The following is a 115,343-nucleotide window of genomic DNA, read 5'->3' on the forward strand; positions in this document are numbered from 1 at the left end:
GATCATGATCTGCCGCACCGCTTCCCACAATTAGGAGACGCCGCCTAGCAGCCGATGCGCTCGGTGCCGAGCGCGATGTCGTCCAGCCAGATGTCGTAGCTGCCCTCGTTGGGCTGGTAGAGCTGCCAGCCCAGCTTGACCGTGTCGAATTTCGGGAACAGGAAGTCGACCTGGTTGCCGCCGTGCTCACGGGTCGAGACGGTCAGGTCCGGGTTGGGCACGCCGTCGAACCACAGCGTGATCCGGTTGTCCGAGGCGTCCATCCGCCACTCGACGCACTGCCACACACCGGCCTTCGACGGCGCCGACTCGCGCCAGTTCGTCCAGTCGCCGGTCGGGCCGCCGTCCGCGCCGACACCCCACAGCGCCTTGTCCAGCGTGGGCACGTACTGGCCGCCCAGCGGGCGCACGACCTCCGGACCGTCACCGGTGGCCTCGACCAACGTGTAGTGCGCCCAGTCCGGCGCGTCCGGGAAAGCCTCGACGCGCACCCGGACCCGGCCGTAGAAGCTGTTGCCCGGCGCGGCGAAGTCGTCCACCTTGAGGAACGCCCGGCCGTTGCCCTCGGCCCGCACGTGCAGCACCTTCTGGCCGCGCCGGTCGCGTTCGACCTCCAACGAGCCGTTGCGGGTGTCCACACCCCACTTCAGGCTGGTACCCGCGCCCGTGGGCACGTGCTGGAAGTCCTCGCAGAACAGCAGGCCGGCCCGCTCGCACGTCCTGAGCCGGTGATCATGGGTCGGACCGGCGGCGTCCGCGACCGGGAGGGCGACGACCGACAGCAGGGCGGCGAGGACCGCCGTGGACAACCGTTTCCGCACGGGTAGCTCCTTCTGCGCTGAGGGGGCAGCAGGAAGCTATCGGCTCTGGGAACGCTCCCATAGCCCTGGGTGGCCCAACGCCGCTGAGCCGTTCGCGGGCTCTGCGCGGCGTTCGCGGGCCCTACTCGAACCGGGACGGGTCGCCCGCGCCGTGCCGGAGGACCTCCGGCTCGCCCTGCGAGAAGTCGACCACGGTGGTCGGCACGGTCCCGCAGTCACCCGCGTCCAGCACCGCGTCCACCACGTGGTCCAGCCGTTCCTTGATGTCCCAGCCGTGGACCAGCGGTTCCTCCTGGTCGGGCAGCAGCAGCGTGCTGGACAGCAGCGGTTCGCCGAGCTGCGCCAGCAGCGCCTGCGCCACCGGGTGGTCCGGGATGCGCGCGCCCACGGTCTTCTTCTTCGCGTGCATCAACCGGCGCGGCACCTCGGTGGTCGCCGGGAGGATGAACGTGTAGCTGCCCGGCGTCGCCGCCTTGATCGCCCGGAACACCGCGTTGTCCACGTGCACGAACTGCCCGAGCTGGGCGAAGTCGCGGCACATGAGCGTGAAGTGGTGCCGGTCGTCCAGGTGCCGGATCTGCCGGATCCGGTCCAGGCCCGCCTTGTTGCCCAGCCGGCAGCCCAGCGCGTAGCAGGAGTCGGTCGGGTAGGCGATCAGGCCATCCGACTTGATCAGCTCCACCGCTTGGTCGATGGACCTGCGCTGCGGGTTCACCGGGTGCACGTCGAAGTACCTGGCCATGCGGGGAGCCTAGTGCCACGACCGGCAACCTTCACCGCGTCTTCCGGCGCTCGGCGGGGCGCCTCGCGGCACCGGCCCCACGCCCCCATTCGACCAGGATGAGGACGTGGGGCCGGCACCGCGATCCACCCGTCCGACCGGCGGAACACGGGGCGAACGCTGCCGGTCGCGGCACTGGTCGTCCGGTAGACGCGCTCGCCGGGTCAGGTGAGCGCGAGCATCGCGCCGAGGGCCACGAACGCGCCCGCGAAACCGCGCCGCAGCCACGTCTGGACGACGGGCCTCCCGACGATGTGGTCGCGGACGGCGGCGGCGAACCAGCCGTAGCCGACGAAGACGACGAACGTGAGCGCCATGAACACCGCGCTCAGCTCGACCATGCGCGCGACGGTGCCCGGTTCGCCCGGCCGGGCGAACTGCGGCAGGAACGCGAAGAAGAAGATCGTCAGCTTGGGGTTGAGCAGGTTCACCATGATCCCGGACGACACGACCCGCGTCACCGAGCGCTGTGGTGCGCCCTGGTCGACGGTGAGCGCGGACTTGTCGCGGATCGTGCTCCACGCCAGGTAGAACAGGTAGGCGACGCCGAGGTACTTGAGGGCCTGGAACGCGGGCGTGCTCGCGTTCAGCAGCGCGGCCAGCCCGGTCAGCGCGGCGAGCAGGTGCGGCACGATGCCCAGCGTGCAGCCGACGGCGGCGATCGCGGCGGCGCGCGAGCCACCGGCGAGACCGGCCGCGGTCGTGTAGAGCACGCCGGTGCCGGGCGTGGCGACGATGACGAGCGACGTGAGCAGGAATTCGACGGTCACCGGGTGCGTCCCGTGGTGGTGGCGCGGTTCATGCCGTCCACCCTGGTGACAGACTGGTCCGGTGAACAGGTCCAATCCGAGCCGGCCTGACAGGGCCATAACCGCGGGAGCGGACTTCCTCCAGCTCGACATCGGTGACGCACCGGCGGGCGGTCGGGCGGACTGGCTGACCGGGCGGCTGCGGGAGGCGATCACGGACGGCCGGCTGCCGGTCGGGAGCCGGTTGCCCGCGACCAGGGTCCTGGCGGCCGAACTGCGCGTGTCCCGCGGCGTGGTGACCGAGGCGTACCAACGGCTCGCGGAGGACGGTCACGTGAGCGGACGCGGCCGGGCGGGCACGGTGGTGGTGTCCGCACCACCACCGGGGCCGCGCCGGGCCGCGGTACCCGGGCGGACGCCGGCCCCCGGTGGGGTCTTCGCGCGGCCACCCGGTGCGGATGCCTTCGACGCCTTGCGCGCCGTGCCCGCGCGGATCGACCTGTCGCCCGGCGTGCCGGACCTGACCGCGTTCCCGCGCACCGCCTGGCTGCGTGCCGAACGCGCCGTCCTGCGCACCCTGTCGACGCCCGACTTCGGCTACGGCGACCCACGCGGCACGCCGGCGCTGCGGCACGCGGTCGCGCGGTGGCTGGCCCGCTACCGGGGTGTCCGCGTCGACCCCGACGAGGTCGTGGTCGTCGCCGGCGTCGCCCAAGCGCTCAGCCTGCTCGCCCAGGTGCTGCGCGCCGACGGACTCACCGAAGTCGCCGTGGAGGACCCGGGATCACTCGGCGCCCGCCAGCACTTGCGCAACTGGAACGTCGACACACCACCCGTCCCGGTGGACGGCGAGGGCATCCGGGTGGACGAGTTGCGCGCCGGGGGAGCGCCCGCCGTGCTGCTGACCCCGGCGCACCAGTTCCCGACCGGCGTGGTGCTCGGCGGTGCGCGGCGGCGAGAGCTGGTGCGGTGGGCCGACGAGGGTGGTCTCGTCATCGAGGACGACTACGACGCCGAGCACCGCTACGACAGGCCACCCGTGCCCGCACTGCGTTCCGTGCTGCCCGAACGCGTCGCGTACGCCGGAAGCGTGTCCAAAGTGCTCGCACCGGCGCTGCGGGTGGGGTGGCTGCTCGTGCCGGGCGCGTACCGGGACCGCGTGGTGGAGGCGAAGCGGTACGCCGACCTGGGCAACGCCGTGCTGCCGCAACTGGTCCTGGCCCAGCTGATGGACTCCGGCGAACTGGAGCGGCACCTGCGGTTCGCGCGCCGACGCCACCGCGGCAGGCGTGACGCCATGATCGCGGCGATCGGGCGGCACCTGCCCGGCGCGGTCGTGCACGGCGCCGCCGCCGGGCTGCACCTGCTGATCACCTTCGACGACGGCGTGTCCGACACCGACCTCGCCGCCGCGGCGCTCGCCCGCGGGGTGAAGGCGCAGCCGTTGTCGTGGCACCGGCAGCGGCCCGGCCGACCCGGGCTGGTCCTCGGCTACGGCGCGAGCGCGCCGACCGACATCGCCGACGGCATCGCCGCCATCGCGGACGCCCTCCGTTGAACGGTAACGGTGATTCCGATGAAACCTCAGGAATACCTTACCGTCAGCGGGAATCACACTATCGCGTGGATGATGTCCACGGTCGGCTTTTGTTGATCATCCTAAGTGGACGTAGTGGTGCGGTCGGGTCACGATGAGGTGGACGTCGGGAGGTCGGGCGCGGAGATCCTGCGGCACTCCCGGGCACTCCACGTTCTTTGTCGCGAAAGCAGAACACCACTCATGACAGCACAGGCACCCACGAAAACCTCGGATCGAGAGCAGGACCGCCGTCCGCTGCCCGTCCACCTCGTCGGCTCGCTGCCGCGCCCGCTGTGCGACGACCCCGCCACCGCCATGGACTGGTTCCTCCGGCACCGGGGCGACGCCGCGCTGACCGCGTTGCCGTCCGACCGCGACCCGCGGTGGATCATCGACTGGCTCACCCACCACATGTCCTCCGTGCCGTCGCTCGAACAGGTGCGCGGTGGCGCGAGCCGCGGCTACGACGACATGCCGTACTACCGAGTCCGGCCGGGTCAGCGGCTGTGCGCGGAGGAGGTCGGCCTGTCCCGCGTCGAGCAGGCCGAGGCGGCGTTCGCGGCGCTGGACCGCCTGTCCGACACACGAACCGGTGAACCGCTGCGCGTGCAGGTGGGCATCCCCAACGCGCTGGACCTCGCGGCATTCGCGTTCGGTTCGATCGACGCCGCCCGCGAGTGGCTGCCCACCATGCAGACCGCGGTGGTGCACGAGGTGACCGAGCTGGTCGCCCGGTGGGGTGACCGGCTGCAGCTGCAGCTGGAGACGCCCGCCGTGCTGGTGGCCTACCACCTCACCCCGCCGGAGGCGTGGCCGATGCTGACCGCCGACCTCTCCTGCCAGGTCGCCGAGGTGCTGGCCGCCGCGCCGCTCACCCGGTGGGTGCTGCACCTGTGCTACGGCGACCTGGAGCACGAGCCGGTGTTCGTCCCGGAGGACTTGACGGCGGCGGTGCGGTTCCTCAACGCGCTGGCCGAGGCGCTGGACGGGCGCGGGGCCCCGATGCCGACCGTGCACCTGCCGGTGACCAGCGGTGACAGCCCGCCGCCCACCGATCCCGCGTTCTACGACGAACTGCGGCGCCTGCGGCCCGGGGTGGACGTCATCGCGGGCGTGGTCGCCGAGGACCACCCCGAGCAGACGCGCGAGGCGCTGCGGCTCACCGAGGAGGCGCTGGGTGCGCCGGTGGTCGGCGTCGCCGCCGCGTGCGGGTACGGCCGGCGCAGCGAGGACGCCGCGGCGGCGAACCTCGGGCTGGCCGCCGAGCTGGCGCGGGAGTGGAGCCTGCGCTGACGGGTGGGGCGGGGACCGGACCGATGCCGGCCCCCGCCCGCCGACGGGCCGGCTGCGGGACAGGGGCTCCCCGCGCCCGCGCGGGCGCTCAGCCGAGAGCGTCGCGCAGGCCGAGGCGGACCGGCGGGGGTAGCGGGTCGCGCGCCTGGAACGCCTGCAGGAAGTAGGCGACCAGCCGTCGTGAGGCGGCAACCGAGGTTTCCACCGAGTCGGTGGCCAGGCCGTTGTTGGCCATCAGCACGAGCGTCAGGTCGTCGGTGGTGAAGTCGGGCCGCAGCCTGCCCGTCGCCTTGGCCCGCGCCACCACCCCGGCGAACGCCTCCTCGGCCACCGCGCGCAGCTCGTCCACCGGCACCGCTTCCGGGAACGCGGTCAGGAACGCCGCGCTGAACCCCCGGTCCCTGGCCTGCATCTCGCACAGCTTCTCCACCGCCCGGCAGAAGCCGCGCCACGGGTCGGGGTCCTCCGCGGCCCTGCGCACCTCGCCCGTGCAGGCTTCGAGCTGCTCCGCGAACACCTCCCGGACCAGCGCGTCCTTGGTGGGGAAGCGGCGGTAGAGGGTGGCCACGCCCACCCCGGCCCGGCGGGCGATCTCGGTCATCGACACGTCCAGCCCGTCGGCGGCGAACGTCTCCCGCGCCGAGGCCACGATGCGGTCGCGGTTCTGGCGTGCGTCCACGCGCAACTGAGTCGTCTCACCGGCCACGCCTCTCACTTTAGCCCAAGTGGAACGACCCTTCCGCTTCCCGTGTTAGCGTCGAAGTGGAAGGCAGCTTCCACTTGTGTGAGAGGTGAGGGATGCGCGCAGCGCTGTTCGACCGGTACGGGCCGCCGGAGGTCTTGTACGAGGGCACCGTGCCCGACCCGGAGGTCCGACCGGGGTACGTCCTGGTCCGCGTCCACGCGGCCAGCGTCAACGGCGGCGAGCTGATGGGCCGGTCGGGAGGGCTGAAGTTCCTGCTCGGCCGGAAGTTCCCCAAGCGGGTGGGCATCGACTTCGCGGGCGAGGTCGTGTCCGGCCCCGGTTTCGCACCGGGCACGCACGTGTGGGGCGGACTGCCGCGCGGCCGGTTCGGCAGCGCCGCCGAGTACGTCGTCGTGCACCCGCGCCAACTCGCGCCCAGTCCCGCCGGCCTCGACCTGGTCCAGGCCGCCGCACTGCCGGGCGTCGGCACCACCGCGATCACCGCCCTGCGCGACAAGGCACGGCTGCGCCGGGGTGAACGGCTGCTGGTGCGCGGCGCGAGCGGGGGAGTGGGCAGCGTCGCCGTGCAGCTGGGCAAGGCCTACGGCGCGCACGTCACCGCGTTGGCGGGCAAGGCGACGCTCGACTTCGTCCGCGAACTCGGCGCCGACGAGGCGATCGACTACCGCACCGACCCGGCCGACCTCGGCCGCTTCGACGTCGTCCTCGACGCCCGCGGCAGCACGCCCGCCGCGTACCGCCGTCTGCTCGGACCCGGCGGCCGCATGGTCGGCATCGCGTTCCGCTCCGCCGCCGACGTCGGCTACCTGCTCGGGTCCGCGGTGTTCGGCCCGCGCCGCGTCCGGTTCTTCAGCGGCAACCCGAAGACGGAGCTGTTCGCCGACCTCGCCGCGCTGGTCGAGAGCGGTGCGGTCCGGCCGGTGGTCGACGCCGTCCACCCGCTCGCCGACGTCGCCGCGGCACACCGCGCGCTGGAAGCCGGTGGGGTGCGCGGCAAGCACGTGCTCCGGATCGGGTGATCGGACCTACCCGTCCACTGTGGACTGCGTGCGGCTCGGGCTACCGGTGACCGGCGGCCCGCAGTCGACCGGTGTCCCGGCGGTCGATGCTGACCCGGACCGGTGATCCGGGCGGTGAGCCGCCGGCGGCCGCGCCGACGACGAACGTGCCGATCAGCAACGGCAGCAGGACGGTGCGGACCATCATCGCCCACGGCGCCTTCCACCCGACCCGGCCGCCGTTGGACAACCGCACCAGCTGGGTGCCGGTGAGCACCGCGCCGAGGGCACGGCCATTGCCGTAGCACAGGCCGTACAGCAGGGGCGCGGCCAGCGGTGTCACGAGGAAGAACACGACCAGCTGGTTGTCGTCGACGGCCCCCGAGCTGTAGGGCACGCTGACGATCACCAGGCCGAGGCCGACCACGAGCAGGAAGACCACGAAGTCGACCAGCCACGCGAACAGCTGGCGCAGCGCACCGGCCCGGATGTACAGGGTGCCGTCGCCGAACGGCTCGATGCGCGCGGCGGCCCGTGGCCCGAGGATCGGTGTCATCTCGGTGCGGACGAGCTCCAGCCTGGTCGGCGGCCGGTTGATGCCGGGAGCGGCCACGACGTCCTCCAGTCGGTTCGGGACCGGGCACATTCTGCACGACCTCGAATAGCGGCGGGCGGTGTACGCGGGATCTTGGGCGACCGGGCGTTCGGCGGGTGGGCGAGTCAGGACCGCGACGACCATCGCCGCGCGGAACCGTCGGCGTCGCCCGGTCGCATCTTCGTCCGAGGTATGCGAGCGGGATGGTTCCGGGCTACCCTGGGAGCGCTCCCAGGAGATCCCCGCCGTCGTGGACCCTTCGGAAGGAGTTCCATGCGAAGCACCGTCCGCGCCCTCGTGCTCGCCGGGCTGATGGCCGCCTCCGCGGTCGTCGCCGCAGCCGGGCCGGCCCAAGCCGACACCACGATCTGCCAGCAGTACGGATCGACCACCATCCAGGGCCGCTACGTGGTCCAGAACAACCGCTGGGGCACGTCGGCGACCCAGTGCATCAACGTCACCTCCACCGGTTTCCGCATCACCCAGCAGCAGGGCTCGGCACCGACCAACGGCGCACCGCTGTCGTACCCGTCGGTGTTCCTCGGCTGCCACTACACCAACTGCTCGCCGAGCACCAACCTGCCGATGCAGGTCAGCCGGATCCGCAGCGCGTGGTCCTCGATCAACTACAGCTATGCCGGCGGCACCTACAACGCCTCCTACGACATCTGGCTCGACCCCACGCCCAAGACCAACGGCGTCAACCAGATGGAGATCATGATCTGGTTCAACCGCCAGGGCCCGATCCAGCCGATCGGCAGCGCCGTGGGCAACACCACCATCGGCGGCCGCAGCTGGCAGGTCTGGCGCGGCAGCAACGGCGCCAACAACGTGATCTCCTACGTCGCGCCGTCGCCGATCACGTCGTGGTCGTTCAACGTGCTCGACTTCATCAACGACGTCCGCAACCGCGGCGCGATCACCTCGTCGTGGTACCTGACCAGCATCCAGGCCGGTTTCGAGCCGTGGAACGGCGGCGTCGGCCTGGCGGTCAACAACTTCTCCGCCTCGGTCAGCGGCTGACCGCACCGCCTCCGGGTCGGTCCGGGCCGCCACCCGGACCGACCCCCGGCCGCGCGAAGACGACGTCCGCCGCCGCGACCACGCGCACCGACCCGCCCGGGTGGACGGCCGTGCCGAGGATCCGGTTGTGGTGGGCGATGACCTGCTCGGCGGTCAAGCCCGCGTCGGGATCGCCGCCGGCGGCCGGTGCGTGGCCGTCGCCGACCAGCACGACGTCCAGCCCGCGGCTCACCGCCGACCGCGCGGTCGCGTCCACGCAGTAGTCGGTGGCCAGGCCGGTGAGCACGACGGTGTCGACGTCCCGTTCGGCGAGCACGGCCGCGAGATCGGTGCGGTAGAACGCGTCGGTGGCCGTCTTGTCCACCACGACGTCGGTCGGCCGCAGCCCCAACCGCGCACTGATCCGGGTGCCGGGAGCTTCGGGGTCGAACTCCGTGCCGCGGTCCCCGACCTGCCGCAACGCGACCACCGGCACGCCACCGCGCCGCGCCTCGCGTGCCAGCGCGGCGACGCGGTCGACCAACTCCTCGCCGCGCCAGACGAGCGGGACCAGCATCTCCTGCAAGTCCACGATCACCAGCGCCGGTCTCATGCCCGCACCACGGCGCTTTCCTCCCGATCGGACGACCTCTCCGGACGAGGCCGGGCCCCGGCCAGTGTGCCAGGGGCGACGGCGGCCGAGTCACCGTGGACGGGTGCCGCTCGCCGTGGACGCGGACGTTCTCCCTCAGGTTCTCCTCGAACAGCGCGACCGCCTCGTCCGTGCGGCCCATCGACCGGCAGGCGCTCGCCAGGTTGATGCGGGCCTTCAGCACGAGCTGGTCGTCCGGCCCGCACACCCGCGCCGCGTCGACCAGGTTCGCCCGGTGCAGCTCTTCGGCGCGCTCCAGCCTGCCGCCCACCTCGGACAGGTAGCCCAGCGTGTTCCTCGCCCGGAGGGTGAGCGGGTGGTCCCCGCCGTGGCGATCGGCGTGGTCGCGGTGCCGTTGCTCCGCCAGCCCGATCGCCTCGTCGTACCGCGACGCGGAGACGTAGGCGTGGCGCAGGAGACCGAGGCTCTTTCCGACGTCGGGGTGGTCGGGCGGCAGCGCCTCCCGGTGGTCCGCCGCGACCTCCTCGGCCAGCGCGACCGACCGCGCGTGGTCGCCGGAGTCCAGGACGCGGCTCACGCTCCACCGCCGGACCCGCAGGGCGTCCGACCGGTCGACCCGCGCGTCCCGGAGCACCGCCCACGCACCGGCGATGTGATCGACCAGGTCGAGGCCCGCGTCGTCCCGCCGGGTCGCCTCCAGCAGCACGGCGACCGCGTCGCGGGCGATCTCCACGAGCCTGCCGTCACGACGGGCGCGGTCGAGCACCACCCGGCGGTTGAGCCGGTGCATCGTGACGGTCTCACCGCTGACGTCGAAGCCGATGAGCGACGCCCAGGCCAACGTGCCCAGGGCGTCGTCGGCGTCGTCGGCGGACAGCGAGCGCAGCAGGTCCCGCCGGACGCCGGACGCGGCGGCGACGCACAGGAAGTCCAGCACCCGCTTCGCCGCGCCGGTGGGGTCCTCCACCTCGGCGATGGCCATGAGGACGGCTTCCTGCACGCTGAGCGGGTAGTCGTCCCCCGGCACCTGCGCGAGCACGGCGTCGAGCGACGACGCCCGGACCCGTGCCAGGTGGTCGGCGAAGGGCAGCTTGCGCCTGCGGATCACCCAGCCCGCCTGGGCGAGGGCCAGCGGGTGCCTGCCGAGTTCGGCGGCGAGCGCCTCGGCGTCCGGATCGGGTTCCCGGTCGGCTCGCGCGCACAGGAACGCCACCGCTTCGGCGGGCTCGAACACGTCCACCGGCACCGCACCGCCGAGAATGGTGAAGTCGTGGTTCGTCGTGGTGATCACGATCTGGGCGGGCCCGCGGCGCGGCAGCCACGGCGACAGGGCGTCGACGTCCACCGCGTTGTCCAGCACTAGCAGGACGTCGTCCCCCGTCCGCTCCAGCCACCGCAGTGCCTCCCTGGCCGTGGTGGCGGCGTCCACGACCTCGTCGGCGAGGCCCGATCCCGGGCGCGACGAACCGGCACCCGTCCGCCGAGCACCGCGCGCCCGTCCGGTTGCGCACCCGCCGTGTAACCGATATAACCGGTTACATGGCACTGAGCTGGAAGCTGGTCATCGACACGGAGAACGCGCCCGTCCTCGCGGACTTCTGGGCCGCGGCCCTGGAGTACGAGGTGGAGGACCCCAGCGCGCTCATCGGGCAACTGCTGGCCGCGGGGCACCTCGGGGAGGAAGCGGTCATCGAGCACAACGGCCGCAAGAACTTCCGCGGCTACGCCGCCATCCGCCACCCCGACGACCCGTTCGACCCGACCAGCGGTGTCGGCCGGGGCCGGCGGCTGCTGTTCCAGGACGTGCCGGAGGCCAAGACCGTCAAGAACCGGCTGCACATCGACATCCACAGCGAGCCCGGCGGGCTCGACGCGCTGGTGGCCCGGCTGGAAGGGCTCGGCGCGACCCGCGTCCGCGAGTACGACCAGGGGCCCGCCGGGCACTGGTGGGTCATGCGGGACCCCGAGGGCAACGAGTTCTGCGCGTCGTAGCGTCGTTACGGCACGGCACGGCACGGCACGGCACGGCACGGCAGCGGCGCGGGGCGGTCTCGGAGGAGTGAGTCGCGCGGTGATCGGGTACCTGAGGCTCACTTGACTCTAAGGAGTGAACGTGACCGTCTCCGGAATCATCAGCGCCCTCGTCGTGGGCCTGATCATCGGCGCTCTGGGTCGACTCGTGCTGCCCGGCAAGCAGAGCATCCCGATCTGGCTCACCATTCTGGTCGGCATCGTCGCCGCCGTCATCGGCACCTTCATCGCCAACGCGCTCGGTGTGGGCGACACCCGCGGCATCGACTGGATCGAGGTGATCATCCAGATCGCCCTCGCCGCGGGTGGCGTCAGCCTGGCGGCGGGCGTCTACACGCGCAAACGCGTCTCCTGACCCGGAGCCCGACCACGCCGACCTGACCTCCCGCTCACGGGCGGGAGGTTAGGCTTCGGCGCATGGCGGGACTGCGCGGCCGGACGGCGGACATCGCGTTGGCGCTCGCCGCCGGCCTGGTCGCGCTCCTGGGCCTGCTGGTGCAGGCAAGCGGTGTCGACACGCCCGCCGAGTGGGCCGCGCTGGCCGCCGTGCTGGTGTCGTCCGCAGCGCTGTACCTCCGGCGCCGCCACCCGGTCCCGGTGGGCGTCGTGGCGTTGGCCGCCGTCGGCGCGTACGGGGCGCTGCTGCAGCAACCCGGCCCGATCATGGTCGTGTTCGTCGTGGCGCTCTACACCGTGGTCGACGAAGGCCATCTCGCCGTCGCGATCGGCCTCGGTCTCGCCTCGGTGCTCGCCTTCGCCTTCGCCGACAGCTTCACCAAGGCCAACAACGGCGCGACGTTCCTGCACGCCGGTTGGCTCGTCGCGGTCATCGTCGGCGTGACGCGCAACCGCCGCGCCTACCTCGCCGAAGCGCGCGCCCGCGCCCTCGCCGCCGAGCAGCGGATGGAGGAAGAGGCACGCCGACGGGCCACCGAGGAACGCCTGCGCATCGCCCGGGAACTGCACGACGCGCTCGGCCACCACCTCTCGCTGATCAACGTGCAGGCGAGCGCCGCGCTGCACCGCCCCGACCCCGGCCGCGCCGAGCAGGCGCTCACCGCGATCGAGCAGACCAGCAAGGAAACCCTGCGCGAACTGCGCACCACGCTCAACGCGTTGCGCCGGGACGGCGACGTGCCGCCCGGCCTGAACCGGCTCGACGACCTGGTCACGACCGCGGGCCGGACCGGGCTGGAGATCCGCGTCGAACTCGCCGAGACCCGGCCGCTGCCGCCCGAGGTCGACCTGGCCGCGTTCCGGATCGTCCAGGAGGCGCTCACCAACGTGACGCGGCACGCCGACGCGACCGCCGCCGTGGTCCGCGTCCGACCGGACGACGACGCCGTGCTCGTGGAAGTCGAGGACGACGGCGACGGCGCACCGGGCGCGCCCGGCAACGGGATCCTCGGCATGCGCGAACGGGCACAGGCGCTGGGCGGCTCGCTGACCGCGGAACCGCGGCCGGACGGCGGCTTCCGGGTGCACGCCCGCCTGCCGCTGCGCGCGGATCGGGTGCCGGCGTGATCCGCCTGCTGCTGGCCGACGACCAGACCCTGGTGCGCGCCGGTTTCCGGTCCATCCTGGACGGTGAGGACGGCATCGAGGTGGTCGGCGAGGCAGCCGACGGCGCCGAGGCCGTGCAGCTGGCCCGGCAGGTGCGACCGGACGTGGTGCTGATGGACATCCGGATGCCCGGGCTGGACGGACTGGCCGCGACCCGCGAGATCACGTCCAGCTCGAACGTCCGGGTGATCATCCTGACCACGTTCGACCTGGACGACTACGTCTACGGCGCGCTGCGTGCCGGCGCGAGCGGCTTCCTGGTCAAGGACACCGAACCGGCCGAGCTGATCCACGGCGTGCGGGTGGTGGCGCGCGGCGACGCGCTCATCGCGCCGTCGATCACCCGCCGCCTCATCGCCGAGTTCGCCACCCGCGCCACGCACCCCGACCCCGAGCCGCGGCTGACCGCGCTCACCGATCGCGAGCGCGAGGTGATGGCACTGGTCGCCGCGGGGCTGTCCAACGACGAGATCGCGGCCCGGCTGGTGCTGAGCCCTGCCACCGCGAAGACCCACGTCAGCCGCATCATGACCAAGACGCAGGTCCGCGACCGGGCCCAGCTGGTGATCCTCGCCTACGAGTCGGGCCTGACCGTGCCGGGCTGGCTGGCCCGCCCCTGACCACACTGCCTGACCGCCGCTGCCTGACGGCGCTGGGGGACGGCGCTGGGGTGTGCGGTGCTGGGGTGCGGTGCGGGGCGGCGCTTGGGGGACGGTGCGGGGCGTTGGTGCGAGGCGGTGCTGCGGGGGCGGTGCGGGGTGGCGGTGTGGGGTGGTGCTGCGGGGGCGGTGCGGGGCAGCGGTGCGGGTGGTGCTGTGGGGACGGTGCGGGGCGGCGGTGCGAGGTGGCGCGGGGCGGCGGTGCGTGGCGGTGCGGGGCGGCGGTGCGGGGGCGGCGTTGGGGGCGGCGCTGCCTGACGGCGCGCTGCCTGACCGCGCTGCCCCGCCCGCTCCTGGCCGGCCTCAGGCGGTCACGCGGCGCGAGCGGCTCAGCGCCAGCCCGCCGAGCACCACGGCGACCAGCCCCACCACCAGGGCCAGGTAGGCGCCGCCACGCCCGTTGCCGGTCCCGATGCCGTCGTCGGACGTGGCCACGACCAGGGCGCCCAGAGACATCCCGACCACTCCAGCGGCCAGGGACAGGACGGCGCCGCGCCGCCCGGTGCCCACACCGAGGCGACTGCCGGGACGGGCCAGCGCCAGCGCGCCGACGACGATCCCGATCAACCCCAGCGCGGCACCCGCCGCGGCACCGATCCGTCCGGGACCGAAGCTGTAGACACTGGCGGCGGCAAGGACATCGGTGACGACCATCGGGGAATCCTTCGCTCGGACAACGGATACGAGCGAAGCCTAGGAACGGACGTGGTCGGTGTCGTCCGGCCGGAGTTGCCGATCGGCCTACCACCGGGGTTGTACGCCCACCGCCCGGACTACCACCGCGGTGGCGTCGAGCACGCGGGTGGTGACCCGCACCGAGACCGGGTTCACCTCCGGCGCCGGCACGAAAGCAGCCTCCGGCCGCGCTGGGGGAAAGCGCGACCGGAGGCTGGTTCGAGGGTCGGCGCGGCGGTCGCCTCTCGGCGAGTGGCACGACGCGGCTCCAGCCGAACGGTGTTCCGCGAAGGCGATATAGGTGAGGCCCGGGGGACACGGACCGCACCGACCAGTTCGTACAACGGCACGGCGTCGCCGACTGTTCCCGCCACCGCGTGTCCTCGATCTCACCCGATAGTGGTCACGGGCCGTCGGACGCCTGCACCTCGATGATGTTCCTGGTGTCCAACACGGACAACGTGCGGTCGGGCAGCAGCACCGGCACCCACGCGTGCGAGGTCTCCGGGTCCACCACGTAGGCCCCGATCACGACTCCGCGCAGGAACGCGGTCGGGTCGAGGGCGTCCGGGTTGAGGTAGGTGATGATCGCACCGCAATCGGGCCGAGGTGTGCTGTCCATGGCGAAGTCCAGTGGGTTCGAAACGCGCGTCGACCGGCGGTCGTCCGGAGCGACGCGGGTGCGTGTCGCCGACTGTTCGACGTACGGGTCGAGTACCCGCGCGTGGCCGCCGAAACCACGGCCGGACGGTCCACATCAGCTGATCGTGCGGCGTGGCGTGGTCGACCGGCGGGTAACCCGGGGCCATGACCGAATCCGAGCACGAACCCGACGAGCGGGGTCCCGCGCCACGGCGCCGGCCGAAGCCGGGAAAGTCCCCGGAGGTGCCTGCCGTGACCGATGACGCACCGACCGGTCAGGACGTCACCGAGGAGACCGGCGCGGCCGAACCACCGGACCGGACGCGCCGACGGGTGTGACGACGTCGCGAAATGGGCAAGAGAGACGACAGCGGCCGGACGGGAGGCCGTGAGCGGGCCGATTGCACCGAGGAGGAGGCGGGTCGGGATGGACGGCGGGCAGCGGGGAGTGGCGGAAGACCACGTCGCCGAACTGCTGATCCGGCGGCTGGACGACGTCACCGGGGCGTTGGGCGGGTTGTCGCAGGTCCTGGACCAGGAGGAGGACCTGGCGGTCATCCTCGACCGGATCTGCAAGCAGGTGGCGCAGGCCATCCCCGGCGCGGACATGGTCAGCGTCACGCTGCTGTGCGACGAGGGACCCGTGACGAGTGCGGCGACCCGGCAGGAGGCGCTGGACCTGGACCTGGCGCAGTACCGGGCCGACGAGGGGCCGTGCCTGCACGCCGCCCGCACCGGGCAGGTCGTGCACGCGATGGCGGTCGAGGTGCCGCGGCGGTGGCCGGGGTTCGGCGCGGAGGCGGCGAGGATCGGCGTCGCCGGTTTCTTGTCGGCGCCGTTGTGCGTGGACGAGGGCACCCCCGGCTCGCTCAACCTCTACAGCGAGCGGAAGGACGGCTTCCGGGCGCTCGACGCGGCCCTGCTGGAGCCTTACACCACGGCCGCGGAGGCGGCGCTGCGCCACGCCCGCCGCTACCTGCGCGCCCGCGGGCAGGCGGCCCAGCTGCGGCACGCGTTGACCTCGCGTGCCGTCATCGACCAGGCCAAGGGCATCGTCATGGCGGTGCACCGGGTGCCCGCGGACGAGGCGTTCGCGCTGCTGGTCGACCGGTCCCAGCGGGAGAACGTCAAGCTGCGCGAGTTCGCCGAGCGGTTCGTCGACGACATCCTCGACGGCGACGGCGACGGCGACGGCTGACGTGCCGGCGGCCCGCGTGGCCGCCGAAGTCGACACCGCGGCCGACCGGGCGGACCCGGACCGGGTACCCGGCGTCGCCGGGGCGGGTGACGCGGTGGCGTGAAGGGCTGAACTCCGCGGTGGACGGCGGGTGGCGGGGTGGGGCGGTGCGACGATCGGGAGGCGGCCCGACCCGGCCGACGCCGCCCGACGGCGCATCGCTCAAGGAGCGGACCATGACACACACCCCAACCCAGATCCCGGACTCCGTCGCACAGGTGATCGAACGGATGCGGGCCATCGACCGGCAGTTGGACCCCCGGGACGGCGTCGCCTGCTTCAACCGCATGTACCTGCGCGTCACCGAACTGGTCGGGCAGAACATCGTCGACGGCTTCTTCGAGGACGCGCCGTTCCTGGAACGGATGGACGTGGTGTTCGCCGACCTGTACTTCAAGGCGGTCGACGCCGCCCAGACCGGGGGCACCCCGCCGGTACCGTGGAAACCCCTGTTCGACGCACGGGACAACCGCACCGTCTGGCCGATCCAGTTCGCCCTGGCCGGCATGAACGCCCACATCAACCACGACCTCGCGCTGGCCGTCAACGCCACCTGCCAGGAACGGCACACCACGCCGCAGACCAAGCCGGTGCACGCCGACTACCTGCGCGTCAACGAACTGCTGGCCAAGGTGGAGGCCGAGGTCCGCGCCGAGTACGAGCCCGAGCTGCTGAAGCTGACCACCGCCCAGGCCGAACAGCTCAAGCACGTCCTGTCCGGCTTCAGCATCGCCCGCGGCCGGGACGTCTCCTGGGGCACCGCGCTGACCCTGTGGCAGCAGCGCAACCTCGCGCCGCTCTACAACGCCACGCTGGCCACCCTGGCCGCCGGCGTCGCCGTGACCGGCCAGGGCCTGCTCACGCCGGTCGTGCCGCCGCCCGCGTGAGCCGGGTGGTCAGCGGTCCAGCACGGCCCGCGCCAGGTCGTCGGCCACGGCGTGCCGGTACGGGTTGGTCGCGGGACCGGCGGCGGTCGGGTGTACGCGGTTGGTCAGCAGCAGCACGAACGACCGGGTGTCCGGCTCGATGACCAGCGACGTCCCGGTGTACCCGGTGTGACCGACGGTGTACGGCGTGGCGAGCAGGCCCATGAAGGCGGGCTTGTTCAGGTCGAGGCCGAGCCCGCGGTCGGCGCCGGGGATGGCCGCGTTCCAGTTCGCGGTCATCGCCCGGACGCTGTCGGTCCGCAGGACGCGCCGGTCGCCGTACCGCCCGCCGTTGAGCAGCATCTGGGCGAAGACGGCGAGGTCGCGCGCGGTGGAGAAGACACCGGCGTGACCGGCCGTGCCGCCGAGGTACCAGGACGTGGAGTCGTGCACCTGGCCCCAGATCAGCCCACGCGCGCCGTACTGGGTCGGCGCGATCCGCGGCCGCAGCTCCGCCGGCGGGTTGTACATGGTGTCGCGCAACCCGAGCGGCTCGGTGACCTCCGCGGCCACCAGGTCGGGCAGCGACCGGCCGGTGACCCGTTCCAGCACCTTGCCCAGCACGATCAGGCTCAGGTCGGAGTACACGTACCGGGTGCCCGGCGGCGACCGCAGCGCCACCGCGTAGACCGCGGCCAGCCGTTGCTCCACCGCCGGGTACGACCCGAGCGCCAGCCCGGCGGGCAGCCCGGAGGTGTGGGTCAGCAACTGGCGGAGGGTGACGTCCTGCTTGCCGTTGTGGCCGAACTCGGGCAGGTAGCGCGCGGCGGGGGCGTCGAGGTCGATCAGCTCGCGCTCCACCAGCCGCAGCGCGACCACGGTGGTGAAGAGCTTCGAGATCGACGCGACGTCGAAGATGGTGTCCTCGCGCATCGGGATCCGTTGATCCGGCGGCAGTTCGGCACCGTCGTGCCCGTAGCGCAACGCGTCGCCCACCGCCGCGTGCCGGACGATGACGCCGTTGCGCGCGGCCAGCACCACGCCGCCCGGGAACGCCTGCGGTGACGCCAGGACGCCCGCCTCGACGTCGGGCACCAGCCGGTCCACGTGCTCGGCCGCCAGCCCGGCCTGGTGCGCCGTGCCGTGGCGGAGGCGGTGGTCGGGGAGTGGTCCGTCCCAAGGGGAGCCGTGCCGTCGGGTGACGGTCAGCGCGGCCAGCACCGGCAGGTGGTCCGACGCGCCGGTCGTGATCACGCGGCTGTCCCGGACCCGGACCGGGTAGCCGGCGGCCACGTAGTCGATGCGCTTGGCGGGCGCCGTCGCCGGGTAGGTCGGGCCGGGCGACGACGGGTTCGCCAGCGACCACGCGTCGACCAGCTCCGTCCACAGTGGAGCGAGTTCCGGGGCGTCCGGTGCCGCGTTGAAGTCGCCGAGCAGCACCCGCGCCTCACCGCGGTCCTCGGCCAGCACGCGCAGCATGTCGGTGACCTGGGCGCGGCGCACCGCCGGGTCGGCGCGGTAGTCCAGGTGGGTGTTGTAGACGTGCACGCGTTCGCCGCGCACGTCCAGCACGACTTCGGGGAACCCCGGCGCCGGTTCGGGTGTCGGGTTCGGCACCTGCGTGGAGAGCCGGGTGATCCAGTGGTTCTCCGCCGCGACCACCGGGTGGCGGCTGAGCACCGCCAGGCCGTACTGCCGCCGCGGCTGGCCGGGCTCGGCCGGGTCCAGGTCGTAGATGGGCGCGAAGTAGACGGCCATGCCGACCGCCGCCGCCAGGTCCGCAGCCTGGTCACGCCACTCGCTGCGGGCCATCCAGTGGACGTCCACCTCCTGCAGCCCCACCACGTCGGCGCCGGACGCGGTGATGTCCGCGGCCACCCGCGCCAGGTCGAGCCTGCCGTCCACGCCGATGCCGGTGTGGATGTTGTAGGACATCACGGTCAACGGCACGCCCGCACGCGCGGCGGTCTCGGATCGCGCCGCCGCGGTCGGGCTCGCGACCAGCAGCACGCACAGGACGGCGATCAGCAGTCGGCGCATGGGGGTCAGCCCTCCCAGGTCAGGCCGTGGCCGAACGGGTGCAGCGCGGTCGAGGGGTCGCCGGCGACCGGGATCGTGACGGGCAGCTTCCCGACCGGGGCGTGCTCGCCGTACATGACCCGCACGGCCGACTCCACCGAGATGTCGGTGTAGGAGTAGGTGGCCAGGTAGGTCCGCGCGTCGGGGAAGTACGCGATGTCGTACGGGTCCCGGACCGCGATGACGACGACCGGCTTCCCGGTGGCCAGCAGCGCCTTCACCAGGTTCTGCTGCCCGACGTCGGTCCACGCCTTGTTGGTCGCCACGATCGTGAGGTCGGCACCGGCCGCACCGGCGACCGCCCGGTCGATCGTCGCCTGGTTCGGGTTCGCGCCGGTGACGAGCGCGTTGGTGGTCGCCGAACGCTTCGCGACCGCGGTGGCGAGCCGGTGCGGCACCGGGTCGGCGGTCGTGCCCCAGCCGGTGGTGAAGACGGAGGCCGGAGGCGTGCGCAGGGGCAGGTGCGCGTTGCGCACGAGCGTCGTCGTGCGGTCGGTGATCCGTTGCGCGGTCTGCCGGTTCTGCTCGGTCCCGACGACCCGCGGCAGCTGGGCCGGGTCGACGAACTGCCCGCCGAACAGGCCGCGCTTGGCCTTCATCCGCAGGATCCGGCGGACCGACTGGTCGATGCGGCGTTCGGTCAGCTCGCCGGTGCGCACCGCCGTCAGCACCGCGTTGAACGCCAGGTCGATGCTCGGTGGCATCAGCAGCTGGTCGACGCCCGCCTTCAGCGCCAGCACCGGTACGCGGTCGTCGCCGTACTTCTGCCGCACACCGGCCATGCCGAGCGAGTCGGTGATCACCACGCCGTCGTAGCCGAGCCGGTCGCGCAGGATGCCGGTGATGATCGGCCGGGACAGCGTGGCCGGGTCGCCGGACGGGTCGAGGGCGGGCACCACGATGTGCGCGGTCATGATCGAGTCGATGCCGGCCGCGATGGCCCGGCGGAACGGCGGCGCGTCCAGCCGTTCCCACTCCTCGACGCTGTGGCCGATCACCGGCAGGCCGGTGTGGCTGTCCACCGCGGTGTCGCCGTGGCCGGGGAAGTGCTTCGCGGTGGCCGACACCCCACCCCGCTCGTACCCGCGCACCTGCGCCTCGACCAGCTGCGCCGTGAGCTCCGGGTCCTCGGCGAACGAACGGACGCCGATCACCGGGTTGAGGGCGTTGACGTTGACGTCGGCGACCGGCGCGAAGTCCTGGTTGACGCCCATCGCGCGCAGCTCGCGCCCGGCGATCAGGGCCGCGGTGCCCGCCGACCCGGGGTCGCGGGCCGCGCCGAGCGCCATGTTCCCGGGGAACAGCGTGGCCGGCGCCCCGATCCGGGTCACCACGCCGTACTCCTGGTCGGTGCTCACCAGCGCGGGGACCGACGACACCCGCTGGATGCCGTTGGACAGCTCCGCCACCTGCCCCGGGTTCGCCGTGTTGCCCGACCACGCGAAGTAGATGATGCCGCCGAGGTGGTACTTCTCGATCAGCTGCCGCGCGTTGTCCACGCCGTGCTGCCGCCGGTTCGCGGCCACCGAGGCGGGATCGGACGCGTCGACCGCGGCACCGTAGGCGTAGGTGACGAACAGCTGGCCGACCTTCTCCTCCAGGCTCATCCGCCGCAAGGTGTCGGCCACCACGTCACCGTCGGTCGCCATCGCCGGTGCCGAGCCGACCAGCAGCGCGGACACCGCGACGAGCACCTGTCGCCTGTTGAAGATTTTCCTCATGGCAGCTCCTACAGTGAGGAAATCACCGTCCCTGGGAATCTACGCAGCGACGGCCGACCGCGACAGAGCCCGTTCGGGCGCATCACCGGACGGGGTGCGGCGCCGCGCGCCCGGCCTGCGGCGGGACGAGGTGGCCGCGCCGGCCCGTGCGTCCCGCGCGCGAGCCTCAGCCGGACGTGGTCGGCGCCGCCGTCTCCAGCAGTCGTCCGCCGTCGAGCCGGAGCCTGCGGTCGACGCCGATCTCGCTCAGGAACCGCTCGTCGTGGCTGACGACGACGAACGCGCCCTGGTAAGCGTTGAGCGCGCGTTCGAGCTGCCCGGTGCTGAGCAGGTCGAGGTTGTTCGTCGGCTCGTCGAGCAGCAGCAGTTGCGGTGCCGGTTCGGCGAACAGGACGCACGCCAGCGTGGCGCGCAGCCGTTCACCGCCGGACAGCACGCCCACCGGCAGGTGCGCCCGGGAACCCCGGAAGAGGAAGCGCGCGAGCAGGTTCATCCGCTGCGCCGGTGGCATCGCCGGTGCGGCCGCCGCGAGGTTCTCGGCGACCGTGCGGGTGCTGTCGAGCAGGTCCAGGCGCTGTGACAGGTAGGCGATCCGGCCGTCGGCCCGTTTGACGTCACCGCTGTCGGGTTCCAGGTCGCCGTGGACGATCCGCAGCAGGGTGGATTTGCCCGCGCCGTTCCCGCCGGTGAGGGCGATCCGCTCGGGGCCGCGGATCGCCAGGTCCACGCCCTCGCCCGCGAACAGCTCCCGCCCGCCGAAGGCCGCGCGCAGGCGTTCGCCGAGGAACAGCGTCCGCCCGGCCGGGACGGCGGTCTGCGGCAGCTCCAGGGTGATCTTCTGCTCGTCCCGCAGCGCCCGCTCCGCCTCGTCCAGCTTGGCCTTGGCCGCGCTGACCCGGGCCGCGTGCGTGCCGTTCGCCTTGCCCGCCGACTCCTGCGCGTTGCGCTTCATGGTCCCGGCGAAGATCCTGGGCAGCCCGGCGTTGCCGAGGTTGCGTGCGGCGGTGCTCGCCCGGCGCGCGGCCCGTTCGCGTGCCTGCTGCATCTCCCGCTTCTCCCGTTTGAGCTCCTGCTCGACGTTGCGGACGTTCTTCTCGGCGACTTCCCGTGCGGCCTCGACCGCCCGCTCGTACTCGGTGAAGTTCCCGCCGTAGTAGCGGACCTCGCCGCTCTCGATCTCGGCGACGCGGTCGACGCGGTCGAGCAGGGCGCGGTCGTGGCTGACCACGAGCAGGCAGCCGGACCAGTCGTCGAGCACCTCGTAGAGCTTGTGGCGCGCGGCGAGGTCCAGGTTGTTGGTCGGCTCGTCCAGCAGCAGCACGTCCGGCCGCTTGAGCAACTGGGCGGCCAGGCCGAGGGAGACGACCTGACCGCCGCTGAGCGTGGCCAGGGAACGGTCCAGGCCCAGCTCGCCCAGGCCGAGCCGGTCCAGTTGGGCGCGGGTGCGCTCCTCGACGTCCCAGTCGTTGCCGATGGTGGTGAAGTGCTTTTCGGCGACGTCGCCGGACTCGACGGCCGCCAGGGCGCGCAGGACCGGTGCGACGCCGAGGACCTCGGCGACGGTCGGTTCACCGGTCAGCGGCAGGTCCTGCGGGAGGTAGCCGAGCACGCCGTCGACCGTGACGCTGCCCGCGGACGGCCGCAGTTCGCCCGCGATCAGCTTGAGCAGGGTGGTCTTGCCGGCGCCGTTGGGCGCGACGAGCCCGGTGCGGCCGGTCGGGACGGTGCAGGACAGGTCGGCGAAGACGGGGGTGTCGTCGGGCCAGGAGAACGACATCCCGGACACGACGACGCAGGTTTCGGACATGGGTGGGAGACCTCGGGTGTGTGCTGCGGGCAGAAGGTGCCCAGCGGAGGAAGGGGACGACTTCGACGGCCGCGACGGCACTGCCGGCGGCCTGTCACATCCGGGACTCACCCGGAGATGTCGTCTTCGCCTATCACGTCGAATCTCCCTGCGAACGGCTCTCCGGCCCGACGATAGCAGTCGCTCCGGACCGTCGCCGAGCCGTTTTCGCCGGGCCCTACCGCGCCGCCGCGGACGGTTGGCGGGGGAAGGCGCGGCGGTAGTCGCTCGGTGAGACGCCGACCTGCTTGAGGAAGTGGTGGCGCAGGTTGTTCGCGGTACCGAGGCCGCTGAGCTCCGCCACCTTCTCCACCGAGAGGTCGGTCGACTCCAGCAGGGTCTGGGCCCGGCCGAGGCGCTGGTTGAGCAGCCACTGCAGCGGCGTGGTGCCGGTGGTCTCCTGCAGCCGCCGGTAGAACGTCCGAGGGCTCACGGCCGCACGCCGGGCGAGGTCCTCGATGGTCAACGGCCGGTCCAGGTTGGCGCGGACCCACTCCAGCACGGGTGCCAGCCCGCGTTCGTCGGTGGCGGGCACCGACAGGTCGATGAACTGCGCCTGGCCGCCGGGTCGGTGCGCCGGCACGACCATCCGGCGCGCCAGCTGGTTGGCCACGTGCGGACCGAGGTCGCGGCGGACCAGGTGCAGGCACAGGTCGAGGCCTGCGGTCATGCCGGCGCTGGTGAGCACGTCACCGTCGTCCACGTACAGCACGGAGTCGTCCACCTCCACCTTCGGGTAGCGCTCGGCCAACGCCGCCGTGTGCATCCAGTGCGCGGTCGCCCGGCGCCCGTCGAGCAGCCCCGCTTCGGCGAGGGCGAACGCGCCGCTGCACAGCGACACCATCCGCGCGCCGGCGGCGTGGGCCCGGCGCAGCGCGGTGACCAGCTCCCGCGGCACCGGGGCGGCGGCGTCGACGCAGATCTCGGGCACCGACGCCACGATGACCGTGTCCGCGCCGACGATGTCGTCCAGGCCGTACGGGGTGCGCAGCCCGAAGCCGGGCGCCGCGTCGCCGGAGCGCTGCCCGGTCGCGCACAGCCGCAGTTCGTACCAGGGGTCGGCCAGGTCGGGCTGGGGCTTGCCGAACACCGTGGCCGGGATGGTCAGCTCGTAGAGGTCCCAGGACACCAGGTCGATCTCGTCGGGCACGACCAGGGCGACGGTTCCCACGCTCATGCGGCCATCCTATGGCAGGAATTTGGTGACGGCCGTCATCAGTGCCACTGGTCGAGGCGGACGCGCGTTGCGAGGGTGGAGGCAGTCGATCACCACCCCCGCCCCGATGCGGGACTTCTCCAGGAGCGACAACATGACCACCCCTGTTCCCCAGCCCGTGACCGTTCTCGGTTTGGGGGTGATGGGCTCGGCGCTGGCGAGCGCCCTGCTCGACCGCGGCCACCGGACCGCGGTCTGGTACCCCGGTGACGACGCCACCATCGACGTGCCGATCGCCGCCATCGAGCACCTCCTGCACGCGGCGGCCGACCGCGGCCTGGACAACGCGCTGCCCGAACTGCTCAAGTCCACAATGGAACGCGCGAATGCCGCGGGGCACGGCTCCGACAGCTTCGCCGGTGTCGTCGAGGTCCTCCGGCGCGCGGAGGTGGCCGCGTGAACGCCCCGGTGAGCGTGATCGGGCTCGGCAACCTGGGCCGTGCGGTCGCGCGGGTCTTCCTGGCCAACGGCCACCCCACGACCGTGTGGAACCGGTCGGCGGGCAAGGCGGCGGAACTCGTCGCCGCCGGTGCGACCTCGGCACCCACGGCGGCCGACGCGGTCGCCGCCGGCCCGCTGGTGGTCGTCGCCGTGCTGGACCCCGCCGCGGCGCGGGACGTGCTGACCGGCGTGGGCGAGGCCGCACGGGGTCGCGCGGTGGTGAACCTGACCTCCGGCGGGCCGGACGACGCGCGGGCCCTGGCCGAACAGGTCGCCGGGCAAGGCGCCGACTACCTCCACGGAGCCGTCTACGCCGTGCCGCAGACGCTCGGCACGGACGACTCGACGGTGAACTACAGCGGTGCCGCGCACGTTCACGAGGAGTGGCGCGCCGTGCTGGACCTCCTGGGCAAAGGCACCTTCCTGGGCGCGGACGCGGGGCGGGCGTCGGCGTTCGACATGGCCATCCTCGCCGGGATGTACGGGATGCTGGGCGGGTTCCTGCACGCCGCGGCGATGGGTCGCGCCGGCGGGATCGACGCCGCCGAGCTGACCCCGCCGCTGGTCTCGTGGTTGACCGGCATCTTCCCGGTGCTGTCCATGTTCGCCGACGAGATCGACCGCGGCGACTACGCGACCGAGGAGTCCAGTTTGGACATGAACCGGTCGGGCCTGGCCACGATCCTGCGGGCCAGCGCGTCGCTCGGCGTCGCGGCGCCCACCCTCCAGCCGTTCAAGGACCTGGTCGACCGGCAGGTCGCCGAGGGCCACGGCGCCGCGAGCCTCGCCCGCGCCGTGGAGTCGTTCGGCGGTGGCGGGTGACCGAGGTCGTCGGGCGCTTCGCCGACCTGGAGGCGGCGTTCAACGCCTGGATCGGGGCGATCAACTACGCCGCCCGGCGCCGGCCACCACCTCGGCAGCTTCTGGACCGCTCCCTCGGACCCGCGCCTGCACGTGCTGCGGCATCGCGGTGACTGCCGTTGCCCCTCCACGCGGACACGGGTACAGGTGGTTGGCCCACTCGCGTAGGAGGAGCCGCCGCATGAACCCGGACTTGTTGCGCAACTACTTCGCCAAGCACCACGTCGAACGGCGGCAGGTGCTGCTGATGGCGGGCGCCGCCGGCGTCGGGGCCCTGGTCGGCTCGACGCCGGCGAGCGCCGCCGCACCCGGCGGCACCTCGCTCGACGACACCCTGTTCGACTACGCCGACCCGGCGAACCTGTCCGACTGGGCACCCAGCCGCTACGGGCCGGACGACCAGCGCGGCTCGTTCAACGAGGTGACCCCGGCCAAGACGGCGTCGGCGCTGGCGTTGCTGCGCCGCCACCGCGACGTGAAGACCTACAACCTGGGCGAGCTGATGTGGAACGGCTTCCCGGCCGTGAGGATGGAACCCCGGCGCACCTACCAGCAGCGGCTCACCGTCTGGGGCTACCGGCCACCGCCCGGTTTCCAGGCCGCGGGCGGCATCCTGATCGGCGCCGAGCCCTTGGGCGTCAACCGCGCCAGCGTGCACGAGGAGAGGTTCGAAGCGGAGCTGTCCCCGGCACACCCGAGACCGCTCGCGACGACGTACCAGATCGGCAGCCAGCTCGACAACCTCAACCACGTCGGCGCGGCCGAGTACTTCTACAACGGGTTCCGCGGACCCGACATCGCCCACGCCCACGGCACCACGAGGCTGGGCGGCGAGCACGTGGGGCCGATCGTCACGCGTGGCGTGCTGCTCGACGTCCTGGGCGTGAAGCTCGCCCGCGGCCGCACGGAGGACCTGGCCGAGCCCGCGGCCAACGGCAAGCCGCTGCTGCGCGAGGACTACCGCATCACGGTCGAGGACATCGAGGACGCCCTGGCGCTCGGCGGCGTCCGCGGCATCGAACCGGGCGACGTGGTGCTCTTCCACACCGGCTGGAACCAGCTGCTGGCCCGCCGCGACGCCGCCGACATCGCGCGGTGGGAGGGTGCGAAGGGGATGCCCGGGATCTACCTGCGCGAAGCACGGTGGCTCGCGCGGTTCCGACCGGCCGTCGTCGGAGGCGACACGTGGGCGCTGGAGGTGTTCGGCAACCCGGTCAACGACGACGGCGGGGTGACCCCGGTGCACCAGGAACTGCTGATGCGCCACGGCATCCGGATCGGCGAGTCCTACGTCGTCTCGGAACTGGCCGCCGACCGGGTGCACGAGTTCGTGTTCGTCGTGACGCCGCAGTACGCGGAGGGCGCGACGGCCGGGAACACCCCACCGGCCGCGCTGGGGCAGCCTCGCCGCCGGTGACCCGCGGGCCGTCACCGCGGGCCGCGCTGGGCGGGTTGACCGGCGTCGACCGCGCGGAGTCCGCCCTGGGCGCGTCACCCGCCGGTGACGCGCCCAGGCGCTCGGCTACTTCAACGTCACCGGCAGGGACTCGTGGCCGTTGGAGATGAACGACTGGCCGGGCTTCAGCTCGTCCGGCGCCACCGCCAGTCGCATCCGCGGGAACCGGGCGAACAGTGCGGGAAGGGCGATCTCCGCCTCCATCCTGGCCAACGGGGAACCCAGGCAGTAGTGCACGCCGTGGCCGAACGCCAGGTGGGACTTGTCGGCCCTGGTGATGTCGAGCCGGTCGGCTGTCTCGCCGTGCACGGCCTTGTCCCGGCCCGCCGCCGCGTAGGCCGCCAGGATCGCCTCGCCCTTGCCGATGACCACACCGCCACCGATCTCGATGTCCTCCACGGCGTAGCGCAGCGGCAGGTTCGCGATCGGGGCCTGCCAGCGCAGGGTCTCCTCGATCACGTCCGCCCACCCGCTCGTCCCCGCCCGGACCGCGGCCAGCTGCTCGGGGTGCGTCAGCAGCGCCGTGATCGCCTGGTCCAGCAGGTTCACCGTGGTCTCGTAGCCCGCGGAGATCACCAGGATCAGCGTGTCGACCAGCTCGGCTTCCTCGAGCTTCGAGCCGTCGTCCTCGCGCACCGCGATCAGACCGCTGGCCAGGTCGTCACCGGGGTTGCGCCGCTTCGCCGCGACCAGCTCGCGCATGATCCCGTACAGCCGCACGACGTTCGCCTGGGCCGCCTCGGCGGTGATCGTGGTGTCGAAGACGCCGTCGACCACCTTCCGCAGGTCCGACCGCGCCTCCGCGGACACGCCGAACAGCTGGCAGATGACCTCGATCGGGATCGGGTAGCAGAACCCCTCCCGCAGGTCCACCGGCCCCTCCGCCGCGTCGAGCCCGTCCAGCAGCCGTTCGGTGATCTGCTCGATCCACGGCCGCATCGCCGCCACGCGCCGCGCCGTGAACGCCTTGGACACCAGCGACCGCAGCCGCCGGTGGTCGCCGCCGTACGCGGTGAACATGTTCTGCACCGACACCCACAGGTGCAGCGGCCAGTCCTCGGAGATCGCGCCGCTGGTGTACGCGGGCCAGTGCTGCCGGGGGTCCTTGGAGACCCGAGGGTCGCCCAGCAGCTCGCGTAAGAGTTCCTGGCTGGTCACCGACCACGCAACAACCTGGCCAGGGAGCTCCACCAGGGTCGCCGGTCCACGGGCGGCGATGGCGGCGGACTCGGCGTGGAGGTCACGGCCGCCGGCGTCGAGGACGATGGGGTCGGCTGGGCGTTCCATCGGGTTTCTCCAGGTGACTCGTCGGACGGGACGGGCACGGCTACCGGGGTGAAACGCACGGGGAGCGCGGCGAGCGCGCGGTGGAACGGACCGGGCCGCCAGACCAGCTCGTCGACCCCGACCGCCAGCCGCATGTCGGGCAGGGCGTCGAGGATCTTCTCCATCGCCACCGACGCGATCAGCCGGGCGGGCTGCTGGGCCGGGCAGGCGTGCACGCCCGCGCTCCACGCGAGGTGGGCCCGGTTGCCCGAGCGCTGCTGGCCGGCCAGCGCGGGGTCGTTGTTGGCCGCCGCGAAGCTGATCACCACCGGTTCGGCGGCGGGCAGCCGGACACCGGCGAAATCGGTGTCCTCGACCGGGTAGCTCGCCGAGTAGTTCGCCATCGGCGGGTCGGTCCACAGCACCTCGTCCAGCGCCTCCTCGACCGGCAGGCTGCCGCCGGAGAGGTCGCCCGCGAACCGGTCGTCGGACAGCAGCAGCCGGATGCCGTTGGCGATCAGGTTCTGCTCGGGCTCGGTGCCCGCGCCCATGAGCACGATGAGCTGGTGGATCATCTCCTCGTCGGTCAACCGGGCCGGGTGGGCCATCATCCACGAGGGCATGTCCTGGTCGGGCCGCTGCCGCTTGAGCGCGATCAGCTCCAGCATGCACTGCGTCAGCTCGGCGTCGGCGCGCTCCGGCTCGACCATGTCGAAGATGGCGCGCATGGCGGCGACCAGCCGGTCGCCCAGCTCCGGCGGGCAGCCGTAGAGGTGGTTGAACATCATCAGCGGCAGCAGCTGCGCGTACTCGCCGAGCAGGTCGGCCTCGCCGTTGCCGGCGAACCGGGCGATCAGCCGGTCAGCGGTCCGCTCGACGTGGGCGCGCAACGCGTTCACGTCCACCCGGGCCAGGCTGTCGGTGACCACGGCGCGCAGCCGCGCGTGGTGGGCGCCGTCGGTGAACAGGCAGTTCGGGCGGTACATCATCATCGGCAGTACCGGGCTGTCCGGCGGCATCTTGGCCTGCCACCGCCGCGGGTCGCGCGGGAACGCGCTGGGGTTGCGCAGGACGTCCAGTGCGGCCGAGTAGCCCACCACGAGGCTGGCGGGCACACCGGGCGCCAGTTCGACCGGCGCGACCGGGCCGTGCTCGCGCAGGGCCTGGTACGTCGCGGCCGGGTCGGCGGCGAACTCGGGGCCGTACAAGGGCTTGCGGCCGTGGTGTGCGGGACATGCCTGCCCGGGGGCGGCTTGCGAGGTCACGCGTTCTCCTGGTTGCGGGTGAGCAGGTATTCGACAAGGGTGACGAGCGCCCGCGTGGACGAGGTCACGTCGCGGGCGTCGCACGACATCAGCGGTGTCCCGGGCGGCAGGTCCAGCGCGTCCCGCAGCTCGTCGCGGGGGAAGTCGGGCGCGCCGTCGAAGGTGTTGACCGCCACCGCGTACGGGATGCGCAGCTCTTCCAGCAGGTCCATGACCTCGAAGGACTGCTCCAGCCGGCGGGTGTCGACCAGCACCAGCGCGCCGAGCGCGCCGTAGGCGATGTCCTTCCAGATCTGGGTGAACCGCTGCTGGCCGGGCGCGCCGAACAGGTAGAGCACCAGCTCGTCGCTCAGCGTCAGCCTGCCGAAGTCCAGCGCCACCGTGGTGGTGTTCTTGCCGTCGACCCCGGCGAGGTCGTCGACGAGCGCGCCCGCCTGCGTCATCGTCTCCTCGGTGCGCAGCGGTCTGATTTCCGACAGGGTGCCGACGAAGGTGGTCTTGCCGACCGCGAACGGACCGACGACCAGCAGTTTCACCGCCGTCCGCACGGTGTCGCGCAGGTAGACGCCGTCAGCGGCGAGCCCGTCAGCGGCGAGCGCGTCAGAGGCGAGCACGGAGGCCATCGAGCACGTCCTTCAGCAGCTTCACGTCCGGTCGGGCGGCGTGCGAGACCGCGGCGTGGGTGGCGATGTGCCCGCTGTCGACCAGGTCGGACAGCAGCACCTTGGTCACGCTGATCGGCAGCGAGAGGTGCGCGGCGATCTCGGCCACCGACAGCGCGCCGCCGCGGCACAGCTCCATCAGCCGCTTCTTCTCCGGCGACAGCCCGGAGACCTGCTCGCGGGTGGCGATCACGACCGTGACGGCGTCGAAGGTGTTGCGGCTGGCGTGCGCCCGACCGCCGGTCACCACGTACGGCCGCACCAGCCCGCGCAGGCGCCGGTCGTCGCTCACGCCGGGCTGCCCGCACCCCGCGGCGGGCTCGGTTCGGCCTGCCGCGGCGGGCTGGTGAGTTCCTTGCCCAGCCGCTGGACGAGTTCGTGGATCCGGAAGGACACCGCTTCCATGTCCACCCGGTCGGTCGCCGACACGGCCAGGTACGCGCCCGGCCCGGCGGCGGCGAGGAAGACGTAGCCGCCGACGAACTCGCTGACCGTCTGCTGCCACTCCGCGCTGGTCTGACCGCAGAACTCGGCGGTGGCGCGGGCCAGCGACTGCAGCGCGGACATCGCGGCGGCGTGCCGTTCGGCGTCGTCGCGGCCGATGCCGGCGGAGTGCGCCATCAGCAACCCGTCGGCGGACAGCAGGACGGCGTGCCGCGTCTCCGGCATCTGCAGGGCGTCGTCGAGCATCCAACCCAACGTGTTCATTTCTGGGTGTTCCCTTCAGCGACAGGCGGCGGGGTGGTGGCCCGGCCCGACACGGTCCCGCGCTTCCAGGCGGCCAGCCCGGTCGCGATCCGCTGGTCGGCCGGTGCGGGGACGGCGGGGACCGACGGCGACGTGCCCTGGTCGGCGGCGGGCTGGGTCCGCCGTCGTCTGGGCAGGCCGCCGGGGGTGCGCCCCAGCACGGTGTCGTCCACGGCCGCGGTCGGCCGCGGCGCCCGCTGCTCGGGCGGCAGCGCGACGGCGTTGTCGGGCATGGTGGGCTTGCCGGCCCGCGTGAGCAGCTCGGTCGGCAAGAAGACCACCGCACGCACACCGCCGTACGGCGAGCGCGTGTCCACGGAGACGCGGAAGCCGTAACGCTGGGCCAGCACGCCGATGACCGCGAAACCGACCTGCGGCGGGTCGCCGAGGCGGTTGATGTCGTTGCCGCCGTCACCGGCGAGCAGCCGAGCCGCGCGGTGCAGCTCCTCGACGGTCATGCCGACACCGCCGTCGTCGATCATCACGACCATGCCGTTGTGCGCTTGCTGGAAGTTGACCTCGACGCTGGTGTTGGGCGGCGAGTGCCGGGCGGCGTTGTCGAGCAGTTCGGCGACGGCCAGCACGACCGGCTCGACCGCGCGGCTGACCACCGCGACGTCGGACTCGGCGGGGAGGTTGATCCGCAGGTAGTCCCGGATCCGGGAGGTGGCGCCGCGCACCACGTCGGTCAGCGGCGACGCCGAGCGCTGCTGCCCCGGCCACGAGCCGCAGAGCACCGCGGTGGCCTGGGCCCGCCGGTTGAGCTGGGAATTCATGTGGTCGATGCGCATCAGTCCGGCCAGCACGTCCGGGTCGTCGTGCCGCTCCTGCATGGCCGAGATGGCGACCTGCTGCTCGTTGGACAGGCTCTGCACCGCGCGCATCATCGACTTGAGCGTGGCGCGGGCCGACTGCTCGCCCCGCTCGGTCGCCTGCCGGACGGAGTCGGCGAACTGCGCGAGCACCCGTTCGTGGCTCTCGGGCGCCTCCGGGCTCTTCGGTCCGGGCACCTCGACGGGCCGGTGGGCCAGCGACTCGGCCAGAGCGGGCAGCCGGGCCTCGACCAGGTGTCGTTCTTCCTCGGCGCGGGCCCGCGCCGAGTTCTCGGCCCGTTCGGCCCGCACGCGTAACGCACGGGTGGTCCGGTGTTGGCGCACGAGCAGGAACACGGCGATCAGCACGACGGCGAGCAGGATCAAGCACGCCATCGCGAGTGTTTGTCGGTCCATCAATTCCTCTGCTGCGGGCGGAGCTGCCGGGTACCAGTTCGCCAGCAGGGTTCTGATCTATCACGGGACTTCATCGGACGCCAAGTGGTTGCCGCGCTCTCCCTCCAATGGAGCAACCACCGTGCGAAAACCAATACCATATGTCCATTGAGGACATTCCGCGCAGCCCCGGGACAGGCGTTTCCGCCGGCCGGGTTTCGCAGGTCAGGCCACATTCACGGCCTGGTGGTGGTGGCGTCGGGTGAATTCACGGATGATCAGGCCGCAGCGCGACGACGTCGTTCCCCCGGCTCGGATTGGACCGGGCGCCGACGACTGCGGCAAATGCCTTCGGTGTGCCCCCGACCTGGTCAGCCCGCGCGTCGGGTGACCGCGGCGCGGGTTTCGCGGCGCAGGCTCTGGATCACCGTCACCAGGCCGAGCGCCGGCAGGGCCAGGTGCACCAGGAGTCCACCGGAGTGGCGCAGGCCGAGCGCCGGCTCGGCCGGGAGCACGACGACCATCGGCACCAGCAGCACCGGGAGGGCCAGGGCGAGGGTGCCACCGAGGATGGTCAGCGTCCGGCCCGCGGGGTGCCGCAGCACCAGCGCCACCGCGCCGGCGAGGCAGCACCCGCCCGCGATGCCGATCAGGATCCTCAGCACGGTGCCGACGGTGTTGGCCCCGGCTCCGTTTGTCGTCGGCCCGGTCAGGACACCTTCCTCGACGCCACCTCCCACACCGCGTCGAGCGGCCCCGGCAGCCGCAGCTTCCAGCCGTGCGGTGCGGCCTGCCAGGTCGGTGCCGGCCGCACACCGGGCATCCGCTCCAACAGCACGTCCAGCGCGGTCCGCGCGGTGGCGGTGACCAGCGGGTGCGCCGGGCAGCCGTGCGGACCGACGCCGAACCCGAGGTGCGTGCGGACGTCGCGGTGCGGGTCGAACCGGTCGGGGTCGGTGAACTCCGCCTCGTCCCGGTTGGCCGAGGCGATGGCGGCCGCGATCACGCTGTCGGCCGGGATGTCCCGCCCGCCCAGCGTCACGGCCCGCGTCGTGCGCCTGCCGAGCACGCCGACCGGGCCGCTCCACCGCAGCGCCTCGTACACCGCCGCGCCGAGCAGCGCCCGGTCGTCGCGGACCGCGGCGAGCTGGTCCGGCGCGGACCACAGGGCCGCCAGCGTCCAGCCCGCCAACCAGCCGGGTTCGATCACGCTCAACCCGATGTGCTTGAGCACCGGCAGCACGTCCGCGTCCGGCCGGGCGCCGTCACCACGCCGGTTCGCGTGCAGCAGGTGGGAGATCACCGACCGGTCCGGGGCGTCCCGCAGCCGCCGGACGAGCGAGGTCACGGCCGCGTCGTCGGCCATCACCCCGGCCGCCTCGGCGTCCACGGCCGGGTCGCGCCCGAAGTTGTTCGCCACCCCGGTGAGCACCCGCCCCCAGCGCCGCATCGCGTCGGCGCCCTCGGGTCCGAGCCCGAGGTGGGTGGCCGTGGCGATCGCCGAGACCGGCTCGAAGTAGTCCGCGGCCAGGTCGGCGCCACCGGCCCCGAACACCTCGTCGGCGACGCGGTGCGCGACCGGCCGGGCGATGGTGTCCACGTAGTCCGTCACCCGGTGCGGGTCGTAGTCGTGCCGGAACGCCTCCCGCACGTCCCGGTGCGACGGCCCTTCCCGGAACAGCAGGGGCGCGCCGCCGCACAGCGCGTGCATCGACGACGCCGGTTGGTCCGTGGTGAACCGCTCGGTGTCGGTCAGCACGGTGCGGACGTCCGCCCAGCGGGTCACCAGCCACTGGCGGGCCTCCGGCACCCAGCTGACCGGCTCCTCCCGCCGCAACCGGGCGTAGGCCGGGTACGGGTCGGTCTCCAGTTCCGCGATCGTGACCACGGCGTCAGTCCGTGAACGTCAAGGCGGTCGGCCGGGGCAGCGGGAACGGGTGGCTGCCCAACCGTTCGGCGTGCTTGGCCAGGCTCTCCAGGAACTTCGCCGCGAGGTCGAGCGTGAAGCCCTGCCGGCACACGACGCGCAGCACGTCCACGTGCTCCAGGTTCGGCGGCAGGCTGTACGCGGGCACGTGCCAGCCGTCGCTCTTGAGCGCCTCCGACAGGTGGTACGCGGTGAAGCCCGCGGCCTCCGGGTCGCGCAGGCGGAACGCCACGACCGGCAGGTCCTCGCCGTCGCCGACGACCTCGAACGGCCCGACGGCCTCGACGCCCTTGGCGACCTGCCGCGCGACCTCCTGGCACCGCTGGGCGATCAGCTGGTAGCCCGCCATCCCGTTGCGCAGGAACTGGTAGTACTGCGCGATCACGCCGGACGCGGGCCGGGAGAAGTTGAGCGTGAACGTCGGGTGGTGCCCGCCGAGCACGTTGCAGTCGAAGACGAGCGACTCGGGCAGGTACTCGGGATCGCGCCACAGGCACCACCCCGACCCCGGGTAGACGAGGCCGAACTTGTGGCCGGAGGCGTTGATCGACACCACCCTGGGCAGCGCGAAGTCCCAGGCGAAGTCGACGTCGAGGAACGGCGCGACGAACCCACCGCTCGCCGCGTCCACGTGCAGCGGCACGTCGACACCCCGGTCTTCCGCCACGGCGTCGAGCGCGGCCGCGATGTCCGCGACCGGGTCGTAGCGCCCGTCCTGGGTGCTGCCGAGCACCGCGACGACACCGATCGTGTTCTCGTCCACCGCCTCGGCGGCGAGCGCCGGGTCGAGGGTCGTGCGGCCCTCTTCGAGCGGCACCGTGCGCGCTTCCACGTCCCAGAAGTTGCAGAACTTCGGCCAGCACACGTGGACGTGGCTGCCGAACACCATGTTGGGCGTGCCCGTGCCGCCCCGTTCCCGCCAGCGGCGCAGCATGGCCAGCCCGGCGAGCATGGCCGCTTCCGAGCTGCCGCTGGTGGAGCAGCCGATGAACCGGCCGTCGTCCTCGTGCCACAGGTCGGCCAGCGCGTTGATGCACTCCTGCTCGATGTCGGAGCTGGCCGGGTACTCCTCGCGGTTCATGAGGTTGATCGCGGCGGTGTCCGCGTAGATCCGCTCCAGCTCCGGTTCGGCGGACGTCGTGCAGAACGTGGCCAGGTTGAGGGCCGCCCGGCCGTCGAGCAGCAGCCGCGAGTGCACGATGCCCGCCGCGACGTCCGCGGGCAGCGGGTTCTCCGGCAGCCTGCCCTTCGGGAGGACGTCCTCGTCGATCCGCTGGGCGAAGACGGGCGCGACCTGCAGATCACGCTCGTCGGTGATCACGCGCTGCAAACTCATGTCGACCTCATTCTGCGAGACTCCGAGGAACCACATGAGGTTTATCGCGGTAGTCGCCACAACGGTTATTCCCTGTTCAGGTGGAGTGTGAATTCACCTGTTCGGGGCGACCGTGTTCTGTGCCCTCCGACAATGTGACACGGAAGAGTGAGAACGGTGAGGTGCGGTAGTGCGACGTGCGCTGGTCACGGCTTCCGCGCGGGCACCGGGGGCGGCAGGACGTCGACCGTTTCGCGCTCCAGGCTCTCGGGCAGCGACGCCCGGTAGATCGGCATCGCGGCGGCGGTCGTCACGATCGCGACCGCCACCAGGATCGCGAACAGCTCGGGGGTCACCAGGCCGTACGCGAGACCGATGTTGATGAAGATCAGGATCATCAGCCCGCGCGCGTTCATCAGCCCGCCGACCGCCGACGCGTACCGCCACGAGAAGCCCTGCGCCCGCACCACCGCCGCACAGCCGAGGTACTTGCCCGCGAAAGCGGCCAGCATGATCACCGCGAGCGGCCACCACAGGGCGCCGCCCGCGCCGAACCCGGACACCTCCGTGTTCAGCCCGCTGAACGCGAAGAACACCGGCAGCAGCAGGATCGAGTTCAGGTCGGTCAACCGGGTCTGCAGCTCCCGGCGCACGACCTGCGACTGCGGCATCGCCAGGCCCGTGATGAACCCGCCGAACACCGAGAACACACCGATGTAGTCGGTGAACCACCCGGCCAGCAGCACGACGAGCAGGAGGAGCGCCATCACGTCCCGGCTCAGCTTGCCCTCCCGCTCCACCCGCGCGCCCAGCTTGGCGAACAGCCCGCGCCCCACCGTGAGCATCAGCACCGCGAACACCGCCGCGCCCGCCACCGTGACCAGCGCGTCGAACGGGCTGCCCGCCGCCGCCACCGCGATGATCACCGCCAGGATCACCCACGCCGCCGCGTCGTCGATCGCCGCCGCGACCAGGGTCAGGCCGCCGATGGGCGTGTTCGCGATACCGCGCTCCTGCAGGATCCGCGCCAGCATGGGGAACGCGGTGATCGACAGCGCGCCGCCGACGAACAGCATGAACTCCCACCGGCTCGTGCCGTCCGGGCTGAGCGAGCCGAAGAACAGCGCCGCCGCGCCCGCGCCCAGCGCGAACGTCGGCACGATGCCCGACACCGCGAGCGCACCCGCGCGCCGCATCCGCTGCCCGCTGGCCAGGCTGTGGTCGAGCGACGACCCGACCAGGAACATGTAGAACGTCAACCCGATCGTGCTCAGCACGTACAGGGTGTCCTTGACGTCGGCCGGGAAGATCTGCGCCTGCACACCGGGCGCCACCGCGCCGAGCAGGGCCGGCCCGAGCAGCACGCCGGCGACCATCTCGCCGACGACCCTGGGCTGCCTGACCAGCATGGCGAGGCGCCCGCACAACGTCGTCGCCGCGAGCACGACCGCCAGCGCGGCGAACACCCGCAACGCGAACTGGATCTGGTTCACTCCGTCATCTCCTGAGGGGAAGGCAGCTGGTGCCGCACCGGACGACCCTGGGTGTCGTGCGTGTCGAAGTACCGCCCGGCCAGGCGCAGGCGGTGGGCGTGCAGGACCATGACCGTGCCGAGCACGAGCTGGACCACGCTGCGCCACACGTCCTCCCACCGGTCCCGCACCCGCAGGAACGCGCCGAGCACGGCCAGGCGGCCCGGCGGCGGCGGCCGGTCCACCCGGACGAGCAGGCACGGTCCCCGGCTCGGCAACGACCGGGTGTGCGTGACCGTGGAGTGCAGGGTGACGCGGCGCAGCACCTCGCGCGTCGCCGCGCGCAGCGCCAGCGGCGACAGCCGCCACGCCGGGCACGGCCGGTTGGCCGCCACGCCGAACGGGATGTGGTGCGCCTCGCGAACCGGGACGTGGTCCCAGCGGTCCGGGTCGAACACCTCCGGCCGCGCGTAGCCGGTGGCGTGGTAGTCGGGGTAGCTGAAGCACAGCACCGACCCGGCGGGCAGCGTGGTCCGCTCGTCCAGCGCGATGTCGGCGGTGGTGATGCGGTGCGCGATGCCGAACAGCGGGTACAGCCGCATGGTCTCGTCCAGCACGTGGCCGAAGTAGCGGTCGTCGCGCGCCAGCCGCGCCGCCACCTCCGGGTGCTGGGCCAGCGCGAGCAGCACGTGCGCCATCGCCTCGGACATCTGCACCACGGCGGTGTTGAAGAACGTGCCCTGCAGGTAGTGCACCTGCTCGGTCGGTGACAGGCTCGCGGGCAACGGCCGCCGCACGTCGCCCGCCGCGACCCGACGGGCCAGGTACCGGGTCAGCCGGGCGCGGCGGGCCGGGTGGCGCAGGCCGGTGCACTTCAACGCCGTCACCACGTCGTCGGCGTGTCCCACGATCAGGTCACGCGCCTCGCGGGGGCACGGCTCGCCGAAGACGAGCTCGTGGAAGTACTCCGCCCACACCGGCATCATCAGGTCCCGCAGCCGCACCAGCGTGACCCGACCGGTGACCCGCTCGTCGAGCACCCGCCCGGCGCAGCGCGCCGCCAACGCCGACAGCTCGTCACCCGGGCCGGCGAGCAGCGCGCGCGTCGTGCGCGCGACGTCGTCGTAACGCGGGCCGGCCTCCAGGTGCTCCTGGTGCACCTCCGGGCCGGGGGAGAGCCAGTACCAGAACAGGTCGGACAGCCCGGCGCCCCGGCTGCGGCCGTTCGCCGCGGGGTGGCCGTAGACCTCCTGGAACCGGTCCGGGCCGACGACGGCGTTCGGGAACGTGATCGCGTGGTCCCCGTTGACCTTCTCGAACACCTTGGCGCGCAGGGCGACCACCCGCGCCGGCAGCCAGCGCGGCGCGGTCAGCACCACCGCGGCGGCGAGCAACCCGGTCAACCACACCGCGCGCACACCCCCGTCCCGCGGGTGACGACCAGGTCCGCGGTGAGGTCGGCGAGGTCACGTCCGCCGCACAGCGCGAGGACGTGGTCGACCTCGTCGCGCAGCACGGCGAGCACCCGGGACACCCCGGCCTCGCCGTCCGCCGCCAAGCCCCACAGCACCGGCCTGCCGACACCGACCGCCGCCGCGCCCAGCGCGAGCGCCACGGCGACGTCACCACCGCCGCGCACACCGCCGTCCAGCAGCACCGGCACCCGTCCGGCGACCGCGTCCACCACCGCGGGCAACGCCTCGACCGCCGCCGGCACGAGGTCGAGCTGGCGGCCACCGTGGTTGGACACCACGACCCCGGCCACCCCGTGCTCCACCGCCAGCACCGCGTCACGCGGGTGGAGCACCCCCTTGAGCCACAACGGCAACGACGTCAGCTCGCGCAGCCGGTCCAAGTCCCGCCACGACACCGACGGCGACATCCCGATGTCCCGGACACCTCCCGGCGGCCCACCCGGCAGATCCCGCATGTTCTCCGCCGCGAGCCCGGCGGGCAGGTCGTGGAAACCGTGCTCGGCGTCGCGGCGGTGGCGGCCGAAGACCGGCGAGTCGGCGGTCACCACCAGCGCCGTGCAGCCCGCCCGTTCCGCCCGCTCCACCAGGCACGCCGTCACGTCCTCGTCGGGTTGCGGGTAGAGCTGGAACCACACCGGCGCCTCGGCGCGCACGGCCCGTGCCGCCGCCACCACGTCGCCGATCGCCACCGTCGAGGCCACGCCGGACACCAGCACCGTGCCCGCCGCCGCCGCGGCCCGTGCCGTTGCCAACTCGCCCTCGGGGTGGGCGAGCCGGTGGAACGCGGTCGGCGCGATCAGCACCGGCAGGTCGAGGTGCCCACCCGGCAGGTCGACCCCGAGGTCGCGGGTCGGGGCACCGCGCAACACCCTCGGACGCAGGGCCAGCCGCCGGAACGCCGCCTCGTTCTCCCCGAGCACGACCTCGTCACCGACACCGCCCGCGTAGTAGTCGTAGTGCACGGGGTCGAGCACCGCGCGGGCCTTCTCGTGCAGCTCGGCAAGGGGCCCGGCGCTCACGGCGACCCCACCGCGGCCGGGTCCAGCCGGGCGCGCAGGAACGCCCGCAGCGGCGCCCGGTGCACGTCCTCGCTGTCCCACTCGTTCTCCAGGTTCTCGGTCAGGTGGTGCTCGCCGAGCAGCACCCCGGCGCGGAAGTGCCGCACCACCGGGTGCAGGTAGCGGCCGTCCAGCCCGCTGGTGTCCTCTTGGGACGTCCGGCCCGCGGTGACGTCGAACGGGTTGACCCGGTCGTGGTCCGCGCCGTACTCCAGCGTCACCGCCAGGTAGGACTCGACGTCGCCGAAGTCGCCCCGGCCGACCGCCTCGTGCAGGTGCGCCAACGGCACCTCCTCGGCGTAGCGGAGGGTGCCGTCCGACCCGACCAGCACCGCGTCCGCCAGGAACGCGAACAGCTGCCACAGCGCGGAGGTGCGGTTCACCCGTTCGACAACCGCGTCGGTCACCGCGTCCCGGGCGACGTCCCGGGTCGGCCACGGCACGCCGTGGTAGCGGTGTTCGAGGATGTGGTGCAGGGCGCGGACGCCGTAGCGGAAACCGTGGATGAACCCGCTCGTCGACTTCTTGAAGTCCCTGGCCTGCGTGATGGTGCCCGCGAAGAACAGGTCGGGCACGTTCACCGACTCCCAGGCGGCGGTCTGGTCCGGGAACCGGTCGTTGATCGTCAACCGGGGACGGCAGGCGGCCGCGAAGATCGACGCGTCGAACCGGAACCCGGTCGCCAGGATCACCCGGTCGTAGCGGATCTCCTTCACCCGTTCCTGCACGCGTTGGAAGCTGACCCGCACCAGGTACGAGTCACCGCCGCGGCGGATGTCGAGCACCCGCCCGTCCAACAGCGCGTTCTGCGACTTGAGCTGGTAGGTGTCGAGGAAGTTGTTGTTCACCGCGCGCAGGTGGCCGACGAAGTGGGTCTGCCACGCCAGCTTCAGCGAGCCGGGCCCGGCGACGTGGATGACCGACGCGGTCTCGACCAGGTTGTCCGCGGTCTCGAACGCCGAGTTGCCGCGCCCGATGATCAGCACCTTCTGCCCGGTGAAGTCGGCCGGGTCCACCGACACGTCGTCGTACCGCTCGGCGTGCTCCACGCCGTCGATCGGCGGCACGTACGGCCGGGACACCCCGGTGGCGACGATGAGCCGCCGTGCCCGGTAGGTGCGGCCGTGCTGGTCGTGCACGACGAAGTGCTCGTCCGGGCGGTCGATCGACACCACCGACGTGCCGTAGCGGATCGGCAGGTCGTGCTTCGCGGCGAAGTCGGCCAGGTAGCGGACCAGGTCGTCGGCGTGCGGGAAGTAGCGCGGCGTGTAGCCGGTGAACAGCAGCGACGGGTCGTCGGACAGCAGCGAGTTCCAGTCGGTGCGCAGGTTCAGCTCGGGGTCGTCCCACCCCGTGTTCGGCTTGTTGATGGAGATCATGGTGCGGTGCCGGGGGAACCGGGTGAAGAACGTGCCGGGCGCGTCACCGGCCTCCAGCACCAGGTGGTCCCGCCCGGCGCGGGTGAGCAGGTAGGACGCCTGGAGCCCCGCCGGGCCGGCGCCGATCACGAGACAGTCCGTCGAAACCTCGGTGGACACGACTTTCTCCTCACGTCTGGGTGGGGGACAGCAGGCGCTTGTCCGGTTTGCCGCTGGGTGCGAGCGGCGGTTCGGCGATCGCGGTCACCCGCACCGGCGCGCACGCGGCACCCAGCCGGGCGGTCACCAGCGCGCGCAGCGCGTCGAGGGCGGGCGCCCGGTCACCGGTGGGCACCACGAACGCGTGCACCGCCTCGCCGGTGTCCTCGTCCGGCACGGCGACCACGTACGCCTCGGCGACGTCCGGGTGCTCGGCGATGACCCGCTCGATGGGGCCCGCGTAGTGCAGGTTCGCGTTGACGATCACGACGTCCCTGACCCGGCCGGTCAGGCGCAGGAGACCGTCGGGGTCGACGTGGCCCAGGTCGCGGGTGCGCACCCAGCCGCCCGCGAACACCTCGGCCGACCGCACCGCGTCGCTCCAGTACGCGTCGGCCTGGGCCGGGGTGCGGACGAACAGCTCGCCGTCGACACCCGGCGGCACCGGCGTGCCGTCCGCGGCACGGATCTCGACCCGCACCGCCGCCGGTGGTCGGCCCACCGTGCCGGGCGGGTCGGCCGGGGTCGCCATCGCGATCATGCCCGTCTCGGTCTGGCCGTAGCCGTGGAACAGGACCGGTCCGAGCACGTCCAGCGCCTCGCGGTGCCGGGCGGCGGTCAGCGGTGACCCGGACACCATCAGGGCGCGCAACGTCGACAGGTCGGCCGGGGCGCGGCGCTGGGTGGCGACGAGCTGCACCAGCCGGGGCACGGTGATCACGCTCGCCGAGGCGCGGTGGCGGGTGATCGCGTCGGGGAACCCGGGCCGGTCGGCGACGACCGCGGTGCCACCGGCGGTGATCGCCACCACCGCGTACTCGGACATCACCTGGCTCGACAGCGACCCGAACACCAGGAAGCGGTCCAGCCGGGAGGCCAGGTCGCGGATCGCGGGCGGCCAGGCGTCCGGTCGCGCGGCCCAATCGTCCGTCATCGCGGCGTAGGTCTGGGCGCATGCCTTGGGCACGCCCGTGCTGCCGCTGGTGTGGATGAGCCGGGCGACGTCACCGAGCCTGCCGTCGCACCGGGGCGGGCCGTCGGCCCGGGTCTTGCGCAACTCGTCGACGGTGAGCGTGCGCGGGGTGGAATCGGTCCGGGGCACGGCGGAGTCGCTGACGACCGCGGCGACGTCCAGGCTCAGGAGGTGGCGCACCTGCTCGTCGGGCAGCCCCGGCCGCACGCCCAGCACCCGCGCACCCACCGTGTGCGCGGCCAGGATCGTGGCGAACGCCTCGGGGTTCACGCCGAGCAGGAGCGCGACACCGTCGCCCGGACCCAGTCCTTCCCGGCGCAGGCCGGTCGAGATCCGGGCGACCAGGTCGAGCAGTTCCGCGCCGGTCACCACGCGCGTGCCGTGTTCGAACACCGGCCGGTCCGCGGCGGCGTCGAGCACGTCGAGCACCGCGCGCGGGAACGGCTCGGCGTCACGCGCCGGCAAGGCATTCCTTCACGAACACGGCCAGCGGCTGCTGGTGCACCGCGGGCAGGTCCCAGTGGTTCTCCAGGTTCTCCGCCAGGTGGTGGGTCGCGGCGAGCGCGCCGTCGCGGTAGTAGCGCACCACCGGGTGCAGGTAGCTCGCGTCGTGCGCGTTGGCCGCGTCGTTCTCCGCCACGCGCGGGACCGAGATGTCGAACGGGTCCGCGGCGTCGTGGTCAGGCCCGTACTCCAGGGTCGCGACGAACCGGTGCTCGGCCGGGCCGAGGCCGCCGTCGGCGACGTACGCCACCGGCACTTCCTCCTCGTAGCGGGCGGTGCCGCCGGACACCGTCACCACGTCGCCCATCACCGCGAACTGCTGCCACAGCGCGGACGACCGGTTCACCCTGGCCACCAGCGCGTCACCGATCGCCTCCGGTGACGCGGCCAGTTCGGTCGAGGGCCACGGCGTGCCGTGGTGGCGTGCGGCGAGGATGCGGTGCAGGGCCCGGACGCCGTAGCGGAACCCGTGGATGAACCCGCTGGTGGACTTCTTGAAGTCGCGCTGCTGGGTGAGCGTGCCCGCGAAGTACAGGCCGGGCACGGTGGTCGACTCGTAGGCGGACGTCTGCTCGGGGAACCGGTCGTCGATCACCAGCGCCGGACGGCACGTGTCGTCGAAGACCGAGGCGTCGAACCGGAACCCCGTGCACGCGACGATCCGGTCGTACTCCAGTTCCCGCAACGACTCCGCCGTGCGCGCGTACCGGAACAGGACGCGGAACCCGCCGCCGGGCCGCGGCTCGATCAGCTCCACCGTGCCGTCGAGGACCGCGTTCTCGGACTTGAGCTGGTAGGTGTCGAGGAAGTTGTTGTTCACCGCGCGCAGGTGGCCGACGTAGTGCGTCCGCCACGCCAGCCGCACCGGGTGCGGCCCGGCCACGTGGATGACCGCCGCGTGCTCCACCAGCGAGTCCGCGGTCTCGAAGCCGGAGTTGCCCTTGCCGATCACCAGCACCCGCCGGCCGGTGAACGACTCGGGGTCGGTGTCGAACGCGTCGTACCGCTCGGCGTGCTCGATGCCCGGGATCGGCGGCACGTGGAGTCGCGAAACCCCTGTCGCGACGACGACCCGTGCGGCCCGCCACGTCCGTCCACCGCCGTCGAGCACGGTGAAACCGCCGTCGTCGCGGGAGATCCGGGTGACCTCGGTGTCGTAGTGGACCCGGGCGCCGGTGGCCGCGGCGAAGTCGGCCAGGTAGCGGACCAGGTCGCCCGCGGCCGGGAAGTACCGGCCGCTGTAGCGGGTGAACAGCAGCTTCGGATCGTCGGACAGCAACGAGTTCCAGTCCATCCGCAGCCGCTGCTCCGGGTCGGCGTACCCGGAGTAAACCTTGTTGATCGAGATGAGCGTCCGGTGCCGCGGGTAGCGGGTGAAGAAGGTACCCGGGCCGGAGCCGCGTTCCAGGACGGCGTAATCGCGACCGTCACGTTCCAGCAGGGCGGCGAGCTGCAGCCCGGCCGGTCCCGCACCGATGATCAGGTAGTCGTGCGCCATGAGCCAGGAAGCTACGCAGCCGATCTCAGAACTCTCTGAGATCGGCTGCCTACCGTCGGTGCGGTGACCACCACCGTGACCGACGCCCCCGTGGACCTCGGTGCACCGCTGACCGGCTACCACCTCATCCGTGCGGCGGCACCGCTGTCGGTGCTCGTCAACCCTCTGGTGCGGGACCGGGTCGAGCGGGGGCGCGAGTACCTGCGCACCGTGCTCGCCGACGACGAGCGCCCCGTCTACGGGGCCAAGACCGGGTTCGGCGCCCTCATCGGCTTCGCGGGCCGCGAGGACGAGGCGGACCAGTGCGACAACACCCTCGCACACCTCGGCGCCGGGCAAGGGCCCGACCTGCCCGCCGACATCGCCCGCGCCGCGCTGCTCGTGCGCGCGTGGTCGTTGGCCCAAGGGGTGTCGGGGGTGTCCGCGCACGTCGTGGACGGGCTCGCGGCGATGTTCGCGACCACGTTCGTGCCGGCGATCCCGCGCTACGGCTCGGTCGGCGCGAGCGGCGACCTCATCCCGCTCGCCTACGCGACCCAGGCGCTGCGCGGCCGCGGCCACGCCTACGTGGACGGGGAGCGGATGCCCGCCGACGAGGCCCTGCGCCAGGCCGGGCTGACCCCGCTCACCCTCGACGGCCGGGACGCGCTGGCACTCGTCAACGGCACGTCCGTGACGACGGCCGCCACCGCGTTGGCGTTGGACAGCGTGCGTGCTTCGCACCGCGCCGTGCAGGACCTCACGTGCCTGCTCGTGGACGTGCTGGGCGCCGACCCGGCGTTCCTCGACCCGCGCCTGGTCTCCGCGTACGGCCACCCCGGCGCGATCACCGTCGCCGACCGGATGCGGGCCGCGCTCGTCGGCACGGTCCCGAGCGGCGGGCGTGCCCTCCAGGAGCCCTACAGCCTCCGGTGCTCGCCGCAGCTGCTCGGTGCGGCGGAGGACGCGTTGCGTTATGTCGAGGGTGTGGTCGCGGCCGATCTGGGCGGTGTCAGCGACAACCCGCTGTTCTTCCCGGAAGACGACCTCGTCGCGCACGGCGGCAACTTCTTCGGCCAACCGGCCGCGTTCGCCGCCGACGTGCTGGCCATGGTCACCGCGTCGCTGGGCAACCTCGCCGAACGGCAGCTCGACCTGCTGGTGGACCCGGCCCGCAACACCGGCCTGCCGCCGATGCTGGCCGCCGGCCCCGGGCGGCAGCACGGGCTGCAGGGCGTGCAGCTGGCCACGACCGCGTTCGTCGCCGAGATCCGCCGTGCCGCCGTACCCGCCAGTACCCAGAGCCTGCCGACCAACCTGCACAACCAGGACGTCGTGCCGTTCGGCACCCAGGCGGCGCTGCGCTCCTACGACCTCGCCGAACTGCTCCGGCTGCTGTGCGGCTCGCTGGCACTGGGCCTGCGGCAGGCCGTCCACGTCGGTGGCCGGCGGCCGACCGCGCCCCGGTGCGCCGCGCTGCTGGACGTGCTGGCCGACGCGATCGCACCGGTCGACCCCGACCGCCCGCTCGACGCCGACGTCCGCCTGGCCGCGGACCTGGTCACCGCGGCCCGGTACTGATCTCCCGGACTTCGGCGGCGGTGGTGGTGGCGGCGGGCGGTAGGCGCAGGGTGAACCGGGCGCCCTGGCCGGGGTGGCCGACCGCCTCCACCGTGCCGCCGTGGCTCGTCACGATCTCCCGCAACAGGGCCAGGCCGAGGCCGAACCGCCGCTCCGGCCCGCCCGGTCCGCGGTGGAACCGGTCGAACAGCCGGTCCGCCTCCACCGGGTCGAAACCCTCGCCGGTGTCCGCGACGGTGAGCTCGACCCGCCCGTCGCGCACCCCGAGCAGCACGTCGATCCGGCCGCCCTCCGGGGTGTGGCGCACCGCGTTGGCCAGCAACTCGTCCACCGCGCGCCGCAACGCGGTCTCGACGCCGTGCACGACCACCGGACCGTCCGGGCGGGACACGGTCAGCGTGATGAGCCGTTCGGTCGCCCGGTCCTGTTCCGTCGCCACCGCGGCCTCCGCCACCGCGGCCAGGTCCACCGGCCGCCCGGTCAGGCCCTCGGGCTGCCGGCTCAGCCGTGCCGACAGCAACAGGTCGTCCACCACGTCCCCGAGACCGCGGATCGTGGTGGCGAGCTTGTCCAGGCCGTCGCGGTGGTCGTCGGGCAGGTCCGCGGTCTTGGCCCGGCGGGCGAGCAGCTGCGCCCGCGTGTACGCCCGCGCGATCGGCGTCCGCAGCTCGTGGCTCGCGTCGGTGACGAACCGGCGCTGCCTGGCCAGCGCCTCCGCCAGCGGCGCGACCGTGCCGCGACCCACGCACAGGCCCAGCAGCGCCGCCGCGAGCAGGCCGCCGACCTCCGCGATCCCCAACGCCAGCAACAGGTGCCGCCGGTCGGCGAGCTGGTAGCGGGTGTCGAACACCGCCTGCACCGTGCGGTCGCCCGGTCCGCGCCGGGTCAGCACCAGGTACTCGGTGCCGTTGCGTTCGAGGGCGCGCTCGAGGGTCTCGCCGGACGCGTCCACCGCGTCCAGGTCCTCGAACAACGGGAACCCGGGAGGCACCTTCAGCACGCCGTCGTCCAGCACACCGTTCTCCAGGATGAACAGCCACGTGCAGCCCGGCGGGGTCGACGGCGCGCCGAACCGGGCGTTGTACCGCAGCTCGCGCGTCACCTGCTCATCCTGGGCGTGCACCATCACGGCGTAGGCGATACCGCCGACGAACGCGACCAGGACCGTGATTCCCAGCGCGACCAGCACGCTGATCCGCAGGCGCGCCCGTCGGATGACCGCACGTTCCGCCTCGACCCACGAACGACTCACAACGCCCCCAGACTCACAACGCCCCCAACCGGTAACCGAGCCCTTGCACGGTGTGCACCACCGAACGGTCGATCTTGGTGCGCAGGTAGTACACGTAAGTGTCCACAATGGAGGTTGCCGAGGCGTCCGGGAACACCACCCGCCGCAACGACGCGCGCGTGTGCACGGTCTCCGGGTAGGTGGCGAGCACGCGCAGCAGCGTGAACTCCCGGGTGGTGAGCGGCACCCGTCCACCGTCGGGCAGCACCACCTCCCGCTGTCCGACGTCGAGGTGCCCGGCGCCGATCCGCAGCACGTCGGCCAGTTCCAGCGCACGACGGCACAACGCCCGCAGCCGCGCGCTCAGTTCGTCCAGGTCGAACGGCTTCACCAGGTAGTCGTCCGCGCCCGCGTCGAGGCCGTCGATCCGGTCGTGCACCGTGCCCTGCGCGGTGAGGATCAACGCCCGTGCCCGCACCGCCTTGGCCCGCAGCCGCACCAGCAGGTCCAGCCCGTCGAGCACGGGCAGGCCGCGGTCGATGACCACGACGTCGTACGGGCGGGTGAGGCCGAGGTGCAGCCCGCGTTGGCCGTCCAGCGCGACGTCCACGGTGTACCCCTCGTCGCGCAGCGCGGCACCGAGCAACTCCACGAGCTCGCGGTCGTCCTCCACCAGCAGCAGCCGGAAGCAGTTGGCCGGCCAGGATCTGGAGTTGCCCTGCACGCCACCAGAATCCCACTTCGGGGTGTTCGGTCAACGTGATGAAAGGGCAGACCATCGGAGTTCCGCCACCCGCGTCCCAGATGGTGCGTTCCGCGTCATTTGCTACGACTCGATACCTAGAAGTACTATGCCTTGCACATCTAGGGTAGGCGCGTGGGGGAGGTCTCGTTGAAGGTCACCAAGGACCTCGTGGCCGCTTCGGCGACCCCGATGGTGCTGGGCATCCTGGCCGAGGAGGACAGCTACGGCTACGCCATCCTCCGGCGGATCAACGAGCTGTCCGGCGGCGAGCTGGACTGGACCGAAGGGCTGCTCTACCCGTTGCTGCACCGGCTGGAGCGCCTCGGGCACGTGGAGTCCAGCTGGCAGTCGGTCGCGGGGGAGCGGCGGCGCAAGTACTACCGGATCACCCGTGGCGGGCTGGCCGAGCTGGCCGAGCAGCGCCGCCAGTGGGCCACGGTGGTCGACGCGCTCAAGGAGATCTGGCCGCGCACCGACTTCACCACGTTCCCGCGGGGAGGCTTCGCATGACCGACGACCGGGGCGAGCTGGAGGCGCAGTTCGCCCAGTGGCGCCACTACGTGCGGCGCCGCCGGGAGCTGCGGCAGACCGACGTGGACGAGCTGGAGGACCACCTGCGCGGTTCGGTCGACGACCTCGTCGCCGCCGGCCTGCACGCCGACGAGGCGTTCCTGGTCGCCGTCAAGCGCATGGGCAGCCTGGACGAGCTGTCCCGCGAGTTCGCCCGGGAGCACTCGGAACGGCTGTGGAAGCAGCTGGTGCTGACCGGTGGGTCCGACGGGCAGGCGCCGGGTGGTCGGTCGCGGCGCGACCTGCTCGTCATGGTGGGCTGCGCGGTCGGTGCGGCGGCCTCGGTCAAGGCGCCGGAGCTGTTCGGCCTGACCCTGGAGGACGACGCCGCGTTCTACGGGCCCAACGTCGGCCTGTTCGCGTTGCCGTGGCTGGCCGCTTTCCTGGCCTGGCGGCGCCGTGCCGCGCCGGTGGTGGTGGGTGTGCTGGTGGCGTTGTTCGCGCTCGGCGCCGTGGCGGCGAATGCATACCCGCTCGCGGAGGACTCGCAGTCGGTGGTGCTGACGAGCATCCACCTGCCGATCGCGCTGTGGTTCGTGGTCGGCCTGGCCTACGTTTCGGACGACCTGCGCTCGTCGCGGCGGCGGATGGACTTCGTCCGGTTCACCGGCGAGTGGTTCATCTACTACGTGCTCATCGCGCTCGGCGGTGGGGTGCTGATCGCGTTCGTGTTCGGCACGTTCGAGGCCATCGGGATCTCTCCGGAGACCGTGATCGCGCAGTGGGTGATGCCGTGCGGCGCGGCGGCGGCCGTGGTGGTGGCGGGGTGGTTGGTCGAGGCCAAGCAGAGCGTGGTGGAGAACATCGCGCCGGTGTTGACGCGGCTGTTCACGCCGCTGTTCACCGCGGTGCTGCTGGCGTTCCTGGTCACCCTGGGGGTCACGAGTTCGGGGATCGACGTGGAGCGGGAAGCGCTGATCCTGTTCGACCTGCTGCTCGTGGTGGTGCTGGCCTTGTTGCTCTACTCGGCTTCGGCGCGTGACCCGCTCGCGCCGGCCGGGGTGTTCGACAAGTTGCAACTCGCGCTCGTGGTCAGCGCGCTGCTGATCGACGTGCTGGTGCTGCTGGAGATCACCGGCCGGATCACGGAGTACGGGACGACGCCGAACAAGGCGGCGGCGCTGGGCGAGAACGTGATCCTGCTGGCGAACCTGGCGTGGTCGGCGTGGCTGATGACCGGCCTGATCCGGCGCCGGGTGCCGTTCGCGGGGTTGGAACGCTGGCAGACCGCGTACCTGCCGGTGTACGCGGTGTGGGCTTGGGTCGTGGTCCTGGTGTTCCCGCCGCTGTTCGGCTACCTGTGACCGGACCGGTTCGGACTGGTTCGTGGGTGAGGGCTTGAAAGACAAAGATCAAAAGCGTCCTCGCCGGACGGGCAGATCAGCAGGATGACATCCCCCGGTTCCGGCTTCCTCTTGTTCCGTCGGGAACTGCTGTTGGGTTGGTGGTCCCGGGGTACGTGTCATCCCACCGACCTCCCTCCGGGCTACCACACGCGTCAAGAGGGCCCCGAAGTCGGAGTGTCAGGCAGCGCTTGCACGAGGCCCTCTTGACCCGTGCGGTAGGGCTACGCCAGGTCGGCGGGATGACACGAACCCCTCCCAATGAAAAGCGAGAGCATCCCGGCCGCACCCGCCCCGGGCCCGTTCGTCCCCGCGCTCGTCGGCGCCGCTCGGCTCGTGCCACTGGCGGCGCTCTTCTCCCTACAACAGGTAGGGCTTCGTGTCATCCCGCCGACCTGGCTTTGCCCTACCGCACGTGTCAAGGGCGGCGCGTCCAACTTCGACTGTCACTTCACTGGGACCGCGCGCCGCCCTTGACACGTGTGGTAGCCCGGAGGGAGGTCGGTGGGATGACACGGAGTCCGGGACCACGACCCAACAGGGGGTTCCCGACGCAACCAGACGGAGACGGAACCGGGGGATGTCATCCTGCTGATCTGCCCGTCCGGCGAGGACAGCTTTTGATCTTTACCTCCGCCGCTCACCTCTGTACCTACTAGTATGTACACTAGTAGGCGTGAGCTCTGCCGAACGCCTCATCGAGAGCGCCAGGGAACTGCTGTGGGAGCGCGGCTACACCGGCACCAGCCCGAAGGAGATCCAGCGTCGGGCCGGAGCCGGGCAGGGCAGCATGTACCACCACTTCACCGGCAAGCCGGCCCTCGCGCTCGCCGCGATCAACCGCACCGCCGACGAAATGCGCGTCAAAGCCGAAAACCACTTCACCGCCTCCGGCACCGCCGTGGAACGGATCACCGCCTACCTACTGCGGGAACGGGACGTCGTCAAGGGATGCCCGATCGGGCGCCTCACCCAGGACCCGGAGGTCATGGCCGACCCGGGCCTCCGCGCGCCGGTGGAACAGACCCTGTCGTGGCTGCGCGACCGCATCGCCGAGGTCCTGACCGAAGGCCGTGAACGCGGCGAACTGGCCCCGGCCCTGGACCCGCGCACCACCGCCGCCACCGTGGTCGCTGTCCTGCAGGGCGGTTACGTGCTGGCCCGCGCCGCCGAGTCCACCGCGCCGTTCGAGCAGGCGATCACCGGCGTGCTGGACCTGCTCGCCGCCCACACCTCCCAGCCGGCGTCCGGCCGACCACCGAGCCCGAGCAGGAAAGGCGACGACCTTCCGTGTACGCCAAGCAGTACGAGATCACCCTGCCCGCCGACTACGACATGACGACGATCCGCGAACGGGTGGCGGCCGGCGGCCACGCCCTCGACGACCGCGCCGGGCTGGGCTTGAAGGCCTACGTCATCCGCGAACGCGGTATCGGCGGCTCGCCGGTCAACCAGTACGCGCCCTTCTACCTGTGGCACGACACCGGCGCGATGGCCCACTTCCTGGTCGGTGGCGGCGGGTTCCAGAACATCATCCGCGACTTCGGGCGTCCGACCGCTCGCCACTGGACCGGTATCGCCTGCCATGCCGGTCCCGCACGAGCGACGACTCCCAAGGCGGCCTCCCGTCTCCTGACCCCCATCCCCGCCGACACGGCCGACGGTTCCGGTCTGGCCGAGTGGATCGGACGGGAAGCCGGAACAGCTCGCGCGCTCGCCGACCGCGACGACGTCCACACCGTCGCCCTCGCCTTCGACCCCCACCACTGGCAGCTGATGAGGTTCGTCCTGTGGCACAACGCCGTCGCACCGGGCGAGCCGGCCACGGAACGCTACGAGGTGCTCCACCTGTCCGCCCCGGGACTGGCCGCCCTGCCCGCAGGCCGGGCCTGGTAAGGGGGTCGTGACGAGGTCCGGCCACCGTGCGCCAGGTCCGGGCGGGTGAACCGCCCCACCACCCGGGAACCGGTGGCAAGGTGGCCTGGTGGCTGTCGCAGGAGGGACCGAGCCGCCCGCAGTGGCGCACAACGAGCTGACGGCCGTCGTGGGCGGCGCGGTCGTGCAGGCCGGGGTCGTGCACGGCGGGGTGCACGTGCACGGGGCACCGCCCGCCGGTCCGCCCCGGCAGTTGCCCGCGAAGCCGGCGGCGTTCGTCGGTCGCGAGAGCGCGCTCGCCGCTCTCGATGAGACACTGGACGACGGAGCGCACCGGTCCTCGGCGATCTCGCTCATCGGCGGCGCGGGCGGGATCGGGAAGACGTGGTTGGCGTTGCGGTGGGCGCATCGCCGGCTGGAGCGGTTCCCGGACGGGCAGTTGTTCGTGGACCTGCGCGGGTTCAGCCCGAAGGGCGGGCCGGTGGCGCCGGAGACCGCGGTACAAGGCTTCCTGGCCGCGCTGGGCGTGGAACCCGGCCGCGTCCCGCCGGACCTCGACGGGCGGGCCGCGTTGTTCCGCAGCGTCACGGCGGACCGGCGCCTGCTGGTCGTGCTGGACAACGCCGTGTCCGCCGAGCAGGTGGAACCCCTGTTGCCCGGTGGCCCGTCGTGCGCGGTGGTGGTCACCAGCCGCCGGATCCTCAGCGGGCTGGTCGCCCGGCACGGCGCCCGGCACCTGCCGCTGGACGTGCTCGCCGACGACGAGGCCCGCGCCGCGCTGGAGTCGCGCCTGGGCGGGCCGCGCCTGACCGCCGAACCCGCCGCCGTCACGCGGTTGCTCGCACTGTGCCGCGGGCTTCCGCTGGCGCTGGCGATCGCGGCCGGGCGTGCCCACACGAACCCGGACCTGCCGGTGGCGCACCTCGTCGCCGACATCGACCAGTCCGGCACGGCCGCCCTGGACGACGACGACCCCACCGCCAGCCTGCCCGCCGTGCTCGCCACGTCGTTCCGCGCCCTCACCGCCGAGCACCGGCACGCGGTGCGCCTGCTGGCCCTCGCGCCCGGCCCGGACATCGGCCTCACCGCCGCCGCATCCCTCCTCGGCCTGCCGCCCGACCGGACCGCACGGGTCCTGCGCGCCCTGCACGAGGCATCGCTGCTCGACCAAGGCGTCCACGGGCGCTACCGCATGCACGACCTCATCCGCCGCTACACCGACGACTCCGCCCACGACCTGCCGGCACCGGAGCGGGAGCGGGCCTTGCGGCGCGTGGTCGACCACTACCTGCACACCGCCCACCACGCCGACCGGCTGCTGTACCCGCACCGCGAACCCGTGCGGCCGGCACCGCCGACACCGGGCACCCTCGTGCCCCGATTACCGGGCGAGGACGAGGCCATGGCCTGGTTCGACACCGAGCACCCCAACCTGCTCGCCGCGACGCACACCGCCGCCGCCGGTGGACGGCACCACGCCGTGTGGCACCTCGCGCGGGCGCTGGACACGTTCCACTTCCGGCGCGGCCACCGCGACGACCGCGTGGCCGTCTGGCGGGCCGCCCTCGACGCCGCCGAGCACCTGCCCGATCCCGCGGCCCGCGTCAGCGCCCACCGCAACCTCGGCATCGCCTACGCCGTCCTCGAACAGCCGACCCGGGCGATCACGCACCTCGACCGGTCCCTCGCCCTGGCCGAACAGCACGACGACCCCGTCCAGCAGGCCCGCACCCACCAGATGCTCGGCTGGACGTGGCACCGGCGCGGCGACTTCCGCCGGGCCCTGGACCACGCCGAACGAGCCTTGGCCCTGCACGACCGGCTCGACCGACCCGTCCTCCGGGCCGACACCCTCAACCAGCTCGGCTGGTACGCCGCCCACCTCGGCGACCACGACCGCGCGCACGACCACCTCCGGGCGGCACTGCCCCTGCACCGGCGGCACCGCAACCCCGACGGCGAAGCCACCGCCCTGGACGGCCTCGGCTACGTCGACCACGTCCGCGGCCGCCACCGCGACGCCGTCCGGCACTACGAGCGGGCCTTGGCCCTGCGCCGCCGACTCGGCCACACCTACGGGGAAGCCGAGATCCTCGAGCGCCTCGGTCACGCGCACGCCGCCCTCGGCGACCGCGACCGGGCCGACCGCTCCTGGCGGGACGCGCTCGACCGGTACCGGCAGCAGCAGCGCGACCACGACGCCGAGCGGATCCGGCGGTCGCTCACCACGACGGGGCACGCGGCCGACGCCTACCGCCTGGCACCGCCGCGGTGACGCGATCCGGCCGCCGCGTATCAATTGGGCGTGGCCGGGTGATCCGGTTGGTCCGCCGCGGGCTATTGACGAATACCACGCCGACCGAGAGTGGTCCGCTGTGGCTATGTTGGGTAGGTGAGTTCGTGTCGGTCCGGCGAGTCGACCGATCGTCGCAGGTCAGGAGGGACGAGGGGGTTGGTGGTCCGATGTCGGCGGCCGAAGGTGCGGCGGACGCCATTCCCCATCCGGTGGAATGGGTCCCGCGGTGTGGACTTATTCCCGGCTCGAATCCGCATTCACCCTCGAATTCCGGCGGCGATGGGCGGCAACGGTGACGGGTGTGCCCGTCCCCATCAGGGTGGAACTGCTGGGCACGGTCAGGGCGTGGCGCAACGGGGTCGAGATCGACCTCGGGACCGCCCGGAGGCGAGCGGTGTTCGCCTTGCTCGCCCTGCGGGCCGGGCAGGCGGTGTCCAAGGACGAGCTGATCGACGGTGTCTGGGGTGATTCGCCGCCCGCGACGGCGGCCGCCGGCCTGCACACCTACGTCTCCGGGCTGCGCCAGGCGTTGGAACCCGACCGGCCGAAGCGGTCGACCGGCGTGGTGCTGACCTCGGCCGGGTCCGGGTACTGCCTGCGCGTGCCCGTGGACGGCGTCGACGTGCACCGGTTCGAACGCCACCGGGAACGGGCCAGGGAGCTGGCCGACCGCGACCCCGGGCTGGCGTTGGCCGAACTGGACCAGGCGCACGCGTTGTGGCGCGGTGAAGCGCTGTCCGGGGTGTCGGGGCCGTTCGCCGAGTCGCAGCGCACCCGGCTGCACGAGCTGCGGCTGGCCACCGCGGAACGACGTGCCGAGCTGGCCCTGGTCGTCGGGCGGCACGAGGACATGATCGCCGACCTCGCGGCGCTGACCCGGGAGCACCCGGTGCGGGAAGGGCTGCGCGCCCTGCTGATGACCGCGCTGCACCGCGCCGGCCGGCAGGCGGAGGCGTTGGAGGTCTACCACGACGCACGGCGGGTGCTCGTGGAGGAGCTGGGCATGGAACCCGGCGCCGCCCTGCGGCAGGCGCACCGGATGGTGTTGGAGGACAAGGCCGACGACGTGCCGGCGCCCCGGGTCGGCGCCTCGCCGATGATCCGACCGGCCGTGTTCGTCGGCCGGGACGAGGAGTCGGACCTGCTGCGGGCGGCCGTGGACGACCTCGCGGCCGGGTTCGGCGGCGCGGTGTGGGTCGGCGGCGAGCCGGGCGTCGGCAAGTCCGCCCTGCTGGCCACCGGCCTGTCCGGCGCGGTCGAGGCCGGGTGCCGGGTGGCGTGGGCCGCGGGCGACGAGTTCGGGCCGCGCACACCGCTGCGGGTGCTGCTGGACTGCCTCGACGTCACCGAGTCCTCTCCCGACCCGCGCCGGGCCGCGCTGGCACAGGCGTTGCGCGCACCGGCCGACGCCTCCGACGACCCGGTGCCGCTGGTGGTCGAACGGGTCCTCGGCCTGATCGACGAGCTGTGCGCGGAGGCGCCGCTGGTGATCGTGGTGGACGACCTGCACTGGGTCGACGAGGCCAGTGTCCTGCTGTGGCACCGTCTTTTGCGCGTGGTGCACCGCTCGCCGCTGCTGCTGGTCGCCGCCGCCCGACCGGTGCCCCGCCGCGCCGACGTGGAGCAGGTGCGCCGCACGGTCGCCGCCTCCGGTGGCCGGGTGGTCGAGCCGGGGCCGTTGTCGGACGAGTCGATCACCGCGATGCTGACCGGGCTGCTGGGCTCGCCGCCCGGCCGGAACCTGCGCGCGCTGGTCGGCCTGGCCGCCGGGAACCCCCTCTACACCAAGGACGTGGTCGACGCGGTGATGCGCGAGGACGCGGTCCGGGTGGTCGACGGCGTGGCCGACGTGGTGCCGCGACCCGACCGCGAGATCCCCCGCTCGCTGGTGTCGGTGATGACGCGCCGGCTGGGTTTCCTGTCCGCGCCGACCACGGACGTGCTGCGCTCGGTGGCGTTGCTGGGCGACGAGTTCGCACTCGGTGACGCCGCGACGGCGCTGGGCCGCACGGTGTCCGACCTCGTCGCCGCCGTGGAGGAGGCCACCGCCGCCGGTGTGCTGGACGACGGCGGGCCGAAGGTGGCGTTCCGGCACCCGCTGGTGCGGCAGGCGCTGCACCTGTCCGTGCCCGCCGGTGTCCGGGCCGCGCTGCACCGCCAGGCCGCCGGAGCCCTCGCCGCCGCCGGTGCCCCGGTGGAACTCGTCGTGGGCCAGCTCGCCGCCGCACCGGGCATGGTGGACGAGTGGGCCGCCGGCTGGCTCGTCGCGCACGCGGCGGCGCTCGTGGACCGCGCCCCGGAACGGGTGGTCGGCCTGCTCCGCGCCGTGGTCGCCGAGTCCGCTGTGGACGCCGAACACCGGGAGCGGCTGGCCGCCCTGCTGGCGCGCGTGCTGTTCTGGCTCGGCAAACCGCCCCAGGCGGCGGCGCGGTACGTGCTGGCCCGCACCAGGGACGCCCACCGGGCCGCCGGGATGCGCTGGATCCTGGCCCACGCCGCCTACCGCGACGGCCAGGTCACGGCGGCCGTGGACGCGTTGCGCGCGGCGGTGGACGACGAAGCCGTGCCGCCGGCGTGGCGGGCGCGCCTGGAATCGCTGCTGGCCGTGGTGCAGCGGGACGGCCTCAACGACGTGGACGCCGCCGAGGAGACCGCGCGCCGCGCGTTGCGGCGCGGCGAGGAAGCGCACGACGACTTCGCCGTCGCCCACGCGCGGCAAGGGCTGTGGCAGGTCAGCACCGTCCGCCGGGACCACGTGCGGGCGCTGGAGCACGTCGACCGGGCGTTGGACCTGATCGCGCCGCACCCCGGCTTCGGCATGCTGCGGCTGGGGCTGCTGGACAACAAGGCGTTCACGCTGCAGAACCTGGACCGGCTGGACGAGACCGACGACGTGCTGCGCGCGGCCCGTGACCTGGCCGGGTCCGGCGGCGCCGGACCGCACGTCACGACCGCCGTGCCGGACTACTGGCGCGGCCGCTGGGACCGGGCACTGGCGGAGGCCGACGTGGTGCGCGACGACCCCGGCCGCATGGTCTACGGGCTGCGCGAACGCGGACCGGTGCTGCTCGTGCTCGGCGTGGCCGCGCTGATCGCGGCCCGACGCGGCCTGACCGGGCTCGCCGAGGACTGCCTCCGGGCCGCCGCCGGACAGCCGTTCGTCATCCTGGCCGACCGGGAGCACGGCGACTTCCTGCTGGCCGCACGGGCGGTGCTGGCCGAGGGCGCCGGACGGCCCGAGGAAGCGTTCGCCGTCCTCGCACCACTGCTGACCTCGACACCGGGGCACATGGTGCTGCGGCACCAGTGGCTGCCCGACCTGGCGCGACTGGCCGTGCGCACCGGGCGGACCGACGTGGCTGAGCGCGCGCTGGCCGGGTGCGTCGAGGAAGCGGACAGGGAACGGGTGCCCGGCCGGGCGTTCGCCGCCGAGGCCCGGTGCCGCGGACTGGTGCACGGCGACCCGGGCCCGGTGCTCGACGCGGTGGCCCGGTACCGGGCGGTGGGCAGGCCGGTGGAGTTGGCGGGGGCGTTGGAGGACGCGGCGGTGTTGTTGGCGGCACAGGGGGACCGGGCGGCGGGCGACGCGGCGTTCCGCGAGGCGTTGACCGGTTACGAGAGCCTGGGCGCGGTGCACGACGTGCGCCGGGCGCGGGCGCGGATGCGTGACGCGGGACGGGGGATCGGGTGGGCGGGCTGAGTGACGGCGGGCGGTAGTGGTCGAGGTGGTGCGGTGCTCGGGCAGGGTGGTGGACGAGAGGTGGATCGCGGGATGACGGGCGCGTTGCGGGTCGAGCTGCTGGGCACGGTGCGCGCCTGGTCCGGTGAGCGGGAGGTGGAACTGGGCTCGTCGCGCCCACGTGCGCTGTTCGCGATGCTGGCGCTGCGCTCCGGTGGCGTGGGGCGTGACGAACTGGTGGCGGGCGTGTGGGGCGCCGACGCGCCGCCCACGGCGGAGGGCAGCGTCCACACCTACGTCTCGACGCTGCGCAAGGCACTGGAACCGGACCGGCCCCGGGGAGCCGCCGCACGGCTGCTGGTGTCGGTCGGCTCCGGCTACCGGCTGCTGGTGGACGGCGGGCTGGACGTGGCGGCGTTCGAGTCGTTGCGCGACCGGGCCAGGCGCCGGCTCACCGACGGCGACCCGGTGGCCGCCCGGCAGGCGCTGGACGAGGCGCTGGCGCTGTGGCGCGGTGAGGCGCTCGCGGGGCTGACCGGCCCGTTCGCCGAAGCGCAGCGGCGCAGGCTCGGCGAGGCACGGACCACCGCGCGGGAACTGAGCGCCGAAGCCGCGCTCGCGTCCGGCGCGCACGCCGAGGTCGTCGCCGAGCTGACCGCGCTGGTGGCCGAGGAACCGCTGCGGGAACGGGCACGCGAGCTGCTGATGCTGGCCCTGCACCGGTCCGGGCGCAGCGCGGAGGCACTGGAGGTGTTCCGCGACGCGCGCCGCGTGCTCGTGGCGGAACTGGAAGTCGAACCGGGACGGCGGCTGCGCGCCGCGCACGAGCACATCCTCGGCGGCACGGACCCGGAATCGGTGACGCCCGCGCGCCGACCGGTCGCCGTGACGCGGACCGCGCGCGAGCCGGTCGACCCGACGCCGCGTGACGCCGAACTGGTCGGGCGGGACGTGGAGCTCGCGGCCGTGCGGCGCGCGGTCGACGACGTCACCACCGGCACGGGCCGGTTGCTGTGGATCGAGGGCGAGATGGGCATCGGCAAGTCGGCGCTGCTGGCCGCGCTGCTGGCCCAAGCCGACCTGGCCGGGCACCAGATCGCCCACGCCGTGGCCGACGAACTCGGCAGCCGGTTCCCGCTGCGGCTCGTGCTCGACTGCCTCGGCGTCGAACCGCGCTCGCCCGATCCGAGGCGGGCGGCGACCGCGCGGGCGCTGCGCCAGGAACGGCCCGCCGGGTCGATCTTCGCCGACTCCGACCCGGTGTTCGGCGCCGTCGACCGCCTGGTCGCCCTGGTGGAACAGCTGTGCGCGGACGGGCCGCTGGTGTTCGCGCTGGACGACCTGCAGTGGTCCGACGAGACCAGCACTCAGGTGTGGCACCGGCTGTCCACGGTGGCACGACGGCTGCCGCTGCTGCTGGTCGGCGCGGCCCGACCGGTGCCCTACCGGGCCGAGGTCGCGCGGCTGCGCAGGGACGTCGAGTCCGGCGGCGGCGCGGTGCTCGACCTCGCCCCGTTGGGTGATACCGAGGTCGCGGGCCTGGTCGGGCGTCTCGTCGGCGCGTCGCCAGGACCGGGGTTGCGCCGCATCGCCGCCCGAGCCGGCGGCAACCCGCTGTACGTGCGCGAGGTCGCCGACGCGCTCGTCCGCGAACGCGTCGTCGAGGTCGACACGGGCGTGGCGGACGTCGCCGTGCACGCCCTGGACCGAGTGCCGCTGTCCCTGGTGTCCGCGGTGACCGGCCGACTGGACTTCCTGTCCGACCCGACCCGCGAAGTGCTGCGGTGGTCGGCCCTGCTCGGCGGCGAGTTCGCGGTGAGCGACCTGTCGGTGGTGCTCGGCACGCCGGTGTTCGACCTCGCGGCACGGCTGGAGGAGGCCATCGCGGCGGGCGTGCTGCGCGACGCCGGTCCCCGGATGGCGTTCCGGCACCCGCTCATCCGGCAGGCCCTGTACGAGGGGACGCCCGCCGCGCTGCGCACGGCCCTGCACCAGCAGGCCGCGCAAGCGCTCGCGGCGTCCGGCGCGCCCGTGGACCACGTGGCCGAACAGCTGCTGGCCGCGTCCGACCAGGTCGGCTCGTGGGTGGTGGACTGGCTGGTCGCGCAAGGTCCGGCGCTGGTCTACCGGGCGCCGCTGGTGGCGGTCGAGCTGTTGCAGCGGTGCCTGCGGTCGTCGGTGGCGCGGGACGAGCGTGACGCGACGTTGATGGCGCACCTGAGCAGCGCGCTGTTCCGGATCGGGCGGGACGCGGAGGCCGAGGAGCACGCGCGCCGGGCGTTGCCTCGACTGCGGTCGCCGGACCTGATCGCGGAGGTGCGCTGGACGTTGGCGTACATGCCGTACCGGGGTGCGCGGGCGGAGGAGGCGGTGGCGGCGTCGCGGGAGGCGTTGGCCGATCCGGTGCTGTCGGACATGTGGCGGGCCCGGCTGCTGTCGTTGCTGGCGTTGGTGCAGCGGGCGGGCGTCGGTGAGCTGGACGGTGCCGAGGCCAGCGCGCGGGCCGCGATCGAGGCGGGGGAGCGGGCCGCCGACCCGTTCGCCATCGGCCAGGCGCTGGAGGTGCTGTGGCAGGTGGAGGCGGTGCGCCGCGACTACCCGCGTGCCGTCGCGTACCTCGACCAGGCGCTCGACGTGGTGGGGACCGATGTGGCGTTGACCGACCTGCGGTTGTTGTTGCTGGACAACCGCATCTTCACGCTCCAGTGCCTCGACCGGCTGGAGGAGGCCACGTCGGCGTTGCGGACGGCGTTCGACCTGGCCGGGCGGGGGACACCGGTGGCGGGCCTGCACCTGGCCGCCGCCGTGCACCAGTTCTGGCTCGGCGGGTGGGACGAGGCGGTGGCGCGGCTGGAGGCGGTCATCGGTGATCCGGAGTTCACCGGGTTCGGGCTGCGCGAAGGCGGGCCCGTGCTGCTGCACGGCGTGGTCGCGCTGATCGCCGCCCACCGGGACGACGGCGCGCGACTCGACACCCACCTGACCACCGGCCTGACGCTGCCGCTGGTGACCGAGGCGTACCGGGAGAACTGCGACTTCCTGGTGGCGGCGCAGGCGATGGCGGCGGCGCGCGAGGGTGACCACGCCGGTGCCGTCGAGGTGCTCGGCACGATCCTCGACACGCGTTACGCGGACATGATGCTGCGCCACCAGTGGCTGCCCGAACTGGTGCGGCAGGCGTTGGCGTGCGGCGACCTGGCCACGGCCCGCGCCGCCGTCGAAGCCTGCGAAGCCGAAGCCGCCCGCGAGACCAAGGCCGCCCGCGCCGCCGCGGCGGCCCGACGGTGCCGGAGCGTGCTGGCCTCCGACCCGGAAGGCCTCGTGCCGGTGATCAGCCACTACCGGTCGGTCGGCAGGACCTTCGAACTGGCGCAAACCCTGGAAGACCAAGCCGTCCTCCTCACCCACCGAGGACAGACCGTGGAAGCCAAGGGCATCGCCGCCGAAGCCACCGATCTCTACCGAACCTTCGGCGCCCACTGGGACATCCGCCGCACCACCACCCGCATCTCGGAAGCCCACTGACCACCCCCACCTCCATCTCATGCCCCCACCCGCGTCATCCCCCGTGCCGCGACCGGTCGCCGCAGCCCGGCCGGAGTCGCTTGGGAGACCGTCGCATGCCACACCGACCGGACCCACCGCACCCCGTGCCTCGCACTTCGGCCCGGTCGCTGGGGCCGGCGGGCGCCTGGACCGAGGGCCGACGCCTGGACCGAGGATCGACGCCTGGACCTCGCGGACCGCTGGGCTGGTTTCCCATGCCGGGCGGGACGCAGAGGGACCCCGAGCTGGGCGGAGATTGGGCGTTGGATCCCGCAGGTGGCTGGGTCGTTCCCCGTGCTGGGCTGGCAGTGGCGGGCGCCGGGCTGGGCGGATGCCGGGTGCTGGATCGCGCAGAGGGCTGCGCTGCGGCCGGATGCCGGACCCGCGAGTGGGTTGGGCCGCCGAACAGGGCTGTGTTTTCGTCGCCGGTCCGGACCAAAGCTGGGCCGCAAACGAGCTGGGGCCTGCCCGCCGGTGTCCGTGGCCGAGGCAGGGCGCGAGCTCGGCGAGGCGCTTGGCCTTCGGCCAGGGCTGCGCCCCGCCGGCGCCTGAGTCGCAGCGAGGGCCGGGGCCGTGGCGGCCGGGCGCGGCCAGGCCGGGGGTGCCGCCTCGTGGGCGCGGTCGGAACTGGGTTCCGTGAGCGGCTGCGTTCCGCTGCGTCCGGGCCGAGGCCGGGTCCCGCGAGCGGGCTGGGGCGCGTCCGGGGCTGGGTTCCCATGCCGCGCTGGGCGCTGGGCTGATGGGCGCCGGGCGCGGTGGTGCGCTGAAGCGCTGGGCACCCGCCGGCCCGTGCTGCGACAGTTGGCCGGTCGCGGCTCGGCGCCGTGCCGCGTCGCAGTCCGCCGGCGAGCGTCCGTCGCGGAGCGGGCGAGTCCGGCATGGGCTCTGGCCCTGGCCGCGGCTGGGCGCCGCGTCGTGGGCGTGGTCCGAGGGCTGCGTCCTGCGTCGCTGTCGCGGGGCGCGGCCTGAGGTGAGGCAGCGGCCTGGCAGCGGCTTCGGCTCGGTGGTGGCTTGGGCGCGGCTGAGGCGTCGCTGTGGTAGCGGCGGTGGCTCGGCAGTGGCCTGGGCTCGTCGGCGGCGTCGGGTGTCGGTCGGCGTCGGGTCTCGGGCTGGCGCCGAGGGATCCTTTTTCCGGGCCGTGGCGCCACACCTTCTTTTCCCGGCAACAATTCTGGCACTTCCATTCATCCCCGAAGCCTGTGCCACTTTTGGGTGATCTCGGCGTGTGGGGTTTGGTCATGCCTCGGAGGGGTGGTGGTCGGTCGGGGTGGGGGCGTCGATCACGCCGTCAGAGGACATCACCCATCGCGCCTCGCCTTGCGTGCGGACCGGGTGGGGCATCCTGGCCTTGGCGCGGATGCCCCGCAGCGCCTGATCGACCACTCGGCGCAGTGCGGCACGGTCCTGCCTGGTCGGGGTTTCGGGGTCGGCCATGTCAGATCATCCCCTTCCTGAGGGCGTAGGCGACCGCGTGCGGTCGGTTGCGCAGGTTGAGCCGGGCGGTGATCCCGTAGAACACGTTCTTGATGGTCCGCTCCGAGTACGACAGCCGACCGGCGATCTCGGCCGTGTCCAACCCGTCGGCCATCAGCCGCAGCACGTCGGCCTCGCGGGCGGACAGCCGGTCGCGCCCGCCCTCCGGGTCCAGCACTTGCTGCTGCAGCCGCTGCACGTGCCGCAGCAGCTCGGCCACCATGTTCGGCGGCATCACGCCACCACCCGACGCCGCCGACAACACGCTGCGCAGCACCAGCTGGTCGCTCACCGTGGCCCGCGGCAGGATCGCCACGATCCGGCACTCCACCGCCGTGAGCACCTCGGACTCGCCGACCTCGTCCACGATCAGCACCACCGGCGCCCCGACGTGCGCGGCGGCCCGGCGCAGCCTCGACACCACCTCGGTGCTCAGCCGGTTGACCGCCATGACGACGACGTCGGGCTTCGCGTGGACGGTGCCCTCCAGCAGTTCCACATCGGGCCTCGAACCGAGATAGGTGATCAGACCCGTCATGCTCAGGTGATCCGCCGCCTGGACGACGACCCGGACTCGCTCCACCGCTGCCTCCCGCTGTCTCGGATTGCACCACCGAGTCTGCGAGCCGCGGCTTCACACGCTCTGAAACGCGTCTACAAAGATTCTTCACGCCCGCTGGACGCTCTGAAGAACGCCGGGGTCGTCTCGAACTCAACACGGGCACCGACCGGTGGTCAAGAGCCCACGGGGAAGCCGTTGAGCCCGACCGCCACCCAGTGCTCGTGCACCGAGCGCAGGATGTCGACCAGCCCGTGGACCGGCCGCCAGCCCGGGTAGTCGCGGCGGAACTTGCGGGTGTCGGTGATCCAGCACCGCACGTCCGCGAACCGCCGCTCGGGCACGTACTCGAACGGCACCTCCCGGCCGGTCAGGTACTCGTACTGGGCGATCAGCTCCAGCACCGACGCGCTGCGCTCCCGCCCACCGCCCGCGAGGTAGACCTCACCGGGTTTCGGGTCGCGGTAGAAGTACCAGAACATCTCCACCAGGTCCCGCGCGTCCAGCACGTCGCGCACCTGCTTGCCGCCGTGCCCGATCACCGGGAACGTCGCACCGCGCACGGCGCTGCGCACCAGGTGCGACAGGAAGCCGTCCTGCTCGACGCCCGCGTGCCGCGCACCGGTGACGCTCGCGCACCGGAACACCCCGATCCGCAGCCCCAACAGCCCCGCGTACGACTGCGCGGCGTGGTCGGCGGCCAGCTTCGACACCCCGAAGAACGTCCGCCTGCCGCCCTCCGTGCGCAGGGACTCGTCGATGCCGTGCTCGTGGTACGGGTGCGCGGGATCGATCTCCCACCGGGTGTCGGTCTCCACCAACGGCAGCGAATCCGGCGCGTCGCCGTACACCTTCGTGGTGGAGGTCAGCACGACCACCGCCTCGGGGCACACCCGCCGGACCGCTTCCAGCAGGTTCATCGTGCCGACCGCGTTGACCCCCAGGTCCACCAGGGGCTGCCCGGTCGCCCACTCGTCGCTCGGCTGCCCGGCCGTGTGCACGACCAGCCGCACGTCCGTGCCGTACTCGCCGAGCACGGCCGCGAGCGCGGCGTGGTCGCGCACGTCCACCAGGTGGTGCCGGTAGTTGGGGATGCGCTCGACCTGCGCCAGGTTGGCCGCGACGGACCCGGCGGGGCCGAAGAAGTCCCGCCGCATCCCGTTGTCGATGCCGACGACCAGGTCGAACCTCGCCGCGAGCGCCCGCACGGCCTCACCTCCGACCAGGCCCGCCGAGCCGGTGACCACTACGACGTCCATGTGCCGCTCCCGTCCTTCGCTGATGGATGCCCAGGGGATGGATGCCAGGAATGGGTGCTCAGGGCCGGCGGAAGAACTCCACCTCGCCCAACGCGATGTGCCGTCCCGGCGCCTGCCCGGCGACCGCCCGCACGACCAGCCGGACCCGCACGACGTCGCTCACCGCCGTGTCGACGCGCTGCGGCCCCACCCGGTCGGCCAGGGGCAGCGGCACGGTGCGGCTGCCGCCGTCGGCCGTGGTCACGACCATGTCCAGTGCCGCGACCCGCGCCTGCCCGGTGAACGCCCGCTCCTCCACGCCCGCGCCGGTGTGCACCACCACCGACAGCAGCCGGAACGGCGCGGCGAAGCCGAACTCCACCGAGTCGCCCACGGCGGTCGCGCCCCAGTACCGGTTGGACAGGCCGTCCACGGCCGCCGCCGCCGGGTGGCCGGGCACCTCCGCGGTGGCGGTGCTGCTGCTCGGCCCGACCGCGACCGGGGTGGCCGTCTTGTCGCGCACGTCCTCGACCAGCGCCAACGCCGCCGGGTAGAACAGGATCGCGGCCACCAGCAGCACCATGCCCGCCACCAGCACGACCAGTCGGCGCAGCCACCGCGACGTGTCACCCCGCCACCGCCACCGCCGATCTCGCGCCTGGCCGCGTTCCTCACGCGCACCCGGCACCAACGGCGTGGCGCAGCGGCGGCAGAACCGGCGTCCCGGCGGGTTCGCGATCCCGCACGCCGGGCACGGCGGCCCGACCACGACCTCTTCTTCCACGGCGCTGGGCAGCGGCCGGCGCGCCTGCGGCCGACCGGGCGGCACCGGACCGGGCCGCTCCCCGTCGGCGGGCTCGTCCGGCGGCGGCTGCGGCGCGCTCGCCCAGCCCAGGTAGGTGCCGCAGTTGCCGCAGAAGTCGTCGGCGTCACGCGTGGGCGCGCCGCACTGCGTGCACAGGCGCATGTCAGTCCCCGTTCCCCGAGAGCACCTCGACGGTGCAGGTGACGTGCAGCGGGCACACCGCGTCGACCAGCGCCACCACCCGCTCCCGGTCGACCACCCCCGACTCACCCGGCCGCACCCGCACCACGACGACGTCCCGCCGATCGGGCAGGGGAGTGTCGGGTCGGGTGGACCAGGTCGCGCCCGGCCCGTCGTCCACCTCGGCCCGCACACCCGGGCACAGCTCCAGCCGGGCCACGAGACCGGCCGCGGTGCCGCGCAGGCGGTGCAGCTCGACGGCCCGGCGCACCACTTCCCGTCTCAGCTGCTCCGGCCACGCCGGATCGAGGTCCGCCGCCACCCACGACGACAGCCACGTCACGAAGTCCGCGGGCGCGAGGTCCGCGTCGAAGTACTCCGGCAGGTTGTCCAGCGTCGCGAGGATCGCGGACAGCACGGCGTCCAGGCCGGAGGTGAACCGCTGCGCGAAGTCGTCCGCCGCGTACAGGGCGGGCAGCATCGCACCCAACGGGTAGCGGCTGGGCAGCTCGGGCAGCGCGGCGCGACTCATGGTCCGGCCACCACGACCTGGTGCTGGTAGGAGAACACCAGCGCGTTCGGCGCCACCTCGACCCGGTCCACCGGCGCGCCGCGGGCACCGGTGATCGGGTCGGCCGGGAACAGCCGGACCTCCTCCACCAACCGCACCCCGGCCACGCCCTGCAGCACCGCGAAGACCTCCCCGTACTGCACCGGACGACCGAACTCCCACCCGGTGCCGTCCGGGCCGCCGCGCAACGGGTTGAGGTAGCGGTAGAGCGCGTCCAACGCCTCCTCACGCACCCGGTTGCCCTCCGCGCCCGGCGCCGCCACCCGCGCGACCACCGTGACGCCCTGGTACCGCGGCGGTTCCACGACCAGCCGGGTGCCCAGCAGCCGCCGTTCGTCCAACCGCCTCGCCACCGCCGACACCACGTCCTCGGTGGGCACCAGCTGCTCGAACCGCAGCCGGTCGCCCTGGTCGGCCACGGCGTCCGGCACCACCAGCACCCGCGCTCCGCCCGGACCGTCGGGCAGGCACCGCACCCTGGCCAGCGACGGCGCCGCCAGCCGGGCGATGTGCTCGTGGTCCTCGGCCGTCACCGCCCGCTCCTGCACCCGCAGCTGCTGCGGCGCGCGCACCTTCGCCTCGGCCACCGTCTCGCCGTCCACACCGCCGCGTGCCGCCTCGCGGTTCTCCACCGACGCCACGTACGGCACGGAGCTGCGCAGCACCGAGATCGCGCCACGCGCCACGTTGCCCGCCCGCCCGCCACCCGTGCGGTACCGCGGCACCTGCACCACCGAGCCCTTGGGCGGCACCGCGCCGTAACGCCGCAGCGTGCCGTCGGCCTCGCGGACCGCGGGCGGGAACTGGAACTCACCGCGCACGGCGTCCAGCACCACGTGCCGGTCGTCCGGCCCTGATTCGCCGAAGTGCTCCACCACGGCCCAGTCCTGCCACCCGTCGCCCGCCGACACCCGCACCACCACCGGCTCGCCGTCCAGCAGCACGGGGGAGCGCGGCACGGTGAACCGCTGCCCCGGCACGCCCGCCGTCTCGCCCAGCAGCACGTCCGTCTCGGTCTCGGCGTGCTTCGCGGCGGTCGTGCCGCCGATGGTGAACGCCTCGGCCTCGCGCACGGTCGGCGACTCCGCGTAGAACGGCTGCCCGCGCACCGGCTCGGTGACCCGGCAGCGCAGCCAGCCCGCGCGGTGCCCCGCCACCACGGACTCGGTGTGCCCGGCCGGCACGTGCAGCACCACCTCACCGGGCCGGTTCAGGCCTCCGGTGGTGTCCTCGTCCACCTCGCACGGCAGCCAGTCCTGCCCGTTCCACGCCTCCCACACCAGCGGAGGCTGCCGCGGGTCGACGCCGATGCCCTCGACCCGGCTGTCCAGCCGCAGCACCACCACGCAGCGCGGCACCGCCGCCGACAGCCCGAACAACGTCGCGTCACCAGGCGTCGGCGCGGCCTGGAAGCACCGCACGTCCTGGCCCGCTTCCAGGTCCTTGGTGCGGTCGACGTGCTCACCCGACGCCGTCCTGGTCACCACCCACCGCACCGCGCACGGCACCACGGCCAGCCCGTCGGTGGTGGCGAACACGACCGCCTCGGCGTGCTCCGTGCGCGCCGTGGCGACCTCCGTGCCGACCGGTAGCACCACGGCCTGCGGCTGCGGTGCGGACAACCGGAACGTGACGTCGGCGCGCGCGGCCGTCGGCGGGAACAGCGTGATGCCCACCAGGTCCAGGAACGCCAGGTGGTTGCGCTCCGGCACCCGGTTGAGCCGGTAGACGAGCTGGTCGACCATCTGCGCGAACGCCTCGATCAGCGTGACACCGGGATCGGACACGTTGTGGTCCGTCCACTCCGGACAGCTCTGCTGCACGTACCGCTTCGCCTCGTCCACGAGCTGCTGGAAGCGCCGGTCGTCCAGGTTCGGTGCGGGCAGCGCCATCACGCCTCGCCCCCCTCGGCCGGGATGGTGTAGAAGGGGAACACCAGGTTGCGCCGGTCGTTGGTGGACCGGATGGTGTAGCGCACGTCGATGTAGAGCGTGCCGACCTCGACCGCGTCGAACGCGACCACCACGTCGTCGACCTCGATCCGCGGCTCCCACCGGTCCAGCGCGGCACGCACCTCCCGGGCCACCAGACCCGCCGTGGCGCCGTCCGCCGACGCGAACACGTGCTCGTGGATGCCGCAGCCGAACTCCGGGCGCATCGGCCGCTCACCCGGTGCGGTGCCCAGCACGAGCCGGATCGCCTCGGTGATCTCCTGCTCGCGCTCGACCATCCCGATACCGCCGGTCGGCCCGGTGCGCAGCGGGAACCCCCAGCCGCGCCCGATGAAGCTCCCGCTCATCACAGGCCTCCGATGTGGACGGTCAGCGCGCCGGTCGCGATGTTCGCCTGGCACGTGGTGCTGTCGCCGACGCGCGCCGCGACCATCCCGCCGATGAACACCTGGCCGCCGACGCGGAGTTCGACGACGTTCGCCGGCCCCAGCACGGCGTCCTTCGGGACGACGCACACGTGCAGGCTGCCGCCCACGGCGGCGGGCTTGCCCTCGATCAGGACGGTGGCCACCGCGACGGCCGCCGCGGGTGGCGGCGTGCCGATGGAGCCGCCGTGCGACGTCTTGTCGCCCAGCCGGGCGGCGGGAGGCATGGTGATCTCCTTCAGGTCAGTTGATCCGGACGATCCGGCCCTTGAGCACGGCCTGCGCGCCACCGTCCACGGAAGCCTCGGTGCGGCCCTGCACGGACACCGAGGTGGTCGCCTCGACCGACACCGTGTTGCCCTTCAGCACCAGGTCGCCGCGCCGGGCGTCGATCGTGATGCCCCGGTCGGTCAGGCTGATCGAGCCGAGCACCCGGCGACCGCGCCGGGCACGCACCCGGATGTCGATCGCGCCGGTCTTCTCGTCCAGCGTGATGTCCAGCCGCTTGTCACCGGTCTCCAGCCGGACACCGGCGGCGGTGAGGCCGTCCAGCAGCTCCAGCCGGTTGCCCGTGCGCGACACCAGCGACCGGCGGTTCACCCGGCCGCTGCGCCGGTCCACCAGCGGCACGTCGTGCGGTGACGGCTGGTCGACACCGTTGTAGAGCCCGCCCAGCACGTACGGGCGGTCCAGGCTGCCCTGCTCGAAGCCGACCAGCACCTCGTCGTTGACCTCCGGGCTGAACACACCGCCACCCCGGACACCGCCCCACTGCACCGTGCGGACCCAGTCGGTGACGTAGTTGTCGTCCAGCCACGGGAACTTCAGCCGCACCCAACCGCGCTCGCCCTGGCCGACCTCCCGGATGTCGGTGACGATCCCGGTCGCCAGCCCCGGCATCCGCGGCGGCCGGGGCAGCGCGTTGCCGCCCAGCACCAACCCGGCCAGCGACCGGTCCGGCGAGGCGCTGACCGTGACGATGCTGCGGTAGCCGTGGTCGGGTTCCAGCACGTGCCGCACCGACGTGGCCGTGTAGCGCCCGCTGAACGCCGGTCCCGCGTCGGCCAACGCGATCGGCACGCCCGCCCGCAGCTTCGGGTGGCCCTTGGCGACCGCCTCGATCTCCGCGTACCCGGCGCTCACCGAAGCGGCGAGCGACCGCGCGGCGGTGGCGGTCTCGGCCTGCGTGCCGTAGGGCGTGTCCGCCACCAGCATCGACGTCCGCTTACCGGCGACCGATGTCATCTCCCCGGGCAGCACGGTCTTGCTCCGGACGGCGGGCTCGACCGCCACGAACGCCTTCTTCGTGGCCACGTCCCAGGCGCGCACCTCGACGTTGTCCACCCGGTCGGACTCGGTCAGCGAGGCGCGCAACGACAGCAGGTCACCGTGCCGCAGCACCAGCGGGCTGCTCTCGGTGAGCGCGGGCGCGCCCGTCGCGGGCTCGGGCTTGAGCAGCTCCAGCTTCCCCTTGTCGTCCACCTGGACGCTCACGCCGTGCTCGTGCGCGATCTGCCGCAGGAAGTCCCAGTCCGAGACGCCCGCCTGGCTGAGCTGCGCGTACGTGACGGGGGAGACCTCGACCCGGCCGACGGCCAGGCCCGCGTTCCTGGCCACCCTGCGCACGACGTCGGCGGCGGTCACGTTGCGGAACGCCTCCACCCGCCGGCCGCGGAACAGCCGGTGCGCCTTGCTCATCGCCCGGATGACGGTGAACGACCCGGTCGAGTCGCTGTCCTTCTCCAGCGCGGTGACCTCGCCGCCGAACAGCTGCTCCTGCGCCTTGCTCTGCACCGTCGTCACCGACACGGTCAGCGGTGTGCCGATCGTGATGCCGCCGACGGTGAGCAGCTCGTTGTCGCCGTCCCGGTAGGTCAGCACCGCGACGTCCGGCAGGCCGACGTTCTCGTCGACCACGCAGCTCACGAGCCTCTTCTCCCACGTGCTCGTCAACGAACCCAGCTTCACGATCGGGTCGGCGGCGAACGACCGGAACGACCTGCCCGCGGCCTGCCGCGTCATCGGACCTCCTCCACCGCGGGCACCAGCAGCTCGTCACCCGGCACCAGCAGCATCGGGTCGTCGATGTCGTTCGCCTCGGCGATCACCCGCCAGGCCGTGGCGTCGCCGTACTCGCGCCACGCCAGCTGCGGCAGGCTGTCACCGGCCACCACGCGGTGCACGCGACGCGCCTCCCGCGACCCGGAGGTCGGGTTCTGGCCGGGTGTGTCGTCGCCCGCCTCCTCGATGGACAACGAGCACGTCGCCCGCAGCGGCCGCCCGTCGACGTCGAACAGCGAGTAGTCCACCGACAGGTTCGACAGCACGCCGTCGAACGACGTGGTCTTCGAGGTGCCCCACTCGAAGCGCACCCACGGGCTCGCGGGCTTCTTCGCCGCCAGGCTCTTCTTCGTGGGCACGCAGGCCAGCAGCAGCTGCTCCACCCGCGTCTCCACCGAGTTGTCGTGCGTCGCGGTGGCGTCGAGGAACACGTCCACCGACAGGGTGCGCGGCCCGCTGCCGACGAACTCCGGCGTCGACGTCTCGTCCGCCATGCGGGACGGGTTGCGGCGCCACTCGGTGCTCTTGGTCAGCGCCACCGTGTTCGGGTTGAACTGGAACTTCACCGTGGCCAGCTTGGCGCCCGGCTTCGCACCCGCCTGCGCGGGCGGCTCCATGACCACCAACTGGGCGCGGGTGAGACTGGTCTTGCCTGCCACTGCCCGTTCCCTCCTCTCAGGACGCGTCGATGCCTTCGTGGGCGATCTCCAACGTCTCCACGGCGGCCTGGGAGCTCGCCGGGTCGAACGACGGGCCCTGCCAGCGGACCGGGACGATGCCCTGGACCTGCCAGCCGGCGATCCGGGTGCCGTCCGGGGTGAGGGCGACGATCTCGCCGTCCTTGCGCTCGACCTTCTTGATGACCTCGTTGAGCCACTTGACGACCTTGGCGGTGTCCGCCGTGACCGGCCGCGTCATGGTGATGTTGGACCAGGTGATGCGCGAGGGCAGCTGCCAGGCGAACCCGTTGTTGCCGCCCTCGGCGAACTGCTCGACCTCCATCTGCGCGCCCATGCCGTCACAGGTGTGGAAGGCGCCGAGGTCGTTGCCCGCGATGGAGAGCCGGAAGAAGACGCTGGTGGCGAAGAGGGTGTCGGACATCGGTGTGTCTCCTGGTGATCGGTCCGGGGTCAACGGCGGCGGTCGTGCAGGAGGCCGGCGCGCTCGCGGCCCTGGCGCAGTTCGGCGCGCAGGAGCCGGCCGACCGGTTCGAGGAGGCGGCGGGCGAGGTCGTCCAGGTCGGCGCGCTCCAGGCGGTTTGGCCGGCCGGTGGCGCTCTTGTCGGCGGTGGTCTTGGTGTTCCGGGACTTCACCGGCTCGTCCGGCGATCGCTGGACGGTGACCGACCGCTGGACGGCCGCCGATCGTTGGCCGGCGGCGGGTCGTTGGACGGTGGCGGGTCGGATGATCGGTGCGGCGGCCGGCATGTGCCCGGCCGGTCTCGGCGGCGCCACCACGACGGGCGGGTAGGCCGGCACGATCGGCCGGTCGGGTGCGGCTTCGTCGACCTCTGCCGGTGGTGCCGGCCGAACTACCGCGCGCTGCACACTGGCCGTCCTGGGAGCTGACGTCACCGGGCTGGTCGGTTGCCCGCGTTGCCCCGGAGCCTTGCTTGGTGCGTGATGTGCCGCCGCGCCTTCGCGTGCCGGTGAATTCCACCGAACCGGAACTGCCTGGCGCTTCTCGGATGTGCTCGACGTGTTCGGTGTGTTCGTCGTGCTCGGGAGGGTTGTGGACGAGATCAGGGGCCGGTCCGCGAGCAGCGGCGCCGTGGGAGTGCGGCGCTGCACCACCGGCCGGGCAGGTCGGACCACCGGCAGCCGAGTCGGAGCCGATGACCGCGGCGTTGATGGTTGTGCTGACAGAATCTGAAATTCCAATTCCCTTGGCGCATGGGCAGGGGACACGGTGGCGCGCTGGTGGTCCGAGGTCGATCCGGCGGACGACTCGCGCTGCACCACCGCATCGGCCGGTATCCGTGCCACGGGTTCACCCAGGACGGCTCCCGCCCTGGACTTTCGCTGCACGACCGCGCCGGTCGGGTTCGGTGCCGAAGGCTCGCTCAGGTCCGGTGGCGTGAACGGGGCGGGCCGCGCTACGGCCGTGACCCGCGCTGGGAGTTGGCCCAGGACCGACGGGGTTTGGGTCTTGCGTTGTACCGCCGTGTCGGCCTGGGCCTCCGCCGGGGGTTGGCCGAGGACGGGCGGGGTTTGGGTCTTGCGTTGTGCGAGCGTGTTGGCTTGGGCTTGCGTTGAGAGTCGGCTGGAGACTGGCGGCGGGGTGTGGGATTCGCGTTGTGTGACCGTGTCGGCTTGGGCCTGCGCCGGGGGTTGGCCGAGCACAGGCGCGGTCGCGTTGTCGGTTCGGCGTTGTACCACCGTGCCGGTGGGGACCTGGACCGGTGGCGCACCGTTGTCCGGAGTCCGCTGTACCACTGCGGTGGCCGGCATGTGCGCCAGTGGCTCACCCAGGGCCGGTCCGGGTTTCGTCCTCCGCTGCACCGGTGGCCGGGCGGATGACCGGGGTGTCCGAGAAGCGACGGCAGAAATCGATGGGGGCGCGGTCGGCCCGCCGACTGCCGGTGCGGCAGGCCCGCCCTGGTCCGGCGGAGAGGCGGATTCCCGGCGCTGGACCTGCTTCGCCCCAGCGGGTGCCGGCGGCGGCTGGATCACCGACACCGCCGTGGCGGAGCTGCGAAGCACCGGAACCGGAGGTGCGTCGGCCGTCGCGTGAGAGGCTGGTTCACTCGGCTGTGCCGGTGAGGTGATCGGCTCTCCGAGCAGGGGAGCCGTCCCGGACTCGCCGGCCGGTGGACCGGATGTCTGGCGTTGGACTGGAGCCGGGGTGGGTTCGGCGGGCTGAGTGGTCGCCTGCTCGGCGGGAAGGGACGTGGTGGTGATCGGCTCGTGCGGTACGGGCGTGGTTGCCGATGTCGGCTCGGAGAGACCCGGCCGCTGCGCGGTCACCGGGCTGGTCGTCCGCGCGACCGGAACGGGACGCAGTGGCGTCACCTCCCGGTGTGCCACGGTCAGCGGCTTGCCGAGCGGTCGCACGGGGACCGGGGTGGCCGGGGTCCGCTGCACGGCGTGGCCGGTGGATCCCGTCGGCCCAGGCGAAGGCGTGTCCGGAAGGTCCGGGTAGCGCAAGGCGACGGTGAGCTGGTCGTTGCCCGCGTACCCGGCCGGCTCACCGGTGTGCCGGGCCAACCCGTGCACCACCCCGGCCGGTGCGCCTGGCAGGACCGCGTGACCCAACCGGCCGCCGAGCGCGTGGTCCTGCCACGCCGCCAAACCGCCGCGGAACCGCAGGCCGTCGCCCACCGCGATACCCGCGCGCTGGATCACGCCCTCCATCGGTCGGGTCGCACGCCAGCCGCCGTCCGATCCCGGCCGCCGCGCCGCGGCCGGCACCGCGGCCGAAGACACGGCGGAGGTCGTTGCCCTGCGGCGGAACCTGTCCCAGAAGCCCATCGGGTCACCCCCCTTCGTTCACCCTGGTGTTGATGCGTGCGATCTCGCGGACCCAACGCCTGCGCTCGTGGTGCTCCAGGTCGAGGATCTGCTCCCGTTGCCAGTGGAAGTGGTAGGCCACGTACGCGACCTCCTCGTGCAGCCGGTCGGCCGCGTACGTCACGATTCCCCCAGGCGACCACCGGCCAGGTCGACCTCGAACCCGCTCCCGCACGACGGGCACGTCACCCCGGCGCGGGTGTGCCCCTCGCTGTTGATCCGCCGGTAGAAGTCCTGCAGGAACGCGATGTCCGTGGCGTACATGCGCTCCACCACACCCACGTTCACCTCGTCGACCGTGCCCAGCTCGGTGATCACCAGGCTGAGCAGCAGCACGCTGAGGTAACCCGGGTTCTCCTTGACCCGCAGGTCGATCTGCGGCCGCAGCTCGTCCCGCGCCGTCGCCAAGCGCATCCGGCCGTGGCGGTGCACCACGCCCTCCGCGTCCACGTAGCCACGCGGCAGCTCGAAGTCGAACTCGGTGCGCAGCGCGGGTTCCCGCACCACGACCGACCGCTTCACCTCGTCGTCCGACGCCTCCGACCCGACCGACCGCGCAGACCCGACCGACCGCGCCGACCCGACCTGCTCGGCCAGCTCGTCCAGCGAGTCCAGGCCGATCACCCGTCGCCTCATCAGTCCTCCAGGGTGATGTCCTCGAAGGTGATGGTCACCTTCTCCACCGCGGCACTGGACTCGCCCGCCTTCAACGACGGGCCCTCCCACTTGCTGACCCACCCGTTGACGAGGTTCAGCCGCCGCTCGGTCTCGCCCTTGCTGTTCATGATCTCGATGGTGATGTTCTGCCTGGCCGTCTCGACGTCACCCTTGTTCACCGTCTCCTTGAGCCACTTGGTGAACTCCTTGCTCTTGTCCATCCCCCTCGTGACGGTGATCTCGCCGCCCTTGCGCGCGCCGGGTTGCTTGCGCAGCAACGGCTTGCCCTGCGGGGTCACCTGCGAGATCTCGACCACGTCCTCCTCGATGGTCACCCCGCTGACCTCCTGCAACGACTCGACCATGTACGCGCCGAGCTGGAGGCCGAAGATGTGGGTGGAGAGAGCGTCGCCTTCTGCCATGATCGGTGCCTTTCCTATTCGCTGACGAGGCTGGTGTTGTCGGAAAACTGGGAGAGCCGGAAGACCACGAACTCGGCGGGCTTGACCGGCGCCACGCCGATCTCGCACACCACCTGGCCGAGGTCGACCGACTCCGGCGGGTTGTTGTCCCGGTCGCACTTGACGTAGAACGCCTCGTCCGGCGTGCGGCCGAACAGCGCGCCCTGGCGCCACTGCTCGGTGAGGAACGCGGTGATGTTGCGCCGGATACCGGCCCACAGCCGGTCGTCGTTCGGCTCGAACACGACCCACTGCGTGCCCAGCAGGATGGACTCCTCCAGGAAGTTGAACAGCCGCCGCACGTTCAGGTACCGCCACGCCGGGTCGGACGACAGCGTGCGGGCACCCCAGATGCGGATACCGCGACCGGGGAACGTGCGCACGCAGTTCACGCCGACCGGGTTCAGCAGGTCCTGCTCGCTCTTGCTCAGCGTGGTCTCCAGGTCCACCGCGCCGCGGATCGTCTCGTTCGCCGGAGCCTTGTGCACGCCCCGCTCGGCGTCGCTGCGCGCCCACACCCCGGCGATGTGACCCGAGGGCGGCACGAACGTGTTGCGTCCACTGGCCGGGTCGAACACCTTGATCCACGGGTAGTACAGCGTGGCGTAACGGGAGTCGTGGTTCGCCTCCTCCATCCGCCACTTGTGCACCCGCTGCGCGGACAGGCCGGGCGGCGGGTCCAGCACGGCGACGCGGTCACCCATCTGCTCGCAGTGCGAGATGACGGCGGCCTGTACGGTCCGCACGCCCTCCAGGTCGATCAGGCCGCGCTGGTAGGCGCTCATCAGGTCGGGCACCGCGACCATGGTGACCTCGTCGACGTTCTCCAGACCGCCGAACCCGGTGCGCGCCGCGGCGTCGCCGACGTACTGCTGCGCGTCGAGCTTGACCGGCTGCGGCGCCTTCGGGGCGGGCACGGCCACGGACTGCCGTTCCGGCCGGGTCGGGGCGGCGCCCGACCGCTCGCTGACCTCGATCAGCTTCGACCGTTCCGCGACCTGCGTCACCACGTAGTTCTTGAGGTTCTTCCGGGTCGACACGTCGAAGCTCTCCACGACCTTGTCGCCCTGGCGGACCAGCAGCTTGAAGCGGTCCTCCGGCGGGTTCTCGCCGTCGGCGTCGGCGATCTCCACGGAGATGTCCTGGCCCGCCTCGGGCAGCGCCGAGATGCGCAGCCCACCCAACGTCACGGGCGACGCGGCGGCGGGCTCGGTCTCGGCGTCACCGGCCGGACCACCCACCCGCACCACGTACGCCGCGCCGCCGCCGTTGGCGAAGTAGCCGTAGACGGCGTGCGGCAGGTAGGCGTCCTCGGTGAAGCCGCCGAAATCGCGCACGTACTGGTTCCAGTTCGCGACCCGGGTCGGCTGGTGGAAGGGTCCCCGCTCGGCGAAGCCCACGAAGGCCGCCACCGCGGTGCCGACACCCTCGATCGGGCGTGCGCCGGTCTGGACCTCCTCCACGTACACGCCGGGCGAGAGGTACTGCGGCATGGTCGCTCCTCGTCTGCTCATCCGCTGGTGCCTGCTGTTCCGCTCTGGTACGACCAGCGTCGCGCGCGCACGACGGCGGCGGCAGGGCCCGCGGACCCCGGGTCAGGGCACTCCCGTTGCCCCAACAGGCAATCGGCGTTTCGGGCACGCGAAAGGGTGCCTGCAGCGGACGCCCTTCGTATCGCTGGGATCACCGCGACTCGGTCGTCACCGGGACTCGGTCGTCACCGGGACTCGGCGGCCTCCAGCCACGGCCCGAACTCGCCGGGCAGCACGAGCCTGCCGAGCTTGCGGTACTCCTGGTGCACGGCGGCGATCACGTCGGCCATCCCCACCGACCGACCGCCCGCCGCGGCCAGGTAGGCGGCGGTCACCGCGCACGCCCGGATCGACCCGCCCGCCAGCTCGAACCGGTCGGCGCAGAACGCGAGGTCCAGGTCGTCCGCGCGGGGCAGGCGCGAACCGAGGCAGTGGTCCCACAGCGCGAGCCGCTCGGCCGCGCCCGGCAACGGGAAGTCGGCGATCACGTCGATCCGGCGCGTGAACGCCTCGTCCATGTTGGACCGCAGGTTGGTGGTGAGCACCGCGATGCCGTCGAAGGACTCCATCCGCTGCAACAGGTACGCCGACTCCGTGTTGGCGTGCCGGTCGTGCGCGTCGTTGACCTCCGAACGCTTGCCGAACACGGCGTCCGCCTCGTCGAACAGCAGCACCCCGTGCACGCCCGCGGCCTCGGTGAAGATCCGTTCGAGGTTCTTCTCCGTCTCGCCGATGTACTTGTCCACCACCGACGACAGGTCAACCACGTAGAGGTCCATGCCGACCGCCCCCGCGACGACCTCGGCCGACATCGTCTTGCCGGTGCCCGACTCGCCCGCGAACAACGCCACCACACCACGTCCCCGACCACCACCGGGACGCATGCGCCACTGGCCGAGCACCCGTTCCCGGTGGCGTGCGCGCATCACCAGCTCGTCCAGCTGCCGTCGGGTCGGTTCGGGCAGCACCAGGTCGTCCCAGTCCACCGCGGGCGTGATCCGCCGTGCCAACCGCTCCAGCCCGGCCCCGTTCCGCGCCCGCACCCCGGCCCGGACGTGCGCCAGGCCGATCGGTCGATCTTCCAGCACCGCCAACCGTGCAGCGGCCGCCACCGCGCGCTCCACCTCGTCCGTGCCGAGCCGGTAGCCCGCCAGGTCCGCCACCACTGCCGGATCCGCCGCCGTGCCGGTGGCGTCGGCCAGCGCCCGTGCCCACCGATCGGCCCGCGCGTCCGCGTCCAGCGGCGGTACGTTCAGCGACACCACCTGGTGACTGGTCCACTGTGGATCCCAGTGTCGGTTGCCGTGCAGGAACAGCGGCACGTCGTCGGCGAGCCCGGTGAGGTCGCGGATCACCTGGGCCCGTTCGGGCAGCAGCGGTTCCAGGGGACCGAACACCAGTCCCGCACCGCGCAACCGGGCTTCTCTCACCACTGCCGTGAGCGGAAGGCCCGCTATCGCCGCCACGTCCAGCACCAGCGCGTCCCGACCGGCCGCCGCCAGCGCGTCCACCGCCACCCGACTCGCGTCACCGTCGGCGTCCCGCAAGTGGACGGCCAGGATGCCCGCGTGCAGCGCGTCACCGATCTTCCGCGCCAACCCCTCCGGTGCCGCATTCCCGGACCGCAGCCGGACGGCGGTGCCGAGCGCCGGATCCGGTTCGTCGTCACCGAGGAGGTGGGCGACTATCCGGTCGGGCACACGCAGCGTCCGCGACAACGCGGGCAACTCGTCGTCCCGCACCTCCACCAGCCCGTACTTGACCAACGGCGCCGTGGGTGCGAACCGGAACCTCCCCGCACTCGCAGCAGGCAGCCCGCACAGCTCCAGCGCCAGCCCAACGGTCGCGCGGCGCCGCGTGACGTCGTCGTTGAGGTAGCCATATAGGCGTTCGAAGCGCGCATCGACATCCGGCGCCAGTGCCACCAGCAGAAACTCCAGATCCACCGGTTCCAACCCGAACCGCCGCCCCAGCATCGACAACCGCGGCCCAGGCTCAGGCACCACCGCCGCCAACACCTCCAGCTCGGGATCCGACTCCACCGGCGGAAGCAGTTCACTCCGCCAATCGAGCACCCGCCTCACCGCCTCCGCGGTCAGGTAAAGCCCTCGATGCGGATCGTCGACCTCCGACCCACCCCCACCCCGCACCGCGACCGCCTGACGAACCCTCCACTCGACCACACTCAACCTCGCCAGGAGATACGCAAGATCCGCCGCCCGCGCCGCCGGCGCCGCCGTGGTCATCGTCATCACCCACCACCTTTGTCGGTACCGGTTGCTACGGTCTGCCCAGAGCAAGATCGCCGACCCACCAAAGATCACCCAGACGAGCTAACCGAGCGTGAATGGAAGATTCGAGGAAACTTTTCAGGCCCCAATTGCGTTGCCGGGAAAGAAGGAGGCAGCACGGCGCGGCGGGCAAGGCGTCTGCGGCGGACGATGAAGTGTCGGGTCGACGGGTCGCAGCCCGATCGCCAGCCGCGAGCCCGAGCCGGAGGGCAGCCGAGCCCGAGCCGGAGGGCAGCAGCGATCGGCACCGGAGGAGCATCGAGCCAATGGCGACGACCGAGCGGTCGACGGCCGGCGGCGAGCGATCGAAGTCTGGCGCACGGTGTCGCGCTCGGCACCCCGTGGCCGGTGGCCGCGGCTGACGGTTCGGCGGCTGCGGCTGGGCGGTGCACGGTAGCGGCTGGTGGCAGGTGTGGATGGTGGGTCGGTCGTTGACGGTCGGTCGTAGCGGTGGAGCCCCGTCACGGGTGGACCACTGCGGGGTGGACCACTGCGGGGTGGGCACTGGCGGGGCCGACGGTGCGGCGGGCTGGTCTGGCAGGTGCGCGGTCGCGCGTGCGCATTCGCGCCCAGGCCCGGTGTGGCCCGCTGGTGTGTGGAGGAGGGTGCCCGCCGGGGCGCGGCGAGTGGTACCTGGGGCGCGCGCGGACGGTGCCTGAGGCGCGTGGGGGACGGTGCGGGGACGGTGCGGGGCTGGTGTTGGGGGCCGGGCCGGAGGGTGTCGGGGGCATCAGGTGATGGGGCCGCGGCGGCGGCGGTCGGTGGGGCGGGGGCGGGTGGGGGCGAAGCCGGTGTCGGGGTGCGGGTTGTCGTAGCGCAGCCGGCGGGCGGGTTCGGTGGGGGTGCCGGACAGGACCAGGCCGCCGTCGGCGGGTGGGGGGAGTGGGGTCAGGGCGCCGGCGACCGGGGCGGTCGCGACGAGGTTGATGGCCGGTTTGAGCCGGCCGCCCAGGGCTGACCACACGTCGGTCGCGGCGCGGGCTTCGGAGATTGGGCCGCCCGACTCCAGCACGACGGTCAGGCCGAGGTCGGCCAGGGAGCCGGTCAGCCATTCGGGCGCCAAGTGGCCGTGGGCGGCCAGGCAGGTCAGAGCCTCGGACAGCAGGCGGTGTTCGTCCTGTGGTCGGTTGGTCCACGCGGTCACCAGGTAGGACAGGCGGAACCAGCGGGGTGGTTTGCGGTGGGCGACCAGTTCGTCCCGTTCGAAGACCTCCAGGTTGCCGGTGCTGCGCCTGGTCGGGTCCTCGCGGATGTCGTAGAGGAACACGTTGACCGTCGGGGCGTTGCGGCGGGCCGTCCAGTCGGTGGTGGGTGCCTCGAACGCGAGCTCACCGCCGCCACCGGGCACGCCGCCGCCGGCGAGCAGTCGGCGGATCCCCTCGTCCACCTCGTGGATCACGATGACCTCCTCCGGACGACATGGGCAGAGCGGAAGCACCAAAGCAGGGAATCACCGTCGTCGGACCTCGTCTGGTGGGCCCACGGAGCCGGGCACGACGAGGAACTCGGTGGTGGCGGCTCGGAAGCCGGGGCCCGTGGCGGTGATGGTGCGTTCCCCGGTCCGGTCCTTGGCCAGGATGAGCAGCTGCGCCGTGAAACCGCCGTCCGGGCGCGGGATGGTCGGGGCGGCGGACGCGGTGATGCCAGGAGACCACGACAAGCGCACCGGCACGCCGGGAGGGAAGTCCTCGCCACGCACCGAAGTCACGAAGCCAGGCTCCCCGATCGGCGGCACGGCCACGATCCGGGGCAGCAGCACGCGCATCGGCGCGACGGCCACGTTGTCCCCCGCATCGGCATCGGTACCGCTCGTCCGCAAAGTACCCCGCACAACGGCCTCCAACGGCACATCCGGCGCCAACACGACCTGCACCACCTGCGTCCCACCCGGCGGCAGGTCGGGCAACGGGCACCCAACGGCCGCACACCCCGGCGGCAGCGCGGCTACCGGCACCGCGGGCAGCCCGAAGTCCAACCGGAGCCCGGTAGCCGGCGCACCACCACCGTTGCGCACCGTGTAACTCACCGTCGCCCGTCCACCCACATAGGACGGATTCGGCTGCACCACCACCGCCAGCGAAGGACCAGCCGGCGGCACGACGGGCGGCGGCGCGGGAGGCGGAGGACCGGTCACCGGGTCACGCACCGGGATCCCGGTGACCGCCGCGTTGTCCGACGGCAGCACGTCCACCACCGAACCGGCCACCGACCACGTCACGTCCCGCCGACCGGGCACCAGCCCCACCACCTCGGCGACCACCTCCACCGCCTCACCAGCACCGACCATCCCCAAATCGCACCGCGAGACCTCACAACCACCCCGCGCGGGACGCAGGCCGAGCAGACGCACACCCTCCGGCACCGCCACGGTCAACGCGGTCCCGGGCGACGCCGCCGGACCACGATTGGTCACGGTCACCGTCACCGCAGTCGTCACGCCGGTCTCCACCACCGGCGCGGAGGACGGCGCCCGCACGGTCAGATCGACCGTCCACTGCCACGTCGGCTCCTTCTGCCTGCCCGGCAGGTCGGCCGTGATCCGCCGCATCGCCCCCGTGGCCAACTCCACCACGACCAACTCCTCCGGCGACCGCAGATCACCCTCACGACGCGCGGTCAGCACCACCTGGTCACCGGATGGCGAGAACGACACGTCCCGAGGCTGGAACGGCCCCGAAGGCGGTGCGGTCAGCGGCGTGGCGCAGGTACCGGCGGGCAGCAGCACCCGACACCCGTTGTCCGCCAACGACACCAGCAGCACCCCGTCGGCCTCGCGGTTGAACGCCAACGTCCGCCCGTCCGGGCTGAACACCGCACTGTCGTCGGTCACCTCGCAGTCGAACCCGCACACCGCCGCCGACACGTCCCGCTGCCTGTCCAACGTCCCGGCCCGAGCGGTCCACACGTGGTTGTCCCGCACCTCGCCGGTGGGCCCGTCGAAGACCCGACCCCTGGTGAACGCCAACGTGCCGCCGTCGGGCGACCACGCGGGCTGCGTGTCCTCCTGGTCGGCGGCGGACGGCGGGGGAGTCAGCCGCCCGACCACGGCACCGGTGGCCGCCTCCACCACCACGATCCGGCTCGCCCCACCCGCCGGGCGCACCCCTCCGGGCGACCGGCGGGCGAAGGCCAAGTACCGGCCGTCCGGCGACCAGACGGCGTCGAACTCCCAGTCTGCGGGTTGCCGATCGGCGACCGGCAGGCGACGCGCGTCACCACCGTCGGCATCGACGAGCCACAGCCGCTGCACCCGCGTGTCGCCGACCTGCTCGAACCGGCTCAGCGCGATGGTCCGGCCGTCGGGGGAGTAGGACTGCCGCTGCGTCCACGGGTCGAAGCCGGCCCGGGGCCGGAACAGCAGGTTGGGGTCGTCGACGCTCTCCGGGTCCTCCCGCAGCACCGGCACGCCCAGGTCGCGCGGGTCGGAGCCGTCCGGCCGGATGTCCTGCAACGTCGCGGTGAAGTGTGTCTCAGCGGTCGTGCGGGCCACCACCAGGTGCTCGCCACGCGCGTCCACCAGCCACGTCGGCGACGTGACCGCGCGGTCCTCCGCCAGCAGCAGGCCGGGCGCGGCCGTGACGGGCAGACCCGGGCCGGTGTCGACCTGGTACACCTTCTCCACGTCCGGGTCGGCCGGGCACGAGCACACCTGGTCGGTGCTGAGGAACAGCAGACCCGCGCCGTCCGGCTGCCAGACGGGCCACCGGCCACGCCACCCGGCCTGGTCACCACCCAGCACGGGCACGCCGACCCGACCCGCGCCGAGCACACGCGGCCTCGGCACGCCACCTACGTCGAGCGTGTAGGCGATCCGGTCGTCACGCGGGTTCCAGTCCGGCTCACCCGCGTCACCGTCCGGTTCGTCGGTGAGCCGGTCGACCCGCCCGCCGCCGACCGGGATCCGGTAGATCTCGCGTCCGCCGTCGCGGTCACCGGAGAACGCGACGCTCGCGCCGTCCGGGGAGAACGTCGGCCACGCCTCGTCGGAGGACGGCGTGTCGGTCAGCCTGCGCAGCCCCCTGCCGTCCACGCCGACCAGCCACAGGTCACGCTGGTCGCCCGCACGGGAGTCGAACACGACCGTTCGCAGGTCCGGGGACAGCCGAGGACGGCCCGCGTCGAGGCCGTCGGTGAGCCTGCGCACCGAGCCGTCGGCCGCACGCAGGTACACCTGCGGCCTGGGGCTGTCACGCAGGCTCGTGAACACCACCAGCCCACCGCGCGCCGACACGTGATCGTCGTGGTGCGTGGGCCCGGCACCGAGCAGCGGTTCAGTGGGCCGCAGCTGATCCGGCACGGGCCCGGTGACGACGCCGAGGCTGCGGTGCCCGGTGCCGCTGTAGGCGATCCGGCCGGACACGGGTTCCTCCTGGAGGACCGACGCCGACACCGACGTGGCGACGTCGTGCACGACGACGACCGCGGCGCTGAGCGCCAGCACCGCGCCGATCGTGGCGATGGGCCGGTTCGGCAGCCAGGTCACCAAGGTTCCACCTCCGTCTGGGGCGTGTGCCGGAAATCGTCGTCCGCGCGGCCCGGTGGCGCGGAGGTCCCGGCGGGCACGGTCGGGGCATGACTGAAGGAGAGTTCGGGCAAGGCAGGCGCGGGATCAGATCAGGCCGTGCCGCATCGCGTAGCCGACGGCGTGCGCGCGGTTGCGCAGCTGCAGCCGGGTGGTGACCTCGTGCAGGACGTTCTTCACGGTCCGTTCGGAGAACGACGTCTTCGAGGCGATCTCGGCCGTGTCGAACCCCTCCGACACCAGCCGCAGCATGTCCGCCTCACGCGAGGTGAGCGTGGACAGCGACAGGCCGTTGGGGTCGAGCACACTGCGCTGCAACCGGCTCACGTGGTCCAGCAACGTGCCGAGCAGGTCACCGGGCAGCACCGCTTCTCCCTTGTGCAGCGCGGAAACCGTGCTCACCAACCGGTCCTGGTCGGCTTCGGCCCGCCGCAGCACCGCCGTCACACCGCAGTCGATCGTCGTCTGGAGGGCGTCCTGGTCGAACCGCCCCACCACCAGACCGGTGCGCGTGGCGGACGACCGCCGCAACCGGCGCAGCAGCCGCGCCGTCTCGTCGTCCACCCGGTCCACCACCACGAGCGACACGGCGGCACGGTGCTCCTCGTCCGGCCGCACCACCTCGACTTCGGGCCGTGGCCGCAACTGGTGCGTGATCCCCGCTCTCAGCACCTGGTCCTCGGCGTACACGGCCACCGGAATCCTGTTCATGCGACCCTCCTGTGGAATAAGCTCAGCCGAACCACGCTCGTTACGGCTATCGTGTTCTCCCAAGGAGTGCGCGGGCACCGGCGCCGGGCCCGCGGTGCACGGCTTTGCCCGTATGGTGCCCTTTTCTCCCTGTCGGCCGCGGGTGTGCCGTGCCTACCGTTCGTCGGGTGACCGCAACGACCGAATTCGGTCTCCCCACCGTGGTTGTCACGCCCGGTCAGGAGACCAGCACGACGATGACGGTGCGCAACGACAGTGACATCGTCGAGGCGTACGAGTTCGAGGTGGTGGGCGCCTGCGCCCCCTGGACCACCGTCGAACCGGCACGGCTGTCGCTGTACCCGGGGACCTCGGAGCAGGTCGCCGTCGTCCTGCGCCCGCCACGATCACCGGACGTCCGCGCGGGCGAGGTGCCGCTCGGGGTGCGGGTGCTGCCCGCCGAACGACCCGAGTCGGTGGTCGTGACCGAGACGACCGTGATCGTCGAACCGTTCGCGCGGCAACGCGCCCGGTTGATCCCCAAGCGCCGGCGGGCGTGGCGCGGCGCGCGCTACCGCGTCGAGGTGCACAACGACGGCAACACGCCGACCGTGGTGACGGCCGCGTTGCCCGAAGCCGACGACCACCTGAAGACCACCGTGTCCACCGCACCGACCACTGTGGACCCCGGCGCCCACGCCGAGCTGGAATTGCGGGTGCGGGTGGCGAAACCGCTGTGGTTCGGCAAGCCCGCGGTGTGGCCGGTGCGGCTCGACGTGGTGGCCCTCGCCGCGGAGGACCGGCACGAGCACGAGCTGGCCGGGGAACTGGTGCAGCTGCCGATCCTGTCCAAGTGGCTGCTGTCGCTGCTCGGCGCGTTGTTGGCGCTGCTGCTGGCGTGGCTGCTGCTGGTGCGCCCGGCGGTGCTCAGCGCCGCACGGGAAGCCGCCGACGACCGCGCCCAGGAGATCGCCCAGGCCGCCGCCGAACCACCGACGCCCGCCACCCAGGAGCCGGGCGGTGCGCCGGAGCAGCAACCCGCCGGGCAACAGGGCCAAGGGCAGGAGCAGGGCCGCGGCACGACCGGTGGCACCCGGCAGAGCTCCGGCACGATCGAGGTGCGCACGAACGCCGGTCAGCAGGGCACCGGTACCTACGTCGTGCCGGCGGGCAAGGTCTTCCACATCACCGACATCGTGCTGGCCAACCACCAGGGTGACGAGGGCGTGCTGACGATCGCGTTCGGCGAGCGCACGATCACCGTGATCGCGCTGGAGACCTTCCGCAACCAGGACTACCACTGGGTGACGCCGATCGACATCCCGCAGAACGGCACCGTCACCGTGACCGTCACCTGCGCCAGGCCGGGCACCCCGGCCAGTGGCCGGCAGGCGCCGAACTGCGCGCAGCTGCTCAACGTCAGCGGCGAGCTGAGCGACCTGGCCGGCTGACCGGACGCCCGTTGACCGCCGCGCACCCCCAGGGCCTGTCGAACGAGACTTGGGAAACAGGCCCTCGTGGTGCGCGGCGAACTCGTGCGCGGGGGTCAGCGGTGCTCGGCGCGCCGCCGGTTCCACTCGTCGAGCAGGACGTCGATCCACGCGACCATCAGCTCCACCGTGGCGTGGTCGCCGCGTTCGCGGTAGTAGCGCAGGTCCTCACCGGCCGCGGTGAGCTCGAACCACAGGTCGCACGACGTGATGTCGTGGTAGGTCGGCTTCACGGCTCGCGCGGCGACGTGTTGCGGGCCGCCATCCGGAACGCCTCGATGTACTTGGGCAGCTCGACCAGCGCGCGCTCCCACGAGCCCGACATGATCTGCTCGGCGAACACCGCGTCGACCACGAGCCGGTCGACGTCCGGGTGGATGTCGTCGCCCGCCGCGGTCCGCAGCCGCCGCGACACCTCGATCCGGTGCGCCCGCGACCGGATGACCTCCAGGGTGTGCTCCAACTCGGCGATGACCCGCGCGGCCTCCCCCGGCTCCACCACCAGCCACCCCTTGGCCGCCAGGTCGAGGAACAGGTCGCCCGCGAACCTTTCGGGCGTGGAACCGTCCGCCACGCGACCTCCGTCCTGCCGGGATCCCCGGGACTCCCGCGACCACATCGCCCTCACACCTCCGCACCGGCACCGGGGCCGGTACCGGTCCTCCGGAACCCCCGACCGCGTGGCGGCAGGGAGCCGGTTTGAGCCCACCACGCGAGACGGTCCCGCCGGAAGTCCGTCCGGGCAGATCTGCCCGTCCGTACCCGGGTCGGTGCGTGATCATGGTCGACCCGGCGGCCGGCACTACGCCGAACGGGTGGATCCGAGGCGAGGTGGCGTGGAAAGCGGGCCCGGTTCGCCACCGCGACGACCAGGGTCGCGCAGCCGCTGAGAGCACCCGCGGTGCCCCGCTCGATCGCGGTGGGCGGGTCGTCGGGGTGCCGGCCCGCCCACCGACGACGGTCACGGGGTCCAGCGGACGTTCGGGTTGATCCGGCCGGACCAGTCGAAGATCGCCATGTTGTCCCAGCCGTTGCCGCTGCCGTTGATGTCGGCGGGGTCCCAGCCGTTGCCGGGCACCGCGTACCAGGTCGGTTCCCAGTAGAAGACGCCGATGGCGCCCGCGTTGCGCGCGGTGTTCTGGACGTGGGTGAAGTTCGTGGCCTGGCCCTGCCACGTCAACGGGTAGCCGGAGCAGCCGGTGGTGATGGAGTTGCCGGTGCCGTCCGCGTTGCCGGTGGTGAACGGGTAGGCCGTCTCGGCCAGCACGACGTCCTTGCCGTACCGGGAGCGCACGTCGGCGATGACGTTGTAGAGGTTGCTCAACGTGCCGTGCCACATGCAGTAGTACGACAGCGCCGTGATGTCCCACGAGACGCCCTTGGACCTGATGCCGTCGTAGAACCAGCGGGCGTGGTCGAGGCTGTCGGCGTTCGCCGTGTGGATCATGACCTTGGTGGCGCTGTGGCACGCCTTGGTCGCGTTGTAACCGGCCTTGAGCAGCAGGCTGAGGTTGGTGAAGTCGTTGTTGACGACCTTGCCGTCGTCCCACAGCATGCCGACGTTGATCTCGTTGCCGATCTGCACGCTGTCCGGCGTGGTGCCCTGCGCCTTCAGGCTGGTGCACACGTCGTGGGTGTAGTTGTAGACGTCGGTCTGCAACTGGCCGATGCCGTGGTTCGCCCAGGCGGCCGGCTTGTACTGCTTGCCGGGGTCGGCCCAGGTGTCGGAGTAGTGGAAGTCGACCAGCAGCTTGAGGCCCTTGGCCTTCACCGCCTTGGCGTAGGCCAGGACCTTCGCCTTGTTGTTGTAGCCGCTCTTCGGGTTGTTCCAGACGCGCAGGCGGATGTAGTTGACCCCGGCGCCCTTGAGGATGTCGAGCGGGTCCCGGGCGGTGCCGGACGCGTCGTAGTACTTCGCGCCGAGGTCCAGGGCGCGTTGCGCGGTCGAGACGTCGGCGCCGAGCATGTTCAGCGACCCGGCGGCGGAGACGGCCGGGGTGAGCGTGGTCAGCGGCAGCACGGCGGTCGCCAGGGCGAGGGCGGCCTTGACCGCCCGGTGGGAGCCGGACATCCGATCTCCTTTGATCGAGGTGTGGGTGGCGGCGGCTGTGAACGTGCACACTATGAAAGCGCAGACCGAGGGCTGCCTCAAGGGGCAGCGTCCGCCGATTGACTGGGAACGTGCACAACCCCGCGTCCGCGCCCCGGGCGAGTGGCCGGTCCACTCCACGTCCAGACCACGTCCAGAGGCGTGATCGACGCTTCCGTCGTCACCGCCCGGAGAGAAAGGGGCACATCATGCATCGCCTGCGATTTCGCCTGTCCCGGCGCGCAGACACCGTGGCCGAGGTCCTGGCCGTGGCAGCGGCACTGGCGGCTGCGTCGGCTGCCCCGCCGGTCCGGCCCACCTGACCGAACCACCTGCAGTGGACTCAGCGGGGCGTGGTGGCGGTGAGCCGGGTGAGGAACTCGGCGTTGTCGCCCGTCTTGCGCAGACCGTCGAGCAGCACGTCGAGCGCGTCCTCCTTGCCCGCCAACGCACGGCGCAGCAAGCGGATCGACGCGCTTTCGGCGGGCGTGAGCAGGAGGTCCTCGCGGCGGGTGCTGGACTGGTGCACGTCCACGGCCGGGAACACGCGCCGTGCCGCGGTCTTGCGGTCCAGGCGCAGCTCGGCGTTGCCGGTGCCCTTGTACTCCTCGAAGAGCAGCGCGTCACCCGCCGAACCGGTGTCGACCAGCGCGGTCGCGATGATCGTCAGCGGACCGCCGCCCTCGACGTTGCGCGCCGCGCCCAGGAACCGCTTCGGCGCGGTGAGCGAACCCGCGTCCACGCCGCCGGACAGGGTTCGCCCGGACGGTGGCGCGGCGAGGTTGTAGGCACGGCCGAGGCGGGTCGCGGAATCCAGCAGCACCACCACGTCCCGGCCCAGCTCGACCAGGCGCTTGGCCCGTTCGACGGCCAGCTCGGCGAGCGCGGTGTGGTCGCGGGGCGGGTGGTCGAAGGTGGCCGCGACCACCTCGGCGGGCACGCCCCGGGACAGGTCGGTGACCTCCTCCGGGCGTTCGCCGACCAGGACCAGCATCAGGTGGCACTCCGGGTGGTTCTTGGCCAGGCCGTGCGCGATCGACCGCAGCACGGAGGTCTTGCCCGCCTTGGGCGGTGCGACGATCAACGCGCGCTGCCCCTTGCCGATCGGCATGAGCAGGTCGACCACCCGTGTGGTCAGCTCGTGCGCCTCCGTCTCCAGCCGCAGCCTCTCGTGCGGGTGGGTCGGCACGAGGTCGGTGAAGGCCGGGCGGACGCGGGAGTGGCGGGGGTGCGCGCCGTTGACGGCCTCGACGGTGACCAGCGTGGACGCCTTGCCGCCGCGGGGCGCGGGTGCGACCCGGCCGTGGACCTCGTCACCGCGGCGCAGGCCGTGTTCGGCGACCAGGCGCGGTGCGACGGTGACGTCGTCCGGCCCCGGCAGGTAGCCGTCGGTGCGCAGCACGGTCCGGCGGTCCACGACGTCGAGGACGCCGGAGGCGAGTCGAGTATCGGAAAGATCGTTGTGGTTCACGGGTTTCTCCCTGATTCGGGCATGGTGGACAGCGCGGCGGCGCCGCGGTGGGAACCCGGTCGGGAAAGGCTGCGCGAGCCACGTCCGACGCGGATCCGGTGAGAAGATTTCGTGGGTGGGGCTGAAGCCGCCTACGGCCACGAGAACGAGATGACGCACACCATAGCCCCCGGTGCGGCCGAGGCGCAAGCGTGTCCGGTGTGGACAGGTGCTGAGCTGGGGGTTACGCCGGTGGCGCGGCGGTGCTGTCGCGGACCACCAGGCGCGTCGGCACGAGCGTCGTGCCCGCCTTGGTGCGGTGGTGGTGGACCTGGCGCAGGACGCGCTCGACGCACCGCCTGCCGACCTCGGTGAAGTCCTGGTGCACGGTCGTCAGGGGCGGGATGAACGACGTGGAGTCGGGGATGTCGTCGAACCCGACCACGCTGACGTCCCGGGGCACGACCTTGCCCTTCTCGTGGAACGCCCGCAGCAGGCCCAGCGCCATCTGGTCGTTGGCCGCGAACACCGCCGTGCACCCCGGCTCGTCGGCCAGTTCCAGCCCCGCCCGGTAGCCGGAGTCGGCCGACCAGTCACCGCGCCACATCCGGGGCACGGGCAGCCCGGCCTCGGTCAACGTGGCGCGCCACGTCTCGGCCCGGCGTTCGGCGGCGTAGGAGTCCTCGGGGCCGGCGACGTGCCAGACCGTGCGGTGGCCGAGGTCGAGCAGGTGGCGGACGGCCTGGCGGGTGCCGTCGGCCTGGTCGGTGTCCACGACCGTGTAGCGGTCGCCGCCGGTGGAGTCCACGATCACGGCCGGGATGCCCAACGGGAGGGTCATCGTGGCCGCGTCGAGCAGGTGCACCTCCATGATCACGATCACCGCGTCCACCGCGAGTTCACCGAGACGGGTGAACGCGCCGAGCACGCCGTCCTGGGTGGGCACGGCCACCGGGATCAGCGTGATGGCGTAGCCCTCGTGCGCGGCGTGGTCCACTATGGCCTCCAGCGTGCGGCTGTTGCCGACCGTGGAGAGCGTGAACAGGATGACGCCGATGGTGCGGAACTCGCCGTACTTGAGCGCACGGGCCGCGCTGTTGGGCCGGTAGCCCAGCCGTCGCATGGCGTCCAGCACCTGCTCGCGCGTGGAACCGACGACGCTGGGGTGGCCGTTGGACACCCGCGAGACCGTCTGGGCCGAGACTCCGGCCAGGCGGGCGACGTCGGCCATGGAGACGCGACGGGCGGGCGCGCGCCGCACGGCGGGCTGCCGGGGCGTGCCCGACGTGGACTCGGCTGTCACGTCTGGGCTCCTTCCCCTGGCGGCGGTCGTGACGCCGTGTGGGCGCGTTGCCAACTATAGCCCTTGCCCTTTGATCGTTGTTCGCGCAAACATGCGGTGGGGTGGGGAGGTCAAAAGATCAAAAGCTTTGAAAAGCGTCCTCGCCGGACGGGCAGATCAGCAGGATGACCTCCCGCTCGTTCCGTCTCGGTCTCGTTGCGTCGGGGATGTCCGGTTGGGTTGGTGGTCCCGGGCTCCGTGTCATCCCACCGACCTCCCTCCGGGCTACCACACGCGTCAAGAGGGCCCCGAAGTTGGAGTATCAGGCAGCGCTCGCACGAGGCCCTCTTGACACGTGCGGTAGGGCTACGCCAGGTCGGCGGGATGACACGAACCCCTACTTTGTGAAGAGCGGACGCACCCGCCCCGGCGCCGTTCGTCCCCGCGCTCGTCGGCGACGCCCTGCACGTGCCACTGGCGGCGTCCTTCTCCCTCATAGGAGGGCTTCGTGTCATCCCGCCGACCTGGCGCAGCCTTACCGCACGTGTCAAGGGCGGCGCGTCCAGCTTTGCCTCCTACTTCACTGGAGCCTCGCGCCGCCCTTGACACGTGTGGTAACCCGGAGGGAGGTCGGTGGGATGACACGGAGTCCGGGACCACGCTGGGACAGCAGTTCCCAACGGAACAAGGGAAGGACGGGACCGGGGGATGTCATCCTGCTGATCTGCCCGTCCGGCGAGGACGCTTTTCAGGGCTTTTGCTCTCTAGGCTTCCGTGTGCCCCAGGAACGCCTCCGGCACGAACCGAGCAAACGGCTCAGTCAACGCGTCGAGCTCCAGAACGACCACCTCGTTCCCCCCACCGCGCAGCACCGGACCCGGCACGTACAGGGTGCGCTGCGGCCCGCGCGACCAGTACCTCCCGAGGCAGAACCCGTTGACCCACACCACCCCCCGCCCCCACCCACCGGTGTCCAGGTGAAGATCGACAGGCCGGTCGACGTCGAACCCGGCCCGCAGGAACACCGGACCCGACACCGCCGCGCCGCCGACGGGCGTGGAGCCGTCCTGACCGATCCAGATCGCCGGCGGGGTGTCGAGGAAGAGAGGCAGGACGTCCCAGTCCGTCAACGGCACGCCATCCAGCGTTGCCCCACCGACAACGCCCTTCGGCTCACCGATGCGCGGCCCGTAGTTGACCCGCCCGTGGTCCTCGACCAGCACGGTCAGCTCGCCGACGGCACGGTGCAGGCCGAGCGCGCGCTGGTGGTGCTCACGCAGCAGGGTGCCGACCGGTTGGCCGTCCAGGAACACCGACGCGTGGTCGCGCACCTCGCCGAAGCACAGCACCGCCGGGCCGGGTGCTTCGATCCGCGTGGTCATCAGCGCCAGCCGGGGCGTGCCGTCCCACTGCTCCAGGGTCGGCACGGCGTCGTGCCGTTCCCAGCCCGGCCACTCCTTCGCCACGTCCAGCAGGGGCACGGGGTCGGTCAGCGAGACCGTGAACCCCGGCGCGGGGGTCGCGGCGGGCGGTGGTGGTTCCGGCACGTCGCGGTAACGCGAGATGACCTCGCGGAACGCGTGGTACTTGGCCGTCGGGTTCCCGGCCTCGTCCAGCGGCGCGTCGTAGTCGTAGGAGGTGACGGTGGGCTGGTACCTGCCCTTGTCGTTGGCGCCGCTGGTGAACCCGAAGTTCGTGCCGCCGTGGACCATGTAGATGTTCACCGACGCGCCCGCCGCGAGCAGCGCGTCGAGCTCGGCGGCGCTGTCGGCGGCCGAGGTGGTGTAGTGGTGGCTGCCCCAGTGGTCGAACCAGCCGATCCAGAACTCCGCGCACATCAACGGCCCGGTCGGCTGGTGGCGGCGCAGCGCGGCCAGCCGCTCGGTGGTGCGCGAGCCGAACGACGCGGTCAGGTGCAGGCCCTCCAGGCTGCCCGCCGCGAGCATCTCGTCGGTCGGCTGGTCGACGGTGGTCAGCGGCACGGTGATGCCCGCGTCACGGGTGTGCTCGGCCAAGGCCTTGAGGTAGGTCTTGTCGTCGCCGAACGCGCCGTACTCGTTCTCGACCTGCACCAGGATGACCGGACCGCCGTGCTGGACCTGCAGCGGCGCGACGACCTCGTAGACGCGGTCCAGGTAGTCCCGGACGGCGGCCAGGTAACGCGGCTCGGCACGCCGCACACCCACCTCGGGGTCGCGGAACAGCCACGCGGGCAGGCCGCCGTTGTCCCACTCCGCGCAGATGTACGGGCCCGGCCGGACGATGGCGTACAGGCCCGCGTCGGCCACCAGCCGCAGGAACCGGCCGAGGTCCAGCCCGCCGGTGAGGTCGAAGGTGCCCGGGGTGGGCGCGTGCGCGTTCCAGGCGACGTAGGTCTCGATGGTGTTCAGGCCCATGCGCCGGGCCTTGTCGATGCGGTCCGCCCACTGGTCCGGGTGCACGCGGAAGTAGTGCAGGGCACCGGACACGATCTGGAACGGCCTGCCGTCGAGCAGGAAGTCGCGCTCGCCGATGCTGAACTCGGGCACGGGGATGGGTGTTCCCTTCCGGGTGTGGCGCGCGGGTTGTCGAGGTCGGGGGCGGGACGGCCGGGCCGCCCCGCCCCGGGGTCAGCCGGTGGTGACGGTGAAGCCCTGCTGGTTGCCGTAGTCCACCAGCGCCTGCTGCCACGCGGTCAGGCCGGGGTCCAGGCCGGTGGAGTCGGCGTAGGACTTGCCGACCGTGTCACCGAAGATGCTGTTGGCGTAGAGCTGGTAGGGCAGGTAGCTCCAGCCCGGCACGACCTGGCCCGCGGCGGCGGTGAGGACCTGGTTGATCTGCTGGCCGCCGAAGTAGGGCGCGGCCTCGTCCTTGAACGCCGACGACTCCAGGTCGGCCTTCGTCGCGGGGAAGCCACCGCTGTCCAGGAACGGCTTGACGCCGTTGCCGTTGTTGAGCCACCGCACGAACGCCGCCGCGAGCGCGGGCTTGGCGCTCTGCTTGAGCACCGACTGGCCGCCGCCGCCGTTCTCCGCGGTCACCGGGGTCTTGCCGTCGTAGGTCGGCAGCGGCGCCACGGCCCACTTGCCCGCGCCGCCCGGCACCGACGACTCCAGCACGCCCGGCATCCACGCGCCGGTCGCCAGCGTGGCGATCGTGCCGTCACCCAGCGCCTTGTACCAGGCGTCCGACCAGCCGGGGATCGTGGAGACCAGCTTCTCCTCGACGAGCGCGTCCCAGGTGGCGGTCCACTTCCGGCTGCCCTCGTCCTGCAGGTCGATCTTGACGTTCTTGCCGTCGGTGGTGAACGGCTTGCCGCCCGCCTGCCAGATCATGCTGGTCGCGAAGCCCGCGTCACCGGTGTCGGAGGTGATGTACTTGGTCGGGTCGGCGGCGTGCAGCTTCCTGGCCGCCTCGACGTACTCGTCCCAGGTCTTCGGCACGGTGAGGCCGTGCCGGTCGAAGACCTCCTTGTTGTAGAACAGGGCCATCGGGCCGGAGTCCTGGGGCAGGCCGAACAGCCCGCCGCCGACCTTGACCGAGTTCCAGGTCGACGGGGTGTAGTCGTCCTCGAAGGCGGTGAACCCGTACTGGCCGAGGTCGACCAGCGCGCCGGTCATGGCGAACTGGGGGAGTGCCTGGTACTCGATCTGAGCCACGTCGGGCGCACCGGAGCCGGCTTTGATGGCGTTCTGGAGCTTGGTGTAGTGGTCGTTGCCGGTGCCCGCGTTGACGTGGTTGACCTTGACGTTGGGGAACTCCTGCTGGAACGCCTCGACCTGCGCCTTGGCGGACGGGGTCCAGCTCCAGTAGGTGATCTCGCCGCCTTCGCGCAGGGCGGCGTCGACCGCGTCCTGCGTGCCGGTGGCGCCGCCCGGCGCGGTGCCGCTGTCGCCGGAGGAGCAGGCGGAGAGCGCGGTGGCGAGGGCGGTGGCCAGGACTATGGCCACCTGGCGGCTGCGCCTGGTGGGTGACATGGGTGGAGTCCTTTCGCGGCGGTGGGAGGGACTACTGGGCAGGGGGAGGGATCACTGCTTGACGCTGCCCGCGGTCAGGCCCGACTGCCAGAACCGCTGGAGCAGCAGGAACGCGATGACGAGCGGGACGATCGTGATGACCGCGCCGGTGATCACCAGGTGGTAGATCGGCTGGGCGCCGACACCGGAGGCCTGCGCGCTCCACTGGTTCAGGCCCACGGTCAGCGGGTACCAGTCCGGCTCGCTGAGCATGATCAACGGCAGGAAGTAGTTGTTCCACGTGGACACCACCGCGAACAGTGCGACCGTCACCACGCCGGGCAGCAGCAGGCGCAGCGTGACGGTGAAGAAGATCCGCAGCTCACCGGCGCCGTCGATGCGTGCGGCCTCCAGCAGCTCGTCCGGCACCGCCTCCACGGCGTAGGTCCACACCAGGTACAGGCCGAACGGGCTGACCAGCGACGGGATGATGATCGCCCACGGCGTGTTGGTCAGGCCCAGGTTGCTGAACATCAGGAACGTCGGCACCGCCAGCGCCGTGCCGGGGATCGCGATCGCGCCCAACAAGACCGCGAACACCGCCCGGCGACCCCGGAACCGGTACTTGGCCAGGCCATAACCCGCCGCGGTGGCCAACGCCGTCGCACCGCCCGCGCCCACGACGACGTACAGCAGCGTGTTGCCCAACCAGCGCAGGAAGATCCCGCCGTCGTGGCTGAAGGTCTCGGCGATGTTGTCGAGCAGCGCGAACGTGCCGCCGAACGCCAGCCCCGATGTCGACAGCAGGTCCTGCTGGGTCTTGGTCGCGCTGATCAACAGCCACACCAGCGGCACCAGCGTGTAGAGCAGGTACACCGCCATCACCGCGGTCAGCACCCGGGACTTGCGCGGCCTGAGCGGGGAGTGGGTCGTGGCCACGGTGCTCACACACCCTTCCGGGAACCGCGCAGCTGCACGACGTAGGCGATGATCGCGGTGATGACACCCATGACGATCGCCACCGTGGCCGAGTAGTTGTACTGCTGGCCGCTGAACGACAGGTTGTAGGCGTACATGTTCGGCGTGTAGAACGTGCTGATCGCGTTGGGCGCCAACGCCCGCAGGATGTTGGGCTCGTTGAACAACTGGAAGCTGCCGATGATCGAGAAGATCGTCGCGATCACCAGCGCACCCCGGATCGCGGGCAGCTTCACGCTCAGGATCGTGCGGAACGTCCCCGCGCCGTCGATCGCCGCCGCCTCGTACAGGTCGTGCGGGACCACCTTCAGCGCCGAGTACAGGATCAGCATGTTGTAGCCGGCGAACTCCCAGGTCACGATGTTGCCGATGGACAGCAGGATCCAGTCGCCCGACAGCGGCTCCACCGCCTTGCGCCCCAACAGCTCGTTGAGATCCGCCGCGAGGCCGAACGCGTCGCCGTAGATGAAGCCCCACATCAGCGTCGCCACCACCGCCGGCACCGCGTACGGCAGGAAGATCACGATCCGGAAGAACCCCGCCGCGTGCAGCCGCGCGCTGTCGATCGCCAGCGCCGCGACCAGTGCCAGCCCCAACATCACCGGCACCTGCACCACCAGGAACAACAGCACCCGGAAGAACGACTCCCAGAACTTCGCGTCCCCCAGCACCGCCGCGTAGTTGTCCAGCCCGACGAATTCCGTGCCGCCGAAGAAGACCTGTTCGCGGAACAGGCTCAGCCACAGCGCGTAGGCGATCGGCGCCAGGAACACCAGCGCGAACACCGCCAGGAACGGCCCGACGAACAGCCAACCCCGGCGGTCCACGCGCGAACGGCGGGCAGTGCGTGCCGGCGGCCGCCTGGCCGGCGCCGAGATGGACGTCATCGTCACTCCTGTCGGCACGGCATGTTTGCGTAAACATCGAGTCGGGGCCATGTTTGCGCAAACAACTGCCGTCCGCAAGCCCTCGGTCGGTAACTCTCCCGTCACGGGAGGCGGAAGTCCGCCACCCGGATCGGCGAGGGCGTGGTGCCTGCCGAGGCCCGCTGGTACTGCACGGACAGGACGCCGTCGACCGCTGCGCGGGTCGGGTCGACGTTGACCTCGCCGAACGCGTTGAGCGACGTCGGCGTGAACAGGGTCGTCCAGTCGGTCCACCCGCTCGCCCGGCTCGCCGCCACGATCCGGCCGCCCGGCATCACCAGGTAGGCGTTGTCGGCGCGGTCGAAGGCCAGCTTCGTGCGCTGGGTGCTGTGCGGCGGGACGGGCACTTCGCGCTTGGTCCACGTGCCGCCCGAACGGGTGAGGTGGAAGGTGCGCGCGTGCTGCGCCCGCTGCCGCGCGTAGTCCGAGACCCGGGGCACGAACCGCTCCGGCACGTAGCTGATCACCACGTGCGGTGTGCCGGTGGAGTCCACGGCCTGCGCCTCCTGGTTCATCAGGCCGCGGTCGGGGCTCAGGTGGTCGATGACGACGCCGGGGGACGAGACGCCCACCGCCGTCCCGCCGGTCGTGCCCACGACGGCTCCCGCGTCGTTGCGCCACGTCCGGCCCCGGTCGTCGCTGTAGACGTAACCGGTGTCGTGGTTGGTCAGCCCGCCGGGACCGCCGGACAGCACACCGCTGTCGCCCTCGCGCCACGTGAACGCGGCGTGCAAGCGCCCGCGCCGGTCGTAGTCCAGGCCGTGCAGGTACATGTTGCGCGTGCCGGACACGGCACCGCTCGGCCCGGTGTAGTCGCCGGTGGCGGAACTCCACGCACCCAACCGCGTCCACGTGCCGCCGCGGTACTCGGCCAGCTCGTTGACGCCGTTGCCGGAGCGGCCCGTGCGGTAGCTCAGCTGGAGCACGCCTTCCGGCGTCACGACGAACTGCGGGTACGTGATGTCGCCCAGCTCGACGCCGTCCAGGGTTCGCCGCACTTCGCCGAACGTCGACGAGTCCCACCGCGGCCCCAGGACCGACTTCACGTAGAAGACGCGGTTGTCGTGCGTGTCCATCGCGACGTGCAGCGTCCCGTCCTCGGGTGAGATGCCGAGGGAGATCACGTTGTGCGAATCGTCCACGCTCAACCGGTGCGGCAGCACGACCCGCTCCCACTCGCCGCCGAGCCGCCGCCTGCGTGCCACGACGGCGTCGCGGCTGCCGGTGTACCAGGTTGCGTACTGGTGCCCGGCGTGGGTGAGGATCGCGTCACGCTGGAACGAGTTGTTGTTGACCACGCCGTCGTAGGACACGAAGTACAGCGCGGCGGGGTCCAACAGGGTGTCGGACACCAGGGTCACGGAGGGTGCGGTCGCTTGCCCGGTGTCCGACACCGTCGTCACTCCCGTCGTTATTGCGCGGTGCGGTCCACGACCGCCCACCGCTGGTTCGACCCGGAGTTGGGCACGTACACGCCCACTCGCGCACCCACGCCGGTCGCCTGGCCGACCACGTCGAACAGCCGACCGGTGGCGGCGTTGACGAAGGTGTAGGTGCCGTCACCCGTGGTCGACATGATCCACTGGGCCGCCGGGTCTGTCACCGCGGCCGCCTCCAACACCAGGTTGCCGCCGCGTTCCGCCACCCGCTTGCCGTTGGCGGCGTTGCGCACCGCGTACCGCTCCCGGTTGCCGTTGCCCGCCGTCACCTGTTCCACGTGCCACCGCGCGTCGGCCTGGTCCACCGTGCCGAGGACCACGGAGTTCGCGTCGGCGGAGGGCACCAGGGCCTTGCCGCTCTGCACGCCGGTCAACGAGTAGACGTGACCCGGCCGCACGAGCGCCGCGTCCGCCGCCACGCCGCTCACGCCGTCCACCACGAAGGTGGTCACGGACTTGGCGGGCACGGTGAACGTGGCCGAACGGCTCCCGGCGAGGCGGGCCGCCTTGCCCCGCACCAGGGCGCCGTTGACGTCGGTGACCACCGGGGTCACGGACGCGTTGGCGGCGAACGCGCCGAAGCGCGACAGGTCCAGCGTCACCGCGCGCTGTTCGTCGGTCTTGTTGAGGTGGACGACCGAGACGGAGTCGCCGTCGGCGGACACCGCGGCCAGGCTGGACGTGTCGTCCACCTTCACGACCCGGTCACCCGGTCGCACGAAGTGGGTGAAGTTGCGGATCGTGTAGAACTTGGTGTTCGTGCGGATCGGGCACGTCACGGGCGTGGCGTCCGCCGGGCAGTCGAACGGCACCTGGATCGCGCCCCAGTTCTTGCCCGCCGCGGCCTGCGGATTGTAGTCCTCGATCGCCTGCCACAGCAGCCACGCGGACGGCTCCAGCTCGCGCATGTCGTTGACGATCCGCTCGGCGATGCCCAGACCCGGCTCCATGCTGGTGAAGCTCTGACCGGCGCCCCAGGTGCCGTCGACTTCGCTCATCCACAGCGGCTTGTCCGCGCCCTTGGCGATGTCGCGCGCGGACGTGCGGTGGCCCGTGCCGTAGGTGTGCACGTTGAGCTGGTCGACGGCGGCCTTCGCCTCGGGGCTGTAGGCGTTCCAGTTGGTGCGGAAGATGGTGGGGCTGGTCTCGTCCATTGCGGACAGTCGGGCGGTCAGCGCCGAGTCGTCCAGGGCCTGCCGCAGGGCGAGGACCACGCTCTGCTGGAGGGCCGGACCGGCGTGCGCGCCTTCCTGTCGACCGCCGGTGGGTTGGCCGTCGGGGCCGAGCTGGGTGCCCCAGTACGGGGTGTTCGGCTCGTTGAGCGGGTCGATCGTGTCGAACCGGATGCCGTGGGTCCGTTCGAGGTGCTCGGAGACCTCGACCAGGTAGGTGGCGAAGTCGTCCACCCGGTCGGCGCGGATCTGGTCGGCCGAGGGGTCGAACCCGCCGGAGACGTAGCCGCTGACGGTCTGGAACCACGGCGGGGAGTTGCTGAACGCCTCCCAGTGGGTCACGTTGCCCTTGATCCGGTCGATCCACCAGCGCTGGTCGGCGTCGGCGTCGAGGTTCCAGTGGTCCGGGTTGTCCGGGTCCCACCAGTCGACGTCCTCGCGGGTGGTGCCCTCCGGGGCGCGCCAGAAGCCCGGCATGGTCGCGCCGGCTTTCATGTAGTCGTCGCGCACGTCGGGCGCGTTGCCGCCGCCGATGTTGTAGCGGGCGATGTTGAGGCGCAGGCCGTCGTCGCCGTAGAGGAGGTTGGCGAGGCGGTTGCGGATGGCATCGGGGTAGCCGCCGGTGGCATTGGCGAACCAGACCAGGCTCGTGCCCCAGCCCTCGAACGCGGGCTGCTGGTAGGACGGATCGGGCCGCACGGTCACCGCTGCGGCAGGCACGTCCTGCGCACCCGCCGTCGCCGGGTAGGTAGCCGCCAGGCCCAACACCACCGCCGCGGTCAGCCCTACCGCCACCCGCCGCTTCCCGGTCCTTTCGACCGTCCTCGCCTTGGCGGTCTCTTCGGTCGTCCGTCGTGGGCTCATCGTCGTTGATCTCCTCTTCGGTTCTCGGACCTACCCGGGCAGGTGGAACGGGAGAGCAGGCGGTGCGACCCTGAGCATGTGCGATCGTTTTAGTCGAGTCAAGCGCTATTTTTTCGTTTACGATCGTTTTGCTCTGATCTGGACGCCGAAGGAGTCGAAGTGGTCGCGGTGCTGTGCGTGGGCGAGACCATGGCCGTGTTCACGCCGGCCGAAGCCGGACCTCCCGAGGAGGTGCGGACGTGGCTGCGCGGCACGGGCGGCGCGGAGTCGAACGTGGCCTGCGCGTTGGCCGCCCTCGGCGTTCCCGTCGGCTGGGTGAGCGCGGTGGGCGACGACCCGTTCGGGCGTGCGGTCGTCGCGTCCGTGGCGGAGGCCGGGGTGGACGTGTCACACGTGCTGGTCGACCCGACCCGCCCCACCGGCCTCTACGTCAAGGAGGCGGGCAAGGCCGGCAGCGCCATGCGGTACTACCGCGTGGGCTCGGCCGCGTCCGCGCTCGGCCCGGATGTGCTCGACCGACTCGACCTGGACGCGGTGTCGTACGTGCACGTCACCGGCATCACCGCCGCGCTTTCGCCGTCGTGCTTCGCGCTCGTGCACACCCTGCTGGACCACCCGGGCGTCACGACGTCCTTCGACGTCAACTGGCGCCCGGCACTGTGGGACTCGACCGGCCCGGAGGTCTTGCGTTCGCTGGCGGCGAAGGCGGACATCGTCCTGGTCGGCGACGACGAGGCCGACGCACTGTGGGGCGCCTCCGCCCCGACCGCCGTGCGCCGACTGCTGCCCGAGCCCACCACGCTGGTCGTGAAGCAGGGCGCGACCGGCGCGTCCGTCCTGGTGGCAGACACCCCACCGGTGTTCGAACCCGCACTCACCGTGGACGTCGTGGAACCGGTCGGCGCCGGCGACGCCTTCGCCGCCGGCTTCCTGGCCGCCCACCGCTCCGGCGAACCCCCGGCCCGCTGCCTGCGCTCCGGCCACCTGACCGCCGCCGGTGCCCTGTGCACCCTGTCCGACGTGGCCGTGCCCCTGCCACCGGCCGACGTCGACCGCCTGCTCTCCGCCGACCCGGCCACCTGGGCGGCCGCGCGGGTCAGCGCGGCGGGCGTGAGGTGAGTCCCGGACGGCCGGTCACTCGGGTCCGCGCGGCGGTCGTTCCGTGGGTCTTCGCGCGTGGGCGCCGCCGGGCGTTGCCGGTCAGGCGGGCCACCGTTGCCGGTCAGGCGAGCCGCCGTTGCCGGTCAGGCGAGCCGCCGTTGCCGGTCAGGCGAGCCGCCGTTGTGTAGGGCCGGCGCGGGGAGCGGGTGCTGCGTGGGCCGAGGGCTGGTGTGGGGTGGGGGTGTGGTTGGCGAGGCTCCTCATGGTTTTAACCGAGGTGCGAGAACAGTGTTTCCGTACATTTTTGGCCGATGATCACCCGAAGGTGTGACCGGGTGGTGGCCGGCGAGGTCAGCGTAGTGCGGTTGGGGTGCGGGCGCTGGTTGAGGCGCGTTCGCGTAGTTCGGAGCTGAGCACGACTCGGCGGACTGGGCGGTCGGGGCCCTGGGCCAGGCGTTCGAGCACCAGGTGTACGGCGGTGCTGCCGACGGCGTACTTGGGTGGCCTCATGGCGGTCAGTGGGGGGTGGGCGAATCGGGCGACCTCGTCGTCGTAGGCGACGACGGAGAGGTCGGCGGGCACCCCGATGCCGCGTTCCTCGGCGCGCTGCACCAGGGACACCGCCTCCCGGTCGGAGTGCACCACTAGTGCGGTGGCCCGATGTACGGCGCACAGGTCCAGCACGCGGTCGACGTCGATGGCCCAGGCGGGCTCGTAGTAGGCGGCGACCTGGACTTCGGGGGCGGGGTGGAGGCCCAGGTCGGTCATGGCGTGGTGCCAACCGTCGCGGACTTGGCCGGAGGTCGGGCTCGTGGCGCTGAACGCCAGCCCGATGCCCCGGTGACCCTGGGCGTGCAGGTGGCGGACGGCGAGTTCCGCGCCCGCGGCGTGGTCCGTGCGCACAGACTCGACGTGCTGGCGGTAGGGGCCGGAGACGGCGGAACGTTCGACCAGCACCACCGGCACGGGCAGGGCGGTCAGCCACGCGATCAGCTCCTCCGCCCCGGCACCCCTGGTCGGCGGCGCGACGAGCAGCGCGTCGACCGCACCACTGCCGATCATCCACTCCACCTGGTGCCGCACGTCGTCCACCTGGTACGACGCCCCGCGCAGCACGAGCCGCGCACACCTCTCGTGCGCACTGTCCTGCGCACCCCGGATGACCTCGGGCCAGTAGTAGTCCAGCGACGGCACGACCATCCCGATCGCGGGCGCGGAGTCGGTGCCGGTGGACGGGGCGGGCACGTCGGCGACGAGCCGGACACCCCCGTGCACGCGTTCCACCAACCCCTCGGCGGCCAGGTCGTTCACGTCCCGCCGCACGGTCACGGGGGTGACTGCCATGATCCGGGCGAGGTCGGTGATCCGCACGACGCCCCGGCCCGCCAAGTGCTCCAGCAGCCACTGCCGTCGAGCGGCGGGCAGCATCGTGCCCTTGGTCTCCGGTTTGTCCATCCGCCTCGTCCTGCTGATCGAAACTGATCGTAACAAGCAAACTGTACAGTCTTGCCCTCGCTTTGTGTCTGGGATTGACTGTTTCTGAACTCTTCGAGTGAGGAAACGAAGGAAGGCGACGCAACGTGGAGCAGCGCTACGCGACCGCGCCACCGCAGGTACCGTCCATGACCACGGACGACCTGCGGCGGAACTACCTGGTCGAAGACCTGTTCGCCGACGACGAGGTGCGTTCGGTGTACAGCCACCACGACCGGGTCGTGCTGGTGGGCGCACTCCCGCGCACCGGCCCGGTGACCCTGCCGGCGTTCCCGGAGCTGAAGGCCGAGCGGTTCTTCGACCGCCGGGAAGCGGGCATCGTCAACGTCGGCGGACCGGGCACGGTGACGGTCGACGGCACCGCGCACCGGCTCGCGCCGACCGCCTGCCTCTACATCGGACGGGGCGCCGAGAACGTCTCCTTCGCCTCCGACGACGAGGCCGAGCCCGCCGCGTTCTACCTGTTCTCCGCCCCCGCCCACACCACCTACCCGACCGTCCTGGTCGAGCCGGACGCGGGCACGGTGCGCGAGCTGGGCGACCCCCTGACCTCGAACCGCCGCACGCTGACCCAGTACATCCACGAGAACGGCGTCCGCAGCTGCCAGGTCGTGATGGGCGTGACGAAGCTGCACCCCGGCAGCATGTGGAACACCATGCCCGCGCACACCCACGAGCGCCGCATGGAGGTCTACCTCTACTTCGGCCTGCCCGCGGACGCCCGCGTGGTGCACCTGATGGGCGAGCCCACGGAGACCCGGCACCTGGTCGTCGCCGACCGCCAAGCGGTGATCTCGCCACCCTGGTCCGTGCACAGCGGCGTCGGCACCGCCGCGTACAGCTTCGTGTGGGCGATGGCGGGGGAGAACCAGGCGTTCGACGACATGGACCCGCACCCCGCGGCGGCGCTGCGATGACGCCCGAGGTCACCGGCCTGTTCGACCTGACCGGCCGGACCGCCGCCGTCACGGGCGCCAGCCGCGGCATCGGGCTCGCCGTGGCACGGCTGCTGGCCGCCGCGGGCGCCGACGTGGTCGGCGTCAGCGGCTCGATGCCCGAGGGCGACAGCCCGGCCCGGGCCGCGGTCGAGGGCGAGGGACGGGCGTTCACCCCGATCCGGACCGACCTCGCCGACGCCGACCAGGTGGCCGGGCTGGGAGCGCTGCTGGCAGCCAGGGAAGTGGACGTCCTGGTCAACAACGGCGGGACGATCCGCCGCGCGCCCGCCGCCGAGCACACCGACGCCGACTTCGACCACGTGCTCGACGTCAACCTGCGCGCCACCTGGACGCTGTCGCGCGACGTCGGCCGCGCGATGCTGGCCCGCGGCTCGGGCCGGATCGTCAACATCGCGTCGATGCTGAGCTTCCAGGGCGGCATCACCGTACCCGGCTACACCGCGTCGAAGTCGGCCGTCGCCGGCCTGACCAAGGCACTGGCCAACGAGTGGGCGCACCGGGGCGTCAACGTCAACGCCGTCGCACCCGGCTACGTCAGCACCGACAACACCGACGCCCTGCGCGCCGACCCGGACCGCAACCGGTCCATCCTGGACCGCATCCCGGCTGGCCGCTGGGCCGAACCGGAGGACATCGCGGGCGCGGTGCTGTTCCTGTGCTCGCGCGCGGCCGACTACGTCCACGGCGTCGTGATGCCCGTCGACGGCGGCTGGCTGGCCCGGTGAACCGGGTCAGGGCGGCGGCACCGTCGAGTCGCGCACGCGCAGGGACGGGGTGATCACCACCCGGTGCGCCGGCCGGTCCGGGTCGTGCAGCCGGGCGGCCAGCAACGACACCGCCGCCCTCCCGATCGAACGCCGGGCCGGGCGCACGGCGGTCAGCGCCGGCGTGAACAGCGCCGCCACCTCGTCGTCGTAGGCCACCACGGACAGCCCGGAGGGCACCTTGACGCCACGCTGCTCGGCACGCTGCACCAGGGTCATCGCCTCGGTGTCGGCGTGCACGAGCACCGCCGTGGTGCCGGTGGACGCCAACCCGTCCAGCACCGCGTCCAGCGCGGTGTCCCAGCCGGGCGTGCCCGGTGCCGGGACGGCGGTGTCCACGGTGGACCGCGCGTCGAGGCCCGTCTCGGCGCACGCGTCGGACCACCCGCGCCGCACGTGCGGTGACGTCGGGCTGTTCTCGCTGGTCACCACCCCGACCTTGCGGTGGCCCAACGACACGAGGTGGTGCACGGCCATGGCCGCACCGAGGGCGTGGTCGGACACCACCGACTCCATCACGGCCTGGCGCGGGCCGACGGTCGCCACGCGCTCGACCAGCACGACGGGGGTGTCGAGGGTGCTCAGCCACTCGATCGTGGCCGACGCGGACGGCGCGGTCAGGCTCGGCGCGGCGATCAGCCCGCACACGTCGTCGTTGTCCAGCAGCCGCTCCAACTGGGGGCGGTCGTCGGCGCTCTCGTACGACGACCCGCGCAGCAGGATCCGTAACCCCTGCCCGGACGCCTCCGCCTCGGCGCCGCGGACCACTTCGGGCCAGTAGTAGTCGAGCGAAGGGACCAACATGCCCGCGGCGCCCAGGTGCTCACGCTCCGGCGCGACCTCGAACGGCGGCACGCCGGGCGACAGCAGGTCGGCGGTGGGCAGCGTGGCCCCACCGTGCACCCGGCGCAGCAGGCCCTCGCCGTCGAGGTGGGCGATGTCGCGGCGCAGCGTCACGGCGGTGACGCCCATCTGCTCGCTGAGGTCGGAGATCCGGACCACGCCGTCGCGGTGCAGCGCTTCGAGGATCGACGCGCGCCTCTTGGCGGCCAGCGTGCGCGACTCGGAGTTCACGACGTGACCTGCCCCATGCGCGCTGTCGTCACCGCACGTCCTCCCATCGTTGATCGTGGCCCCAATTATGTGGGCGGCGCGCCGTGGCACCTCGCGGCGACAGGCCGGGTCGCTCGGGAAGCGGTGAGCGTGCTGTGAGTCTTGACACGATCACTCCTGCACGTATTTACTACTTAACAGTCAAAGCGAACAAAAACGAAAGCAACCGGGCACGGTTTGTTCGAACGCCTTCGACGTTGAAGGACGGGTCAGATGAGGGCAGCCACAGGGACCGGGTGGTCCCGCGCCGACTGGGCGGGCACGGCCGACGCGATGCTGCGGTCGGTGCGCCCGTTCGCCTCGCCGAGGCACGCGCGGATCACGTTGCCGGGCCCGGTCGGCGGGTACGGCACCGAGGTCGACGGCCTGGAGGGCTTCGCCCGCACGTTCCTGCTCGCGGGCTTCCGCATCGCGGGTGAGCGCGGAGCCGACCCGGACAACCTCGCCGAGTTCTACGCCGAGGGCATCGCGGCGGGCACCGACCCGACCTCGCCGGAGCGCTGGGTGCGCCTGGACGAGCACCCGCAGGCCAAGGTCGAAGCCGCCTCGCTGGCGCTGGCCCTCGACCTGACCCGCCCGTGGCTGTGGGACCGCCTCGACCCGGCCGTCCAGGAGCGGGTCGTCGGCTACCTGGCGCCCGCGGTGGGCGACCCGACCTACCCGCGCATCAACTGGGTGTGGTTCCGGCTGGTGGTGCAGGCGTTCCTGCGATCGGTCGGCGGTCCCTGGTCGGCCGATGACGTCACCGAGGACCTCGCCACCCACGACGGCTTCCTGCGCGCGGACGGCTGGATGGCGGACGGCCACGAGCGGTCGTTCGACCACTACGTCGGCTGGGCGCTGCACGTCTACCCGCTGCTGTGGTCGCGGATGCCGGGCGCGGAAGGCTTCGCCGAACAACGCCGCGAACGGGACACCGCGCTGCTGGACCGCTTCCTGCTCGACGCCGTGCACCTGGTCGGCGCGGACGGCTCACCGCTGGTGCAGGGCCGCAGCCTGACCTACCGGTTCGCCGCCGCGGCGCCGTTCTGGGCAGGCGTGGTGGCCGAGGTCCCGTCCACACCGCCCGCGGTCCTGCGCCGCGCCGCGACCGGCGTGGTGCGCCACTTCGTGGACCGCGGCGCCTTGGACGAGCGAGGTCTGCTGTCGCTCGGCTGGCACGGCCGGTGGCCCGCCATCAAGCAGAGGTACTCGGGCCCCGGCTCGCCGTACTGGGCGGTGAAGGGCATGCTCGGGCTGGCCCTGCCCGCGGACCACCCGGTGTGGACGGCGGACGAACTGCCGCTGCCCGTCGAGCAAGGCGACTACGTGCGCGCGGTCAAGGCGCCGGGCTGGCTGGTCAGCGGCACGGCCGCGGACGGCGTGGTGCGGGTCGTCAACCACGGCACGGACCACGCGGTCGCCGGTGACACCAAGGGCGACTCCCCGCTCTACGCGCGCTACGGCTACTCCACCGCCACCAGCCCCTTGCTGGACCACGACAGCTGGGCGAACCCGCACGACCAGGCCGTCGTGCTGGTCGACGCCGACGGCCGGACGTCCCACCGGTCCGGCATGGACGTCGGCGTCACCGAGGTGGTCGACGCCGACGGCGTCACCGTGGGCATCGGGTCCTCTTCCGGTGTCGTGCGGTGGCTGGAGCCCGACGAGGCGCAGCAGCACCACGGCTCGGGCTGGACGGGCCGTCACCACGACGCCGGGACCGTCTCGGTGCACTCGCTGGTCCGAGGTCCGTGGGAGGTCCGCCTGGTCCGGGTGGACGCCCTCGCCGAGGACCGCCCGCCCACGGCGCTGCGGCTGTGCGGGTGGGCCGTCGCGGGCGTCGACGTGACCACCACCGACGAACCGTGCGTCCGAGCCGACGACGGCACGCGGTCGAAGCTCACCATCCTCTTGGGACAGACCACCGGCTCGGGTGTGTCCCGGCACGAGGACGCCGGCCCGCTGGGACCGGTCGCCGCGGTCCCGTGGGCGCAGTTGCCCGTCGTACCCGGCGAGTGGTCCGCGGCCCTGCTGGAACTGGCCCGTGACACCGGTGCCCGGTCCGCCGAAGCCGAGGTCCGGCTCGACCTCGACGGGCCGACGACCTGGGTCACCACCCGGTGGCCCGACGGCGCGCGGACCCGCGTCGCGCTGTCCTGACCGGCGGGCCCGCCCGCACCTCCCGTTCTCCCCGTGGCTCGACCAGGAAGTGAAGGACCATGCGACACCGCCATCCCCGGTGGACCGCCATCGCGGCCGCCGTCACCGCCCTCACGCTCACCGCCACCGCCTGCGGCGCCGACGAACCCGCCGACAGCGGCGGCCCGGTCACCCTGACGATGAGCGCGTGGAGCCTGAAGACCACGCCCGAGTTCCAGAAGCTCGCCGAGGCGTTCCAGGCGCAGAACCCGGAGGTGAAGGTCGAGTTCAAGGAGTACGACGCCGCCAACTACGACACCCAGCTGACCGCCGACCTGGCCGCCGGCAGCGCACCCGACCTGTACGTGCTGAAGAACCTCAAGAACTTCATCACCTACCAGAGCGGCGAGCAGCTGCTGGACGTCTCCGACGTCGCAGGCGGGCTCGGGAACGACGTCAACGGCCTCGGCAACTACAAAGTGGACGGTATGACCTACGCGGTGCCGTACCGCCAGGACTCCTGGTACCTCTACTACAACAAGGACCTCTTCACCGCGGCGGGCGTGACGCCGCCCAGCGAGACGTGGACGTGGGCGGAGTACGAGAAGGCCTCGGCCGACCTGGCGGCGGGCCTGAAGGCCGCCGGTTCCCCGGCCAAGGCCGCCTACCAGCACACCTGGCAGTCCACCGTGCAGGGCCTGGCGCTGGCCCAGACGTCGGGCGCCGACCTCGGCAGCGGTGACTACGGCTACCTCGCGCCGTACTACAAGCGGGCGCTGGAGCAGCAGAAGGCCGGTGCGCAGGTCGACTACGGCACGGCGACCACGAACACCCTGCAGTACCAGGCCCAGTTCGGCACCCAGCAAGCGGCGATGATGCTGATGGGCAGCTGGTACGTCGCCACCCTCATCGCGCAGCAGAAGAAGGGTGACGCGCAGGCGTTCCAGTGGGGCTTCGCCCCGGCGCCGCAGGCCGACGCGGGCGCCAAGGCCAAGCCGGTCACGTTCGGCGACCCCACCGGCATCGGCATCAACGCGGCCATCGACGAGGGCAAGGTCGCCGCCGCCAAGAAGTTCCTGACCTTCGCCGCGGGCGAGGGCGCCGCCAGCGCGCTGGCGTCCATCGGCATCACGCCCGCGACGCTCACCGAACCCGTGGTCAAGGCGTACTTCGGGGTGGAGGGCGTGCCGGGTGACGAGCTGTCGAAGTTCGCATTCACCACGCACGACACCCGCGCGGAGAACCCCGTCTCGCCGCAGACCGCCGCGCTGCAGAACATCCTGCTGGAGACCCACTCGGCGATCATGTCGGAGAGCACCCCGGTGGACGACGCCCTGCGCCAGGCGGGCGAACGGGCGCGCAGCGAGGTCCTGGAATCCAAGTGACGACCCGGCGCGGGCCCGGCCTCCGGGCCCGCGCCACCCCACCAACGCAGGAGCACAGAGAGCCGATGAGCACCACGACGGTCGGCGGTCCGCCACGCACCGGGGCGGGTCGCGCGAAGCGGGGGCACCGAGCACTCCGGTCACTGCAGGGCGTGTCGTTCGTCCTGCCGAACTTCCTCGGCTTCGGCCTGCTCACCCTGGGCCCGGTCGTCGCGCTGTTCTACATCTCGTTCACCAACTGGAACGTCTTCGGCACCGCCAAGTGGATCGGGCTGGACAACTTCACCCGCCTGCTCAAGGACGCGAGCTTCCACACCGCGCTGCTCAACACCCTGTACTACTCGGCGTTCCACATCCCGCTCACGCTCGCCGTGTCGCTCGCCCTGGCCCTGCTGCTCAACCGGAAGCTGCGCGGGGTGGCGTTCTTCCGCACCGCCGCGTTCTTCCCCTACATCACCTCGATCGTGGCCATCGCCATCGCGTGGAACCTGCTGTTCAGCCGCGACGCCGGACCGGTCAACCAGATCCTGGGCCTGTTCGGGGTGGACGACCCGCCCGGCTGGACCGCGTCGTCGGACTGGGCCATGCCCGCCGTCATCATCGTCGGCGTCTGGCGCGAGATGGGCTACTACATGCTGCTGTTCCTGGCCGGGCTGCAGACCGTGCCACCGGAGCTGCACGAGGCCGCCCGCATCGACGGCGCGAACGCCTGGCAGCGCTTCCGCAACGTCACCCTGCCGTGCCTGCGCCCCACCACGTTCTTCGTCACGGTCATGCTCACCATCGGCAGCTTCAAGGTCTTCGACCTGATCCTGGTGATGACCAACGGCGGCCCCGGCCAGTCCACCCTGGTGCTGTCCCAGTACATCTACCAGAAGGGCCTGGTGGAGAACCGGTTCGGCTACGCCTCCGCCATCTCCGTCGTGCTGTTCGCGCTCTGCATGCTGGTCACCGTCGTGCAGTTCGCCGTCAACCGCAGGAGGAACGCCTGATGGCCGCGCCGCACGCGCTGACCGACCTCGCCGCACCCGGCCCGGTCGAACCCGGGCCCGCCGCCGCGCCCGAACGCCGCCGTGGCCTCTCGCCCGGCAAGGTGCTGGGTTACGCCGTGCTCGTGGTGGCCGCGATCGGACTGCTGCTGCCGTTCTTCTGGATGGTCTCCTCGTCGCTGAAGACCAACAGCGGTGTCTTCTCGATCCCGGTGACCTGGTTCCCCGACTCGCCGCAGTGGGGCAACTACGCCGAGATCTGGCGCATCTCGGACATGCTGACGTGGCTGAAGAACACCGTCTTCCTGTCGGTGGTCGTCACCGTGCTGCAGCTGTTCACCGGCAGCTTCGCCGCCTACGGGTTCGCCAAGACCCGCTTCCCCGGCCGCAACCTGCTCTTCCTGCTCTACATCGGCACGATCGCCGTGCCGTGGCAGGCCTACATGATCCCGCAGTTCATCATGATGTCCGAGGCCGGTCTGACCAACACGCCGTGGGCCATCATCGCGCTGCAGGCGTTCGGCGCCTTCGGCGTGTTCCTGATGCGCCAGTACTACGCCACCATCCCGGACGAGCTGTGCGAGGCCGCCCGGGTCGACGGCCTGAGCGAGTACGGCATCTACTTCCGCATCATGCTGCCGCTGTCCGTGCCCGCCCTGGCCAGCCTGGCGCTGCTCACCTTCGTCACCACCTGGAACGACTACCTCGGTCCGCTGATCTACCTGCGCGACCCCGACCTGTGGACCATCCAGCTCGGGCTCAAGTCGTTCGTCAGCGAGTACAACGCCGAGCACGCCCTGATCATGACCGGCTCGGTGCTGTCCGTGCTGCCCATCGCGGTGGTGTTCCTGCTCGGGCAGAAGTACTTCGTCCAGGGCATCGCCACCAGCGGGATGAAGGGCTGACCGAGGTGAAGTACGAGCTCTACAACAAGGTTTTCGCCACCGCCTACGCCCTGCTGGCCACCAGCGTGCTCGTGGTGGCCGCGAGCGCGCCGTTCCTGGCCGTGCTGCTGTTCACCCCGGTCGTCTCCTCCTGGCCGTTGCTCGTGCTGACCGCGCCGTTCCTGGGGCCTGCCGTCGCCGCCGCCCACGCCGTGTTCGGCTCCGGGACGTCCGACGTCGTGCGGGGGTTCGCGCGGGGGTGGTGGTCGCACGGTCGCCGGGCGGCGGTGGTCGCCGGTGCGGCGTCGGGCGTGCTGGTCGTGCTGGTCGTCGACGTCCGCGCGGCCTGGGGGAGCCCGGTCGGGGCGGTCGCCATCCCGGTGCTGGCCGTCCTCGCCCTGCTCACCGTCGTGACCGCGCTGGTGACGCTGACGGCCGTGGTCGAACGGCCGGACGTGCCCGTTCGGCGGCTGGCCCGGGCCTGCCTGTTCCTGGCGCTGCGCCGCGTCCACTTCAGCGTGGTGTCGCTCGCGGCGCTGTGGGTGTTCGCCGCGGCGGTGGGCGCGATGCCCGTGCCCGCGCTCGGGCTGCTCACCGGCCCGGTCCTGTACGTCGTGTGGGTGGGCAACCGCGCGACCTTGCGAGGAGTCCGCGCCGTCGAGGAGCCCGAGCTCGCGGCGCGGTGAGCCGAGATCGCCGTTCCGTCACCCGTTCTGAGGGAGAACCATGTCCGCGGAAGCAGACCGCGCCGCACCGACCACCGACCACCTGGCCGTGGCCTGGGACGCCGCCGTGGCGACCGTTCGCGGCAACATCGCCGACTTCACCGCCTGGTACCCGGACGACACCACCACCGGTGGTGCCTACCGGCCGCGCAGTGCCCGTGACGGGCAGCCGGAAGGCGCCAACGTCGGCTGGACCACCGGCTTCTGGCCGGGGATGCTGTGGCTGGTCTGGGAGGGCACCGGCGACGACGCCGTGCTGCGCGCCGCGCGCCACCAGGTCGACAGCTTCGCCGACCGCGTCACCCGCGGCATCGACCTGGACACCCACGACCTCGGTTTCCTCTACACCCTGTCCTGCGTGACGCCGTGGCGGCTGGTCGGCGACGAGCGGGCCCGTGACGCCGCGCTGGCCGCCGCCGACCACCTGATGGTCCGGTTCCTGGAACCGGCGGGCATCCTGCAGGCCTGGGGCGACCTGACCGACCCGCTCCAGCGCGGCCGCACGATCATCGACAGCCTGATGAACCTGCCGCTGCTGTACTGGGCGGCCGGGACGACCGGTGCGCGGGCGTTCCGCGACGCCGCCATCCGCCACACCGAGCAGCTGCGGCGGCACATCCTCCGCCCGGACGGCACCACGTTCCACACCTTCTACTGGGACGTCGACACCGGCGAACCGCTGCGCGGCGCGACCGAGCAGGGCCACCAGGACGGCTCCTGCTGGGCACGCGGGCAGGCGTGGGGCATGTACGGCTTCGCCCTGGGCTACCGGCACGTGCGCGAGCCGTCGTTCCTCGACGCGGCCCGCCGCTGCGCCGACTACTTCCTCACCCGCCTGCCGGCCGACCGGGTCGCCTACTGGGACCTCGTGTTCACCGACGGCAGCGGGCAGGAACGCGACTCCTCGGCCGCCGCCATCGCCGTGTGCGGCCTGTACGAGATCGCCGACCACGTGGACGACCCGGACACCGCCCTGCGCTACCGCACCGAAGCCGACGCCATCCTGACCAGCCTGGCCACCGCGTACTCCACCGCGCACGACACCACGTCCACCTCGCTGCTCCGGCACGGCGTCTACGACATGCCCAAGAACGTCGGCGTGGACGAGGGGAACCTGTGGGGCGACTACTTCTACCTGGAAGCCCTGAGCCGCCGGCTGCGCGCCGACTGGCGCAGCTACTGGTGAGCTGACGGGGGGTGGGCGCCCGCGCCCGAGCGCCCACCCCCCTGCCGGTCAGCCGGTCAGCCGGAACGTGGCGTCCGCGCGGCCCGTCGCGTCGGTGATCGGGTCGAGCCGGAGCTGGTAGGCGTAGTGCCGGAGGTACCGGTCGGGGAAGTTGTAGGACTGGAACGACGACCAGGCCGAGTTGGCCAGGCCGGCGACCTGGCGGAACGTCGCGTCGGCCCGGAACGTGGCGGTTCCGTCGTCGGCGGCGAGCACGAAGTCGTAGTTGCTGTGGCGCAGGTAGTAACCGGGGTAGTTGACCGACTGGAACGACACGGTGCCGGTGCCCGCGAGACCGGGCATGACGCGGAACTGCGCGTCCTGCGCGGGACTGACGTTCGGGTCGATGCGCACGTCGAAGTCGGCGTGGCGGACGTACCGGTCCTGGAAGTTGTAGGACTGGATGCGGTTGACCGGGGCGGAGGTGCCCCACTTGGCCAGCACCCGGCTCTCCTCGGCGGCGGTCAGGTTGAGGATCGAGCCGTGCCGCTTGCGGGTGCTGCCCAGCGAGTAGTCGGTGCGGGTGGTGAAGTTGCGGGTGCTGCCGAGGTTGGTCGACGTGATCGGCATGTACCCGCGGCCGGTGGCGTACTGGTCCAGCCACAGCGCCCACTCGGTGCGGCCGTTGAACTGCATCCACATCGGACCCTCGACCACGTTGCCGCCGCCGGTGCCGTTGGAGATGCCCATGTGCGACAGGTTGCCGATGGTGGTCCAGGAGCCGAGGATCGAGTTGCTGCCCTCGACGGTGATGTGGCCGTCGGCGGAGGCGCGGAAGTAGCGGTAGCCGCCCACACCGCTCGGCGACTCGATGATCTGGGTGTCGATGATGCCCTGACCCTGGCCGCGGTCGATGTAGAGCACCGGCGAGCTGACCGAGCGGAAGTCACGCGTGCGCACGTAGTAGATCCGGTGCTTCTTCACGCCGTTCAGCGTCGCGTTCGTCGCCCAGTAGACGACGTAGTCCCCGGACGACGGGTCGTAGATCGCCTCCGGCGCCCAGGCGTTGCCCGCGCCCGAGATCGCGCCCGCGACGTTGAGCAGGCGCGGCGCCGACCAGGTGACCAGGTCGGTGGACTCCCAGACGACCAGCGACTTGCTGCCGTTGTTGGCCGCGTCGGACCACGACGTGCCGGACCCGATGCGCAGGTCGGTGGCGATGATCCAGTAGCGGTCGCCCGCGGGGGAGCGGACCAGCGCGGGATCGCGCACACCGCGCGTGCCCACGGTGGACAGCAGCACGGGTGCGCCGTTGTTCAGGTCCGTCCAGCGCAGGCCGTCGCGGCTGTGCGCGAGGTAGATCTGCTCGCCGTTGGCGTGCTCGCCGGTGAAGTGGGCCATCAGGTAGCCGGTGAACGGGTCGAGCGCCTCGGCCCGCCGTTCGGTCACCGCCGACCACGACGTGAACATCAGGACCACGGCGGTGACCAGCGCGCCGATCCTCGTCAGTGCTCGTGACACGGGTGATCTCCCTTGATCACAGGGTGGGGACGATCGGGGCGATGGTGCCGTCGGGGTTGAAGGTCAGGCGGTCGACGGTCACCTCCCGGTTGGTGCCGTTGCCCGCCGGCACGGCGAAGCGGTGGTAGGCGACGTGCCAGGTGTCGCTGGTGGGCGCCTTGACCACCGAGTGGTGACCCGGCCCCTTGATCCCCAGGTCCAGCCGCTTCTGCAGCACCACACCGCGCTTGGTCCACGGGCCGAGCGGCGAGGGACCGGTGGCGTAGGCGACCCGGTAGTCCTCGTCACGCGTGTCGTTCTCCGACCACATGAAGTAGTAGGTGCCGTTGCGCTTGAACACGAACGACGCCTCGCGGTAGCCGACGGGGGTGATGTCGCGGACCTTGGCGGGGTCGAACGACGTCATGTCGGCGTTGAGCGGGACGACGTACGCGGTGCCGTTGCCCCAGTACAGGTAGGACCGGCCGTCGTCGTCGGTGAACACCATGGGGTCGATGGCCTGCCCCGAGTAGGTGCCCGCCCGGATCAACGGCCTGCCGAGGACGTCGCGGAACGGCCCGGTCGGCGAGTCGGACACCGCCACGCCCAGGTGCTTGGCCGTGTCACCGGACGCCGCGCCACCGCTGAAGTACAGGTAGTAGCGGCCGTTCTTGGCGACCACGGCCGGTGCCCACGCCGAGTTGTCCGCCCACGAGACGTCCGGCCCGTGGTCCAGGATTACGCCGTGGTCGGTCCAGTTCACCAGGTCGGTCGAGGAGAACGCCTTGTAGTACGGCGACGCCCAGCTCGCGTACCCATCGGTGGTGGGGTAGAGGTAGTAGCGGCCGTTGAAGTTGGTGATGTGCGGGTCGGCGAACAGCCCCGGGATCACCGGCCCCTTGGCGGTCTTCGGCGTCCACGGTGCGGTGAGGCGGAACGAGCTGTCCGCGCGGAACTGCGCCGTGTCCTGGTAGGGGTCGATCCACAGCTGGTAGTCGCGGTGCCGCAGCCGCCGGTCCGGGAAGTTGAACGAGGCCAGCGACACCGAGCCCGTGACCGAGCCGGTGACGGCGCAGAACGTCGCGTCGGCGCGGAACGTCGCGTCACCGGTGTTGGCCTCCAGGCGCACCCGGTAGTCCCGGTGGCGCAGGAACATCCCGTTGGTCGCCTGGAAGGAGTAGCACGACGGCGAGGCCAAGCCGTTGACGACGGTGAAGGTGGCGTCCCGCTTGGTCTGCGCCGTGCTGCCGGACGTCACGGGGTCGAGTCGGCCCAGGTAGTCCGCGTGCCGGACGAACCGGCCGGGGACATTGACCGATTCCAGCGACCTCGCCCCGGTCGGCATCGTGGCGGCTGCCGCCGACGGCACCGGCAGGGCGAGGGTCGAGGCGATGACGAGCAGCGCGAGCGCGAGCGTGCCGGTCCGTCGTGGCATCGAGGAGCTCCGATCTTCGGTGGTCGGGGCTTCGTGAGCGTTAACACCTGGCCTGCTGGGCGACTCCGGAGTGCACGTTTGCAGCGAGTATGGGTTATGTGTGCGTTAACATCAAGGCCTGGAGCGCAGGGTAGGGCCCGTAGCTCGTCGGACACCGGATGACGCGATCCGCCCCGGGAAGGCGACGCGGTCGCGCACAATGTGCGCGGGGGTGGGCGATGCTGCGGATCGTGCTTGCGGCGGCGGTGGTGCTGCTCGGGGCGGTGTGGGCGGTGGCGCAAGTACCCGCGGTGGTGGCCGGTGTGCCCCGCCACGCGCCCGACCAGCTGCCGCCGAGCGCCGCCGAGGCCCTCCAGCGTTGCGTCGAGTCGATGCGCTCGACCGGGGTGACGTCCTCCGCACCGTTCACCGCCGGCCCGAGCCGGGTGCGCGGACGGGAGATCGCCGTCGTGGCGCGTTCGGCATCGGTCGCCCTGACGTGCACCATCGACGGCAACTCCATCACCTCGGCGCACCACGAAGTCTTCGGCGACGCGGCGTTGAGCCCGTCGAGCACCGTGGGCGAACCGTCGAGCGGGGACTGGTTCGCCTCCGGGGTGGTGCGCGCCGACGTCGCCAGGGTGAACGTCCGGACGGGGTCCGGGCAAACCGTGACCGCGCAGGTCGGCAACGGCTGCTTCCTGGCAGATCTGAGCGGCGTGCGCGAGCACGGGCCGCTGCGCTATCTGCTCGTCTACCAGGCGCTCGACGCCCGTGGTCAGGTTCTCTACGAGCGTTGACGGCGACCCCCGGGCGCCGCCGACGGTCTCACTTCGCGGTGAGTTCCGACCGCACCGCCTCCCACGCGAAGCCGTCCGGGTCGGTGAACGCGCCGGCGTCACCGCGGATGGTGATCCGGTGCGACCCGGTGCCCTCGGGCGGGACGCCGGCGTTCT

Annotated in this window: 96 protein-coding genes and 2 pseudogenes (1 of these 98 running past the window's edge); 32 read left to right on the forward strand and 66 right to left on the reverse strand. The window is 72.3% G+C overall.

Annotated elements, in window-relative coordinates; all coding sequences use genetic code 11:
• Positions 1–44 precede the first annotated feature (44 nt).
• The 3 genes from A6A25_RS37270 to A6A25_RS37280 all read right to left on the reverse strand — a co-directional run bounded on the left by A6A25_RS37270 (position 45) and on the right by A6A25_RS37280 (position 2,372).
• Positions 45–821, reverse strand: coding sequence for a hypothetical protein (locus A6A25_RS37270; RefSeq protein ID WP_073898487.1), 777 nt, complete (start codon positions 819–821; stop codon positions 45–47).
• A gap of 121 nt (positions 822–942) precedes the next feature.
• Complete coding sequence (locus A6A25_RS37275; protein WP_073898489.1) at positions 943–1,563, reverse strand: L-threonylcarbamoyladenylate synthase; 621 nt, start codon at positions 1,561–1,563, stop codon at positions 943–945.
• A gap of 203 nt (positions 1,564–1,766) precedes the next feature.
• Complete coding sequence (locus A6A25_RS37280) at positions 1,767–2,372, reverse strand: LysE family translocator (RefSeq protein ID WP_073898491.1); 606 nt, start codon at positions 2,370–2,372, stop codon at positions 1,767–1,769.
• 97 nt (positions 2,373–2,469) lie between these two features.
• Here A6A25_RS37280 and pdxR point away from each other — a divergent pair, with 97 nt between their 5' ends.
• Both pdxR and A6A25_RS37290 read left to right on the forward strand, forming a co-directional pair.
• Complete coding sequence (pdxR, locus tag A6A25_RS37285; protein WP_073898861.1) at positions 2,470–3,909, forward strand: MocR-like pyridoxine biosynthesis transcription factor PdxR; 1,440 nt, start codon at positions 2,470–2,472, stop codon at positions 3,907–3,909.
• Between the two features lie 222 nt (positions 3,910–4,131).
• Entirely contained in the window at positions 4,132–5,223 is a 1,092-nt protein-coding gene (locus A6A25_RS37290; RefSeq protein WP_143193672.1) for a hypothetical protein, read from the forward strand.
• 88 nt (positions 5,224–5,311) lie between these two features.
• Here A6A25_RS37290 and A6A25_RS37295 read toward each other — a convergent pair whose 3' ends face one another.
• Positions 5,312–5,929, reverse strand: a complete 618-nt coding sequence (locus A6A25_RS37295) for a TetR/AcrR family transcriptional regulator (protein ID WP_241829120.1) — start codon at positions 5,927–5,929, stop codon at positions 5,312–5,314.
• Between the two features lie 92 nt (positions 5,930–6,021).
• Between A6A25_RS37295 and A6A25_RS37300 the strand changes: the two genes are divergently transcribed.
• On the forward strand, positions 6,022–6,948 hold the full coding sequence (locus tag A6A25_RS37300; protein WP_073898497.1) for an NAD(P)-dependent alcohol dehydrogenase: 927 nt from the start codon (positions 6,022–6,024) through the stop codon (positions 6,946–6,948).
• 40 nt (positions 6,949–6,988) lie between these two features.
• Here the strand turns inward: A6A25_RS37300 and A6A25_RS37305 are convergent, their stop codons facing one another.
• Positions 6,989–7,573: an RDD family protein gene (locus tag A6A25_RS37305; protein ID WP_241829121.1), complete on the reverse strand. Its 585-nt coding sequence runs from the start codon at positions 7,571–7,573 to the stop codon at positions 6,989–6,991.
• A 222-nt stretch (positions 7,574–7,795) separates the two neighbouring features.
• Here A6A25_RS37305 and A6A25_RS37310 point away from each other — a divergent pair, with 222 nt between their 5' ends.
• Complete coding sequence (locus A6A25_RS37310; protein ID WP_083668975.1) at positions 7,796–8,545, forward strand: GH12 family glycosyl hydrolase domain-containing protein; 750 nt, start codon at positions 7,796–7,798, stop codon at positions 8,543–8,545.
• Here A6A25_RS37310 and A6A25_RS37315 read toward each other — a convergent pair.
• Entirely contained in the window at positions 8,535–9,137 is a 603-nt protein-coding gene (locus A6A25_RS37315) for an isochorismatase family protein (RefSeq protein ID WP_073898499.1), read from the reverse strand. The two genes, A6A25_RS37310 and A6A25_RS37315, sit on opposite strands and share 11 nt — an antisense overlap.
• Before the next feature lie 157 nt (positions 9,138–9,294).
• Positions 9,295–10,119 (reverse strand): annotated as a pseudogene (locus tag A6A25_RS47020) (tetratricopeptide repeat protein); the annotation flags it as partial.
• A gap of 557 nt (positions 10,120–10,676) precedes the next feature.
• On the opposite strand from A6A25_RS47020, the gene A6A25_RS37330 reads away from it, so the two are divergent.
• The 4 genes from A6A25_RS37330 (at position 10,677) to A6A25_RS37345 (ending at position 13,351) form a co-directional block, all read left to right on the forward strand.
• Positions 10,677–11,129 carry a VOC family protein gene (locus A6A25_RS37330; RefSeq protein WP_073898501.1) on the forward strand — a complete coding sequence of 151 codons (453 nt, stop codon included), beginning with the start codon at positions 10,677–10,679 and terminating at the stop codon, positions 11,127–11,129.
• Between the two features lie 121 nt (positions 11,130–11,250).
• On the forward strand, positions 11,251–11,523 hold the full coding sequence (locus A6A25_RS37335) for a GlsB/YeaQ/YmgE family stress response membrane protein (protein WP_073898865.1): 273 nt from the start codon (positions 11,251–11,253) through the stop codon (positions 11,521–11,523).
• 62 nt (positions 11,524–11,585) lie between these two features.
• On the forward strand, positions 11,586–12,692 hold the full coding sequence (locus tag A6A25_RS37340; RefSeq protein ID WP_073898503.1) for a sensor histidine kinase: 1,107 nt from the start codon (positions 11,586–11,588) through the stop codon (positions 12,690–12,692).
• Positions 12,689–13,351: a response regulator gene (locus A6A25_RS37345; protein WP_073898508.1), complete on the forward strand. Its 663-nt coding sequence runs from the start codon at positions 12,689–12,691 to the stop codon at positions 13,349–13,351. The genes A6A25_RS37340 and A6A25_RS37345 overlap by 4 nt, the downstream gene beginning before the upstream one ends.
• 342 nt (positions 13,352–13,693) lie before the next feature.
• Here A6A25_RS37345 and A6A25_RS37350 read toward each other — a convergent pair whose 3' ends face one another.
• Together A6A25_RS37350 and A6A25_RS37355 are read right to left on the reverse strand one after the other, a co-directional pair.
• A complete protein-coding gene (locus tag A6A25_RS37350; RefSeq protein ID WP_073898511.1) occupies positions 13,694–14,044 on the reverse strand; it encodes a DUF6223 family protein in 351 nt (116 codons plus the stop codon).
• 424 nt (positions 14,045–14,468) lie between these two features.
• Positions 14,469–14,687, reverse strand: a complete 219-nt coding sequence (locus tag A6A25_RS37355) for a hypothetical protein (protein WP_073898513.1) — start codon at positions 14,685–14,687, stop codon at positions 14,469–14,471.
• A gap of 447 nt (positions 14,688–15,134) precedes the next feature.
• Between A6A25_RS37355 and A6A25_RS37360 the strand changes: the two genes are divergently transcribed.
• Positions 15,135–15,905 carry a GAF and ANTAR domain-containing protein gene (locus A6A25_RS37360; RefSeq protein ID WP_073898515.1) on the forward strand — a complete coding sequence of 257 codons (771 nt, stop codon included), beginning with the start codon at positions 15,135–15,137 and terminating at the stop codon, positions 15,903–15,905.
• Between the two features lie 215 nt (positions 15,906–16,120).
• Positions 16,121–16,831, forward strand: a complete 711-nt coding sequence (locus A6A25_RS37365; RefSeq protein ID WP_073898518.1) for a DUF5995 family protein — start codon at positions 16,121–16,123, stop codon at positions 16,829–16,831.
• Positions 16,832–16,840: 9 nt separating this feature from the next.
• Here A6A25_RS37365 and A6A25_RS46725 read toward each other — a convergent pair whose 3' ends face one another.
• The 4 genes from A6A25_RS46725 to A6A25_RS37385 all read right to left on the reverse strand — a co-directional run bounded on the left by A6A25_RS46725 (position 16,841) and on the right by A6A25_RS37385 (position 23,627).
• On the reverse strand, positions 16,841–18,850 hold the full coding sequence (locus A6A25_RS46725; protein WP_073898520.1) for a serine hydrolase: 2,010 nt from the start codon (positions 18,848–18,850) through the stop codon (positions 16,841–16,843).
• A gap of 5 nt (positions 18,851–18,855) precedes the next feature.
• Positions 18,856–20,610 carry a glycoside hydrolase family 3 protein gene (locus tag A6A25_RS37375; RefSeq protein WP_143193673.1) on the reverse strand — a complete coding sequence of 585 codons (1,755 nt, stop codon included), beginning with the start codon at positions 20,608–20,610 and terminating at the stop codon, positions 18,856–18,858.
• Positions 20,611–20,776: 166 nt separating this feature from the next.
• Positions 20,777–22,417 carry a ribosomal protection-like ABC-F family protein gene (abc-f, locus tag A6A25_RS37380; protein WP_073898523.1) on the reverse strand — a complete coding sequence of 547 codons (1,641 nt, stop codon included), beginning with the start codon at positions 22,415–22,417 and terminating at the stop codon, positions 20,777–20,779.
• Between the two features lie 217 nt (positions 22,418–22,634).
• Positions 22,635–23,627 (reverse strand): GlxA family transcriptional regulator, encoded by a 993-nt coding sequence (locus A6A25_RS37385; RefSeq protein WP_443217082.1) that lies wholly within the window; start codon positions 23,625–23,627, stop codon positions 22,635–22,637.
• Between the two features lie 139 nt (positions 23,628–23,766).
• Here A6A25_RS37385 and A6A25_RS46535 point away from each other — a divergent pair, with 139 nt between their 5' ends.
• The 3 genes from A6A25_RS46535 to A6A25_RS37400 all read left to right on the forward strand — a co-directional run bounded on the left by A6A25_RS46535 (position 23,767) and on the right by A6A25_RS37400 (position 26,391).
• Positions 23,767–24,072 (forward strand): imine reductase family protein, encoded by a 306-nt coding sequence (locus A6A25_RS46535; RefSeq protein WP_274534382.1) that lies wholly within the window; start codon positions 23,767–23,769, stop codon positions 24,070–24,072.
• On the forward strand, positions 24,069–24,935 hold the full coding sequence (locus tag A6A25_RS37395; protein ID WP_073898528.1) for an NAD(P)-dependent oxidoreductase: 867 nt from the start codon (positions 24,069–24,071) through the stop codon (positions 24,933–24,935). The genes A6A25_RS46535 and A6A25_RS37395 overlap by 4 nt, the downstream gene beginning before the upstream one ends.
• A gap of 220 nt (positions 24,936–25,155) precedes the next feature.
• Positions 25,156–26,391, forward strand: coding sequence for a cyclase family protein (locus tag A6A25_RS37400; RefSeq protein ID WP_073898531.1), 1,236 nt, complete (start codon positions 25,156–25,158; stop codon positions 26,389–26,391).
• Between the two features lie 105 nt (positions 26,392–26,496).
• Here the strand turns inward: A6A25_RS37400 and A6A25_RS37405 are convergent, their stop codons facing one another.
• The 15 genes from A6A25_RS37405 to A6A25_RS37475 form a co-directional block, all read right to left on the reverse strand.
• On the reverse strand, positions 26,497–27,588 hold the full coding sequence (locus A6A25_RS37405) for a cytochrome P450 family protein (protein ID WP_241829123.1): 1,092 nt from the start codon (positions 27,586–27,588) through the stop codon (positions 26,497–26,499).
• Positions 27,585–28,961, reverse strand: coding sequence for a cytochrome P450 (locus A6A25_RS46085; RefSeq protein WP_241829124.1), 1,377 nt, complete (start codon positions 28,959–28,961; stop codon positions 27,585–27,587). The genes A6A25_RS37405 and A6A25_RS46085 overlap by 4 nt, the downstream gene beginning before the upstream one ends.
• Positions 28,958–29,584: a GTP-binding protein gene (locus A6A25_RS37415; protein ID WP_073898537.1), complete on the reverse strand. Its 627-nt coding sequence runs from the start codon at positions 29,582–29,584 to the stop codon at positions 28,958–28,960. The genes A6A25_RS46085 and A6A25_RS37415 overlap by 4 nt, the downstream gene beginning before the upstream one ends.
• Positions 29,562–29,915: a DUF742 domain-containing protein gene (locus A6A25_RS37420; protein WP_073898540.1), complete on the reverse strand. Its 354-nt coding sequence runs from the start codon at positions 29,913–29,915 to the stop codon at positions 29,562–29,564. The genes A6A25_RS37415 and A6A25_RS37420 overlap by 23 nt, the downstream gene beginning before the upstream one ends.
• Complete coding sequence (locus tag A6A25_RS37425; RefSeq protein ID WP_073898542.1) at positions 29,912–30,331, reverse strand: roadblock/LC7 domain-containing protein; 420 nt, start codon at positions 30,329–30,331, stop codon at positions 29,912–29,914. The genes A6A25_RS37420 and A6A25_RS37425 overlap by 4 nt, the downstream gene beginning before the upstream one ends.
• Entirely contained in the window at positions 30,328–31,599 is a 1,272-nt protein-coding gene (locus tag A6A25_RS37430) for an ATP-binding protein (protein WP_073898546.1), read from the reverse strand. Before A6A25_RS37430 ends, A6A25_RS37425 begins: the two co-directional genes overlap by 4 nt.
• Before the next feature lie 350 nt (positions 31,600–31,949).
• Positions 31,950–32,243: a hypothetical protein gene (locus tag A6A25_RS37435; RefSeq protein WP_143193674.1), complete on the reverse strand. Its 294-nt coding sequence runs from the start codon at positions 32,241–32,243 to the stop codon at positions 31,950–31,952.
• 44 nt (positions 32,244–32,287) lie between these two features.
• Positions 32,288–33,466, reverse strand: coding sequence for a cytochrome P450 (locus A6A25_RS37440; RefSeq protein ID WP_073898551.1), 1,179 nt, complete (start codon positions 33,464–33,466; stop codon positions 32,288–32,290).
• Between the two features lie 4 nt (positions 33,467–33,470).
• Positions 33,471–34,841, reverse strand: coding sequence for a glutamate decarboxylase (locus tag A6A25_RS37445; protein WP_073898554.1), 1,371 nt, complete (start codon positions 34,839–34,841; stop codon positions 33,471–33,473).
• Positions 34,842–35,026: 185 nt separating this feature from the next.
• The gene (locus tag A6A25_RS37450) at positions 35,027–36,313 is read right to left on the reverse strand and encodes a cation:proton antiporter (RefSeq protein WP_073898557.1); all 1,287 of its coding nucleotides are present in this window, start codon (positions 36,311–36,313) and stop codon (positions 35,027–35,029) included.
• The gene (locus A6A25_RS37455) at positions 36,310–37,710 is read right to left on the reverse strand and encodes a cytochrome P450 (RefSeq protein ID WP_083668977.1); all 1,401 of its coding nucleotides are present in this window, start codon (positions 37,708–37,710) and stop codon (positions 36,310–36,312) included. Before A6A25_RS37455 ends, A6A25_RS37450 begins: the two co-directional genes overlap by 4 nt.
• Positions 37,692–38,786 carry an alpha-hydroxy acid oxidase gene (locus A6A25_RS37460; RefSeq protein WP_073898560.1) on the reverse strand — a complete coding sequence of 365 codons (1,095 nt, stop codon included), beginning with the start codon at positions 38,784–38,786 and terminating at the stop codon, positions 37,692–37,694. The genes A6A25_RS37455 and A6A25_RS37460 overlap by 19 nt, the downstream gene beginning before the upstream one ends.
• The gene (locus A6A25_RS37465) at positions 38,783–40,363 is read right to left on the reverse strand and encodes an NAD(P)-binding domain-containing protein (RefSeq protein WP_073898563.1); all 1,581 of its coding nucleotides are present in this window, start codon (positions 40,361–40,363) and stop codon (positions 38,783–38,785) included. Before A6A25_RS37465 ends, A6A25_RS37460 begins: the two co-directional genes overlap by 4 nt.
• Before the next feature lie 10 nt (positions 40,364–40,373).
• Entirely contained in the window at positions 40,374–41,840 is a 1,467-nt protein-coding gene (locus A6A25_RS37470) for a class I adenylate-forming enzyme family protein (RefSeq protein WP_073898565.1), read from the reverse strand.
• Positions 41,827–43,377: an FAD-dependent oxidoreductase gene (locus A6A25_RS37475; protein WP_073898568.1), complete on the reverse strand. Its 1,551-nt coding sequence runs from the start codon at positions 43,375–43,377 to the stop codon at positions 41,827–41,829. Before A6A25_RS37475 ends, A6A25_RS37470 begins: the two co-directional genes overlap by 14 nt.
• Before the next feature lie 63 nt (positions 43,378–43,440).
• Between A6A25_RS37475 and A6A25_RS37480 the strand changes: the two genes are divergently transcribed.
• The gene (locus A6A25_RS37480) at positions 43,441–44,937 is read left to right on the forward strand and encodes an aromatic amino acid ammonia-lyase (RefSeq protein WP_198932996.1); all 1,497 of its coding nucleotides are present in this window, start codon (positions 43,441–43,443) and stop codon (positions 44,935–44,937) included.
• Here the strand turns inward: A6A25_RS37480 and A6A25_RS37485 are convergent.
• Together A6A25_RS37485 and A6A25_RS37490 are read right to left on the reverse strand one after the other, a co-directional pair.
• Positions 44,918–46,189 (reverse strand): sensor histidine kinase, encoded by a 1,272-nt coding sequence (locus tag A6A25_RS37485; protein WP_073898571.1) that lies wholly within the window; start codon positions 46,187–46,189, stop codon positions 44,918–44,920. The genes A6A25_RS37480 and A6A25_RS37485 overlap by 20 nt on opposite strands.
• Positions 46,190–46,202: 13 nt before the next feature.
• Positions 46,203–46,850, reverse strand: coding sequence for a response regulator transcription factor (locus tag A6A25_RS37490; protein WP_073898874.1), 648 nt, complete (start codon positions 46,848–46,850; stop codon positions 46,203–46,205).
• Between the two features lie 195 nt (positions 46,851–47,045).
• Here A6A25_RS37490 and A6A25_RS37495 point away from each other — a divergent pair, with 195 nt between their 5' ends.
• The 7 genes and pseudogenes from A6A25_RS37495 (at position 47,046) to A6A25_RS37525 (ending at position 60,201) form a co-directional block, all read left to right on the forward strand.
• The gene (locus A6A25_RS37495) at positions 47,046–47,423 is read left to right on the forward strand and encodes a PadR family transcriptional regulator (protein ID WP_241829125.1); all 378 of its coding nucleotides are present in this window, start codon (positions 47,046–47,048) and stop codon (positions 47,421–47,423) included.
• The gene (locus tag A6A25_RS37500) at positions 47,420–48,787 is read left to right on the forward strand and encodes a permease prefix domain 1-containing protein (RefSeq protein WP_073898574.1); all 1,368 of its coding nucleotides are present in this window, start codon (positions 47,420–47,422) and stop codon (positions 48,785–48,787) included. The genes A6A25_RS37495 and A6A25_RS37500 overlap by 4 nt, the downstream gene beginning before the upstream one ends.
• A gap of 715 nt (positions 48,788–49,502) precedes the next feature.
• A pseudogene (locus A6A25_RS37505) lies at positions 49,503–50,057 on the forward strand (TetR family transcriptional regulator); the annotation flags it as partial.
• Positions 50,058–50,116: 59 nt separating this feature from the next.
• The gene (locus tag A6A25_RS37510; protein ID WP_073898577.1) at positions 50,117–50,722 is read left to right on the forward strand and encodes a DUF4865 family protein; all 606 of its coding nucleotides are present in this window, start codon (positions 50,117–50,119) and stop codon (positions 50,720–50,722) included.
• 88 nt (positions 50,723–50,810) lie between these two features.
• Positions 50,811–52,976, forward strand: coding sequence for an ATP-binding protein (locus A6A25_RS37515; protein ID WP_241829126.1), 2,166 nt, complete (start codon positions 50,811–50,813; stop codon positions 52,974–52,976).
• 322 nt (positions 52,977–53,298) lie between these two features.
• Complete coding sequence (locus A6A25_RS37520; RefSeq protein ID WP_241829127.1) at positions 53,299–56,697, forward strand: BTAD domain-containing putative transcriptional regulator; 3,399 nt, start codon at positions 53,299–53,301, stop codon at positions 56,695–56,697.
• 72 nt (positions 56,698–56,769) lie between these two features.
• Positions 56,770–60,201, forward strand: a complete 3,432-nt coding sequence (locus A6A25_RS37525) for a BTAD domain-containing putative transcriptional regulator (RefSeq protein ID WP_073898585.1) — start codon at positions 56,770–56,772, stop codon at positions 60,199–60,201.
• 1,257 nt (positions 60,202–61,458) lie between these two features.
• Here A6A25_RS37525 and A6A25_RS37530 read toward each other — a convergent pair.
• From A6A25_RS37530 to A6A25_RS37620, 20 genes are all read right to left on the reverse strand, one after another.
• On the reverse strand, positions 61,459–61,656 hold the full coding sequence (locus A6A25_RS37530) for a hypothetical protein (protein ID WP_073898587.1): 198 nt from the start codon (positions 61,654–61,656) through the stop codon (positions 61,459–61,461).
• 1 nt (position 61,657) lies between these two features.
• Positions 61,658–62,278: a response regulator transcription factor gene (locus A6A25_RS37535; protein ID WP_073898589.1), complete on the reverse strand. Its 621-nt coding sequence runs from the start codon at positions 62,276–62,278 to the stop codon at positions 61,658–61,660.
• 152 nt (positions 62,279–62,430) lie between these two features.
• A complete protein-coding gene (locus tag A6A25_RS37540; RefSeq protein WP_073898592.1) occupies positions 62,431–63,513 on the reverse strand; it encodes an NAD-dependent epimerase/dehydratase family protein in 1,083 nt (360 codons plus the stop codon).
• Between the two features lie 58 nt (positions 63,514–63,571).
• Positions 63,572–64,459, reverse strand: a complete 888-nt coding sequence (locus A6A25_RS37545) for a zinc ribbon domain-containing protein (protein WP_073898594.1) — start codon at positions 64,457–64,459, stop codon at positions 63,572–63,574.
• A 1-nt stretch (position 64,460) separates the two neighbouring features.
• A complete protein-coding gene (locus A6A25_RS37550; RefSeq protein ID WP_073898596.1) occupies positions 64,461–65,009 on the reverse strand; it encodes a phage tail protein in 549 nt (182 codons plus the stop codon).
• Positions 65,006–66,940, reverse strand: a complete 1,935-nt coding sequence (locus A6A25_RS37555) for a putative baseplate assembly protein (protein ID WP_073898598.1) — start codon at positions 66,938–66,940, stop codon at positions 65,006–65,008. Before A6A25_RS37555 ends, A6A25_RS37550 begins: the two co-directional genes overlap by 4 nt.
• On the reverse strand, positions 66,940–67,347 hold the full coding sequence (locus A6A25_RS37560) for a GPW/gp25 family protein (RefSeq protein WP_073898600.1): 408 nt from the start codon (positions 67,345–67,347) through the stop codon (positions 66,940–66,942). The genes A6A25_RS37555 and A6A25_RS37560 overlap by 1 nt, the downstream gene beginning before the upstream one ends.
• Positions 67,347–67,652: a PAAR domain-containing protein gene (locus A6A25_RS37565; protein ID WP_073898603.1), complete on the reverse strand. Its 306-nt coding sequence runs from the start codon at positions 67,650–67,652 to the stop codon at positions 67,347–67,349. Before A6A25_RS37565 ends, A6A25_RS37560 begins: the two co-directional genes overlap by 1 nt.
• A gap of 16 nt (positions 67,653–67,668) precedes the next feature.
• Positions 67,669–69,447, reverse strand: coding sequence for a VgrG-related protein (locus A6A25_RS37570; RefSeq protein WP_073898605.1), 1,779 nt, complete (start codon positions 69,445–69,447; stop codon positions 67,669–67,671).
• Entirely contained in the window at positions 69,444–70,145 is a 702-nt protein-coding gene (locus tag A6A25_RS37575) for a CIS tube protein (protein ID WP_241829128.1), read from the reverse strand. Before A6A25_RS37575 ends, A6A25_RS37570 begins: the two co-directional genes overlap by 4 nt.
• A gap of 16 nt (positions 70,146–70,161) precedes the next feature.
• Positions 70,162–70,587 carry a phage tail protein gene (locus A6A25_RS37580; protein ID WP_073898607.1) on the reverse strand — a complete coding sequence of 142 codons (426 nt, stop codon included), beginning with the start codon at positions 70,585–70,587 and terminating at the stop codon, positions 70,162–70,164.
• A 29-nt stretch (positions 70,588–70,616) separates the two neighbouring features.
• Positions 70,617–71,033 (reverse strand): hypothetical protein, encoded by a 417-nt coding sequence (locus A6A25_RS37585; protein WP_073898609.1) that lies wholly within the window; start codon positions 71,031–71,033, stop codon positions 70,617–70,619.
• Between the two features lie 1,927 nt (positions 71,034–72,960).
• Positions 72,961–73,119, reverse strand: coding sequence for a DUF6760 family protein (locus A6A25_RS45080; RefSeq protein WP_181320139.1), 159 nt, complete (start codon positions 73,117–73,119; stop codon positions 72,961–72,963).
• Positions 73,116–73,631, reverse strand: coding sequence for a hypothetical protein (locus A6A25_RS37590; RefSeq protein WP_073898611.1), 516 nt, complete (start codon positions 73,629–73,631; stop codon positions 73,116–73,118). Before A6A25_RS37590 ends, A6A25_RS45080 begins: the two co-directional genes overlap by 4 nt.
• A complete protein-coding gene (locus A6A25_RS37595) occupies positions 73,631–74,074 on the reverse strand; it encodes a phage tail protein (protein ID WP_073898613.1) in 444 nt (147 codons plus the stop codon). Before A6A25_RS37595 ends, A6A25_RS37590 begins: the two co-directional genes overlap by 1 nt.
• Positions 74,075–74,088: 14 nt before the next feature.
• Positions 74,089–75,606, reverse strand: coding sequence for a phage tail sheath family protein (locus tag A6A25_RS37600; protein ID WP_073898615.1), 1,518 nt, complete (start codon positions 75,604–75,606; stop codon positions 74,089–74,091).
• A 224-nt stretch (positions 75,607–75,830) separates the two neighbouring features.
• Positions 75,831–77,897, reverse strand: coding sequence for an ATP-binding protein (locus A6A25_RS37605; protein ID WP_073898617.1), 2,067 nt, complete (start codon positions 77,895–77,897; stop codon positions 75,831–75,833).
• A gap of 769 nt (positions 77,898–78,666) precedes the next feature.
• Positions 78,667–79,335, reverse strand: coding sequence for a DUF4255 domain-containing protein (locus A6A25_RS37610; RefSeq protein WP_073898619.1), 669 nt, complete (start codon positions 79,333–79,335; stop codon positions 78,667–78,669).
• A 51-nt stretch (positions 79,336–79,386) separates the two neighbouring features.
• Positions 79,387–82,419, reverse strand: coding sequence for a hypothetical protein (locus tag A6A25_RS37615; RefSeq protein WP_241829129.1), 3,033 nt, complete (start codon positions 82,417–82,419; stop codon positions 79,387–79,389).
• A 126-nt stretch (positions 82,420–82,545) separates the two neighbouring features.
• On the reverse strand, positions 82,546–83,169 hold the full coding sequence (locus A6A25_RS37620; RefSeq protein ID WP_073898621.1) for a helix-turn-helix transcriptional regulator: 624 nt from the start codon (positions 83,167–83,169) through the stop codon (positions 82,546–82,548).
• A gap of 167 nt (positions 83,170–83,336) precedes the next feature.
• Between A6A25_RS37620 and A6A25_RS37625 the strand changes: the two genes are divergently transcribed.
• Positions 83,337–84,599 (forward strand): COG1470 family protein, encoded by a 1,263-nt coding sequence (locus tag A6A25_RS37625; protein ID WP_073898623.1) that lies wholly within the window; start codon positions 83,337–83,339, stop codon positions 84,597–84,599.
• A 95-nt stretch (positions 84,600–84,694) separates the two neighbouring features.
• Here A6A25_RS37625 and A6A25_RS44440 read toward each other — a convergent pair whose 3' ends face one another.
• The 11 genes from A6A25_RS44440 to A6A25_RS37675 all read right to left on the reverse strand — a co-directional run bounded on the left by A6A25_RS44440 (position 84,695) and on the right by A6A25_RS37675 (position 98,773).
• On the reverse strand, positions 84,695–84,871 hold the full coding sequence (locus A6A25_RS44440; RefSeq protein ID WP_158073896.1) for a hypothetical protein: 177 nt from the start codon (positions 84,869–84,871) through the stop codon (positions 84,695–84,697).
• The gene (locus A6A25_RS43670; protein WP_241829130.1) at positions 84,868–85,212 is read right to left on the reverse strand and encodes a hypothetical protein; all 345 of its coding nucleotides are present in this window, start codon (positions 85,210–85,212) and stop codon (positions 84,868–84,870) included. The genes A6A25_RS44440 and A6A25_RS43670 overlap by 4 nt, the downstream gene beginning before the upstream one ends.
• Before the next feature lie 387 nt (positions 85,213–85,599).
• Positions 85,600–86,709, reverse strand: coding sequence for a glycoside hydrolase family 53 protein (locus tag A6A25_RS37635; RefSeq protein WP_073898627.1), 1,110 nt, complete (start codon positions 86,707–86,709; stop codon positions 85,600–85,602).
• Between the two features lie 361 nt (positions 86,710–87,070).
• The gene (locus A6A25_RS37640) at positions 87,071–88,198 is read right to left on the reverse strand and encodes a transcription termination factor Rho, short form (protein ID WP_338013252.1); all 1,128 of its coding nucleotides are present in this window, start codon (positions 88,196–88,198) and stop codon (positions 87,071–87,073) included.
• Between the two features lie 223 nt (positions 88,199–88,421).
• On the reverse strand, positions 88,422–89,480 hold the full coding sequence (locus A6A25_RS37645; protein ID WP_073898630.1) for a LacI family DNA-binding transcriptional regulator: 1,059 nt from the start codon (positions 89,478–89,480) through the stop codon (positions 88,422–88,424).
• Positions 89,481–90,223: 743 nt separating this feature from the next.
• Positions 90,224–91,987 (reverse strand): glycoside hydrolase family 35 protein, encoded by a 1,764-nt coding sequence (locus A6A25_RS37650; RefSeq protein WP_073898632.1) that lies wholly within the window; start codon positions 91,985–91,987, stop codon positions 90,224–90,226.
• Positions 91,988–92,068: 81 nt separating this feature from the next.
• The gene (locus tag A6A25_RS37655) at positions 92,069–93,415 is read right to left on the reverse strand and encodes an ABC transporter substrate-binding protein (RefSeq protein ID WP_073898634.1); all 1,347 of its coding nucleotides are present in this window, start codon (positions 93,413–93,415) and stop codon (positions 92,069–92,071) included.
• A gap of 51 nt (positions 93,416–93,466) precedes the next feature.
• Positions 93,467–94,276 (reverse strand): carbohydrate ABC transporter permease, encoded by an 810-nt coding sequence (locus tag A6A25_RS37660; RefSeq protein ID WP_073898884.1) that lies wholly within the window; start codon positions 94,274–94,276, stop codon positions 93,467–93,469.
• A 62-nt stretch (positions 94,277–94,338) separates the two neighbouring features.
• Positions 94,339–95,259, reverse strand: coding sequence for a carbohydrate ABC transporter permease (locus tag A6A25_RS37665; protein WP_083668983.1), 921 nt, complete (start codon positions 95,257–95,259; stop codon positions 94,339–94,341).
• Positions 95,260–95,360: 101 nt separating this feature from the next.
• Positions 95,361–96,650, reverse strand: coding sequence for a BNR repeat-containing protein (locus tag A6A25_RS37670; RefSeq protein ID WP_241829131.1), 1,290 nt, complete (start codon positions 96,648–96,650; stop codon positions 95,361–95,363).
• A gap of 59 nt (positions 96,651–96,709) precedes the next feature.
• Complete coding sequence (locus tag A6A25_RS37675; protein ID WP_073898636.1) at positions 96,710–98,773, reverse strand: RICIN domain-containing protein; 2,064 nt, start codon at positions 98,771–98,773, stop codon at positions 96,710–96,712.
• Positions 98,774–98,941: 168 nt separating this feature from the next.
• Between A6A25_RS37675 and A6A25_RS37680 the strand changes: the two genes are divergently transcribed.
• A complete protein-coding gene (locus tag A6A25_RS37680) occupies positions 98,942–99,892 on the forward strand; it encodes a sugar kinase (protein ID WP_198933008.1) in 951 nt (316 codons plus the stop codon).
• A gap of 333 nt (positions 99,893–100,225) precedes the next feature.
• Here A6A25_RS37680 and A6A25_RS37685 read toward each other — a convergent pair whose 3' ends face one another.
• Positions 100,226–101,329, reverse strand: coding sequence for a substrate-binding domain-containing protein (locus tag A6A25_RS37685; RefSeq protein WP_241829132.1), 1,104 nt, complete (start codon positions 101,327–101,329; stop codon positions 100,226–100,228).
• A 167-nt stretch (positions 101,330–101,496) separates the two neighbouring features.
• Between A6A25_RS37685 and kduI the strand changes: the two genes are divergently transcribed.
• Positions 101,497–102,285, forward strand: a complete 789-nt coding sequence (gene kduI, locus A6A25_RS37690) for a 5-dehydro-4-deoxy-D-glucuronate isomerase (RefSeq protein ID WP_198932997.1) — start codon at positions 101,497–101,499, stop codon at positions 102,283–102,285.
• Positions 102,282–103,052 carry an SDR family oxidoreductase gene (locus tag A6A25_RS37695; protein WP_073898641.1) on the forward strand — a complete coding sequence of 257 codons (771 nt, stop codon included), beginning with the start codon at positions 102,282–102,284 and terminating at the stop codon, positions 103,050–103,052. The genes kduI and A6A25_RS37695 overlap by 4 nt, the downstream gene beginning before the upstream one ends.
• Positions 103,053–103,058: 6 nt before the next feature.
• Here the strand turns inward: A6A25_RS37695 and A6A25_RS37700 are convergent, their stop codons facing one another.
• Positions 103,059–104,165 carry a substrate-binding domain-containing protein gene (locus A6A25_RS37700; RefSeq protein WP_073898644.1) on the reverse strand — a complete coding sequence of 369 codons (1,107 nt, stop codon included), beginning with the start codon at positions 104,163–104,165 and terminating at the stop codon, positions 103,059–103,061.
• A 252-nt stretch (positions 104,166–104,417) separates the two neighbouring features.
• Here A6A25_RS37700 and A6A25_RS37705 point away from each other — a divergent pair, with 252 nt between their 5' ends.
• The 6 genes from A6A25_RS37705 to A6A25_RS37730 all read left to right on the forward strand — a co-directional run bounded on the left by A6A25_RS37705 (position 104,418) and on the right by A6A25_RS37730 (position 111,494).
• Positions 104,418–106,346, forward strand: a complete 1,929-nt coding sequence (locus A6A25_RS37705) for a DUF2264 domain-containing protein (protein WP_073898646.1) — start codon at positions 104,418–104,420, stop codon at positions 106,344–106,346.
• A 59-nt stretch (positions 106,347–106,405) separates the two neighbouring features.
• Positions 106,406–107,710, forward strand: a complete 1,305-nt coding sequence (locus A6A25_RS37710; RefSeq protein WP_073898648.1) for an ABC transporter substrate-binding protein — start codon at positions 106,406–106,408, stop codon at positions 107,708–107,710.
• A gap of 65 nt (positions 107,711–107,775) precedes the next feature.
• Positions 107,776–108,702, forward strand: a complete 927-nt coding sequence (locus A6A25_RS37715; protein WP_073898650.1) for a carbohydrate ABC transporter permease — start codon at positions 107,776–107,778, stop codon at positions 108,700–108,702.
• Positions 108,702–109,604, forward strand: coding sequence for a carbohydrate ABC transporter permease (locus A6A25_RS37720; RefSeq protein WP_083668985.1), 903 nt, complete (start codon positions 108,702–108,704; stop codon positions 109,602–109,604). The genes A6A25_RS37715 and A6A25_RS37720 overlap by 1 nt, the downstream gene beginning before the upstream one ends.
• 5 nt (positions 109,605–109,609) lie before the next feature.
• Complete coding sequence (locus A6A25_RS37725; RefSeq protein ID WP_073898652.1) at positions 109,610–110,269, forward strand: hypothetical protein; 660 nt, start codon at positions 109,610–109,612, stop codon at positions 110,267–110,269.
• Positions 110,270–110,309: 40 nt separating this feature from the next.
• On the forward strand, positions 110,310–111,494 hold the full coding sequence (locus A6A25_RS37730; RefSeq protein ID WP_073898654.1) for a glycoside hydrolase family 88 protein: 1,185 nt from the start codon (positions 110,310–110,312) through the stop codon (positions 111,492–111,494).
• A gap of 48 nt (positions 111,495–111,542) precedes the next feature.
• Here the strand turns inward: A6A25_RS37730 and A6A25_RS37735 are convergent, their stop codons facing one another.
• The gene (locus tag A6A25_RS37735; RefSeq protein WP_073898656.1) at positions 111,543–112,994 is read right to left on the reverse strand and encodes a glycoside hydrolase family 43 protein; all 1,452 of its coding nucleotides are present in this window, start codon (positions 112,992–112,994) and stop codon (positions 111,543–111,545) included.
• Positions 112,995–113,010: 16 nt separating this feature from the next.
• Positions 113,011–114,408, reverse strand: coding sequence for a family 43 glycosylhydrolase (locus tag A6A25_RS37740; RefSeq protein WP_073898658.1), 1,398 nt, complete (start codon positions 114,406–114,408; stop codon positions 113,011–113,013).
• 218 nt (positions 114,409–114,626) lie between these two features.
• Here A6A25_RS37740 and A6A25_RS37745 point away from each other — a divergent pair, with 218 nt between their 5' ends.
• Positions 114,627–115,187: a hypothetical protein gene (locus tag A6A25_RS37745; protein WP_073898660.1), complete on the forward strand. Its 561-nt coding sequence runs from the start codon at positions 114,627–114,629 to the stop codon at positions 115,185–115,187.
• Positions 115,188–115,215: 28 nt separating this feature from the next.
• Here A6A25_RS37745 and A6A25_RS37750 read toward each other — a convergent pair whose 3' ends face one another.
• Positions 115,216–115,343 carry the 3' portion of a glyoxalase gene (locus A6A25_RS37750; RefSeq protein WP_073898662.1) on the reverse strand. 502 nt of this gene lie beyond the right edge of the window, so 128 of the gene's 630 nt are visible here — the last part of the coding sequence; its start codon lies off the right edge, out of view; the stop codon is at positions 115,216–115,218.

Source organism: Saccharothrix sp. CB00851, assembly GCF_001905065.1.
GTDB lineage: Bacteria > Actinomycetota > Actinomycetes > Mycobacteriales > Pseudonocardiaceae > Actinosynnema.

Bases quoted from the DNA above. Each gene is read 5' to 3' on its own strand.
- A6A25_RS37275 (WP_073898489.1), bottom strand. From the start codon at position 1,563: ATGGCCAGGTACTTCGACGTGCACCCGGTGAACCCGCAGCGCAGGTCC.
- A6A25_RS37290 (WP_143193672.1), top strand. From the start codon at position 4,132: ATGACAGCACAGGCACCCACGAAAACCTCGGATCGAGAGCAGGACCGC.
- A6A25_RS37300 (WP_073898497.1), top strand. From the start codon at position 6,022: ATGCGCGCAGCGCTGTTCGACCGGTACGGGCCGCCGGAGGTCTTGTAC.
- A6A25_RS37305 (WP_241829121.1), bottom strand. From the start codon at position 7,573: ATGTGCCCGGTCCCGAACCGACTGGAGGACGTCGTGGCCGCTCCCGGC.
- A6A25_RS37310 (WP_083668975.1), top strand. From the start codon at position 7,796: ATGCGAAGCACCGTCCGCGCCCTCGTGCTCGCCGGGCTGATGGCCGCC.
- A6A25_RS37315 (WP_073898499.1), bottom strand. From the start codon at position 9,137: ATGAGACCGGCGCTGGTGATCGTGGACTTGCAGGAGATGCTGGTCCCG.
- A6A25_RS37330 (WP_073898501.1), top strand. From the start codon at position 10,677: ATGGCACTGAGCTGGAAGCTGGTCATCGACACGGAGAACGCGCCCGTC.
- A6A25_RS37340 (WP_073898503.1), top strand. From the start codon at position 11,586: ATGGCGGGACTGCGCGGCCGGACGGCGGACATCGCGTTGGCGCTCGCC.
- A6A25_RS37350 (WP_073898511.1), bottom strand. From the start codon at position 14,044: ATGGTCGTCACCGATGTCCTTGCCGCCGCCAGTGTCTACAGCTTCGGT.
- A6A25_RS37355 (WP_073898513.1), bottom strand. From the start codon at position 14,687: ATGGACAGCACACCTCGGCCCGATTGCGGTGCGATCATCACCTACCTC.
- A6A25_RS37360 (WP_073898515.1), top strand. From the start codon at position 15,135: ATGGACGGCGGGCAGCGGGGAGTGGCGGAAGACCACGTCGCCGAACTG.
- A6A25_RS37365 (WP_073898518.1), top strand. From the start codon at position 16,121: ATGACACACACCCCAACCCAGATCCCGGACTCCGTCGCACAGGTGATC.
- A6A25_RS46725 (WP_073898520.1), bottom strand. From the start codon at position 18,850: ATGCGCCGACTGCTGATCGCCGTCCTGTGCGTGCTGCTGGTCGCGAGC.
- A6A25_RS37375 (WP_143193673.1), bottom strand. From the start codon at position 20,610: ATGAGGAAAATCTTCAACAGGCGACAGGTGCTCGTCGCGGTGTCCGCG.
- abc-f (WP_073898523.1), bottom strand. From the start codon at position 22,417: ATGTCCGAAACCTGCGTCGTCGTGTCCGGGATGTCGTTCTCCTGGCCC.
- A6A25_RS46535 (WP_274534382.1), top strand. From the start codon at position 23,767: ATGACCACCCCTGTTCCCCAGCCCGTGACCGTTCTCGGTTTGGGGGTG.
- A6A25_RS37400 (WP_073898531.1), top strand. From the start codon at position 25,156: ATGAACCCGGACTTGTTGCGCAACTACTTCGCCAAGCACCACGTCGAA.
- A6A25_RS37415 (WP_073898537.1), bottom strand. From the start codon at position 29,584: ATGGCCTCCGTGCTCGCCTCTGACGCGCTCGCCGCTGACGGGCTCGCC.
- A6A25_RS37425 (WP_073898542.1), bottom strand. From the start codon at position 30,331: ATGAACACGTTGGGTTGGATGCTCGACGACGCCCTGCAGATGCCGGAG.
- A6A25_RS37430 (WP_073898546.1), bottom strand. From the start codon at position 31,599: ATGGACCGACAAACACTCGCGATGGCGTGCTTGATCCTGCTCGCCGTC.
- A6A25_RS37445 (WP_073898554.1), bottom strand. From the start codon at position 34,841: ATGAGTTTGCAGCGCGTGATCACCGACGAGCGTGATCTGCAGGTCGCG.
- A6A25_RS37475 (WP_073898568.1), bottom strand. From the start codon at position 43,377: ATGGCGCACGACTACCTGATCATCGGTGCGGGACCGGCCGGGCTGCAG.
- A6A25_RS37500 (WP_073898574.1), top strand. From the start codon at position 47,420: ATGACCGACGACCGGGGCGAGCTGGAGGCGCAGTTCGCCCAGTGGCGC.
- A6A25_RS37525 (WP_073898585.1), top strand. From the start codon at position 56,770: ATGACGGGCGCGTTGCGGGTCGAGCTGCTGGGCACGGTGCGCGCCTGG.
- A6A25_RS37530 (WP_073898587.1), bottom strand. From the start codon at position 61,656: ATGGCCGACCCCGAAACCCCGACCAGGCAGGACCGTGCCGCACTGCGC.
- A6A25_RS37540 (WP_073898592.1), bottom strand. From the start codon at position 63,513: ATGGACGTCGTAGTGGTCACCGGCTCGGCGGGCCTGGTCGGAGGTGAG.
- A6A25_RS37545 (WP_073898594.1), bottom strand. From the start codon at position 64,459: ATGCGCCTGTGCACGCAGTGCGGCGCGCCCACGCGTGACGCCGACGAC.
- A6A25_RS37550 (WP_073898596.1), bottom strand. From the start codon at position 65,009: ATGAGTCGCGCCGCGCTGCCCGAGCTGCCCAGCCGCTACCCGTTGGGT.
- A6A25_RS37555 (WP_073898598.1), bottom strand. From the start codon at position 66,940: ATGGCGCTGCCCGCACCGAACCTGGACGACCGGCGCTTCCAGCAGCTC.
- A6A25_RS37560 (WP_073898600.1), bottom strand. From the start codon at position 67,347: ATGAGCGGGAGCTTCATCGGGCGCGGCTGGGGGTTCCCGCTGCGCACC.
- A6A25_RS37565 (WP_073898603.1), bottom strand. From the start codon at position 67,652: ATGCCTCCCGCCGCCCGGCTGGGCGACAAGACGTCGCACGGCGGCTCC.
- A6A25_RS37570 (WP_073898605.1), bottom strand. From the start codon at position 69,447: ATGACGCGGCAGGCCGCGGGCAGGTCGTTCCGGTCGTTCGCCGCCGAC.
- A6A25_RS37580 (WP_073898607.1), bottom strand. From the start codon at position 70,587: ATGTCCGACACCCTCTTCGCCACCAGCGTCTTCTTCCGGCTCTCCATC.
- A6A25_RS37590 (WP_073898611.1), bottom strand. From the start codon at position 73,631: ATGAGGCGACGGGTGATCGGCCTGGACTCGCTGGACGAGCTGGCCGAG.
- A6A25_RS37595 (WP_073898613.1), bottom strand. From the start codon at position 74,074: ATGGCAGAAGGCGACGCTCTCTCCACCCACATCTTCGGCCTCCAGCTC.
- A6A25_RS37600 (WP_073898615.1), bottom strand. From the start codon at position 75,606: ATGCCGCAGTACCTCTCGCCCGGCGTGTACGTGGAGGAGGTCCAGACC.
- A6A25_RS37605 (WP_073898617.1), bottom strand. From the start codon at position 77,897: ATGACGATGACCACGGCGGCGCCGGCGGCGCGGGCGGCGGATCTTGCG.
- A6A25_RS37620 (WP_073898621.1), bottom strand. From the start codon at position 83,169: ATGAACAGGATTCCGGTGGCCGTGTACGCCGAGGACCAGGTGCTGAGA.
- A6A25_RS37635 (WP_073898627.1), bottom strand. From the start codon at position 86,709: ATGTCCGGCTCCCACCGGGCGGTCAAGGCCGCCCTCGCCCTGGCGACC.
- A6A25_RS37655 (WP_073898634.1), bottom strand. From the start codon at position 93,415: ATGTCACCCACCAGGCGCAGCCGCCAGGTGGCCATAGTCCTGGCCACC.
- A6A25_RS37660 (WP_073898884.1), bottom strand. From the start codon at position 94,276: ATGGCGGTGTACCTGCTCTACACGCTGGTGCCGCTGGTGTGGCTGTTG.
- A6A25_RS37665 (WP_083668983.1), bottom strand. From the start codon at position 95,259: ATGACGTCCATCTCGGCGCCGGCCAGGCGGCCGCCGGCACGCACTGCC.
- A6A25_RS37675 (WP_073898636.1), bottom strand. From the start codon at position 98,773: ATGAGCCCACGACGGACGACCGAAGAGACCGCCAAGGCGAGGACGGTC.
- A6A25_RS37685 (WP_241829132.1), bottom strand. From the start codon at position 101,329: ATGGACAAACCGGAGACCAAGGGCACGATGCTGCCCGCCGCTCGACGG.
- kduI (WP_198932997.1), top strand. From the start codon at position 101,497: ATGACCACGGACGACCTGCGGCGGAACTACCTGGTCGAAGACCTGTTC.
- A6A25_RS37695 (WP_073898641.1), top strand. From the start codon at position 102,282: ATGACGCCCGAGGTCACCGGCCTGTTCGACCTGACCGGCCGGACCGCC.
- A6A25_RS37705 (WP_073898646.1), top strand. From the start codon at position 104,418: ATGAGGGCAGCCACAGGGACCGGGTGGTCCCGCGCCGACTGGGCGGGC.
- A6A25_RS37710 (WP_073898648.1), top strand. From the start codon at position 106,406: ATGCGACACCGCCATCCCCGGTGGACCGCCATCGCGGCCGCCGTCACC.
- A6A25_RS37715 (WP_073898650.1), top strand. From the start codon at position 107,776: ATGAGCACCACGACGGTCGGCGGTCCGCCACGCACCGGGGCGGGTCGC.
- A6A25_RS37720 (WP_083668985.1), top strand. From the start codon at position 108,702: ATGGCCGCGCCGCACGCGCTGACCGACCTCGCCGCACCCGGCCCGGTC.
- A6A25_RS37730 (WP_073898654.1), top strand. From the start codon at position 110,310: ATGTCCGCGGAAGCAGACCGCGCCGCACCGACCACCGACCACCTGGCC.
- A6A25_RS37740 (WP_073898658.1), bottom strand. From the start codon at position 114,408: ATGCCACGACGGACCGGCACGCTCGCGCTCGCGCTGCTCGTCATCGCC.
- A6A25_RS37745 (WP_073898660.1), top strand. From the start codon at position 114,627: ATGCTGCGGATCGTGCTTGCGGCGGCGGTGGTGCTGCTCGGGGCGGTG.